This is a genomic window from Rhizobium sp. BK181, from assembly GCF_014193305.1.
GTDB lineage: Bacteria > Pseudomonadota > Alphaproteobacteria > Rhizobiales > Rhizobiaceae > Rhizobium.
Window position 1 is genome coordinate 450,359 of sequence record NZ_JACHZA010000001.1, and the last position, 111,277, is coordinate 561,635.

Genomic DNA, 111,277 nt, shown 5'->3' on the forward strand with positions numbered 1-111,277 from the left:
TCAATCCGGTGATGACCACGGAGGCGCGTGCCGACGGCAGCGTCACTGTGACCGAGAGATGGTCGCCGACGTGGCCGAACGGCGGAAGGGTTGCGATAAATTCCTTCTGCATGCCGAAATACCGCCGGCAGACTGAATGAAATATGACGCGTTCATAATAAAACTTTGTTTACATCATGGATAATCACAACTTTTATTCAATATATACATATTTCTCTCCAATTTTCTCCTGAAAAACCACTTGTACCCATCAAGGATACATACAATCATCTTTACATGGTCGGCAACAAACTCACCACCGCCCATCGTCGATTGGAACCCGACGCACTCAGGAAAGATGAAACCATGTACCAGCTGAAAGTAGCCACCGAAACCACCTACCTCTATATCCCCGTCACCGTCGCCGACAAGATCGCTGCCGCTGAGAACGAAGCCGGTATGGAACGCCAGGTCGTTCCCGCGACCCACTGGTCGCTCTGATCAAGACCAATCCCCTCGTCATGTGCGTCGAAGCCGTCGAATTCGCCGTCATCGATCTTCTGAAAGCATCGGCTGCCGTCGGCGCTGACGCCATCGAAGAAGTCCTCGACATCTTCCGCAGCTCTCTCAATGCCGGCTGGCAGATGACGAACAGCGGCGTCGCCAAGATCGGCAACGACCAGACGAGCATCGTTTCTGGTCAGACGCTCGGCGGCTTCCAGCATGCTGACGCCGAGGGCAGCAACTTCGGCCTTCCGGCAATCGAGGAGGCGGTCGGTCGACAGCTGAAGAGCCTCCCGGTCACCGTCACGACTACAGACGGAGAAGAAATGTTCTGGGCGACCGACTGGCTCACCGCAGAGGACGATGAGAGCATCGAAGTTCTACCGCTGGCTCATGTGATCGTCATCGATGCTTCATTCTGTCGTCACCGGCGTCGGTGGCGACACTGGAGAGCCTCTGGAACCTGGTCCCCACACCGCAGCGCCTTACGGGCATCTCAAAGGAAAGAAGACATGCTACAACTCAAGACAGAAACCATCGCGATCCGTTCTCCTCGCGTCTGCAAGGACTGGGCGTCGGCTCTTCGCAACGTCGGCGACGTCGCGTCGTCGACGGACTCGTACTATGACGTGCGGGCGGCCGTCGCGGACGCCAGAACGGCGTTCGTTACCGAGGCGAGGAAATACAAGAGGCCGATCGACGAATACGAGTTCGGCTCGAGCATCGCCAACGTGTTGTTCAATACGGGCTTCCACCGCGACAGGAACGGCCACGTCCGCCGACTGGCCGATCTGATATCGGTCCATTTCCCGCATTTCGGCAATGATCAGGGTCGTCCGTGCCTCCGGTTTTCAATCCGCGTCGTGCTCGAAAACGGCTCTCTGTTCACGAGCCGGGAGACGCTGGAATGGCTGCACCTTGACGGCCTGGTTGCCGAAGGCAGCTATGTCGATCGACATCCCGAGGCATTCGTAGAGACTGCACGCGCCCTCGACACATACATGACCGACGTCGAGAAAGTTGTCCGGGCTAAACTGGACCGCATTGTGAAGCTCTCTCGGCCGATCAAGTATGCAATCGTCGTCAGGCAAGATGACAGCGCAGCTGTTCCTTCAAGCCTTGTTACGTGCGTAGACGGAGTGCCGATGGCGTTCCCGAACGCCGCCGCCACAGAAAGCATCAAACGCGAACTGGTCCAGTTGGGGACTGGCCGTGAGGAGCAGCCACGTTACGAGATCAAGCACGTCAACCGTCTGTCCAAGGCGCTGCGCGACGAAATCGTGAAGTGGCACGGCAACGTCCTCGTGAACCCGGAGGCAGCATGACCCCGAATCGCAGCACCCTCTATCGCCGCCCCGAGGGCACGGATATGACGTCGCAGGAGCGCCTGGCATTCCTCCTCGACATCGGCGGCCTAAGCTACCACGCGGCCGCCGAGATCGCCAACGTCGCACCCCGAACGATCTGGGCGTACCGCAAGCCCTCTTCGACGAGGAATGTCCCTGAGACGATATTGTCGCCGATCGAGCGTCGTGTCTTCGCGAGGCTGACCGCCATCCTCACGGCGGCCGGATACGAACTTCGACCCGCTGCTTAACACCGATGCTGCGTTCTATCCGCCGGCCGAATTCCTGCCGGCGGATATTGAGCTGTATCCGCCCGCCATCACGAAGAAAGTTCGTTGACAGACAAAGGGGTTTGGGCAGCTTCACTCCTAACCAATTGTCAACACTGACTTTATTATCCGCCGGCTATTGTGTCCTCCATGGATACAGAGCAACATTTGATTGTGAGCGGCGGATGAGCCGCCAGCCATCGCCGACTGGAACCCGGCGACAACAGGAAAAGGAAAGCAACATGCACCAGCTGAACACCGAAACCGTAGCCATCGCGAACCGCCTCGGGATCGTAAACGCCAAGTTCGCCGAAGACGATGACATGCCGTTTCACGTCGCCTTCGAGGTCTCAGTGGACGGCGAGATCATCGGCGGCACTCTGGAATGGCTCGATGAAGACCACGATCTGGTTCGCAATGACTGCCATCTCGACATCAATCCCGACGTACTGAGGACTGCCGCTGATCGGCTCGATGAGGACTACAGTGACGTCTATTCCGCAGTCGTCCAACTGCTCCAAGCCGCCGTCGAGGAGCTGAAGGAACCGGAACAGGACCTCGCGGGGGAGATGTTCACCGAACTCGCCTGACCGACGTCTCCGTCAGGCAGCCAACGAAGCCCCCTTGACCGGGGGCTTTTTGCTATCCGCCGTTGGTGCCGCCCCTCAGGTCTTCCATTTTTCACCGGCAGCATGCAGTTTTCGAAACTGCCTCGTCAACCAAGATGCACCAATGCCGCCCGAACTTGATCTGCACATCGCCGGACTCGCAATGAAAACCAAGGCGCGGAAGTGCAAGGGCCTTTGGAATACCGTTATCATGACGGTCATTGCTGCCGGCTTAGCATACTGGCTTACAGGACAGTAGCCCATGCCGTCCTCTTCGGCTTCATGGCTTTTCTCGTGGTCGCGATGGGCAATCGTATCGCTGGCGATCGAAGAACGAGGCGAACAACTGATGGACAAGCTCGAGATGTAGCTTAGTGCGGAATCAGCTCGGCCAGCTTGTCGAAGCCAAGGAAAATCAGCATAGCCAGAGCCACGGCCACCGCCACCGGCTTGATCAAAGCCATCACCATGGTCTTCATAGTGAAGCCGACGGCGGTTCCGATCCAGCGATTGCCTTCGGCTGGAGCAAACTTGTCGTCGTCCCATTTCTGCGTGGGATGGAACCGCTGTAAAAACCAGACACGCAGCTTCTCCCTCAGCATGGGCTCCGTATCGAGACTGGAGACGTAAGCGTAGGACACCAAGTCCTGGATGTCGCCCTCTAATCTCTTCAGGAGCTGATGCGCCGTATACCGGCCGATGCGAAGGTAGATGTGTTTTTCCTGCATGCGGCCCAGCTCGGAATACGCGCCAGAGATTAGACAGGCGACATGACCGCCGTCGCCAAGGCTGTAAAGGAGTTTGGCTCCGTGCTCGATGGCTGGCGTGCCGGTCAAATCGTTCCGCCCCATCTTGCGTTTCATGAAACTCAACTGCAGCCGATCCGCGTCGCCTAAGCTAGTCGTGAATGAGTAGGCGTTTCGGAGGATTTCGAACCGTGGATACTCAGCTGTGCAGCGTTTGACTTCGTCCCCGGCCTTTTCGAGGAAAAGATCAAATTCGACTCTACCGATGAAGCGCTTGTGAGCTGGGAGCCAGAAGGGATTGCCTCGCATCTACCTGCCTTACGCTTTAGAGCCGAAGCCAAGGTCGGTCTTTGCAAATTGGTAGGTATGCACGTACCCGGGCGGTACCTGCTGTTGATTTATGTGGAACTCACAGTGAGCCATGGCTTCTCCTCGGGGGTTCACGACCCGATAACAGGTATAAGTTGTGCCCGCAATCTGCCAGTTAGCCGATTTGTACCGGCCCGCCGACCGGCCCACCATGATGTACGACACCAAAAACGCGGCTAGAGAATGCGCATGTAAGTGGCCCATATGTGTCTACCCAAGGCCTAGACGCTTCATGGACTGCGGCGTCGGGGAAAGGCGTTGACCTCAGGGGAGATACCCTCGCCGTCGACGAGCCTCATCTAACCGAGAGCGACAAAGCGCTGTTGGCGTCGCTCGCGGTGCTGAAGCTTTCGCCATTCGAGACGCTGCGCCCCTGGGAGAACAAAGAGTTCCTCAGCGTCTTCGCTAATTGCGCAGCTCGATTGAAGACCGACGGCGCGGTGGCCGCGCTGAGACGAGCGGCCGAGGCAGCGTAGCCTTTGCCGATCATAGCTATCGAAAACCACGAGACCAATCACCCACCCAGCGCAAAACTGGGACATCAAGTCTTCCGGGAATGCCCGATATTCGGCTTCGACAGAAAGGCATTAAAATGGAAGACCAAAAGCGCGTCCTCAACGTTGATATTCTCGGATGCGGACCGATCTCCCAGGCTGCACACTTTGAAAGTGCTACCAAGGCGAAAAATGCCGAGCTTTATGCCATCTGCGATGTTGCCGACGACTTGCGGGATCGGATGGCGGCAACACATGCATCGAAGAAGGCGTTCCGCGACTACGCGGAAATGCTCGCGGACCCGAACCTGGACGCTGTCGTCATCGCGACCTCGGATGCCTTCCACGTTCCTGCGGCCATGCAGGCACTCGAAGCCCGGCAAGCATGTCTTGAGCGAGAAGCCCATTGGCATCTCGGTCGAAGAGGTGGAAGACCTCAAGAAGGCAGTGAAAAGGAGCGGCAAGGTGCTGCAGGTCGGCCACATGAAGCGCTTCTTTGCCGAGCGCGAGGGCTTGGAGATCGGTCAGAAGATGGCAGAGGTAACGGCTACCATTCCCTACGGCCGGTTTGCTAATCCCCTCGAGGTCGCCGAAGTCGCGGTTTTTTTAGCGTCCACCCGCGCGGAGTACGTGTTTGGCCAGACTTTTAACGTCGACGGTGGAAACGTATTGAGCTAACCGGAAAATTGAAACCTGTTGGGGACCAACACCACTGTCTAGGCTGGCACCAGCCTAAACCTTGGAACAGTCCGGCCCGAGTCTCGCCATGACGTTTGTCTACTGCAAATCAGCGAGCAACAGATCGACGTTGCTTCGATCCGAGGTCCAGAACAAAGTATTCAAACGAAGATACGTCCTGCATAGCGCTATTATCTTCGAGCCGTCGCCCAGTCCTACCGTCTTCCGCTCGGCCTCCGTGATCCCTTCGTAAACGGTACTGGTAAAACCGGAAGATGACAAAAGGATTCCCTTTTTAGCCTGCTCGCGCGCTGTGACGTGAACCAACTTCGAAAGCTCGTTCTTACCTGGTTTGTTTTGGCTCCAGTGCTTCACCTCGACCACGTAGCAGTGTCGTTCGCCGCCTCGATCAATCTCAAGCAATAAATCAAGTCCGCCATCTTTGGTCGACCGCGTTAATGTTGTTGTGAAACCCATGCCATCGAAAACCTCTCGTAGGACCCGCTCCAAGTCGAGCCAATTGAGCTGCGTGATTTCCTCAGGAGCCTGTGCTAGCCGCTGAGCAACTGCCTGCATGACATTCCTGATCATAAGTTCGCAGGTCGAGGCTGTGGCGCTATCCTCAGAAGACCAAGGATCATTTTTCCATAGCCAACTACGAAGTTCCGGAATACCAAGCACATCGATCGCGCCAAGTCCCAATTCCGCCGTCAAAGGAATCGCTGACTCAGGAAGCTGACAAGCAAAGACAACCAATGCACGATCGAGCCCCGCCTCGCGCCGCCGAGCGTCCGTCGTCTCCAGAGCTTTTCGAACAATGGTATGCTGAGCGTTATTTCCCTTTATTTCGAGCGCGATGGTAGTTCTTCGGCCATCGAGCGACGCTTCAAACGCCCCGTCAAGCGCCGGTTTCCGCGGCTCCCTCAAATCCGTGATGTTGTATCCACATCGGTTGAACAGCTCGAAGAGAGCCCTCTCACGCGCTGCTCCAACGATTCGAGCGTCATTTGGCTCAGGGCTTTCAAAGCGTCGGATTAGATCATCGATACTATCGCGAATTTGCGACATTGCCGTCCTTTTGATTCTTAGCTGGAATGGATCGCGGTTTTCAAAGCTGTCCGAAGGGTTAGCATCGCAAACTTGCTAACACGGCTATGCGGTTCGAGGGGTTCGTATCGCTTGTTGAAATTAACACTGCGTAAGTTCCAAACAGACACATCTGCTTTTTTACGTCTGAGTTCCGATAACATTCATTATCGGCACCTAGAATTAAGCTTCCCGAGTACCACCACGTGGTTGCCAGCGGGGGTCTACCAGGTGAGCGGGTCGATTGTCGTGCGACATCGGTTGTCTTCGGCGTGGGCTGCTGCCATACCACCTGGCGCTTTCCTGAATAGGCGATGGGCGGCGCTTTCCTCTTCCAGGTGAGCTTGTCCATCATCTTGCGCAGCGCGTTCGCCTCCCGCTCCTTGAAGCCCGTGCCGACACTGCCAACGTAGACGAGATGGCCCGCCTTACGAGCGGCAAGCAAAAGCGATCCGAAGCCGCCGTAAGCTCCGATCGATGGCGTCGTGCTGCTCGACAAATGCATCGAGCCTGTTTGCTGAAGTCTTCCGCACACATGAGCGTCGTCGTTTTAAAGGCCTCGCCTTTGACAACGAGCTTCCCGATGTCATGCTCTCCACCCGCCGTCTGGCTGCATGGACCGTTATACGATCGCATACTAGGCCCCGCGCGAATGGAAGACTACAGTGCTATGTTCTCGCGCGGAGATGGCTATGGCAACAGATCACAGCCTGATTATGGATGCGCTCCCCGGGCTGGCCTGGCTGCAAAGTGCAGACGGTTCGGTTGAGTTCATGAATAGGCGATGGTGTGAATACACAGGCATCCAAAATGAGTATATAGACCCGCCGCCGCAGTCGCTCTGGCCGTGGGCAAAGGTGGTTCACCCTGATGATTTCCCGACGCTGGCGGATCATTGGAGCGCCGCCGTCGCGCAAGGAATGCCGATCGATACGGAAGCCCGCCTCAAGCGACACAGTGGCGAGTACAGGTGGTTCCTATTCCGGTCGAATCCTCTTTTCGACGAAAGAGGGACGATCATCAAATGGTACGGAACCAACATAGATGTCGAGGACCGCAAAAGAGCCGAGCAGGCCTTGCGCGAGAGCGCGCAAACTCTAGCCCAAATCATCAACACTATCCCGACCGCAGCCTGGTCCACCAAAGCCGACGGCTATTGCGATTTTCTCCATCAGCGCTGGCTCGAGTACACCGGTTTTACCGCGGCGCAGGCGGAGGGATGGGGATGGCGGGACGCGATGCATCCAGACGATGTCGACGGCCTCGTGGCACACTGGCAGCATTGCCTCGCCACCGGCACCTCAGTCGATACGGAGGCACGTATACGCCGCTACGACGGAGAGTACCGCTGGTTTCTATTTCGTGGGAATCCGCTGCGCGACGATGATGGGAACATCATCAGATGGTACGGGACCAACGTCGATATCGAGGACAGAAAGCGCGCCGAGACTGCTTTGGCGGAAAGCGAACGGCTGTCTAGGCAGATCATCAATACCATCCCCGCGCTTATCATCACCTTATCTTCAGCCGGGACGACCGATAGCGTCAACCAACAGTTCTTGGACTACACCGGGCAGACCATCGCTTCCGCTTCCAACTGGATAACCAACGGGACGCTTCACGACGACGACCTCGCAAACACTACGAACGCCTTCAATCGAGCACTCGAGGCGAACGAGCCGTTCGATTTCGAGCTTAGGCTTCGGCGGGTGGATGGCAGCTATCGCTGGTTCCAGCTGAGAGGAACCTCGGTTACAGACCGCGAAGGCAGCATCGTTCGCTGGTACGGCCTTTTGACTGACATCGATGACCGGAAGCGCGCTGAGGAGGCCGTCAAAGCGAGCGAAATTAACCTCCGGAAAATCATCAACACGCTGCCCACCACAGCCTGGTCCACACAACCCGACGGATACTGCGATTTCCTGAGTGATCGTTGGCTCGACTACGCGGGATTCACTCATGAAGAAGCCGTCGGGTGGGCTTGGGCTTCCGTTATTCACCCCGAGGACGCCGACCGTCTTGAAGACTATTGGCGAGGGTGCCTGGAAGCTGGGACGCCAGTCGATGTGGAGGCGCGCATGCGGCGTTTCGATGGCGAATATCGTTGGTTCCTGTTCCGAGCTAATCCACTGCGGGATCAGAACGGCACCATTACCAAATGGTACGGCACAAACATCGACATCGAAGATCGAAAGCGTGCTGACGAGGCGCTGCGCTCAAGCGAAATAAACCTTCGCAAAATCATAAACACCTTACCGACCACAGCCTGGACAACGCGCCCTGACGGTTACTGTGATTTCCTTAGTGACCGGTGGCTCGAGTACGCCGGATATACGCACGACGAAGCGGAAGGATGGGCTTGGGCGGCGGTAATACACCCCGATGATGCAAAGCCGCTGGAAGACTACTGGCTCGCGGCGCTGGCCAACGGGACTCCGGTCGATACAGAGGCGAGGATGCGGCGGTTCGACGGCGAGTATCGCTGGTTCTTGTTTCGCGCAAACCCATTACGTGATCAGAACGGCACCATTACCAAATGGTACGGGACAAACATCGATATTGAAGATCGGAAGCGTGCCGACGAAGCGCTGCGGTCGAGCGAGCTCAACCTGCGTAAGATCATCAACGCAATACCGACCACAGCCTGGTCCACCCGCCCTGACGGTTACTGTGATTTTCTAAATGATCGCTGGCTTGATTATGCTGGCTTCACGCATGACGACGCCGAAGGATGGGCTTGGGCGGCGGTAATTCATCCAGTAGACGCGGCCGGCCTCGAAACATACTGGAAGTCGGCCCTGACGAGCGGAACTCCCGTTGACACTGAGGCTCGGATGCGCCGCTACGACGGCGAGTACCGCTGGTTCTTGTTTCGCGCTAACCCCCTCCGGGATGAGAAAGGGGATATCGTCAAATGGTACGGCACCAATATTGACATCGAAGACCGGAAGCGTGCCGAGCAAGCTCTCAGGGAAAGCGAACGGCAGTCCCGGATGATCGTAAACACTATCCCCGGTTTGGTTGCTGTATTCAACGCAGACGGCTCCCCAGAAGACCTCAACGAGCAGTTCCTTGCCTATCTGGGCCAGACGATCGACGAGTTCACAAACTGGCCAAGTAATGGCACTGTTCACCCGGACGATCTAACCCGGCACATCGAAACGCTATCACGGTCCTTGAATTCGGGCCAACCGATCGACTTCGAAACCCGACTGCGACGCTTCGACGGGGAGTATCGCTGGTTCCAACTCCGTGGACGGCCATCACGAGATATCGACGGCCACATAGTGCGTTGGTATTGCCTGATGACCGACGTCGACGATCGGCGTCGCGCCGAGGATCAGTTGCGCCGCAGTGAGACTTTTATGGCTGACGCGCAGAAGCTCAGCCGAACTGGCAGCTTCTCATGGAAAATAAATGGCGATGAAATCGTTTGGTCCGACGAGACGTATCGTATCTATGGATTTGATCCGTCGACCCAAATGACGCTCGAGCTCCTTCAAACCCGGGTCCATCCCGACAGCCAGGTAAGCTTCTCACGCATCACAGCCGGAGTGAGGGAAGGAAGCGGCGACTTCGATTACGAGACGCAGCTGATGATGCCGGATAAAACCGTCAAAAAAATACGCGTGGTCGCGCACCGGGAGCGAAATAAGGACGGTGATCTGGAACTGCGAGGCGCGGTGCAGGATGTCACGGAAGCGCGTGCGGCAGAAGAGGCGCTCAACAAGGCGCGATCGGAACTCGCACATGTTAACCGGATGACCAGTCTAGGAGCCTTGACCGCCTCTATTGCCCACGAGGTTAACCAGCCCCTGGCAGGCATTATCATGAACGCGACGACGTGCCTGCGGGTGCTGGCGGCAGACCCGCCGGACATCGAAGCCGCAATGGACACGGCCAAGCTGACGCTTCGTGACGCGAACCGTGCCGCCGAAGTGATTGTTCGACTGAGGGCGCTGTTCGCGCGTAAACCAGTATTGATCGAGGCGGTTGATCTCAGCGAGGCCGTCCGGGAAGTAGTCGCCCTATCCACGGGTGATCTACAAAGAACCCGGATTCACCTTAGGACGGAACTGGATGAATCGATAGCACCTGTCGCGGGAGATCGTGTCCAACTTCAACAGGTAATCCTGAACCTCATGAGAAATGCCGCCGAGGCGATGGCGATGGTCAAGGATCATCAAAGGCGGCTGGTGATCAAGACAGGGGCCGACGATGAAGATCATGTTCGCCTGTCGGTACAGGACACAGGCGTGGGTTTTGATACCGATGACGTTCACAAGATTTTCGAGCCTTTTTACACCACGAAACAGGACGGCATGGGAATCGGCCTTTCCGTGTGCCGATCCATCATCGAGAAACACAAAGGTCGTCTATGGGCGGAAAGGAATGAGGGCCCCGGCGCGACCGTATCTTTCTCAATCCCGCGTTTTCCGGGACCGACGTCCGATGCTCTGAGTTTCCAAAGTAGCGATGTCTTTATAGGGCGGAGGAGGCTGTCATGAACGTTGTGCGTCCCCTCGTGTCAGTCGTAGACGATGACGAATCCGTTCGCGAAGCCCTGCCGCTGCTGCTCAGGACGTTCGGGCTACGCGTAGAGACTTTCTCCTCGGCCGAGGCTTTCCTTGCCTCGGAGAACGCCTCCCTAACGAAGTGTGTGTTTCTCGACATCGCAATGCCAAGCATGACCGGTCCCGAACTGCAGCAAGAACTGAACCGACGGGGCACTGGAGTACCGATCGTTTTTATTACGGCCGTGAAGGACGAAACCATCCGCCAGAATCTGATGAAGGAAGGCGCGGTGGAGTGCCTTTTCAAGCCTTTCGGCGAAGCAGACCTGGCCCGAGCGCTCAAGTCGGCACTCGGTTGAGTCGACGTGATTTGGCAAAGAAACCGTCCCGCTGTATGATTCAAAGCCGAGGGTTGCGTGGGGATGTCCATATGAGGGGGCGACTTTGATACCGCAGGACACGCCCGTCGTTTTCGTGGTGGACGACGATATCTCGGTGCGCGACGCGCTCGAAGCCCTCATTCGTTCCGCAGGGTGGCATCCAATTTCGTTTGAAAACGCAGAGCAATTCCTCACTCTCCCATCCTGGGCAGGCCCTAGTTGCCTCGTTCTCGACGTAAACCTTCCGAACCTGGATGGCCTGGAGCTGCAGGAGTATGTCAGCCGCCATCAGGTGACGCTGCCTATCATCTTCCTGACGGGATACGGCGACATTCCGACGACAGTTCGGGCGATGAAGGCCGGGGCTGTCGAGTTTCTCACCAAGCCCGTGGACGGCGAGGTCATGCTCGAGGCCATGAAGCAGGCGCTCCTGACGAGCCGTAAATCGATAGCCTCCGAGGAGGAGTTGCAGTTGCTTCGTGGCCGACACACGGCGCTTAGTCATCGCGAGCAGGAGGTAATGGCCCTGATCGTCGCGGGTCTGTTGAACAAGCAGGTGGCCTATGAACTCGGAATCAGCGAAGTGACAGTAAAGGTTCACCGAGCGCGGGTAATGAGCAAGATGGGAGCTAGAAGCCTGCCGGATTTGGTGCTCATGGCGGCAAGGCTCGGGGTCGAACGAACGGTCCGGCACAGCGAGCCGGCCTCCAAGGACCGACCCGCAGCCAATTAAAATCCTACATTTCCTTGCGGAGCGCACTAAAACCCGCCCTCAAGTCTTGGGTAAGCAGCACCGGCTGTTCCCACGCGGCGAAGTGTCCACCCTTCGCCGGCCTATTGTAGAACACGAGGTTCGGATATCCTTTTTCAGCCCAACTCTTTGGCATCTGATACAGTTCGTCCGGGAAAGCACTGACCGCCACGGGAATTTTTACTCCTTTGGGGGCGAAGAAGGGAAGCTTGTTTTCCCAATACAAGCGTGCCGCGGACACGCCCGTATTAGTCAGCCAGAACAGCGTGATGTTGTCTAGCACGTCGTCAGGCGAAAGGCCTTCCTTCTGGCCGTCGAAGGATCGGGCGATGAGTTCAAGGCTACGAGCATCGTGGTCGAGCATGAAGGTCGCCAAGGCGACGGGAGAGTCCGAAAGGCCTACAAGCGTTTGCGGCCGCGTTCCCATCTCAAAGGCATAGTAAACATTCTTGTAGAACCCCGCGAGCTGCTCGTATGCCCGGACTTCGTCAGCTGACAGCCCTGCCGGCGTCGGAGCACCCGAAAAGGCAAGCTTGTCGATGTCCGGAGGAACCGCGCCCGCCATGTTGGTGTGGATGCCGACGAGTTCCGGCGGAGCCTGAACGCCCATCATGTCAGTCACCACAGCGCCCCAATCGCCGCCTTGGGCCACATATCGTTTGTAGCCAAGCCGCTTCATCAACTCGATCCATGCGCTCGCGATCCTCTCCGGTCCCCATCCGGTCTCGGAGGGTTTGCCAGAGAATCCGTAACCCGGCATCGAAGGGATCACGACATCGAATGCGTCACCCTCGGAACCGCCGTGTGCAGTCGGGTCCGTCAGAGGCTCGATTATCTTCAGTTGCTCGACGATCGAACCCGGCCAGCCGTGGGTCACAATGATTGGCAACGCATTTTTGTGCTTGGAACGAACATGGATGAAGTGAATGTCCAGGCCGTCGATATTAGTAATGAACTGGGGATAGGCATTAAGCCTCTCCTCGACCTTCCGCCAATCGTACTGATCAGCCCAGTACTTCGTAACCTGTTTGATTGTTTTCAACGGCACCCCCTGTGAGAAGTCAGATACCGTTTCCTTTTCTGACAGCCGCGTGGCGAGGATGCGCTGCCTAAGATCGGCGAGGTCTTCGTCGGTTGCCTTGTAGCTGAACGGTTTTATTGCCTGCGCGTCAGTTGTAGACGCGACAGCGGTGCTCCCGGCCAACATTCCTGCCGCGCCGGCAGCAGCCGCGCTAAGGAGTACGGTTCGACGGGTCATGGCAGATGATAAGTAAGACATGATTTTCCTCCTGGTGCAGCGACAAGTTCATCGCTGGTACATTGTAGGAGGGCAGTTCGATCAGGCTATTACCAGATCGTATACGTGACACGATGGTGTAAGACTTAGTTTCTGTTCGTCGCATCGACATGACTGAAGAACGCCGCCAGCATCTGGTCAATTGCACTTTCGGGTAAAAGAGGAGCGCGACTCTGCTTGCCCTCTCCACACGTAACAGCCCTAATTCGAACTCGGCGCGTGTTGGACGCGAGCGCCCTTGGACGGAATTATGCGGACATGTCAGAAAAGCCTACAAAGCCTACGTTGATTTCTACGAGCAGCGCCCGTTGGAAGCTGCTCGTAGAAAACCGTTCACGCCTTTGCGACTAACCGTGCCTTACGATTGGTAAGGTATACCCCGACGGCGACAATCATCGTGCCAACGATCAGTAGAGGGGTAAGTGGCTCGCCAAACGCGACGAGAGCCTGAATCGCTACCGTGGGCGGGCAGAGATAGATTAGGGACGCGGCGCGCGAGACCTGACCTCGGCGGATCAAATAAAGAAGCAGAGCGATACCCCCCACCGAAATCCCGAATACCGACCAAGCCAGAGCCGCGTAGGTCTCGAGGGTGCCATCGAAGCGGAACGTCTCGAACACCAGTGCGAAAGGAGCTGTCAGGCCCAGTGCACCAAGATATTGCAACGTCGCGATTGCTGTCAGGTCACCATTTTGAAGGTGCTTTTTCTGATAGATCGTCCCAAAAGTTACAGCGAACATTGCGGCGAGATTCACCGCAAGCGGAATTCCAGCATGCAGGAGATCAGACGTGCCGGGTTGCATGAGTTTCGGTGAAATGGCCAAGGCAATGCCGACAAAACCGAGTGCGAGACCTGCCGTCTGCGACGAACGCAGGCGTTCGCCTATAATGGCGTTAGCTGCCAGTGCGGTAAGAAGAGGCTGCATGGCAGCAATGATGCCCGAGATGCCGGCCGGAACTCCGTGCGCCACCGCCCACCAGACACCCCCAAGATAGAAGCCGTGTAAGAAAATACCCGAATATATCGCCCGCCACGCCAAAGCACCCTTGGGCCACTTCGCCCTGATGGCGAGGGAGATCGCACAGAAGACAACTGCCGAAAGCGCGTAGCGGATCACAAGGAACGAGAAGGGTTCAGAGTGTAGCGAGGCGTACTTCGCGATGATCCAGCCGGTTGACCAGAGAAATACAAAAATAGCAGGAGCGAAACGGTCAAGTGTCATGAAAAAAATCTCTAGTGTCTGAGAAACGTAGTTGTAGCAAAGCTTCGATGTTGGGCGTCCCGAAGCTGGTTTGATGATCGCGTCAACGCGGTTTATGAGCATTCCTTCGAGCCTCGAGCAATGAAGCCGAGGCCGTATAGCCGCCCCCCATCCCGTCCACGAAGTGCAAATGAGACCCTCGCTTGCCGATCGGTACGAGACAGGTCATCAGCGCATGAGATTGGCGATGCATCCCGAAGTAAACTTCGCCCTTGTAGTAGGCAGACGTCAAAAGCGCTTCGGCGTCCGCGATCTGCTCCGGCGTGCAGTCTAGGGTCAGCCGCAACACGTCATCGAACCGCCTGTAGTCCGAGTTCAGAACAACGTCTGCCCATCCCTTGCCGCCGAGGTAATCCGCAACGGAGTTGGCGATCAGGACATCATCGGGAACGGGATGCGACGAGCCATCCTCTAAGCCAAGAACGGGAAGCAATCGCCTTGCCAGCTGGGTGAAAGGTCCCGGCCTCATGTGATCTTGTGGCTCCACAAGAAGGGAAAGGATTTCACCACGCCTACTTGCGATGGGTGCCCACTCGCAAGTCAGCCCTTCGAGATCGGGCTTTGCGTATTCCTCACACGGCGAGAGCGCGTAATTTCCGGCTTTGATCTGCCGGTCTGCCCAGTTCAACCCTCCGCCAGCAAACATGGCATATGTTGCGGTTTCCGATGCGGCATAGCGTGCGACTTTCACATCGCTTCCGGCCGTGCGAATGTCTTTCACGGCAACCAGACCGGTTCTGAGTTTAAGCTGCAAATGGTCGCGGGCGTGGCCTGCGACCCGCCGTAAGACCCCGGTCGCGACTTCCTCCGCATCGGGACCAAATGCGAACGCTGCGCCGTCGCCACGGAAAACGAATGGAAAGTCGTAATTGCCGAACGCGTTGCCAAGTGCTGCTATCGCGGAAGCGCCCGTGTAATTCACATCCCTGAATTGGCCCCGCGCGATGGCTGACGTTGAGCCGACGACATCGGTTATGCCAACCAGCCAGTCATCGGGTAACGGGGTGTAGCCTGTGGTGTCCAACAGTTCGGCGAAATCACTGCTGGCTTCGAGGTGTCGGAATGCCTTGTTCATTAAAGCCTCCTGCATCAGAGATTTGCCTGGCCTGCCGTTGTGGCAGGTCAGGCAAGACGGGCTTTCGTTAGATGAGGGTCGTTACAACGTCCACTCTGCCGTGGGTTGCCTTCGAGTAGGGGCATATACCATGGGCGTCATCCAGTAGCTCCGTCGCAACTGCACGGTCGACACCAGGTACGCTTACGTTGAGGCGAGCGCTGAGAAAGAACGAACCCTCCTCCAAATTCAGGTCAATTTCGGCATCAACCGCGATTCCTTCCGGAAGCTTGATGTGCTTCTGCGACGCGGCGTACTCGATGGCACCCATGTAGCAGGCGGACCAAGCGGCACCGAACAGATTTTCGGCTGCCGGATGTGGCTGCTTCATCTTGAGGTCCAGATGGCCATCGCTGCTGCGTGCGCCACCGTCTCGACCGTTGGTGTTGTGGGTCTTACCAGTGAAAAGAACTTTATGTGTCATGGCGAAACTCCTCTGTGTTTGTTGAGTGTCTGCACCGTTGTGCTGGTAAGAGAGGTACTGCCGGACGACCGGAATTGCACGTTAGGCGTTGTTAGACGTTGATTGCCAGTGCTCTTCAACAAACAAGGATTAACAACGTCTAACGTGAGCTTCGTAGCGCCCCAGCGTAGCTTTCATGACAGCACAACGGTGCAGACGTTCAACCTTAGTTCTCGGGAGAGAGATCATGAACACCACCGAAATTGAAGTCATCGATCAGGATCGCCGTCGTCTCTTTGCTGCCGCCGCCCTCGGTGTAGCAGCACTCGGCATTGAAAGCCTGCTTCCGACCCCTTCGCACGCCTCTGCTGATCCGGAATCGATCCGTCCCTTTCACGTCAACATTCCAGAAGTCGACCTTGTCGATCTGCGGCGGCGGCTAGCAGCAACCCGCTTGCCGGAAAAAGAGACCGTGGCTGACTTCTCGCAGGGTGTCCCGTTGAAGACAGTGAGGCAGGTCTTACGTCATTGGCAGACAAAGTACGACTGGCGCAAGGTCGAGGCCCGGATCAACAGCTACCCAAACTTCATAACGCAAATCGACGGCCTCGATATCCACTTTATCCACGTTCGTTCAAAGCATGAAAATGCTCTGCCGCTGATCGTGACGCATGGCTGGCCCGGCTCTATCGTAGAGCAGTTGAAGATTATTGGTCCTCTAACCGACCCCACCGCCCACGGCGGAGATGCCTCCGACGCGTTCGACGTGGTCATTCCTTCTATGCCCGGCTTCGGGTTCTCCGGCAAGCCGGAGACAACGGGCTGGGGACCAGAGCGTATCGCTAGTGCTTGGACAACCTTGATGCGGCGTCTCGGCTATAACAGATTTGCTGCGCAGGGAGGCGATTGGGGCGGTATCGTCACCAATCAGATCGCGGTGCAGGCACCTCCGGAACTGCTCGGCATCCACACGAACTTCCCCGAGACCGTCCCCCCGGAAGTCGACCAAGCAGCTTTCGCCGGCAAACCAGTTCCAGCGGGCCTATCTGATGAGGAAAAGGCGGCCTACGAGCAGCTCGCGTTCTTCTATAAGCACGTCTATTATGCCTTTGAAATGGGGACGAGGCCACAAACCCTTGTCGCGTTGGCCGATTCGCCCGTCGGACTAGCAACGTTCATGCTGGATCACGACGCGCGTAGCCTGGAGATGATCTCCCGCTCGTTCGATGGAAAACCAGAAGGGCTGACACCGGACGACGTGCTGGACAACGTCACGCTGTTCTGGCTTACGAACACAGGTGTTTCCGCGGCCCGTCTTTACTGGGAAAACAAGATCGCCTTCTTTTCGCCCAAGGGTGTCAAGGTGCCTGTCGCGTTGAGCGTCTTCCCGGACGAGCTGTACGCGACGCCGCGGGCTTGGGCCGAGGCCGCCTACCCTAACCTAATTCACTTCAACAAGGTTGCAAAGGGTGGCCATTTCGCGGCCTGGGAACAGCCCAAGCTCTTTGTCGATGAAGTCCGGACTGGTTTGCGAAGCCTGCGGAAGGCCAGCTGACCGCTTCAGGCGCGCGCCTTGCGCGCGCCTTCCTCTTTCCCCGGGGTCGATCATGCAACATGTACATACTGCCAGGACCGAGACGATTGGCAGCCGAGATGACGGCTTCGCCCGCAGCTCGGATGGTGCTCTGGACATTAGACTTTCAAACCCGTCGGGCAATCGCCTCGGTACGAACCCGGAGCAGCTTGTCGCCATCGCTTGGTCGGCGAGTTTCGCGAGCTCGCTAAAGCGGATTGCAGACCTTAGAACGATCAAGCTCCACGCAGATGTCAGGATATACGCCAATGTGGAGTTATCCTCGGACGACCAGGGATACGTCGTCGGCGTCCGCCTGGACATCTACCTGCCAGGGCTAGATCGCGAGAGCGCATCGCTTTTGATTGAGGCGGCTCGGCATGAGTGCCCATATTGCCGGGCAACACACGGCAACATCCATGCCTTCTACAATCTAGTGTGAGCCGAACTTCGGGTCACCATGGCTCCCTAGCAGGCGTTGGAGTATAACGGGCGCGGTGGAGTCGGTTAGAGGGAATGGAAATGACGCGGGCGACCGGCGATGTTGCAGGTGACCTGTCCTTCGGGCCTTTTTGTCTGAATGTCGGTCAGCGGCTGCTTGCAAAGGAAGGGGTTCCGGTAGAGCTTGGCGCGCGCGCGTTGGACCTCTTGATCGCTTTAGCATCAGCTCCGAACACCCTCTTGAGCAAATCCGATCTAATGTCCCGGATTTGGCCGGACGTTGTCGTTGAGGAGGGTAATCTGCGCTTCCACATGACGGGGTTGCGCAAAGCCCTCGGCGACGGGCAGGATGGCGCGCGCTACATCACCACAATCCCCGGGCGCGGCTACTGTTTCGTCGCGCCGATTAAAGGCTCGGCCCACGTGCTGGTGACTGATGATGGCGCGGCGAAATTCAGGCATGCCAATCTCCCCAACCGCTTGGAACGCATGGTCGGGCGCGAGGGTGATATCCTTGACCTCTCGAATAGGGTGTCGAGGTTTCCCGTCGTTTCCATCGTGGGCGCAGGAGGCGTCGGCAAGACCACCGTCGCGATTGCATTGGCCAATCATTTGGCGACGACGTTCGATGGAGCCGCGGTACTTGCTGATTTCGGAACGCTAAGTGATCCATCACTCGTTTCACCCGCGCTTGCGTCCATGCTCGGAATACCCGTCGGCTCCGATGACGTACGCCCCAACCTGCTCGCCTACCTCAGAGACAAGCGTATCCTTCTTGTGTTCGATACCTGCGAGCACGTGATCGATACCGTGGCAGACCTTGCATCAAGCATAATCGACGCCGCGCCGCAGGTCCGCATCCTGGTCACGAGCCGCGAAGCCCTCAGGATCGAAGGCGAAAGCATCTACAAGCTCGACACGCTGGCCTGCGCGCCGGTCGATCCGGAAATGACTGCCGAGGCCATCCTCTCCTATCCAGCCTCCCAATTGTTCGTCGAACGCATCGCCGCGAGCGGAGCGGCCTTTAACATGACTGACGATGACGCGCGTGTCGTCGCGGCGATCTGCCGTAAGCTGGACGGAATGGCCCTCGCGCTGGAACTGGCCGCGAGGCGGGTCGAGGCCTACGGTCTCACCCAGACCGCCGCCCTGCTTGATCAGCATTTCGCCCTGGCGTGGGCTGGTTCGCGCAACGCGCCCCTTCGTCAGAAGACCCTGCAAGCGACACTCGACTGGAGCTTCGGGCTGCTGTCAGAACTCGATCGCACCGTTCTCGAGAGGCTGGCTGTCTTCGTTGGCGATTTCACGCTTGATGCCGCCTGGGAGGTAATCGCAACGCCATCCCTTGACCGACCTGCACTGTTTGGTTCTATCGACAGTCTTGTTGCCAAGTCTCTGCTGAGCGCGAGCTCGTTTGGCGCGATGATGCGTTACAGATTGCTCGATACAACGCGCGCCTACGCGCTCCATAGGCAGAACGAAGACGACCGCTCCAAATTGGCTAGCAGCCATGCTTCTTATTACCGACGCTGGTTGGAGCAGTTTGGCCCGGATTGGCCATCGCTCTCCAGCGGCCCTGAACGACTGCCCTACTTCCTCGGTATCAACAACGTGCGCGCGGCTTTGGAATGGGCGTTTAGCGATAGCAGCAATGTGGATGTGGGTATCAGCTTAGCTGCCGCAGCTGTTCCTGTATTTCAGGCGATGTCGCTCTTTCCAGAATGCCAGCGCTGGTCCGAGCGCGCTCTTTCAGCAATGGGAGACCATCATCGAGGAAGCCGTGAGGAGATGCATCTTCAGGCTGGCCGCGGCATCTCCCGCATGTATCTTCACGGCGGCCGTGAAACGCTTCCCGCGCTCACCAGGAGCCTCGAGATAGCAGAGGGACGAGGAGACGCGGTCGATCAGCTAAAGGTTCTTGGCCCATTGAACATGTTTCATCTCCGGACGGGAGATTTCAAATCGGCGCTCCAGTGCGCCTCTCGGTGTTCCTCCGTAGCTGAGGCAACCGGAGAGGCGTCAGCGATTTCGCTTGGACACTTCTTCCTCGGCAATTCATTGCACTTCAGCGGCAAACTTAGCCGCGCCAGGGTCGAACTGGAAGCCGCGTTATCGAGCGATCCGCTTCCGAGCCGCGCGCCAGGAAGCTACGTCGGCTTCCAGGGTCGCGGGCTGGCAGGCGGAATACTCGCAAGAAACCTTTGGCTGCAAGGCCTTCCTGACCAGGCTGAATTCAGGGCACGGCAAACGATCAAGGAAGCGGCGGAAGCGGACCACTCGCTGACGCTCTGCATCGCCCTGCTTGGGGGCATTGCTGTCTTCCTGTGGCGGGGTGACCTTGAGAGCGCTGAAGAGCACATAAATTGGCTGATTTCTCGTGCGGGCCTGCACTCTCTGTCACCTTACGTGTCAGTAGCCAGAGGCTTTGAGGCAGAAATCGCGATTCGCCGCGGCGACGCTGTCGCAGGCATCGATAGCCTCCGTCGATGTGTCGAAAGACTACATGCATCGAACTATGAAGTTTTCACAACGATGCTTGAGCTCTCGCTGATAGAGGGGCTGATGAAGATAGGACACGTCAACGAAGGTTTTGGTAGGGTCGAGACCGCAATCAACCTGGTCGAGACCAAAGGAGATTTTTGTTACCTCCCGGAGCTAATGCGCACGAAGGCCCACCTTCTACTGGCCATGTCCACTGCGGGAGAAGCGGGCGCATGCCTCGCAGCCGCGATCGAGGCCGGCCGAAAGATGGGGGCAAAGGGATGGAGATTACGTTCTACTCGCGACCTCGCCGCTCTGCTGGTGGCATCCGACAAACTAGACGATGCGGCAGCGCTCCTTCGGCCGGTTGTCGAAGAGTTCGATGAAGGCCACGCGACGGATGATCTGGAGACCTCGAAGGAGGTGTTGTCGCGATGCGTAACCTGAACCCGAGGAAATAGGCTTTTTCAATCGATGCCGCCACCGCCCCCCGTCCAAGGTGATTGGGTGGTCACGGAGGCTAACGCGGTTCCCCGCCAGCCAATCTCCCCTCGTCTAGGCGGGCCGTCAGAGGCGATCCTTGTAATCGCTGCACCAAACGCTGCTCCAGTGGTTGGCGCTTGTCCAGCGCTCGAAGACCGAGGCGCTGTAGTCCGTGCAGATTGTGCGGAAATGCCGCTCATGGACGGCATCCAAGTCCTCGTTTTGGACGTGGCGATTGTAAACAAAGCCACCGATCCAACCCGTAACGAACGGATTACCGTCTTCGACGTGATCTCTCGTATCTTATGAGGTCGATGATCTAGCGTTTGTTTGTGACTGGCCTGAAATGCCGGCCCGAACATATGTTCGTTAAATGGCCGTCAAAATCGTATGCTGGCAATTAACCGCATGTTTTCAGGTTGAATTACCATGTCGTCAGATATGACATGTAGGTCGAAACGAACTGAGGAGTCACGTATGGCTGATCATCATTTCTCCGAGATTATAGGTGCGGCCCTGTAATCTCAGGTCCCGGTTTTCGCACCGATCCGGGCTGGAGGACTTGGCATGGCCAAGCCGACTACCTAACGTATCCCTGAACGTGACATCGCGGCGACCTATACCGCGATCGCCAAGTTCAAGGATGCACTCCTGACATGCATGACATCGCCTGCCGTGAACATCGTCGACCCTGTCGTCGTTTTCACGGCCGATGAAATCGTAGCTGGTCCGCGTGCGGAACTCGCGAGCTTTTTCGCGAAGAATCCCCACACGTATATGGAGATCGATCCCGACGACGGTCTCGACACTCACGATCTGCTCGAATCTTCTTCAACGATCCCTTCGCTGATGAAATGCAGAAGTCGATGGGTCTAACTATTGTAGTGCTGCGTGAAGCACAGGCGATGCTGCCCGGGTCTGAATCCGCTGCGTTCAAGCTGGTGCAGGAAGCAGAACGCAAGTTCCTGTTTCGATGTTGTTGACATGGCCTACACCGCCAACCGCTAGGATCGAGGTTTCGACGCGAGACCCCGGCGGGCTCCTTCCGGGGTCTTCACGTAGGGGAGGGCCACATGAGTGCCCCAAACCCTAATTTGCTCATGGCCGGTGAAATGCATCGTCGAATAGGTAAATGATCCGCTTACCGACGCGATGCGTTTTCGTCGCCTCCTCGATAGTGGTATTACGATTGCCTGCGTGTGCAAACTCATGCCGCCAATCGAGTATCTGCTCATATGATGTCTCGATGTTTTTCCCGGTTCGTTGGAGCAACGCGGCCTTCTTTTCTCTCAGGCGGTTCTTGAAGCGCACCTTGATAGCGGGATCGAAAATTTCGCAGTACTTGGTTAGGTCTTTGACCAGCACACGGCTGTTAATTTTTTCGTAGCTCCGGCGGGCGTAGCCACCGAACGCGATGTGATGCCTGTCGGCGTACTCGTAAAGGACTTCTTTTACACATGTCTCATAGGTCGCGGCCATCGCAACCACTAGAAGACCTGCCAAATCAGCTCGAAATTGTACCGCCCTGTAACCGGAGTCGGGAGGTACCAAGCCATCAATTTCTGAGATCAAGTCGTCTATTTTGGAAAAATGCGCGTCGATGTCAGCCCTGGGCATCGCCTAACAAGTCCTTTGCGCGCTTTATCCGCTCTCTCACAGTTAATGTGTTTGTAGTCGCGTCTCGCAGGTATTCGTCAAATTTGGCGTCCCCCGTAAGTACCGCGTAACGTGCCTTGAGCTCCTCGCCCGTAATTTTGAGGTCTTCAAGAAGTGCGATCATGACGCCTTCGAGCATCGCTGCATTCAGAGCATTCCTGGGTCTGAAGGGACGAGTCAGGTTGTCGGCGACAAGCTTCGCGACCTCAGGGAAGCGCTTCTTGAATCTCGCTGACCGATCACTGGCGAAGTCTCTGTTAGCCTGCATCTGCTTGTTGAGATGCAGAAGCATGGGCTTTTCGTACTCTCCCCAAATCTCGAACAACGAGAAGAGTCTGAGTATTATTTCGACATCCTTCTGGTTTTTGTCTGGGCGCGGAATGCCCAAAATTTTCCGCCAGTCGGCGTTGTCATTCAGAGTTCGGAGCTCCTCGACAATCCGACCGCGGTATACCGCATTCCTGATTTCCTGTGGTTTCAGCTGGGTTCCACCGGTATTCAAGCGCTCAAAAATGTGGAATACGCTGTCGTTTCTAGCGCTGGGTTTCAGCTGCTTGATGTGGATCGCCCTGAGTGAAGTGTTACGGAGGCGTCGCTGATCCCGGGGCGATAGCTCGCTGAAGGTCTTCCCGTTGTATTCCGAGCGTTCAGAGAGGCCTTTCAGCCTGAAAACTTGGCGTCGACCCTGAGAGTCGGTCTCCCCAAAGTATCCCTCGAAGTAGTACTTGACCGACATGATGCGTTGCTGCCCGTCGATTATCTCCAGTTGGTCGTCATCGTTCACGTACAGGAAGACCTGCGGAACCGGGAGGCCCATCAGGAAAGATTCTATGAGCCTCGACGCCTGCTCGATTTTCCAGACGTATTTCCGCTGGTAGAATGGGACAATGATGTCGTTGCTTTGAACCTTGTTCGCAAGCAGCTCCAGAGTGGGATCAGCGGGTGACACCGAAATATCGAATTCAACAAACGCCGTTTCCTCTATTTCCTCTTCAGTCTTGAGTTCTTCCTCGATTTCTTGCTCTGCCATGCCACTGCCCCTTGGTTGCATGGAAGAACATCGAGAGTTTCATGGGAGCAGTCAATCCGAGGATCGGTTGTATCCCCGTGCGAATTGTCACCGGAACGTCTCGTAAATGGCCGGCCGACCAGCTTATTTGTCGGTTGCTACCGATCGTCGAAGACTTGCCGTCAACACAGACAGGGAACGTAATATGTTGAAAGCAATTGCAGATGCCATAGCTAAGCTCTTTAAGGCCGGTGTCGCGGGCCTGCGCTGGGCTGAAGACTTGGTGTTTTCACCATTCCGCGCGATGTTCGGCAGCGGTGGCGCGCCAATGCCACGGCCCGAGTTCACGCCGACGATGTCGAGTACCGAGCTTCTCGACGAGTTCGAAGCCGCTCGTAGGCAGGCAGCCGTTCATGATCTTGATCGGGATGGCATTTCGACTGTCATGCGCTACGCCAAGGCGCTGCCTGCTGCCCGGCCGACAATGGATTTGTCGGCGCTAACACCCGATGTTCGGTTGACCCTTCTGTCCATGGACGACACGGAGCTGCGTGCGCTCCAACAGTCCGGCATCGGCGCGGTTCGAAAGTTCGTCGCCGGCGACGAGCACGGCGTTTTCGGTGTGCCTGTCATCGGATCGGTCAAGGAAAGCACCGGGAAGCGCGAACTGTCACACGAAGAAAAATGGAAAGTCCGCTCTCTCATGCTCAAGAGCGAGGGAGCATCCTCGGAATTCAAACTCGCCCGTTAATGCTCGAAGGCCCGCCAAATTGGCGGGCCTTTCATTTCAGGTCAAATCGTCGCCTGCGCTGGTGGCACATCTGTCGCTCTCTCGAGGATCGCTTTCGCTGTCGCAGAAATATCCTGTGATCTGGCAATGAGAAGCATTGCCTGATGCAATTCAGGATACTGATGAGCGACGTCGCCGTAGTAGTCGTAGACCAGTTGCCATTCCTCATCGGTCAGAGTGGATTTCATGCTCGGCGCGCCTTCAGGATGTCGATGACTTCTTGGCGCTGACGACAGGCAGCGCGCAGCCGGGCGTTATCGGCCTCAAGCTCAGCAACCATTTCCATCGACGTGCGTGCCAATGCTTCCATCGTCTCTGCATGAGATGTCGCCGCCGACAAGGCGTCGTCGTAGCGGCGTTCGTAACGGACGCGCGCTGCGGCCGCGAGTCCGTCGCCGATAGCGTTTGCCAGGCCGACACCAGCTCCGGCGAGAACCAACATGCCCGCGGCATTGCCCATGGCAGCCGTATGAGCGGGGGAACCATAATTCGCCATGTCCAAGCCTCCGTGCGCCGTCGTTCACGCATACATGCCGGGCTCGATTCCCTCCGGCAAGCCGGTCGCAAAAACATAGCGATCGACACGTTAACGGAGCCCGTGTACCACCCGGCGCGTTATCTCGGGGGAAGGGTCATTGATATGAAGCATCCGCAGTTCATCCACCACTGGCGTGATTTTTGGCATCCGCGGAATGCCTGGGCCGAAAGCCTAGCTCGGAGACAGCTTGGAGAAGAGCCAAGCAAGACACGCGAGAGGCTGGAGGCGATCGAGCGCGAACGTCAGGCCGAAATGCCCCCATTCTGGATGTCATACTGCCAAGTAGCCGCACATGTAGTTTTAATCGGCTCGGTCGTCGGTGCCATCGTCTATTTCGTGTTCTAGTCTCGCGGTAGGCGACCGAGGATGATCCTATTGCCTTCAGTGTTGCCGCATGCTCGGCACCGTAGTCGTTTGGCGACTTCGGCAAGCACTATGCTAGACCGACCCCGTTGAAGGTCCCATCGATCCAGCCACGCCTCGCGCTCGCACTTGACGCATCGACCACCGACGCACTCCCACTCCATCATCCTTCTCAAGTCAGTCGCAACGTCTTCGAGCTCTCCGACATAAACCGGAGAGCCACGGCCGCCGCGGGTCAATTCAGTACCTTTCCGATGCCTCATGTTCTTTATTTGTTCCGGATAGCAACGCGAGTCAAGCAATGGTAGCTTCAAGCTGAGGTAGAACCGGGGGATGCCGTGGCCAGACCAAAGGTGAAGAAGCGCACTGTGAAGAAGAAGCGCGTTGCAACCGAGCCTGTGCCGCCGCCGTCGCGTCCGCTTGATGAAGTCTATCGCACGTTTCGACAGGGGCTTCGGGCGAAGACGCAGGGGAAACGTATTCTCTCCGACATTACGGCCGACATCTCCAAATATGCTGACGACCGCGAGCCGCAGATGCCTGGCACGACAATTCGCAATTCATTTCGGGCCTACCCTTGGCGGCCGACGCCTTTCAACACGGTCAAGGGCTGACGCGTTCTTGAAGTTGTATTTTTACGAATGCCGGATAGGTTCATCGCCGAAACGGTTTGTGGAATTTAATGGCTACTGACATCCCCAAAACTGAAATCTGGAGGCCGGGAAGTTTCACCAAGAACTTCAGCTGGGGGCGACCATCGGCTGGGCTGTCGGAATTGCACTACATCATCCGCCTTGGCTTCAACGGCGAGATGAAAGACGTCCCTCGCGAAGAGTTCCGCAGTCGCGTGCGGTCTGCCGGTCGACCCGACTATATCCCGATCAACTTCTTCCTCTTCAACAAGTCGGTCCGCGGCGTAGATCACCTATGCGCCGACGAGCTGGTATTTCAGGCCATCAACTGGGAACACTCTCCTCGTTTCGACAAGCTCGCTCTTTTCGTCTTCCTGCTGAGCTTGGCTGGACGATGGACGGGTGCCAGAAGAGAGCAGAGGCGTCCAGCGCTGTGGGCGAATGCGTACGTGCGAGAGCGAATCGCTGGGAGACTGAACTGGGAAACGAAAGCGGTCAGCGCCGACGATATCGAACGGTTCGTTAAGACAGATTCTCGTTATCAGGCCGAGACGACACGAAAGCTTGCGACCAACCTGAACTACCTCTTCATCGGCGGCCGCCTCAAGGAAATGAACACGACACGCATCGAGCGCTGGTGGGTAGACTGCCTTTTCCTGGCGCTTGATCGCATCATCGAAGACCGCCTACTCGATCGTTCGCCCACGTCGCCCAACGAATACGCGGGCCTTCTCACGGAATATGGCTTCCTTGAACTGACCGGCCGTTCGACACTGGAAAAGAAGCTCGCAATTAAACACCTCGTCACTCTTTACGACGCTTGTGGCGGGCGAAACCGGTTCTCGGACGACGCCACAAAGGAACGCACGCTCACCCTGATCCCAGACGTCCAGTTTTTCGTGAAAAACGATCCCCGTCCACGTGGTGCGATCCACAGTACCAATCCCCGTGTCCTCAAGAGCATTCCGGCAGCTTGCGCAATGCTCGCGAAGTACGCTGGCTTTGATGACTTGTCGCCCGACGACCTCGAGGAATTCGACCTCGCCGAGTTCGTGAAGAGAAGCACGCAGGCCGCGCTCGACAGACTGAAGCAGGAAAACATCGAACCCAGCATGACAGCCGAGGAGCTTATGAAATTGATGAGGGGCGAATGACCACTTTCATGGACTCCAGCATCCTGATCTCCCTGATCAAAACCACCGAGCCTAATCATCAGTGGTCTCTCGACAAATTCAATGACAGGAAGCAAGTCGGACCTGTCGTCATCTCGGACGTCGTTTACTCGGAAGTAAGCGTTTCGATGAAGGACGTCGGCGAGATCAACCAGGTCCTCACAGCACTCGGCGTCGAGCGATATCCTGGCAGCGACGACGCGCTGTTTGGCGCTGGGCGTGCCTACCACACTTACAAGAAGGCCAACAAAGGCCCGAAGAACAGCCTGCTGCCTGACTTTTTCATCGGTGCAGACGCGCATCAAGAAGGCGCGCCGCTGATGACAGACAATGCCCGAGATTTTACGAAATACTTTCCGAACCTCGTGCTGATCGTTCCCCCGTGAGCCAGAGACGCAACGACTGGCTGTGGTAAGATCGGGGACCGAATCACAGCGATAGATCAATGTTCGACGCACTCATAGAACGCGGCTTCCAAGTCGACATCCACAGTCACGCCCGAGCAATCCTGAGCGTCGATTTCCCGCAGGCTGTAGCCGAACTTGAAGAGACGATTGGCTCCTTGTCGATCCCGATCGAGGAAATCGTGGGTTCCGGTGGCGGAGAGTCACAGGGGACGCAGCGGCTTCGTCGAGCGCTCGCTGATCGCGGCTGGGAGAAGATGAATTTCACCGTCGAAAAACGGATCAACGGCGTCGCTCGAGAGGCTATCTCGCACGAGATCGATCACGTGAAGGCGTTCAGTCCCGGCGTCATCGCGGCCGAGATAGAATGGAACAATAAAGACCCCTTCTACGACCGCGATCTTGAAAATTTCAAACGCCTTCATGCCGATGGCGCGATATCGGTCGGCGTCATCATCACCCGCGGCACATCGATGCAAGATGAGTTGAAAGCGATGGTGCAGCGTTTCGCGACGGAGCGCGGCCTGAACTCACATGAGGCCGTCACTGCCTTCGGGATGAGCCGAACCGCGCGTCAGAACAAGGAAGTCGAGCGTCGCATGCGGGCCGGACAATCTTACGAGGAGGCGTGGGCGAGCCAGTTCGTGTCGGACAAATACGGACAGGCCACGACGCATTGGTCTAAGCTTGAGGATAGGGTCCACCGTGGCGTCGGAAACCCCTGCCCTCTCGTACTCATCGGGCTGCCCTCCAGCATCGTTACGTTCGACGAAAACCTTCAGCTGGAGGACATCGAGCGCGAGGAAGAAAGCCTTATCGAAGAAGGCATCGCAGACGCAGCCGACTGATTATTCGGCTGCCACTCGGTCAGTGGCGGAATTGTAGCCGTAGGTCTTCCAATCTGGCTCGTATGCCTCGTCGGCTTGGTTACCCCAGGTCGCCCATCCCTTACGGACGCCGCGACCGAACATCTCGAGGTACGGCCCCGGCGAGCAAGCCTCGATCAGGGGATACTGCTCATCTGGCTTGCGTGAATGCTCACGCTTGCGAGAGGACAGGTAGTTGACCTGTGATCGGCCCGGATCGAGGGTGCGCGCGTTCTTGCCGCGAACACCGAACAGGATCAGTTCGGTGACGTTGCGGAAATAGAAACCGACGCCACGACCGTCAGAGCCGCCGTCCTTACGGATTTTGTGCCAGACGAGGTTAGACTTGTATTGGAAGCCCCACGCCTTCATGACTTCAAGGCCTTCAGGCAGAAGAGCGTTTGGAACCCAAAGATACAGGTGCGACGTCGCCGCGGCCGCCTTAGCAACAGGCAATTCCATGATCTCTGGCAACGCCATGGTACCGTAGCGCGACAGGCGTTTATGTTCGGGAGCGACCTTGCCGGTGCGGTTTACGAACTGCCATGGCGGGTCCGCCATAATTGTCGCGAACTTGCGACCCGCAGTGAAATCCAGGAAATCCTGAGATGGTGTTGGAGCGGCTGGGCGGTCTAACATCAAAATCTCCTTAGAATCCCGGGAGTTTGCCGAGGGTGCAGAATCGGCAAGATCGGGCATTTACATTTCCGCATCGTTAAGATCGCAATAGCATGCGGAGCTGGTGTCGTCCTTGTGGAAATCTCGAAAACCGAGATTTTGCCGGCTCTGTTGCCAAACGATCGCGTTCCTCTTCTGTTCTATTTTTCGAGTCGGGTCAACGCTTGCGCCAGAACATTGCTTCGCTGGGAAGGCTTACGGGCGGACCTGTGCCGCTCGACCCTTGAGACAACGCGTAGCACCTCGGAACTCACGCTGCGCGATAAAACCTACGACCACTCCAATAACCATTAGCAGGTACGGCCAGACGACGATGAGGGCAACGATCAGCCAGCCTTTCGGGTTGTGGACGCTATTCGCAAGCTCGTCGCTCTTGCCGGCAAATGGATTGACCCAGTCGATTGCCTGGTACGCTCCGATCACCGCGAGATACGCTGCCGTCGCCACGCAAACCGCGCTGGCGACCTGGATAACCCGATACATCCGTTTCTCGACGAGCTTCTCGAGGGCGAAGATGTAGACGACGAAAGTGTAGGCAAAACAGGCAAATAGCGCCCAGCCATTATAGATCGTCGAAACGAACGAATGAAATTGACCGACCATGAAATCCCCCAGTTTAAGAGCATCTTACAGCGAGTCGCTTCGGCGGCAATGCTTGCGGTTGCGCCCTCACTGACCGCTTCTAGCAACTTTGGTTTAAACTTTACCTGCTGTACTCACCATCAATGGTAAAGCGCCCTAGTAAACCACTGCTCCACGAACAGGAAACCTCTCTGCGAGGCAAGCCCCGCCGGAGACGCGATCCGGCGCAGCCCTCCCTCCCCCTCGACCCAATGCCTGACCGCATCGAGCCGTGCTTAGCGCTCTTGAGGCAGAAGCCGCCGGTCGGCCCACAGTGGGCATTCGAAGTTAAATGGGACGGATACCGCGTCGCGGTGCACCTCGACCATGGCAGGGTCCGCATCATCACCCGCGGCGGCCACGACTGGACGGATCGGTTTCCCGCGATCGCCGACGCCGCCCGCAAGCTCGGTGTCGGGATGGCGATCATCGACGGCGAGGCGGTCGTCCTCGACGAACAGGGACGATCAGATTTCAGCGCTCTCCAGCAGTCTCTCGGCGGACGCGGCGGAAAGAAGACCTCCGTCTCCTCGATCCTGATGGCGTTCGATCTGCTCTATTTCGATGGCCACAGCCTGCTGAACACCGAATTGTCAGCGCGGCGTCATCTTCTCGAAGGCATCATCCCTAGCGGCACCGATAGCGCGATCCGCTTGTCCGAGGAAGTCGAAGCCGACGGCGCTGCACTCCTTGCAGCAGCGTGCGAACATGGACTTGAGGGCATCATCGGCAAAGACCGCAACAGTCCGTATCGCTCGGGTCGAGGCGGCGATTGGGTAAAGGTCAAATGCGTTCAAAGCGACACCTTCGCCGTCGTTGGCTATGAGCATTCGTTGTCCGCCCGTGCCGGCATAGGCGCGCTGCTGCTTGCGGCGCGGAAGGACGGCAAGCTGGTCTACGTGGGGTCGGTTGGCACCGGATTCAAAGAGTCAGCGGCCTGGAAGCTCCGAGAGCAACTCGACAAGCTCGTGGCGAAGAAGCCGGCGGTCGATTACGGCGGACGCCGAAAGAACGTGGTCTGGGTGCGCCCTAGCCTGTTCGCGGAAATCGAGTACCGGGCTTGGACGCACGATGACAAGCTGAGGCATGCCTCGTACAAGGGGCTGCGCGATTCAGCCGATGCGGCGGACATCTACGAGATTGAGTGATCCGTCGGCCTGACAGAAACCCGAGTTTCTGTCAGCGTTTCTGTCAGAAGAGCAATACGTAGTGCCAATGAAATATGATTAGATAAAGCTAATAAACCTTTCGGGACAAGGTGTTGTAGGCTGGTCGGAGTGGCAAGATTCGAACTTGCGACCCCCACGTCCCGAACGTGGTGCGCTACCAGACTGCGCTACACTCCGTGACCAGCGGCGCCTCTATAGACCGGCCCATCCTGTTGCGCAAGCACCAAAATTCAAAAGCCGGCGCATTTTTTACAGACGCGGCCAGCCCCCATCTCGGCCGCGTAAGTGGAACAAAAAGACACACTTGCGGCAAATTTTGCGATTGCGAAGGCGGGCCGATTTTCTTTTGCCGGGTTCCGCGCTAAAGCGCTCGGCGGGACAAGCGGAAACCGCTGCAGACCAGCAGTTCCCGCCGTCGAATGCGCGACAACATTTCAGGGACGAAAGAATGAAACTCCGCACCTTTGCCGCGGCTGGGCTTGCCATTGCGCTTGCCGGCTGCACGACGATTCAGACCTCTGCCGATCCGATTTCCAGCCGCTGGGTTGGCCAGTCCGCCGGAAAGTTCTTCGCCGCCTTCGGCCCGCCGATCAACGACGTCGAAAACGGCTCCGGCGTCACCTACACCTGGAAGGGTGGCTACAAGACCGTGCGGGTTCCGGCAAAATATGCGGACGGTACGGACGGCAAGCGCGGCAAGCAGATCGCGGCGGCCCGCACGCAGTACCTGCGCTGCCAGGCCGAAATCGTCACCAGCTCCGACTACACGATCCGCAGCATCCGCGTCGTCGGCGACATCCCGGGCGTCAACGGCCCGTCCTATTGTGCCGAGTTCCTGGCACCGGCACAGCCCGCGTAGTAAGAAACGGCACAGCAAGTGGCTTTGGAAGGCGGCCCTACGACGGGTCGCCTTTTTTGTACCGAGTGGGTGCCACTCATCGCGTGTCGCCACGCGGCTTCGGTCGCAGCTGACATCTGCGCAAGCGAGTGTTTATCATTGCTGGAGTTCAGTGGCTGGGGCGCCAGGATTCGAACCTGGGAATGCCGGTACCAAAAACCGGTGCCTTACCGCTTGGCGACGCCCCACCAGAGCTTGAAAGCGGAGACCGCTTGCCAAATCGACGCCTGCTTAGCAAAGCTCGCCTGCCGTCACAATCATTAAGTTTCGGGCCGTGGCATATTTCTGTGCGCTTTCTGCGTCACCATGCTAGGTCTCGCGTCAGCCGTCCAGGACGATGGAGTGACGATGAGCCAATACCGTGCCCGACCGCCTGCCCTCGCAACGCTGCTGCTCGACGACGCCGTGGTTCGGATCACGCGCTGGGACTTCGAGCCGGGCGCCGATACGGGCGTCCATACGCATGGAATGGGCTACGTCGTCGTGCCGATGACCGATTGCCAGTTCCTGCTGGAGGAGAAGGACGGCAGCCGCAGGGTCGACATTGCCAAGGGCGCCGCCTACCGGCGCGATGCCGGCACCGAGCACAATGTCGTCAATGCCGGCGATCAACCGATGTCCTTCATCGAGATCGAATACAAATAAATGGCAAGTCCCAAATTCAATCTGGCTTTCGAGCCCGCCTATGGCCAAGCCGTGCCAGTTGCCTCGGGCGTACAGCGCATCACGGTCAACAACCCGAGCGCCTTCACCTTCTACGGTACCAACAGTTACATCATTGGGGATCAATCCACGGCCGTCATCGATCCCGGCCCCGAGGACGAGGCACATTTCCAGGCCTTGATGGCAGCGCTCGATGGACGCGAGGTCACCCACATCTTCGTCAGCCACACACATCGCGACCACTCGCCGCTGTCGCGGCGCCTGCAGGCGGCGACCGGCGCGCGGATCGTGGCCGAGGGACCGCACCGCGCCGCCCGCCCGCTGCACCAAGGCGAGATCAACCCTTTTGCCGAGAGCTCGGACCTGGATTTCAGACCCGACATCACAATTCGCGATGGTGAAACGATCGCGGGCGACGGTTGGAGCCTGACCGGCGTCCTGACGCCGGGACACACCGCCAACCATGCGGCCTTCGCGCTCGAGGGGACGGGGATCCTGTTTTCCGCCGATCATGTCATGGCGTGGGCAACTTCCATCGTCGCACCGCCAGACGGCTCCATGTCGGATTACCTGGCCTCCCTCGACAAGCTGATTGCGCGGCATGACCGCATTCTGCTTCCGGGACATGGGGGCCCCGTGCACAAGCCGATCTCGTTCATGCGGGCGCTGAAAACCCATCGACGAATGCGCGAACGGGCTGTGCTCGGCCGCATCCGAGCCGGCGATCGCAACATTCCCGAAATGGTAAAGGTCATCTATCGCGAAACGGATCCACGCCTGCACGGCGCCGCCGCCCTCTCGGTGCTTGCCCATATCGAGGATCTGCTGGAGCGCGGTGAGATCGAAACCGACGGGCCGCCTGCCCTGCTCGGGTCATTCCGGCCGGCAAAGCGGAGATAGTCCGTGCGCGAGGCCTACAGCTATCGCGCCGATGCCGGCGTGCCCGAATTCGCGGATGACAAGCCTCTCATCGTCTTCGATGGAGAATGCGTGTTCTGCTCGGCGTGGGTCCAGTTCGTGCTGAGGCGCGACAAGGCTGAGCGCTATCGCTTTCTTGCGGCGCAATCGCCACTCGGGGAAGCGCTCTATCGCCACTACGGGCTCGATGGACGCGACTACGAAACCAATATCCTGATCGAAGACGGACGCGCGCACTTCAAGTCGAGAGGGACGATCCGTATGATCGAAGCGCTTGGCTTTCCCTGGTCACTTATAGGCGTCCTTCGACTGCTCCCGCGGGGGCTTGCCGACAGGCTCTACGAATTCGTGGCGCGAAACCGTCTGCGCATTGCCGGCAGGCGAGCCACCTGCTTCGTGCCTAGCCCGGATCAGAGGCGCCGATTCCTAGGGTAATCAATCGAGGACGACTGGTCCCGACGGCCCAACTTAAACGCGACTAGCTGCCGGCGATGCCGAGCAATTCGGAATCCAGAGCCTTCAGGTAGTCCTCGGCAACATCTGCGCTGAGGCCAAGGTCGTGAGGGCCGTAGCGTGAGGCGACCCTGACGTCGACAAGGGTGGTTTCGGCTTCTTCGCGCAAACGGATGACGATGTCGAAACGCAAGCCGAGGACCAAGGTGCGGGTTTCGCCCTGGAGCGTGACGCCATTGGCCCGGCGAATCAGCTGCGCGACATCGTCATCATAAGGCCGCGGCGTCGGGATCGGCACGGCCTCCGGTGCCTCGGCAACCGCGCCATCATCCGGCTGCGGCTTGACCGGCCGATCGTCGATATCGCTTGGCTCGTCGTCGCCATCGGCGCGAGTGATCCGAATGCCGCTCTGCTTGGCGACCTTCTTCACGGCCTGGAGCACGCGGTCTATCGCACCGTCGTAGCGACGGCCGGTCAGCTCCGGATAGGCCTCCAGTTGCTTTTCACGGTCCTCCGGCGTCGCAGCTGGCGGGCGCTTCAGCCAGATCTGGTCGGCATTCGGTGTCTTCAGCCAATCCGGGGCGGAGACGAGATCGGTCGAGACGTCGTAGATTGCCGGCAGCATGAAATATCGTTCGGCAGCAATTGCGCCGAGCGCCAGCGGAAGAGCAACAAAAATCAAGGCTTTCAAGGCATCCAGCCCACCTTCGGCCCCTGTCAGCCAAAGGCTGCGGAGGCCGGCGAAGGCAAGCAGCGCCGCCAGCAGTGCGAAGCCCGCAGAGACAATCAGCACCAGCACCAGGTATGGCGTGGCAAGGCCGGCGAAGCGGTGACCGACCAGGGCGGCAAGGCAAAGAACCAGCGCAAATGCCCCGAAGCGCCGCGAGAAGCGGGCGGCACTTGAAACGGGGCGGTCGAAACGGATTGCCATCAAACTTACCGGTTACTCGCAAGCGGCGCGTCCCGCATGAACGCGCAAAATCGCCCTCGACTTGTTTAGTGCAAGATTCGCCTAAATTGAAACTGTTGTGTCGATCCGAGGCACGCAATCCACGGAGAAGACGACAATGGCGTGCGTGAGCATTTTCTGATATTCGTTGATTTGCAGTTGTGTGGTTCGCGCTGCAACCGACCAACAGGAGAAGGGCAATGATTGCACCGGAGCTCGCATCGGGAACCCAGGCGCCGACGCTGGGGGCGACAGCCGATCATGCAGATCCGCTTCTGCCGATAGAGCTTCTGGAACTGGAATTGTCGCTCGACGGATATGATGGCAAATCCGACTTCTGTGAGACGGTGCGCGTGGCTTCGGCCAAGGCCGGCGGCGAATTCCTTTTCGACCTTCCAGCCGAGGGGTTGATGGACGACTGCAAGCGGATCGCCGTGCTCCGCATCCCCTCCTCCAACGAGAAGATGCGTGTCGTTCTCGCTGTACTCGATCACAGCGGCACCGAAATCCGGATGGAAGCACCGGATCCCGCGACAGCCCACCTCGTCCGTTTCGCCGATGCCTTCATCAAGGTCCTCGAACGTTTCTGACCTCGAGCTCTTTCAGGGCTAGTCGCGCGCCGCGGCTGCCTCGGCCACACTGCGAAACGGGAATTTGCGGCCGCATTCGCATTTGATCATGCAGGTTTCCTGATGATTGGAGGGGCGCTGGATGAAGAAGCCGCGCGGCAGGTGGTCGACGCTGAAACCCGGATGCTTGCGCTTCGGATCATCGATTTCGGAAGCTTCGGCAAAACCGGTATTGCCGCATTGCGGGCAGGTCAGTTTCTTCGAGAATCGATCGCGCAGTGCCATGCTTGCCTTCCAATATCGTGCGAGCCGCCTTCTTACAGACGATCCCGGGCGGGCGAAAGCCATTCACGCGCCGGATCGGCCGGCAGGCCGTGATCGCAAAATCAGCTCGTAACCCTAACCCATTCTTTTAGTTGACTGTAACCGGTGATTAGCGTCATCTGATTGCGGGAAATTTTCGTTGCAAAGACACACCGATGCGTATCCTCGCTTTATCCCTCGCGCTCGCCGCGGCCGCCGTAAGCCTATCAGCGTGCCAAGCACTGCCGCCCGAGCAGCAGCGCGCCGCCGACGAAGACCAATGCCGACGCTATGGCTTCAAACCCAGGACCGACGGGTTTGCAGCGTGCCTGCAGCGCATCGATCTCTACCGCCGCGCGCAGTATCGCTATGACAGCGACAGGCTCATGATGGGGATGGCGTTCGAACTGGACCCGTCCTACTACGGGCGCCCGTACTGGCGGCACTATCGCTATTGATGACGGCCTGCGCCGCGGCAAGGCGGGCGATCGGCACGCGGAACGGTGAACACGACACGTAGTCCAATCCGATTTCCTCGCAGAAATGGATGGATGCGGGATCTCCGCCATGTTCGCCGCAGATTCCGAGCTTCATATCGTTGCGGGTGCGCCGACCGCGTTCGGCGGCGATGCGGATCAACTCGCCGACACCATCGAAATCCAGTGAAATGAAGGGATCGTGCTCGATGATCCCCTTGCGCTGATAGGTCGGTATGAAAGCGGACGCATCGTCGCGCGAGATGCCGAAGGTCGTCTGCGTCAGGTCGTTGGTGCCGAAGGAGAAGAACTCCGCCGCTTCCGCAATAATATGGGCCCTGAGGGCTGCGCGCGGCAGCTCGATCATCGTGCCGACGAGATAGTCGATCCGCATGCCGGCCTCCGCCATAACGTCGCCGGCAATGGCGTCGATGCGCTCCTTGACGTAATCCAGTTCCGCGCGCAACCCGACGAGCGGCACCATGATCTCAGGCACGACGGCAGCGCCGGTTTCATGAGCCGCCGCGACCGCCGCCTCGAAGATGGCGCGTGCCTGCATCTCGACGATCTCGGGATAGGAAATCGCCAGCCGGCAGCCACGATGCCCGAGCATCGGATTGAATTCGTGTAGGGCATCAACGCGCTGACGCAGCAACGCCGGATCCATGCCCATGGCGGCGGCAACGTCGGCGATCTCCTCGTCCGTCTTCGGCAGGAACTCGTGCAGCGGCGGGTCGAGCAGACGAATCGTCACCGGCAGCCCATGCATGACATTGAAGAGGCTGGTGAAATCGTGCCGTTGCACCGGCAACAAGCTGTCCAACGCGGTGCGCCGGCCGGTTTCATCCTCCGCCAGGATCATCTCGCGCATTAGCTGAATGCGATCGCCCTCGAAGAACATGTGCTCGGTGCGGCAAAGGCCGATGCCCTCGGCGCCGAAGGAACGAGCCGCGCGCGCATCCGCCGGCGTATCGGCGTTGGTGCGCACCGTCATCCGCCGTGCCCGGTCGGCCCATTGCATGATGCGCCCGAAATCGCCCGAAAGCTCCGGCTGGATCATTTGCACGTCGCCCTTCAGCACCTGTCCCGCCGAGCCGTCGATGGTGATGACATCACCCTTCTTCAGTGTGACGCCGACGCCGATCAGCCGCTCGTTGCGTACGTCGATGCGCATGCTGCCAGCACCAACGACGCAGGGGATGCCCATGCCGCGGGCGACAACGGCGGCATGGCTGGTCATGCCGCCACGCGTCGTCAGGATGCCCTCGGCCGCGTGCATGCCGTGAATGTCTTCCGGGCTCGTCTCGACGCGCAGCAGGATGACCTTGCGCCCCTCCTCCGAGGCAATGACCGCCTCTTCGGCCGTAAAGACGATTTCGCCGGTCGCTGCACCCGGCGATGCCGGCAGGCCAGTGCCGATGATCTCGCGCGACACGCGCGGGTCGATCGTCGGATGCAGAAGCTGGTCCAGCGACGAGGGTTCGATGCGAAGCACCGCTTCCTCTTCGGTAATTACTTTCTCATCGACCATGTCGACGGCGATTTTCATCGCCGCACGCGTCGAACGCTTGCCTGAGCGGGTCTGCAGCATCCACAGCTTTCCGCGCTCGATGGTGAATTCGATGTCCTGCATGTCGCGATAGTGCGCCTCGAGTTCGGCGCAGATGCGCGACAACTCTTTGAAGGCATCAGGCATCAATTTTTCCATCGACGGTCGTTCGGAACCGGAGCTGATACGACCCTCCTCGGTGATGCTCTGCGGCGTGCGGATACCGGCGACGACGTCCTCGCCCTGTGCATTGACGAGAAATTCGCCGTAGAGCGACTTGTCACCCGTGGACGGATTGCGCGTGAAGGCGACGCCGGTCGCAGACGAATTGCCGTGGTTGCCGAAGACCATCGCTTGGATATTGACGGCCGTACCCCAGACTTCAGGAATATTGTGAAGCTGGCGATAGGTGACGGCGCGGGCGCTCATCCAGCTCGAGAACACGGCGCCGACCGCGCCCCATAGCTGCACTTCCGGATCCTGGGGAAATTCCTCGCCCAGTTCCTCCTCGATCATGTTCTTGTAGAGCGAGACCACATGCTGCCATTCGCTGGCGGTCAGTTCCGTGTCGAATTCATAGCCGAGCCTAGCCTTCTCATCCTCGAGGATTTCCTCGAACACCTCGTGATCGAGACGCATGACGACGTCGGCATACATCTGGATGAAGCGGCGGTAGCTGTCCCAGGCGAAACGGGCGTCGCCGGCATCGTGGCCGAGCGCCTGCACGGTTTCATCGTTGAGGCCGAGATTGAGGACAGTGTCCATCATTCCCGGCATCGAAACACGCGCACCAGAGCGCACCGACAGCAGCAGCGGCCGATCACCCGCGCCAAACCGCCGGCCGGTCGCTTCCTCGATGCGTTCGATGCCGGTCCGGACCTGCGCTTTCAGATCCTCGGCAACCTGTCGCCCGTTCTTGTAGTAGGCGGAACAAGCGTCAGCGATGATCGTCAGACCCGGAGGAACGGGAAGGCCAAGATTGCACATCTCCGCGAGGTTTGCGCCTTTGCCGCCCAAACGCTCAACGTTGAGGGCACTGCCCTCTGCCTGACCGTTGCCAAATGTATAGACCCACTTGGTCATATTCCCCCCAACACCATATCCGGATCAACTTAATCCGTTGGTGTTGAAATGAAAATCGACAAATGCGGCCGAAATGTTGCGTCGCACAACACCTGCGGCAGACTGAATGCGATTGAAGGGAGAAAAAGCTTTGCGGGACTGCAACAAAGTCCCGCAAAGCCTTCTGTCCGTCCAGCCAGGAAAAACCGGACGGGGGGTCTCGTCCATGCGGACAGTCAGAGCGGCAAAGGCCTGCTCCGATCGCGTCGCACAGAAAACTCTGCAGCCGATACCGCTTCGCGGCAATTCGGCAGCGACATGAAGCAATCTCTAATACAAGATCAGCAGAAAAACATCACCCAACGGTGAAGATGTGCCAATTCGGCTCGACTTTTTTTGGGCTTTTTGTCAGCGGCTTGTTTAGGCGATCTCACGCAGTTGTTCAGCCGTCTGCAGATCGACCGACACGAGCTGCGATACGCCCTGCTCCGCCATCGTCACGCCGAACAGCCTGTTCATGCGTGCCATGGTGATCGGATTGTGGGTGATGATGACGAAACGCGTTTCGGTGGAGGCGGCCATTTCGTCCATCAGGTTGCAATAGCGCTCGACATTGTGATCGTCGAGCGGGGCGTCCACTTCGTCCAGCACGCAGATCGGCGCCGGATTGGTCAGGAAGACGGCAAAGATCAGTGCCATTGCCGTCAGCGCCTGCTCGCCGCCCGAAAGGAGCGTCATCGTCTGCGGCTTCTTGCCGGGCGGGCGGGCGAGAATTTCCAGGCCGGCCTCGAGCGGATCATCGGATTCGATCAGCTGCAGTTCTGCCGTGCCTCCACCGAAAAGATGGGTGAAGAGACGCTGGAACTGGCCGTTGACAACGTCGAAGGCGGCGAGCAGGCGCTCGCGACCCTCGCGATTGAGGCTCTGGATCGCGCCACGCAACTTGCGGATCGCATCGATCACGTCGTCGCGTTCCTTGATCAGCGCCTCGAGCTTGCCGCTCAATTCCTTCTGCTCTTCCTCGGCACGCAGGTTGACCGCGCCAAGGCGCTCGCGCTCCATCTTCAGGCGTTCGAGTTCACGCTCGACCTCGCGAAGATCAGCTGCTGCCTGCAGCGACTCCAGTCCGGCAAGCCGAAGAGCCTCATGTGGCGCGACGTTCAGTGCCTCGCGAATTCGCGCCTCGGTTTCTTGCCGCTTTTCCCGCGCCGAGACCAACCGCTCTTCGGCGCGGCCGCGGCGCTCGCGGCTTTCGGCGAGTTCGGATAGCGCCGTCGCGGCCTTGTGGTCGGCGTCACGCTGCACGAGCTCCGCTTCAGCAAGCGCGTCGGCCGCATGGCGACGCGCTTCCTCGGCCTTCTGGAGTTCGGTCAACAGCGCACGGCGCTTGTCGTCGAACTCATCGGGCGCCATTTCGAGCTCGGCCGCTTCCTCCCGCGCTTCCTCCTCGCGGTCGCGAAGGGTTGCGATATGGTCCTCGGCGCTGGCAGCACGCTGGCGCCAGGTCACGCGCTCCTGCCCAATGGCAATGATGCGGCGTTGGCGGGCTTCGTTTTCGCGGTTCAAGCTTTCATGGCGCGCCCGTGCTTCGGCGAGTGCGCCACGATCGGTCGCGACTTCCGCCTGCTGCGCTCGAAGCCGTTCGTCGATCGCCGTCAGATCAGGGGCATCTTCCAGCTCGATCCTGACGTTTTCTTCCTGAATCGAGAGATCTTCGAGCTGGATCTGAAGCTGGCTGACGGCTTCTGCAATGACATCACGGCGGCGGATGAGATCGCCAGAGGCCCGCTCGGCCGCTGCCAGCGCTTCGCGCGCCTCGGCGAGTTGCCGTGCCGAGATCCGGCTCTTCTCGCGAGCCTCCGCCAGGCGCTGCTCCCGAAGGCGGATGGCATCGGCGGCGCTCGCCAGCCGTTCCTCTGCTTCATCAAGCATGTCGCGGGCAAGTGCCGTTTCGCTTTCGAGTTCAGCGAGGCGGTTCTTCTGCGCCAGCCGGAGTGCCGCCGCACTCGGCGCATCCGCGCCGGTCACATGGCCGTCCCAGCGATAGACGGCACCCTCTTTGGTCACCAAACGCTGGCCAGGCTTTAGATCCTTCATCAGCGCCGCAGCATCCGAACCGGAGATCAGGCCGATCTGCTTCAGGCGGCGCATCAGTGCCGCCGGCGCACGAACATGGTTGGTCAGCGGCGTCGCCCCTGATGGCAATGCCGGATCCGCAGCGCCGTCACCATTGCCGGACCAATGAACCGGCGCCTTAGGGTCAAGCGGGGATTCGATGTCGTCGCCAAGCGCCGCACCGAGCGCCGTTTCGAAGCCGCGATCGACGCGAAGCTCATCGGCAACCGGCGCAAATTCGCCTGCGGCAGCGCCGGCCGCCAGCATACGCGAAATCGTCCGGGCTTCCGTTTCGATGGCATTCAGCTTCGCCCGCGCCTGATCGACCGGCGATCGGGAAAGAGCTTCGGTCTGGCGGGCAGCGGCCAACGCCTGCTCGACGCCCTGGATGGCTGCTTCCGCCTCGGCAAGCGCCTGCTCGCCAGCCTCGACCACGGCCCGCTTCTCGTCCGGATCAGGCAGGCCGGAAATCTTCTCGCCGATTGCCGACAGCTCGCGGATGGCCTCGTCCATCTGCCGTTCAAGACGCATCTTGCGATCGGCCAGATCGCGAATGGCACGCTCGAGCTGGTTGCGCCCGGCAGCGGCCTCGGCGCGCTCGGCGGTCAGGCTCGCGAAGATGCCCTCGCTGTCTGCGAGCTTGGCCGCAGCCTCTTCGAAGGCCTCGCGGGTTTCCTCGGCAAAACGGCCGGAATCGGCAAGGATCTCGGTGATCTCGCCCTCTTCGGTGTCCAGCCGCGCCAGGATCTCGGCGTTGTCGGCAACCAGCCGCTCCTCGCGGCGGATGTCCTCGCCGAGCTGTGCAAGGCGGCGGGTCAGTTCATCACGGCGGCGCAGGATGCGATTGGCGTCCTCCTCCAACTGCGTCTTGGCGATCTGCAGGCGCTGCAATGCGGCGGCGGCGCGCGCTTCGCCATCGCGCAACTCAGGCAGCTTGAGGCTTGCAATGCCCTGAACCTTGGCGGCCTCCATCTGCATCTGCGCCTTTTCGGCGACGACGACGGTGGCCTGATTGAGCGCGCTGTCGGCCTCGGCTTCCGCCTCCTTGGCCTGCACCCAGCGGATATGCAGGAGCAGCGCCTCGCGGGCGCGGATATCCGCCGACAGTGACTTGAAGCGGCTTGCCTGACGGGCCTGACGCTTCAGGCTCTCGATCTGGCTCTCGAGTTGAGAGGTTACGTCGTCAAGGCGTTCGAGATTGCTTTCGGCAGCACGCAGGCGAAGCTCGGCTTCGTGGCGGCGCGAATGCAGGCCTGATATGCCGGCTGCCTCTTCGAGCAACTGGCGGCGGGCCTGCGGCTTGGCCGAAATCAACTCGCCGATCCGCCCCTGCCCGACCATGGACGGCGAACGGGCACCGGTGGAGGCGTCAGCAAAGAGAAGCTGCACGTCCTTGGCACGGCTTTCCTTGCCGTTGATGCGATAGATCGACCCCTGCTCACGCTCGATGCGGCGGGTAACCTGGATCTCGTCGCTGTCGTTGAAGGCGGCAGGCGCGGTGCGCGCGGCATTGTCGAGATAAAGCGCGACTTCCGCAGTGTTGCGAGCGGGACGGTTGCCGGAGCCGGAGAAGATGACGTCGTCCATGCCCGACGCACGCATGTTCTTGTACGAGTTTTCACCCATCACCCAGCGAAGTGCTTCGACGAGGTTCGACTTGCCGCAGCCGTTCGGACCGACGATACCGGTCAAGCCGCGCTCGATGATGAATTCGGTGGGTTCGACGAAGGACTTGAAGCCGACGACACGAAGCTTGTTGAACTTCATGCCGTATCCCCGCGCCTGATCAAGCAAAAGACGGGCGCACGGCTTCGGCCGTCGCCCGTCGATCGGATACGGTTCAGATTAGAGCAGGCTGTCGATAAGGGCCGACATGGTGTCAACCGTCATGTCTCCAGAATAGCGCTTGCCGTTGATGAGGAACGTCGGCGTGGCATTGACGCCAAACTCCTTGGAACCCCTTTCCCGCGTTGCGTTCACTTGATCCAGCAGCTTCTGGTTCGTCAAGCACTTCGTGAAGCTATCCTCAGTAAATCCAGCAAGTTTGGACATCTGAAGCAGTGCACCGCGGCCATCATCTGCAGCCGCCCAGGTCTGCTGCTGCTTGAACAGCATGGCAACCATCGGGAAATACTGTTCGGCCGTGCTCAATTCTTCCGGCTTGGAAGGATTGCAGCGCGCCAGCATGAAGGCGGCAGCCGCACGCGGATCGAACGGGAATTCGCGGATGATGAAACGCACCTTGCCGGCATCGACGTACTTCTTCTTGATTTCATCGAAGGTGGTGGTGTGGAAGTGGGCGCAGTGCGGGCAGGTCATCGACATGTATTCGACAATCGTGACCGGGGCGTCTTCCTTGCCGAGCGCCATTTCCGGCAGTTCGCCTGGCTTCAGCACGGCAGCCATGTCGACGTCGCCATCGGGCTTAGGCATTTCGACAGCGGCCTGCGCGGTGCTGAAAACCGCAAGCGTCGCAGTCGCGGCAGCCACGCCGCCCAGAAGCTGGCGTTTCGTCAGTTGCATTTCGGAAATCGGCATGAAGTTCCCCATAAATGAGAGTAGTGGCTGTGAGTGCGATATAACGGCTCGAAGCCCTGAACAAGGCACGCTTCGCCAACTTTCTTCAAAGAATTGTGACCTTGGTTGGACCGCCAGATTAAATTGCGGACAGAATTGCAGGAGCAATACTTGGAAGCGCTAGCGCCCGCGCTTTCCCAACACGGCCGTTCCAAGACGCTTTACCGCTTCGCGCAGCTTGTCGCCTTCGATCCCTTCCATCATCTCGTCCAGTTTTGCGGCGGCCGCACCCTTTAGCGGCGGAGGCGTACGGGAGCGCTTGATCGCTTGATAGACAGGTTTCTGGACGATGCGGATCTGGTGAACGGCGGCGAAACCGAAGAAGCTGTTGACGCGCTGAATCAGTTCGCCCTGCGCATGCGTCAGAAAAAGGGCTCGTGCGCCCTCACAGGCGATGGTAAGCACGCCGGGGCGGAAACCGCCGTCATCGTTACCCCTCGCCCAGGCGATCTTTTCCGGCCGCGTGCAATCGGCAAACTCCTCGCCGGCGATCTCGTCCCACGAGCCGAGCAGCGCGGTGTTGATGCCGGCGCGCTTTGCAAGCACCGGATCGATCAACCCATTGGTCAATTCGGAGATCTGCTTTTCACCTTTGCGTGGATAACTCATTGAAACCTTCAGATCGCGCTGCGTTCAGGCACCACTGCCTTGATCGCGCGGCATTGCTTCGCCAAGTATAGGGCACTTCCCCTCACGACGGCAAATGATGACATCGACGACACTGGACGCGCCCGCCGCCAAGCCCCTTCTCGACTGGTATGACCGGCACCATCGAGACCTGCCATGGCGCATCTCGCCGCCGATGGCGGCGCGCGGCATCAAGGCCGATCCCTACCATGTCTGGCTCTCCGAGGTGATGCTGCAGCAAACCACGGTGCCGGCGGTGAAGCCCTACTTCGCCAATTTCCTGGCGCGCTGGCCGACCGTCCGCGACCTTGCCGATGCTCCCAGCGAAGACGTCATGGCTGCCTGGGCCGGGCTTGGATACTACGCGCGCGCCCGCAACCTGAAGAAATGCGCCGAGGCGGTGACGCGCGACCACGACGGCATCTTTCCCGATAGCGAGGACGGGCTGAAGTCGCTTCCCGGCATCGGCGACTATACAGCCGCCGCGGTGGCCGCGATCGCCTTCAACCGGCAGGCAGCCGTGATGGACGGCAACGTCGAGCGGGTGATCTCGCGGCTCTACGCCATCGCCACGCCCCTGCCCGGAGCCAAGCCTGACATGAAGCAGAAGGTGGCTCTTCTCACCCCAAAGGATCGGCCGGGCGACTTCGCGCAGGCGATGATGGATCTCGGCGCGACGATCTGCACGCCGAAGCGACCGGCCTGTTCGCTCTGTCCCTTCAGGGGATCCTGCGAGGCGCTGCGCCTGCACGATCCCGAACAGTTTCCAGTCAAGGCAGCCAAGAAGGAAAAGCCGATCCGCCAGGGCGCGGCCTTTATCGCGGTCACGGCGGATGGCGAGATTCTGCTGCGGCGTCGCATCGAGAGCGGCCTTCTCGGCGGCATGAGCGAGGTGCCGACGACCCACTGGACGGCGCGGCAGGACGGCGAGACATCGGCTGACGCGGCACCGTTTCCGGCGGCGTGGGAGCCCTGCGGGACCGTGACCCACGTCTTCACCCATTTCGAGCTCAGGCTTTCCATCTACCGCGTCGCGATCCCTTCGCGAATTCAAACGGATAACGGTTGGTGGGAGCCGGTTACAAATCTTGACTCGCAGGCGCTACCGACCGTCATGAAAAAAGCAATCACCGCGGCTATTCCGCTCGCGTTCAAACATGCCAAGGATTAATCGATGGCCATCGAGCATATTGTTTTCGACATTGGAAAAGTACTCATCCATTACGATCCGAGTATCCCGTTCAGCCACCTCATCCCCGACGAGACTGAACGCAAGTGGTTTTTCGACAATGTCTGCACCCACGACTGGAACGTCGAGCAGGACCGTGGCCGCACCTGGACCGATGCCGAAGCCTTGCTGATCGAGGTTCATCCCGACCGCGAGGAGCACATCCGCGCCTTCCGCAAGCACTGGCACGAAATGGTCTCGCACGCCTACGATGACAGCGTGGCCATCATGGAAGGCCTGATTGACGATGGCCAGGACGTGACGATGCTGACGAACTTCGCGTCCGACACCTTCCGCGAGGCGCAAGTCCGCTTCCCGTTCCTGACCAAGCCGCGCGGGGTAACGGTCTCCGGCGACGTCGGTCTCATCAAGCCCGATATTGCGATCTACGAAACACACGCCAAGAGCTTCGGCCTCAATCCGGCGGCGACGATCTTCATTGACGACTCAGCCCCCAACGTCGAAGGCGCAAAAGCGGCCGGCTGGGACGCGGTTCTCTTCACCGGCGCCGACAAGCTGCGCGCCGATCTTACAGCGCGCGGCGTGAGGCTCTGACCATGGCATTCGATCCGGTTGAGGAAATCAAACGCTTCCATGGCGCGATCAATGCGCTCGATTTCGATATGATCGAGGACTATTTCGCGGATGACGCGACCTATGTCTCAAATGGCGTGGGCAGCTTGTCCGGGCGAGCCGAGATCATGGTCGCCTTCCGCAAGTATTTTGAAGACTACCCAGACCAGACAGCAATCAACACGCTGGTCGAGAAGGTCAGCCCCTATGCCGGCCGTGCCGTTTGGTCGGTTCGCGCGACGCACAGCAAGACGGGCAAGCCCTTAGTGCGGGAAGGCGAAGAGACGATCACCTTCAACGAAGACGGTCGCGTCACCCACGTCGAAGTGACGGATTACCGAGCATTCTGAAAGAACGTCGCCGAGAGATAAAAGGCGAGCACGAAAAAGAGCCACAGGTCGGAAACCATCGCGATGGTTCTCGACCTGTTTCTTGCTCGCTCCAGCAGATGCTTGAGACCCGCAAGACCGAAGAACAGGCAACCGATGATCGCGGCAGGGACGATCCACAGCGGCGCGAAAAGGCTGAGCACGCCAAGCATACCGATTGACAGGTTGCCGAAGCCGATCTCCTGCACCAACGACTGGGCCTTGTGATCGGTCACACCAAAGATCGTTTCCGCCGTGAACGCCGGATTGATGATCTGTTTCAGACTGGCCATAAGCAATCGCAAGCCGACGCCCCAGAAGACGAACCATTTTCCGATAAGGAAGACGAGATTGACGTCCGCATTCCAATGCACTTCGGCGACAACCGAGCCCAACGGCAAAACAAGCATCAGCAACAATATGACCGCAAGATACATGGCGTTCCTTGCCTGTTTCGGATCATCAGCAGCCGATACATGACACGGAATTGCACGGCCGCGCGAGCCAAAATGAAGAGCGCCCGGGGTGTTGATCCCCGGGCGCCAGGCCTTCTTCCGTAACTGGAGGTACAAAACACCGGAAGAAGGAAGTCTCGATCAGGTCGAGGCGCGCGTCATTCCGCCTTTGCCAGATCACTGCGGATCACGGACCGCAATTCGTCGATCGGGCGCAGGGACTGCCCGTCGTCGAAATGCCAGAATGTCCATCCGTTGCATGCATCAAGGCCCTGGACCTTTGCCCCAAGGCGATGAATGGAACCGGCCTCGCCACCGGAAGCCACCGTGCCGTCGGCGCGAACGATCGCGCTGTAGCGGCGGCGGGCATCGGTAAGCACCTGGCCGGGCTTGATCAGACTGCTTTCGACCAGCACGTTGAAAGCCACGCGGACTTCCTGCTTCTTGCCGGTCATGACGGTGAGTTCAGCCTTGCCGAGCGGCTCGACCGCTTCGATGCGAGCGGAGGCCGCATCGATGTAGTCCTGCTCGCGCTCGATGCCGACGAAGTGGCGGCCGAGGCGCTTGGCGACGGCACCCGTCGTGCCGGAGCCGAAGAATGGATCGAGGATGATGTCGCCTGGCTTCGAGGACGCCATGATGACACGGGCAAGCAACGCTTCCGGCTTCTGCGTCGGATGCACCTTCTTGCCGTCGTCGCCCTTCAGGCGTTCGCCGCCGCTGCAGATCGGGAACAGCCAGTCGGAGCGCATCTGCACGTCGTCGTTTGCCGCCTTCATGGCATCGTAGTTGAAGGTATAGCCCTTGGCCTTGGCGTTCGGGCTCGCCCAGATCATTGTCTCATGCGCGTTCTGGAAGCGGCGGCCCTTGAAGTTCGGCATCGGGTTGGTCTTGCGCCAGACGATGTCGTTGAGGATCCAGAAATTGAGATCCTGCAGCGTCGCACCAACGCGGAAAATGTTGTGGTACGAGCCGATGACCCAGATTGTCCCCGTTGGTTTCAGAACGCGGCGGCACGCGAGCAGCCAGGCGCGAGTGAAGGCATCGTAGGCTTCGAACGAAGCGAACTGATCCCACTCGTCATCGACGGCGTCGACAAGCGACTGGTCGGGACGATGCAAGTTGCCGCCGAGCTGCAGGTTATACGGCGGATCGGCAAAGATAACGTCTACGGAGTGGTTCGGCAGGGCTTCAAGGGCAGCAACGCAATCGCCCTTGATGATCGTGTCGATCCAGGAGCCCGGCTTTGCGGAGGCCTTGAGATCGGCAAGCGGAAATACTGACGCCATCTGGAAACTCGCTCATACACAATTACGCTTTTTACTGTCTGTTATGGTTACTCAGTTTGGTTACCAAAGCCTGAAGGGATGAGCGATTTCGGGAAAATAAGTCGCGACAGGCGTCGGCGCCGAAGGAGCGGGGCAGCGGCCGCACGCCCTTCCGGCTGTGTTATTACGCCGCCGCGTCATGCACCTTGCGGCTATCGGCCGGAGCTTCGGCGCGCTCGTTCATGCCGTAGTCGCGAACGATGTGGCCTATGCGCAGCCGATAGTCCGCGAAGACGCCGTTGCGGCCGGCGTGCTGGGCTGCTCGGTGTGCCTCCACGTTTCGCCAAGCCTTGACCGCCTCCTCGTCGCGCCAGAAGGACAGCGACAGCAGCTTGCCGCGATTGGTGAGGCTTTCAAAGCGTTCGATTGAAATGAAGCCGTCGATCTTTTCGAGTTCACCGCGAAGTTCGCCGGCGAGATCGAGATAGGTGTGGCGTTCGCCCATGAAGGGCAGGACTTCGAAGATAACAGCGATCATGGCATCACCAGCTTTGAATGAGGAAGGGAAGCGTTCTTGAGGAAGATACGATCTTCTTTGAGGATGAAACGTTCGCGTTTGGCGAATTCGTAGTTTTGCCTGCCGAGCGGATCGGCGGCAAGGCGGGCGCGATAAGCTTCGTAGGCGGCGAGGTTTTCAATGTTGTAGACGCCGTAAGCCGTCGTCGCCGAGCCCTCATGCGGCGCGAAATAGCCGATCAGGTCCGCACCGTTGCGCGGAATTGCCTGCCCCCAGTTGCGAGCGTATTCGGCGAAGGCGTCCCTCTTGAACGGATCGATTTCATAGCGGATGAAGCAGGTAATCATCGTCGTCTCCTTGTTGTCTGGAGACCGTTTTCGCACATTGCCTGACGACAATGCTTCGGTTAGGATCGAAGTATGAAGGAAGGACCCGACATAGCCCAGATCGGCGCGCTGATCGGCGACCCTGCGCGTGCCAACATGCTGACAGCGTTGATGGGCGGCAAGGCGCTAACGGCGACGGAGCTTGCCGCTGCCGGCGGCATTACCGTGCAGACAGCGAGCACGCACCTTGCCAAGCTGGAAGCCGGCAATCTGCTCGCGCAGCGCAAGCAGGGCCGCCATCGCTACTTCACGCTGGCGGACGACAGCGTTGGCAAATTCCTGGAAAGCATCATGGGATTTGCGGCAGGGCGCGGCCATTTGCGCCACAAGCCGGGACCGAAGGAACCAGCACTGCGCAAGGCCCGCATCTGCTACGATCACCTCGCCGGCGACTACGGCGTGCGCATGCTCGACAACCTGATTGCCGAGGGCGCGATCGATGCACTCGGTGACGGTCTTGCCTTGACGGAGAGCGGCGAAACCGCGCTCAAGAATATCGGCATCGACGTCCACGCCCTGAAATCGTCGCGTCGTCCACTCTGCCGCTCCTGCCTGGATTGGAGCGAGCGACGGGCCCACCTCGCCGGCAGTCTCGGAAAGGCGCTACTTTCGAATTTCCTCGACAAAGGCTGGGCGCGTCGCACTGCCGAAAGCCGCTCCGTCATCTTCTCACCAGAAGGCGAACGGCAATTTCTTGCCTTGTTTCCTGCCGCCAAATAGCCGCGAAAGCGATCGTAAAATCGAAGCCGCCCGTGGCACGCAATCCAGCCATGCCCTGCTGTCGGTTGAGCTTCGCCGAGGCATCGTGTAAAGGGGCATCATCCCAAATAAGGCGCAAGTATATGGACGGCTTCGACCTCATCATCTTCGACTGCGACGGCGTTCTGGTCGATTCGGAAATTATTGCTGCGGATGTCGAATCCAAGCTTCTGACCGAAGCGGGCTACCCGATCAGCATCGAGGAAATGGGCGAGCGCTTCGCCGGCATGACCTGGCAGAATATCCTGCTGCAGGTCGAGCGCGAGGCCAGCATTCCGATTTCCGCATCGCTGCTCGACAAGTCCGAAAAGCTGCTCGATCTGCGTCTGTCCCAGGATGTGCAGGCAATTGCCGGCGTCGAAGCCGCTCTCTCGCGACTGAAGCTGAAGCGCTGCATCTGCTCGAACTCCAGCAGTGCGCGGCTCGACATGATGCTCGGCAAAGTGGGCCTGAAGCCGCTCTTTGCGCCGCATATCTTCTCAGCCAAGGATCTCGGTGCCGATCGCGTGAAGCCGAAGCCGGATATCTTCCTGCATGGCGCAAAGCAGATGGGCGTTTCCACAGACCGCGTCGTGGTCGTCGAGGACTCCGTCCATGGCGTTCACGCAGCGCGGGCTGCCGGCATGCGCGTCATCGGGTTTACCGGCGCCTCCCATACCTATCCGGCACATGCCGACAGGCTGACCGATGCCGGTGCTGAAACCGTCATTTCCCGGATGAGCGATTTGCCCGGCATCGTTGCCGCGCTCGCCGAATGGGAAGGCGCCCTGTAGAACGCTCGTTCTTGGCGCGACAGAGCGAACCTATTCGGATATCGGAGTGGTAATCGCCGTCTGATGGGGCTGTCTCGTATGAACGTTTCCGTGGAATTGTGCTCTCCGCCCGAACTCGACGACCGGATCACCATTGTCAGGGCCGGAGACGAAGTTGATGGCATCTTCGTCCGCACCAAGCGATTCAACGTCCTGGTCGACACTCTCGGAACGCCCGAGTTATGCCGGACGGCGCTGGACCTGCTTGGCGAGGACGTGCATGCACGTCCGCTGCTGGTCGTGAACTCGCACATGGACTGGGATCACTTTTGGGGAAACGCCGCGATTGCAGGAAAGGCGCCGATCATTGCCCATGCCGCAACGCTTGAGCGCTTGCGTGATCCGTCCTCACTTCAAGTCCTGAAAGATAAGGTGCGCGAAGATCAGCGATTTCGAAACGTTGAACTCGTAGCGCCAGACATCACCTTCTCAGGCTCTATGACGCTTCACGGTGGCGATCTCACGCTCGAATTGTTTCACACGCCAGGTCATACGCCCGACCATGTCTCGGTGTGGATTCCTGAAATCCGCGTCTGTCTGGCCGTCGACGCGGTCGAGTATCCGATCCCCGAGGTGTGGAGCAGGAGCGCGCATGATCTCCGGCTGCTCTCCTCATCCCTCGAACGAATACGCGACCTGAACGCAAGGTTTGTGATTCCTGCGCACGGCAGAACGCTCTCTCCCGCGACGGTGGACGACAATTTGCTATATTTCAAAGAGTTGGCAAGCCGTGTCGAGAATTTGAGCGAGAGCGACCTGTTGGGTCCCGGGCTCAACAAGGCGGTTGGGTTCCGACTTCAGGATTTCGTCGCCATTCCGGCCGACATGGCGACGGAGGTGGTGGCCTTCTACGAAGGGTTCCACGACACCAATCTCGGCGCGACAATTCAGGCGCGCTTGGACGGCTGAACGACGACACGGCGTTCGTTGTGCGACTCCGCTGGTTCCCTTCGCTATGAATACTCGTCTGAAATTACTAGATTTTCAGGTTGATCGCGCCAGCCAGCATCTCGAACCGGGCCGGGAGCTGGCCAGGTCCCTCGCCGTCACTGTCGATCGGCACCGCCTCCTTGCCTATCGGCCATGCCTCGACGACCGTGGCGCGATGGATGCTGACGAGCGGACTCCTGAGGTGGCCGCCGTTATAGATGCTGTTCATTAACGACAGCACTTTCAACCGGCCAGCACCTCGAATGATGACCACGTCGAACAGGCCATCGCTGATATCCGCATCGGGGGCCACCTTCATACCGCCGCCGAACCAAGCGCCGTTTGCGACGGCAACCGCCGTGATCGGGCCCTCGTAGATGTCCTCTCCATCGAGTCTGAGGCGAATTGTGCGCGGCTCGTAGCGCAGGATCTGAAGCAGGCTATGGAAGAAGAAAACCATCGGCCCCGGCAGGCGCCTGCCCTTGCGTGCCTCGTTGACGGCGCGCACGATATGGCCGGAGACGCCAAAGCTTGCGATGTTGGCGAAGTGGCGGGTGACGGTGTCACCGTCCTCGTCGTCGCAAGTGAGCAGGCCGGCATCGATCTGCCGCACGGACGGAGAGTTCAGGCCGTTGGCGATCGCGGTGGGATCGCGCGACATCGGAAAGTTGCGGGCAAAATCACAGCCGGTGCCGGTTGGGATGAAAGAAAACGCAGTACCCGGCCGATGCGATTTGAGGATGCCGCCAGCCACCTCGCCGATCGTTCCGTCGCCGCCGACGGCGATCACCAGATCGGCCCCATCATTCGCCAGTTCGCGCCCGAACCGCTCGGCATCGCCGAAGCCCTTGGTTTCGCGCAGGCTGAGATCCGCAAATCTCGCCTCGATGGCGCGCCGCAGCGCCGACCAGAACAATTTCTTTCCGCGCCGGCCCGACGCCGGATTCAATACGATGCCGATTTTCAAGCGATATCTTCTCCCCGCCTCACCAGCCTGGCGAAGCGGAAACAGGGCGTTCTTCAGGCCTTCTTCTTTTTCGTCGACACGGGTCCTTGATCGAAACCGATATTGACGCGAACCAGTGCGCCGGAGCCGACCGGCAGCTTGATGCCGTCCTTGCGGAACAGGGCCTGTGTAGCGTTCTGTCCGACATCAACCGGGAAATTCGTCACTTCCGAATAGAGCGCTTCCTGGCCGTCATAGACTGTGATGCGAACCGGGAGCGTGACCTTGCCGGACGACCCGTTCGGCCCGGCAATGACGCGAAGCTGCGCTACGACGGTCATCGTCAGGTTCGTATCGCTGAGAGTGCACTGGCGCGTGTAGTTGCCGATCGACGCCTGGTAGGCCAGCTTCTCCGCATCGCCGGTCTTCGCTCCGCCGGCATAAGTCCGGAAGATCGCGTCGCTGTCCTTCATGAACATCTGCGGGCAGGCGCCTTGAACGACGGGCGCCGTTGCGCCAGCGGCCGTCTTGGCGGAGCCGATCGATGCGTCGCTGGAGGACGGGTTGGATGGCGCCAACGGCATGATCTGGCCATTGCCGTTCGGCTGGGTCGGTGCCGTTGCGCTGTCTGAGCCACCACCGACGCCGAGCGAATTACAACCGGCAAGCATTGCCGCAAGGGAAGCCGAAACGATAAGACGCGAGACCTTGCCAAGCACGATTATTCCACCCTCTCCACAAAGTTTTTTGGCAGGCCCAATCACTTGATGGCAGGCCTTTCGTGACAGTTTGCGATGGTCTATATCAGCGGCGCAAACAAAAATCGATTGGGTAAGAACCGTTTTGATGCACATTTCGGGATCGCAGGCGAGCATGGCCGACAGCGTAAGCGAGATGCAGCGCGGGGTTTGCTTTCCCTCAGCCTTTCTCCGACCGGCACATCAAGGATGACGACAGTGGATTATATTTCGACCCGCGGCGAAGCCCCTTCCCTCGGTTTCTGCGATGCATTGTTGACGGGTTTGGCGCGCGATGGTGGCCTCTATGTGCCGCGCAAGTGGCCGCATTTCTCGAAAAAGGAAATCCGCGCGTTTCGAGGAAAAAGCTATCAGGATATTGCCTTCACCATCCTGTCGCCCTTCACCAACGGCGAGATTCCCGACGACACCTTCCGGTCAATGATCGATGAGGCGTACGGCACTTTCCGCCACCCTGCGATCGCCCCGCTCGTGCAGACAGGGCCGAACAGCTTCGTCATGGAGCTCTTCCATGGTACGACGCTGGCGTTCAAGGATGTCGCGATGCAACTGCTCGCCCGGTTGATGGACTATGCGCTCGAAAAGCGCGGCGAGCGCGCGACCATCGTCGGCGCTACCTCCGGCGACACCGGCGGCGCGGCGATCGACGCCTTTGCCGGGCGCGAACGCACCGACATCTTCATTCTTTTCCCGCATGGCAAGGTGTCGCCGGTGCAGCAGCGCCAGATGACGACCTCCACTGCCTCCAACGTTCACGCGCTTGCCGTCGAAGGCAATTTCGATGACTGCCAGAACCTCGTCAAGGCGATGTTCAACGACGGACCGTTCCGCGATCGCGTCAGGCTCTCCGGCGTCAACTCGATCAACTGGGCCCGCATCATGGCCCAGATCGTCTACTATTTCACGACGGCAATCGCGCTTGGCGGACCGGACCGTAAGATCTCGTTTACCGTGCCGACGGGCAATTTCGGGGATATTTTTGCCGGTTACTGCGCAAAGCGGATGGGCCTGCCGATCGGCAAACTGGTGGTCGCCACCAACGAGAACGATATCCTCGACCGCACGCTGAAGAGCGGGCGTTACGAGATGAAAGCGGTAAAGGCAACGACCTCACCTTCGATGGACATCCAGATCTCCTCGAACTTCGAGCGACTGCTGTTCGAAGCCTATGATCGCGACGCATCCAAGGTTCGCGCGGCAATGAACAGTCTCAAGCAATCCAATGGCTTCGAGATTGCGAAGGAGGCCCTGGCCTTCATCAAAAAGGACTTCCGCACTGGCCGCGCCAGCGAGAAACAGGTCGCCCAGACGATCAAGAAAACCCACGCCGAAACCGGCTATCTTCTCGATCCGCACTCGGCGATCGGCGTCTTCGTTGCGGGCAAACACGAAAAGCCGAACACGCCGATGGTGACGCTTGCCACCGCACACCCGGCGAAATTCCCCGCCGCCGTAAAATCCGCCTCCGGTATTGACCCCGCGCTTCCGACGTGGCTTGCTGATCTGATGCACAAGGAGGAGCGCTTTCAGATTGTGAAGCCTGAGCTCAAAGCCATCGAGACCTTCATCGGCGAGCACGCTCGGGCCCAAGTAACGCAGGCGCAGAAAGATAGCCAATGACAGTTGAGTGCACCCGGCTCAAATCCGGGCTGACAGTAGTCACACAGACCATGCCGCATCTGGAAAGCGTTGCGCTGGGAGTTTGGATCAAATCAGGATCGCGCAACGAGACGACAGACGAGCACGGCATCGCCCACCTGCTTGAACATATGGCCTTCAAAGGCACGGCGCGCCGCAGCGCGCGCGAAATCGCCGAGGAGATCGAGGATGTCGGCGGCGAGGTCAACGCTGCGACATCCACGGAAACGACCTCCTACTATGCCCGCGTCCTCAAGGATCACGTTCCGCTCGCCGTCGATATTCTTGCCGATATCCTGACAGAGTCCGCGTTCGAGGAAGAAGAACTCGAGCGCGAGAAGCAGGTCATCCTGCAGGAAATCAACGCTGCGAACGATACGCCGGACGACGTCGTTTTCGACAAGTTTTCCGAAACCGCCTACCGCGATCAGACACTCGGCCGGGCAATCCTCGGCACGCCGCAAACTGTGGTGTCCTTCACGCCGCCGCAGATCCGCGGCTATCTCAGCCGCAATTACACAACCGACCGGATGTTTATCGTTGCAACCGGCGCCGTGCAGCACGACGAGTTCGTTCGCATGGTCGAGGAGCGCTTCGCGAGCCTTCCGACTTCTCCATCGGCGACGCCTGTCATGGAAGCTGCGAAGTACATCGGCGGCAATATCCGTGAAACGCGCGACCTGATGGACGCGCAGATCCTGCTTGGTTTCGAGGGCAAGGCCTATCACGCCCGCGACTTCTACTGTTCGCAGATCCTCGCCAATATTCTCGGCGGCGGCATGTCCTCCCGTCTGTTCCAGGAAGTGCGTGAAATCCGTGGTCTCTGCTATTCGATCTATGCCTTTCACTGGGGCTTTTCCGACACCGGCATCTTCGGTATCCACGCCGCCACCGGTGGCGAGAACCTGCCGGAGCTGGTGCCGGTCATTATCGACGAACTGCACAAGTCTGCAGCGACGATCGAGCAAAAGGAAATCGAACGCGCCCGCGCCCAGATCCGCGCCCAGCTGCTGATGGGCCAGGAAAGCCCGGCGGCCCGCGCCGGCCAGATCGCAAGGCAGATGATGCTCTACGGCCGCCCGATCTCCAATCAGGAGATGATGGAACGGCTCGAGGGGATCACCGTCGAGCGCCTGACGGATCTTGCAGGGCGCCTGTTCTTTGACACCGTTCCGACGCTATCGGCGATCGGTCCTCTGGAACACTTGGCTCCTATGGAAGATATCGCCGCCTCTCTCTCCTCGCCCGCCGCACCGCACAGCCAACAAGCGCTCGTTTGATTTCACATCCATCCTGCCGGGAGTGATCGATGCCAAAATCGGTTTTTCGGTTCCTGTCGCGACAGCCGGATTCAGTGGAACTCGAAAACGAGAACTATGTGCTGCGCCTGCCGCGCTACCAGGATTTCAACCAGTGGCACAAGCTGCGGGCGGCCAGCCGGCAGTTCCTGGAACCCTGGGAGCCGACATGGCGGCGGGATGAATTGACCGAGGGCGCCTATCGCGCCCGCGTCATCCGCGGCAAACAGGAATATGCGTCCGGCCAGGCGATCCCGCTCTTCCTGTTCCACAAGGATAGGATGACGCTGCTCGGCGGCATTACGATCGGCTATATCAGGCGCGGGGCGGCACAAAGCTGCATGATCGGATATTGGATGGGTGAGGCTTACGCCGGCCAAGGCCATATGTTCGCCGCACTTCAATTGGTTATACCCTACATCTTCACGGTGCTTGAGTTGCACCGTATCGAAGCAGCCTGTATTCCAGACAATGCTCGGAGCATCCGCCTGCTTGAAAAAGCCGGGTTTCAGCGGGAAGGCTATCTGCGCGGATACTTGAAAATCAACGGTCAGTGGCACGACCATGTGATGTTCTCATTGCTCGCCACCGACACGGATAAAGGCAGGATAACCGACAGCCGATGACCAACAACCGCATGCTGCTCCCATCACCGGCCGGACGATTGATCGCGGTGATCGCAGCTCTCTTGCTGTCGGCCTTCATGCTAGCGGCAGGCAATGTCCAGGCAGCCGAGCCGGTGAAGATCTCCCGCGATGATACCGCGCTCGACCTGACCGCCACGACGGAAATCTACGCCAACCAGGGCGAAGCCTTCCAGGTCTCCACTGCTGCCGGTGCCGATGGCATCCGTCGCCGTATTGAGGTACGTGCCAGCTCGGAAAACCACCAGGGCGACTGGGCCGTCTTTGCACTTGCCAACGTCTCCGACGAGCAGCTCGAGCGCGTGATCGTGGCCCCGCACTTCCGCCTGGTAAACTCCAAGCTGTTCTGGCCTGACCTCGGCTCGCAGCGCATCATTGCGATCACGCCGAGCGAAGGTTTCGCGCTCGACCGGCAACCGAGCGACGAGGCCGATGTCTTCCGCATCACGCTCAACCCCGGCGCCGTCATCACCTTCGTTGCAGAGCTGACGACGCCGGAGCTGCCGCAGATCTATCTCTGGGAACCCGACGCCTACAAGGACACGATCAACGCGTTCACGCTCTATCGCGGCATCGTGCTCGGCATTGCCGGCCTGCTGGCCGTGTTCCTGACCATCCTGTTCGTAGTCAAGGGCACCTCGATGCTGCCCGCGACCGCAGCACTCGCCTGGGCCGTGCTCGGCTATATCTGCGTCGACTTCGGCTTTCTCGGCAAGCTGATCAGCATCGCCTCGACCGACCAGCGAATATGGCGCGCCTGCGCGGAAGTCGCCCTCGCCTCCAGCTTCGTCATCTTCCTGTTCACTTACCTCAACCTCAACCGTTGGCACACGCATCTCGGCTACCTGACCCTCGCCTGGGTGCTGGGCTTGGCGCTGCTCTTCGGCGTCGCGATTTACGATCCGGCAATCGCCGCTGGCATCGCGCGTCTGTCGTTTGCGCTGACCGCGACGATGGGCCTCTTCCTCATCATCTATCTCGGCCTCAACCGCTACGATCGCGCCATCCTGCTGGTGCCCGCCTGGGCGCTGATCCTCGTGTGGATCTTCGGGGCATGGCTGACGATCACCGGTCAGCTCGACAACGACATCATCCAGCCGGCGCTCGGCGGCGGCCTCGTTCTCATCGTCCTGCTGATCGGCTTTACCGTCATGCAGCACGCCTTTGCCGGCGGTGCATTTCAGCAGGGCCTGTTCTCCGATCTGGAGCGGCAATCGCTGGCTCTAACCGGCTCTGGCGACATGGTGTGGGATTGGGACGTGGCGCGCGATCGTGTCGTCACCATTCCTGACGTGTCGGCCAAGCTCGGCCTCCCGCTGGGCACCATGCATGGCGCGGCCCGCAACTGGCTGCCGCGGCTTCACCCCGACGATCGCGATCGCTTCCGGGCGACGCTCGACGTGCTGCTCGAGCATCGCCGCGGGCGGCTCAATCATGAATTCCGCATCCGCGCGGAAGACGGCCATTTCCATTGGCTTCTCATCCGCGCCCGCCCGGTCCTCGGTTCGAACGGCGAAATCATCCGCTGCGTCGGCACGATCGTCGACGTCACCGAACAAAAGAATTCCGTCGAGCGGCTGCTGCACGATGCGCTGCACGACAACCTGACCGGCTTGCCGAACCGGCAGCTTTTCCTCGATCGCCTGCAGGCGGTGCTTGCACTGGCGCCCGGTGGCGAGACGCTGCGCCCGACGGTCATGGTGATCGATATCGACCGCTACAAGCTGGTGAACGATACGCTCGGGATCGCCGCCGGCGACAATATCCTGATCGCGCTGACGCGACGCCTGCGCCGTCTGCTCAAGCCGCAGGACACGCTCGCACGCCTTTCCGGCGACCAGTTCGGTTTGATTCTGACGTCCGAGCGCGACCCGACGAAGGTGGCCGATTTTGCCGATGCGATCAGTAAGGCGATCATGGTGCCGATCAACTTCGCCAATCGCGAAATCATCCTGACGGCGTCGATCGGGCTTGCCTCCTTCGTCGACCAGCAGGAAAGCGCCGCCGGCATGCTCAGCGATGCGGAGCTTGCGATGTACCGAGCCAAACGCGCCGGCGGCAATCGCGTCGAGCCGTTCCAGCCCGCCTTCCGCGATTTCGGCGCCGACAGGCTGCAGCTCGAATCCGACCTGCGCCGTGCCATCGAGCGCAAGGAACTGTCGATGGTCTACCAGCCGATCGCCGGGCTGGAGGACGTGGAGATTGCCGGCTTCGAGGCGCTGATGCGGTGGGAGCATCCGAAGCGCGGCACCATCCCTCCTTCGGAATTCATTCCGATCGCCGAGACATCCGACCTTATCGAGATGCTTGGTCTCTTTGCCCTTGAGCAGGCGACCAACGACCTGATGGGTTGGGAGAACCAGACCGGCGAGCTGCCGATCTTCGTCTCGATCAACCTCTCCAGCGCACAGCTGCTGAACAACGAGCTTTATGACGATGTCCGTTCGGTGCTGGCGAAAACCCATTGCGACCCGTCGCGCCTGAAGCTGGAGCTCACGGAATCCATGGTCATGGAGAATCCGGAGCAAGCGCGCCTCGTGCTTGAGAAGCTGCGGGAGATGGGGCTTGGCCTCGCGCTGGATGATTTCGGAACCGGCTATTCGTCCCTCGCCTATCTGACGCGCTTCCCGTTCGACACGATCAAGCTTGACAAGGTGATGGTGCGCGATGGCAGTGACAAGAAGGCAACCGTGCTTCGCTCGGTGATCGCCATGGCGCGTGAACTTGATATGAAGGTGGTCGCCGAAGGGATCGAGTCAAACGAAGACGCGATCGAGCTCGCAAAGATGGGCTGCACTTTCGGTCAAAGCTACCTGTTCGGGCCGCCGATGGCAGCGGAGTCCGTCCTGCGGCTGCTGAAGGAACGGTTCCCGTTGACGAAGCGCGCTTAACCGACCGGCTCCCTGTTACTGCGTAGCGGCGCCCGCTATCAGCTGATGCATGTATTCAAGCTTGGCGACCACCGGCGCTGACAGCACGAATGGGTAGGAATCGCGCTGCCCCATGCTGCGCTGTATCGAGTTGATCGCAACGCTGAGCGGCACCCATTCGTCGACAAGCTGATCGGCACTGGCTGCCCTGTAGGGGTCGAAATCCACCTCCGCCGCCATCTCTTCGTGACCGCGGGGATCAACTGCGATGCCGAAGGCGCGCGCGGTCTCCAAGGTGTCAACGATGTGGAGATAGTGAGCAAAGCATTCGGCGAAGTCTTCCCAGGGATGGGCGCTGGCATAGGCGCTGACGAACCTGTCTGGCCAGCCGGGCGGAGCGCCATTTGCGTAGTGTTGTGCAAGGGCCTCGCTGTAGTCCTCGCGCTCATCGCCGAACACCGCCCGGAATCCATCGAAGTTGTTCCTGTCTCGCACGAGGCGATTCCACATGAAATGACCCGTCTCATGGCGAAAGTGACCGAGCAGCGTCCGGTAAGGCTCATCCATCGAGGTACGCGCCTGTTCACGGGTCAGGTCGTCAGCCTCTGCCGCCCGAATTGCAATCAAGCCCTCCTCGTGTCCCGTCATCGCCGGAACGACACTGCCGTCATCCTGGACCGTGTCTTCCAGGAAGTCGAAAACAAGGCCGCCTGCGGGATCCTGCGCGCGGTCCGGGTGCGGCAGGCGCCAGCGCAAGAGCGAGTAGAAGAGATGTCGTTGTGCCTGGCTGATCCGACGCCACCGGTCCACGCCATCCTGCGTCGCTGAATTGGGCACCAGCCGGTTATGCCGGCACGCAACACAGTAATCACCCGCGTCGCCATCCTCTACAAGCCAGTTGCAGATGTCGAGGCCGGCATTGGCACAGAAACGCACCAGGTCCGGCTGAGCCACGTATTGCCAGAGATCGCTGTCCTGCTGCTGAACAGCGTGCATGCGCAGGCCATTCGGCTGGAAGCCAAGGCGGTGACCGCACCGAACGCACTGGCGATTGTCGAAATGAACAACCTGGTCGCAGTTGTCACATACAAACAGCCTCAACGCGTGCCTCCCTCGAGATCAGGGGTCGAAAAACCGAAGTGCAAAGTGGACGGCGGATAATTTCCGGCCGTGGTTTCCATCAAACTTCCCCTGACTGGGCCTTATGGCCCGCGCCAGCAGAGAACGCGCTTCTTTACGGATCGTTCCGCCAATTAGGCGTGCCCGGCCTCGGCCGAAAGCATGGCGGCATTAATGCCCATCGAAGCCAGCGCCCGCTCGTACTTGTCGTCGAGGCTGCGGTCGAAGATCAACTCCTCGTTGGCCGCGCATGTGAGCCAACCATTGTTGCCGACTTCGGCTTCCAGTTGACCCGCTCCCCAACCGGCGTAACCGAGCAGCATGGTCGCCCGCTTCGGTCCCTTGCCCTTGGAAATCGCGCGGATGATGTCGAGCGTCGCCGTCATGCAGATATCGTCGCTGACGGGAATGCTGGAATCGCAGAGATAGTCGTCGGAGTGCAGGACGAAGCCGCGTCCGCTTTCCACCGGCCCGCCCGTCTGGATCGGGCAATCGCGGGCGTGTGCGGGGAGAACGATGGCATCCTCATCCTTGATCATTTCCAGGTGCAGGAGAACATCGGTAAAGGTCAGGTTCTGCGGACGGTTGATGACGAACCCCATCGCGCCGGCATCGGAATGCGCGCAGATATAGATTACCGTGCGGGCGAAGTTGCGATCCTCCATGCCCGGCATGGCAATGAGAAACTGGCCATCGAAGAAGCCACGTTCTCTTTTGTTTTTGAGGGTCGCCAACGACATCGTTCCTCCTCTGCCAGACCGCACGAGGCCCGACATCACGAGCATGAGCCAATGTCACAGATCAATCAACTGAAAATGAAAACTTAAATGATGGCGAGTTCTAGCCGAGCATGGCGAATTTCAATAGATCATTGATGCATGCAAACTATTTCACGCGCCACTTGCCAATTCTGTTCCGCTTTCGGTCTGCTCGTCGTGATGCTGCAACTTTCTCAGCCCGCCCGGGCGGAGATGAGCGCCTGGGCCGACAATGAGGGTGGGCGGATGCGGCTGATCGCGCTTCCCCCCGATGCAAACGGAAGCATTCGCGCCGGACTGCAGATCGAACCGAAGCCCGGCTGGATCACGTATTGGCGAGAACCCGGCAATAGCGGCATCCCGCCTCAAGTCGGTTTTTCTTCTGAAGGCATTTCGCTCGACAAGATGAGCTTTCCGACTCCCAAGCATATCGTCGACGACAAGGTCGATGAGGTCGCCTACGACACCTCGGTCACCTTCCCGTTGCAGCTGACGGCGAAAGACCCGGCACTCCATGAACTCAAGGCAACCGCCTTCATCGGCATCTGCAAGGAAATATGCATCCCGTTTCAGGCGGAGCTGTCGCTAACCTTCGAACCATCGGCCCGTTCACGCCCCGAAGAGGAAAAAATCCTTCGGGATGCCGAGGCCGCCTTGCCGGAAGCCGCCTCCTCCGAATTCAACGTGAGCGACCATAGGCTGTCGCCCGACATGAAGGAGCTTTCCCTCACCGTGACACTGCCGGAGAGCGGCGAGACCTCCCCTGAGGTGATCGTCGCAGGCCCGAGCGGGCACGTCTTTACCAAGCAGACGGCAACTCACCGCGACGGCCAAAGCTTCACGACGACGCTTTCCGTCGGCAAGCTTCCCAAGGCATACGACATTCACGGAAAGACATGGAGCGCGCTTGTCATCGACGGTTCGCGTGCCATCGAGACGCCGCTTGCCTTTGAGTAGTCGAGTTCTATAGTCGCGCGCAAATCGCGGTATTTGCGCCGCCATACATGACAAGGAGAGACGGCCATGACCATCGCAATCGGCGATCAGCTTCCAGCAGCCACCTTCAAGGAAAAGACGTCTGACGGTCCGGTCGAAATTTCGACAGAGCAGCTCTTCAAGGGCAAGCGCGTCGTTCTCTTTGCAGTCCCCGGCGCCTTCACCCCTACCTGCTCGCTGAACCACCTGCCGGGCTATCTGGAGAACCGCGACTCGATCCTTTCCAAGGGCGTCGACGACATCGCCGTCATCGCCGTCAACGATTGGCACGTGATGGGCGCCTGGGCACAATCCTCCGGCGGCATAGGCAAGATTCACTTCCTTGCGGACTGGGATGCCGGCTTCACCAAAGCGCTCGGCCTCGACGCCGACCTTTCGGCCGGCGGTCTCGGCGTCCGCTCGAAGCGTTATTCGATGCTCGTCGAAGACGGCGTCGTGAGATCGCTGAACGTCGAAGAGAATCCGGGGCAGGCCACCGTTTCCGGCGCTGCGACCATGCTGGAGCAACTGTAAGGCTCCCCCACACCGACCTTCTAAGAGCGGCCCATGTGGCCGCTTTTTTGTTTCCTTATAAAACCTCGCGACGCGCCACTTTTTTGCCTCATTTGTTATACCATAACACGTAATGTTATTACATTTGGTGCGGTATGCATTTCTCGAAGTTTCAAGATTCTCTGGGCCTGATGGCGCTGTCCGCCGGCCGTCGCGTCTTTTATGTCGCCTTAGTTGGAATCCCACTCTGGGCAGCGATCCGCTGGGCGACGCTGCTGCCATGAGCGACGTTGCGATCGAGCTTGACGATCTGACGGTCGCCTACGAGCGGCATCCCGCGGTCCATCATCTTTCAGGAACCATTGCGGCCGGCAGCCTGACGGCGATCACCGGTCCAAACGGCGCCGGCAAATCCAGCCTGTTGAAAGCGATCATCGGTGAATTGCCTCCCTCCTCCGGCTCGATAAGGCACCGGCTGAAGCCAACGGATTTCGGTTACCTGCCACAGGCAGCCGATATCAACCGCCGCTTTCCGATCTCCGTGCTCGACACGGTTCTTCTCGGATCCTGGCGGCAGGCTGGAGCCTTCGCACAGATCGCATCGCCTGAGCGGCAGAGAGCGCGCGACGCACTTGCCGTGGTCGGACTTGAAGGCTTCGATCGACGGAGCATCGGCTCGCTCTCAGCGGGGCAGTTTCAACGCGTGCTCTTTGCCCGGTTGCTCCTGCAGGATGCGAGCGTCATCCTGCTCGACGAGCCGTTCACCGCCATCGATGCCCGCACCACACGGGATCTTTTACATATCGTCGCCGGCTGGCATAGCGAAGGGCGAACGGTGCTTGCTGTCCTCCATGATTTCGAGCAGGTCCGCGCCCACTTTCCGCAAACACTTCTGCTTGCGCGCGAAGTCATTGGCTGGGGGGCAACCGCTGATATCATGACCACGGCAAACCTGACGACGGCGCGGGTGATGGCCGAACGCTGGGACGAGAGCGCCGGCGTTTGCGAGCCTGCCAGATGACCGCCTACGATCTTCTTCTTGCGCCGTTTGCCGACTACGGCTTCATGCGCCGCGCCCTTGTCGCCTGTCTGTGCCTCGGTCTTGGTTCCGGGCCGATCGGCGTCTTCCTGATGCTGCGGCGGATGAGCCTCGTCGGCGATGCGATGAGCCACGCCGTCCTGCCCGGCGCCGCCATCGGATACCTGATCGCCGGTTCGCTGTCGTTGACGGCGATGGGCCTCGGGGGGCTGATTGCCGGGCTGTCGGTGGCGCTCCTCTCCGGCATCGTCAGCCGCGTGACCTCGCTGCAGGAGGATGCGAGCTTCGCCAGCTTCTATCTCTCCTCGTTGGCGCTCGGCGTGCTCATCGTTTCGTTGCGCGGTTCAAATATCGACCTGTTGCATGTTCTCTTCGGCACCATCCTCGCGATCGATGCTCGGGCCCTCTATGAGATCGGCGCGATCAGCACAGCGACGCTCGCGACGCTCGCAATCATTTACCGACCGCTCGTGGCGGAATGTTTCGATCCCGGTTTCCTTAGAGCCATCGGCGGGCGCGGGCCGATCTATCACTTCCTCTTTCTGCTGCTGGTTGTGCTCAATCTGGTCGCCAGTTTCCAGGCCTTGGGCACGTTGATGGCGGTCGGTCTGATGATGCTGCCGGCGGCGATCGCGCAGCTCTGGTCGCGTAGCCTCCCGTCGATGATGGCAATCGCAGCCGCCAGCGCCACTGCCTCCGGCTATCTCGGACTCATCGCCTCCTACCATCTTGAGCTCGCCTCCGGACCGACGATCATCATGACGGCGGCGCTGCTCTATGGCTTCTCGATCTTTCTCGCCCCGTCGGGTCTCGCCCGGCGGTATTTCCCTCGCCCGCATCTTAAGGGCTGACAACCGGAGCCTTCCGATGATTTCCCGCAGACTGCTTTTCTCAGTGATGATCCCGGCGCTGGTGGCGCTTTCGACGAGCTCGGCATCTGCCGCGACCCTTAAGGTGGTGGCCTCCTTCACCGTGCTTGCCGACGTCGTCCGCCAGGTCGGCGGTGATCGCGTGACGGTCACGAGCCTCGTCGGCCCGAACGGCGATCCCCATGAGTTCGAACCGTCGCCAAGCGACGCAAGGAACCTTAATGCGGCGCAGGTCGCCTTCGTCAGCGGTGAAGGGCTCGAGGGTTGGATGGGCCGCCTCATTAGCGCCTCAGGCTATAAGGGCAAGCCGGTCGTCGTCTCGGAAGGGATAAAGTTCCGGACCATGGACGAGGACGGGCAGACGGTCACCGATCCGCATGTCTGGAACAGCCCCGTCAACGTCAAGATCTGGGTCGCCAACATCGAAGAGGCGCTTGCGAAGGCCGCGCCGGCCGATGCTGCGGCGTTCAAGACCAATGCCGAGAGGTACATCAAGACGCTTGACGGGCTCGATGCTTACGCGCACTCGGAGCTTGCCAAAATCCCCGAGGACCATCGCAAGGTGCTGACGAGCCACGACGCATTCGGCTACTTCGGTCGTGAGTATGGCGTGAAGTTCCTAGCCCCGATCGGCGTCTCGACAGAGAGCGAAGCTTCCGCCGCGGATGTCGCCAAGCTGATCGAACAGATCAAGGCCGAGCACGTGAAGACCTATTTCTTCGAGAACTCCAACGATCCTCGCCTCGTCAGGCAGATCGCAGAGGCGACGGGGGCTGAACCCGGCGGCGAGCTCTATGTCGAGTCTCTTTCCGACACCAAGGGGCCGGCCGCGACCTACCAGAAGATGTTCCGTTACAACGTCGATCAGCTCGTGGCGGCGATAGCGAAAGCCAGCTGACGACAACGGCTGGGTCGCGCAACGGCGCGGCTCGGCCTCAATAATTGAGATCGAAGACGATCAGGCCACCCAAGCCACCATCTGTCGAGGAGACAATACGCTCTCCGACGCCAACGTGCTCGGGATGCACAAGGTATCCATCGCGCGCTTCCGCGCTTTCGAAGGTGACAGCAAAGCCATCGACGTAGCCCGCATGTAGCCCCTCCGGCGAGACATTCGGGCCGTACTTGATGTCGATGATGCCGGGAATCACCTGCTTCAGTGCGACGATCGCGTCAAACAAGGACTGCTTTTCTTCCCCTGTCATGGCTGCCTTCAGCCGCATCAGCACGCAGTGCAGGATCATGTGTTGACCTCCCGGATTCCATTTTCAGGCGAGCATAAGGAGAAACGTCGCAGGGGCAAGTGACAAGGACGTGCCGTTCTGCAGACATCCCCATCTGAATGGCTTCGGTAAGGGCCGGTGTGCGAGACGCGACCAATTCGACGCCGTAAACCGTCGTAAACGGAACGGCGCGTCCTACATTCTCGTCTAATCTGTCAGTATCCTGCGCGTGGGGAGAGGAGCCCCGCGCGAGGCAGCATTTTCAACGGAGGAGATGGAAATGAGCAAGAACCGAGGCGTCGTCTACATGCGGCCCGGCAAGGTCGAAATCCACGACATCGACGATCCGAAGCTTGAAGCACCCGATGGCCGCAAGATCGAGCACGGCGTCATTCTCAAAGTGATCTCCACCAATATCTGCGGATCGGACCAGCATATGGTTCGCGGCCGCACCACCGCCATGCCCGGCCTCGTTCTGGGCCACGAAATCACCGGCGAGGTGATCGAGAAGGGCGTTGACGTCGAGATGCTGCAGATTGGCGACCTCGTCTCCGTGCCGTTCAACGTCGCCTGCGGCCGCTGCCGCTGCTGCAAGTCGCAGGACACCGGCGTCTGCCTGACGGTCAACCCGTCGCGCGCCGGCGGCGCCTACGGCTATGTCGACATGGGCGGCTGGATCGGCGGGCAGGCCCGCTACGTGACCATTCCCTATGCCGATTTCAACCTCCTGAAATTCCCGGACCGCGATCGCGCCATGGAAAAGATCCGCGATCTGACCATGCTTTCCGACATCCTGCCGACGGGCTTCCACGGTGCGGTGCGCGCCGGCGTCGGTGTCGGATCGACGGTCTATGTCGCCGGTGCCGGTCCGGTCGGGCTTGCCGCGGCTGCATCCGCCCGCATCCTCGGCGCCGCCGTCGTGATGGTCGGCGACTTCAACAAGGATCGCCTTGCCCATGCCGCCAAGGTCGGCTTCGAGCCGATCGACCTGTCGAAGAGCGACCGGCTCGGCGATATGATCGCCCAGGTGACCGGCAGCAACGAAGTGGACAGCGCCATCGACGCCGTCGGCTTCGAGGCCCGCGGCCATTCGGGCGGCGAGCAGCCGGCGATCGTTCTGAACCAGATGATGGAAATCACCCGCGCGGCGGGCTCGATCGGCATTCCCGGCCTCTACGTGACCGAGGATCCCGGCGCCGTCGACAATGCCGCCAAGCACGGCAACCTGGCGCTGCGCTTCGGCCTGGGCTGGGCGAAGGCGCAGTCGTTCCATACGGGTCAGACACCGGTTCTGAAGTACAACCGCCAGCTCATGCAGGCGATCCTCCATGACCGCCTGCCGATCGCCGATATCGTCAACGCCAAGGTCATTCCGCTCGAAGAGGCGGTACAAGGCTACGAGAGCTTCGACCATGGCGCGGCGACGAAGTTTGTCCTCGACCCGCATGGCGAAGTCGCCAAGGCGGCTTAGGTAAAGGCCTCCCGAGGCTCGGCGCAGCGGGTGCATCCGCATCCGTTGCGCCATCCCTGGTTCCTACGCAATATCTAGCAAGAGAGCCCGATGGTCGGACACCTCGGGCTGTTCAACGACGTCGAACGCGATCACATTGACGTTCGCTGTGACCAGCATGTAGTCGGCGTAGCGGCCTTCCTTGGTGTAGTGCGAGGTTCGTGTATCCGTGTGGCCGCGCGAGGTCACGAGGTCGGTCAAGCCCAACTCGGCGAGCGCTTCGAACATGACGCTACCTGGGAGTACATTGAAGTCGCCGCAGACGACCAGCGGCTCGCCCTCACGCCATATGCGGCGGATGAGCGCGACCAAAGCATCCGCCTGCCCGCGACGTGCCGGCGTGTCGCCCTTGCCGGCAAGGTCGCGCAAGCCATGCAGTTGGGCGATGGTGATCGGTCGATTGGCACTGTAGTCGAACAGCCTGACGCATTGGGCGTTGCGCGGGCGCGGATGCTCGCCATAGCCGTCGCCGGAAAAATCGCCGTGCACGAAATCCATCGCATGACCGACGACCGAATAGCTGTTGCGCACGAAAGTGGCGAGGCCGAATTCGGACAAGAGCTGTCGATCGCCATCGAAGAGCGTACCGCGCGCCGTCGGCGCGAAGAACGCGTCGTGATGGGGAAGGATCGCCTTGATCTCGTCGAAGAGGTTGGCGCGCTGCGGCAGGATGTGGCTGCCGTCGCGATACTCCAGCCAATCCGAGGCGACGGTGACCGAGCGGGTCACTTCCTGCAGGCAGAGAACGTCAGGCTCGACATCGCGAAGATACCGGATCAGCGGCGCATGGAGCTTGCCGCCCCAGGCGTTCAGCGAGATAACACGCACCGCAACTCTCCTCATGCTGTGATTCAAGCGCTTGCTGCATTGATTCAGGCAAGCGTTTCATGTGGCTGTTTTTACACGGCTTGGGTGAGCCGCTACCGCTTCTTGAACGGCTCCATGCCCTTGCGCGCAAGCTCGTCGGCTCGCTCGTTTTCCGGATGGCCGGCGTGGCCCTTGACCCAGTGCCACTTGACCTTGTGGCGCTGGTTCGCGGCATCGAGCGCCTGCCAGAGCTCGCCGTTCTTCACCGGCTTCTTGTCAGCGGTCTTCCAGCCGTTTTTCTTCCAACCGAAGATCCATTTCGAGATGCCGTCCATGACGTATTTGCTGTCGGTATGGAGATCGACTTCGCACGGGCCTTTCAGTGCCGTCAGCGCCGAAATCGCCGCCAGCAGTTCCATGCGATTGTTGGTGGTGTCCGCCTCGCCGCCAGACAGTTCCTTTTCCACCTCGCCGTAGCGCAGCACCGCGCCCCAGCCGCCGGGGCCGGGATTGCCGGAACAGGCGCCGTCCGTGAAGATATCGACGTGCTTCATGCCACGAGCCCATATTCGGCGGTTGAGCCGATCTGCCGGTGGAAGCGCAGCTTGCGCAGATATTCGAGCGGATCCTTCTTGGTGACCAGCGCGCCCTCGGGCGTCGTCAGCCAGTCGTAGAGGCGCGTCAGGAAGAAGCGCAGCGCCGAACCCCGCGAGAGGATCGGAAGTGCTGCCAGTTCGGCATCGCTCAGCGGCCGCACACTCTGGTAGCCCTCCAGCATCGCCATACCCTTGGTAATGTTGTAGGCGCCGTCCTTCTCGAAGCACCAGGCATTGAGGATGATCGAGACGTCATAGGCAAGCAGGTCGTTGCAGGCGAAATAGAAGTCGATCAGGCCCGACAGGTCGTCGCCAAGGAAGAAGACGTTATCGGGGAAGAGGTCGGCGTGGATGACACCGTCCGGCAGGTCCTTCGGCCAATGGGCGGAGAGGAAGCCGAGCTCGGTGCGGATCTCGTTCTGAAGTCCCTTCTCCACCTCGTCCGCGCGCGCCTCGGACTTCTCCCAGAGCACTTTCCAGCCATCGACGGACAGCGCATTGGGACGCTTCAGCTCGAAGCCTTCGCCGGCGACATGCATCTTGGCAAGGGCCTTGCCGACCTCGCGGCAATGCTTGGCCTCCGGCTTACGCAGCCACATGCCTTCTAGGAACGAGATCAGCGCTGCCGGGCGATCGGACAGCGTGCCGAGCAAGGCCCCGTCCTTTCGCGGCAGGGGAAGCGGGCAGGAGAGACCGCGGGCCGCCAGATGCTGCATCAGCCCCAGGAAGAACGGCAGGTCGTTCTTTTCGACGCGTTTCTCGTATAGCGTGAGGATCAATGGATCCTTGGTGGTGTGCAGCAGGAAGTTCGAGTTCTCGACACCTTCAGCGATGCCCTTGTAGGACAGCAGCGTACTGGCATCGTACTCCGTCAGGAACCACTTCAAATCGTCTTCGGAAATATCGGTATAAACTGCCAATTTACGTCCCGCGAAAATGTTTGATCAGTTAGACCACCGCCCGGACCGGGCGGTGACTGGCGCTGTAATCGTCCCCTCGACGATTACTCCCGCATCACGGGAGGCGCCTTACCCATTCACCCACGCCATATCCTCATGCGTCAACTCGATATTGCGCAGTTCGCGGTTGACGAGGAAATGCTCGTTTTCCTGAACCGTCTCGGCAAGCTCGACCTTGGCGTCGAAGCGCGCACGGAAGGCCTCGATGATCTCGTTGACGATGACTTCAGGCGCCGACGCGCCGGCTGACAGGCCAAGCGTCGAGATCGGGCCGATCTCATCCCAATCGAGCTCCGAGGCGCGTTGCACCAGAAGCGACTTCTTCGCCCCTGCCCGCAGCGCGACCTCGACCAGCCGCTTGGAGTTCGACGAGTTCGGAGCGCCGACGATGATGAAGAGATCACAGCCGGGGGCTGCCTGCTTCACCACTTCCTGGCGGTTGGTCGTGGCGTAGCAGATCGAGTCGGCGGCAGGTGCCGTCAGATTGGGAAAGCGCTCGTGCAGGCGCGTGATCACGCCCGCCGTGTCGTCTACCGAGAGCGTCGTCTGCGTCACGTAGCCGAGATTGTCAGGATCGGCCGGCTGATAGACGTCGGCGTCCTCGACCGTCTCGATCAGGGATACCGACCCTTCCGGCAGCTGGCCCATCGTGCCGATCACTTCGGGGTGGCCCGCGTGGCCGATCAGGACGACATGGCGACCGAGCTTGTTGTGGCGCATCGCCTGCTTGTGCACCTTGGAGACCAGCGGGCATGTTGCATCGAGATAGAAGAGATTGCGGGCGCTCGCATCCTCAGGCACGGACTTCGGCACGCCGTGCGCCGAGAAGACAACCGGCTGGGCGCGATGCTCTTCCGGGATCTCGTTGAGTTCCTCGACGAAGACGGCGCCCTTGGCTTCCAGGCCTTCGACCACATACCTGTTGTGAACGATTTCATGGCGGACATAGACGGGCGCACCATAAGATTTCAGCGCTAGCACGACGATCTGGATGGCGCGGTCGACGCCGGCGCAAAAGCCGCGCGGTCCGCAGAGCCTGATCGTCAAGGGAGGTTTCGCCGCAATATTCATGTCAGTTCCGGTTCGTAGGGATAGCGCTGTCTAGCCCAATATAGGCAAGAATTGAAGCGATACTATTGCGCCGGACCCCGCTTACGGAAACGGGCGATCACGGCGATGATGACGAGCGTTGCCGCAAGCCCGTACCAGGTGAAGGCATATTGCAGGTGATTGTTCGGCAGATCGACATCGGTCACACCGCCGATCGGCAGCCCCTTCGGATTGGGGGTATCGTCAGCATCCAGGAAGAACGGAACCACCTCGGCCTTGTCGAGCCCGACGCTCGACGCCATCACGTCGAGGTCTTTCCAGTAGAAGATATTCTTGGCGACATCATTATCAGGCACCACCCAGGAGGGCTTGCCCGGAAGTTTTGCACGAGCAAGGCCGGTCACCGTTTGCTGATCGGTGAGCTGGCCCTGCATGCGCATTTCCGGCTCCTTGTTGTCATAAGGAACGAAGCCTCTGTTGACGAAGAGATAGCGGCCATCGACAAGCTGCAGCGGGGTGTAGACGTAGAAGCCCGTCTGGCCATGCCAGGTGGCAAAGAAGTGCCGCTCCTTGCTGTTGACGTACTCGCCGCTGGCCGTCATGTGGCGATAATCGATATCCTCGCCCTTTGCAGCGATGCCTTCGATATCGGCAAGCGATGCCGGCGGCGCCTGCCGGCGCTCGGTGATATCGGCGAGTAACTTTTCCTTCCAGTGCAGCCGTTCGACCTGCCAGGTGCCGAGCGACAGGAGGATGGCAAGCGCGACAAGCAGAGCGATGCCGGTGAGTACCGACCGCTTTCGGCTTGGCGCCGAAACATAAAATTCAGTCACGGGAAATGCGCCCTTCACTGGCGTTATGGCGATACTGCATCGCGATCAAGATTCCCTTGCACCAGCGCAGAGCCAGCAGGGAGAGAACAATGGTGAGAGGACCGAACAGCAGAATGTGCAGCCAGATCGGTGGCGCGTAATTGACCTCAAGCCACAGCACCGAGCCGATGATAATGAAGCCGACGATCAAAATGACGAATACCGCAGGGCCGTCGCCGGCATCGGCAAAGGCGTAGTCGAGGCCACAGGCCGAGCAGCGCGGTTGCAGCGCCAGCAGGCCATTAAAGAGCTTTCCCTGGCCGCAGCGTGGGCAGCATCCCCTGATGCCTGTCTTCACAGGATCGACCGGGGGAAAATGTGCGCTGTCTTCGTTCATGCATCCTTCCAATGGCCTATGGCCAACCGCTCGCTCCGCCATAACTCACCCATAAAGTAATCACAGAGGGAAGGGAAATACCTGCGCTCTTTCGCCTCAGCGATTCGCGCCAAACAGAAGAAGAAAACTGATGACATACGACAGCTCGGCCGGACAGATCGTCATTCTGAACGGCGCCCCGCGCAGTGGAAAATCGTCGATCGCCAACGCGATCCAGGAGCATTTCGACGGCCCCTGGATGAACTTTGGCGTCGACACCTACAACTCGATGACCGCGGAACGCTACCTGCCGGGAATCGGACTGCGCCCGGGCGGAGAACGCCCCGACCTCGAGGAGATGATTCCGTTTTTCTATGCGGCACTCTACGAGTCGATCGCCATCCATGCTGGGCTCGGCCTCAATGTCGTGGCCGACCTCGGCCATCACGACAGCTACTCTCAGCCGCTCGGCATTCTCGCCGATTGCGCGCGCCGGCTTGAGGGATTGCCAGTGCTTTTCGTCGGTGTGAGATGTCCGATCAAGGTCATCATGAAAAGGCGGAACATCCCAGTCCCAGGTCGTCACTCTCTGTACGTCACCGCAACCGACGATGAGGCCGTCCCCCATCCGGTCCAGCTCTGGCAGGAACAGGTTCATATCCCCGGCATCTACGATCTTGAGGTGGACACGTCGGTGCTGACGCCGTTGGAATGTGCCGAAGCGATCCGGCACCGCCTGGATCTCGGCATTCCCGAACCCTCAGCATTCGAGCGCATCGCCGCCATGCGGTGATCAGTAAAACAAAAAGGGCGGGTGCCGTGGCACCCGCCCTTTTTCAATTCATGGCCTCGGCTCAGCCAGCAGCCAGCGGAGCGCCCCAGCCGCCCCAGACGTAGATGCAGAAGAACAGGAAGAGCCAGACGACGTCGACGAAGTGCCAGTACCAGGCGGCTGCTTCGAAGCCGAAATGCTGCTTCGGCGTGAAATCGCCGCGGATCGCACGCAACAGGCAGACCAACAGGAAGATCGTGCCAACCAGAACGTGGAAGCCGTGGAAGCCGGTCGCCATGAAGAAGGTCGCGCCGTAGATCGAGTTCTTGAAGGCAAACGGTGCATGTACGTATTCAAACGCCTGCACCGAGGAGAACAAGATACCGAGCAGAACGGTGAGCGTCAGGCCCTGGATCAGGCCTCTGCGGTCGTTGTGCAGCAGCGCGTGATGCGCCCAAGTAACGGCCGTGCCGGACAATAGCAGGATCACCGTGTTATAGATCGGCAGGTGCCAGGGGTCGAGGACTTCGATGCCCTTCGGCGGCCACTGGCCACCGGTGAAGGCAACGCGCGACGCCTGGATTGCTTCATTCGGGAAGAGGCTTGCGTCGAAGTAAGCCCAAAACCAAGCGACGAAGAACATCACTTCGGAAGCGATGAACATGATCATGCCGTAGCGAAGGTGCAGCGAGACGACGCGGGTATGGGCGCCCTCGTGTGCTTCCTTCACGGTGTCAGACCACCAACCGAACATGACGTAGAGAATGATCGCAAGGCCGATGAAGAACAGCCACGGATGAGCCCATTCGATGCCGAGGAGATGCAGCGACCCGCCGTTGAGGTAGCGCATGAAGCCGACGCCGCCGAACGTGATGATGAACGCGCCGATCGAAGCCAGGATCGGCCACGGGCTCGGGTCAATGATGTGGTAGTCGTGATGTTTCTGATGAGCATCAGCCATGTAAGCTATCCCCGGATCTCTTCCTCTCCGCTCCGGCATAGCCGGAAACGGACCTCAATCAAAGTTTCTTTTCAAGCTTTACCGTTCCACCCTCATTCGAAGCCACCGGCTTCGGACCCTCTTTCGGATAGAACGTATAGGACAAGGTAACGGTGTGGATATCCTTCGATTCCACAGCCTTGGTAATATCAGGATCGATATAGAAAACGACAGGCATCTCGAGCTTTTCGCCCGGTTTCAGAACGGTCTCGTTGAAGCAGAAGCACTGCACCTTGTTGAAATAGACGCCCGCCTCGCCAGGTGTCACGTTGAACACAGCCTGACCGCGCTGCGGCTCGTTCGACTTGTTCACCGCGGTGAAATTCACCTGAATGGTTTCGCCGATGCGCGGGTTGACCTCGCGCTCGACCGGCTTGAACTCCCAGTCAAGACCCGGCGCCACATTGGCGTCGAAGGTGACACGCATCTTGCGGTCGAGGATCACGCTGGAAGCCTGCTCGACGCGTTGCGTCGTGCCGTTATAGCCGGTCAGCTGGCAGAACATCCGGTAGAGCGGAACCGCCGCATAGCTCGCAGCGCCCATGCCGAAGACGAAGGCAAGGCACATGAAAACGACAGCGCCGTTGTTGCGTGGCTTTCGCGGCGTGCTCGGCATCCCGCTCATCTCACGCGTGCCCCGTAAACTTGACGATCGTAATCGCGTAAAAAAGCACGACGAGGCCGGCCAAAACCAGACCGAGCGCAACGTTGCGGTTGCGGCGCGACTTGCGCTGCGCCTCTGTAAGCTTGACGACGTCCATTTAGAGAATGCCTCCCATGTGAGAAACGAGCACGGCGGCGAGCCGGTCGAACATCAGGGCGGAGAAAATCGCGAAGAGATACAGGATCGAGAAGCCGAAGAGCTTCTTCGCCGGGATCATCTTCTCATCGCCGTCCGGCATCCGCCAGACGGCGATGGAACAGTAGATAAAGATTGCGCCGAGGGCTGCGGCGACCACGCCGTAGCCGAGGCTCGCAAAGCCGAGCGCCGTCGGCAACACGCCGCACACTGCCGTCAGCACCGCATAGGCAACAATCTGATGCTTGGTCGTGCGCTCGCCCGAGACATTGGGCAGCATCGGGACGCCGACCGCCTCATAGTCCTTCATCTTGAACAGCGCCAACGCCCAGAAGTGGGCCGGCGTCCAGAGGAAGATGATCATGAACAGAACAAAGCTTTCGATCGTGACGGTACCGGTCACGCAGGCCCAGCCGATCATCGGAGGAAAAGCGCCAGCCGCACCGCCGATGACAATGTTCTGCGGCGTCGAGCGCTTCAGCCACATCGTATAGATCACGGCGTAGAAGAAAATCGTGAAGGCGAGGATCGAGGCTGCGAGCCAATTGACGGCGAGCCCGAGGATAATCACCGAAAAACAGGAGAGCACCAGACCGAATGCCAACGCTTCCCGTGGCGCGATCCGGCCGGCCGGGATCGGACGCTTGGCGGTGCGGGTCATGATCGCATCGATATCGGCGTCGTACCACATATTCAGCGCGCCGGAAGCGCCGGCGCCGATGGCTATGCAAAGGATGGCTATGAGGCCGAGGACCGGATTGATGTGCCCCGGAGCCAGAACGAGACCGGCAAATGCCGTGAAGACCACGAGCGACATGACGCGCGGTTTCAAAAGCTCGAAATAATCGCGCGCACTCGCTTCCGACAGGCGGAACTCGCCGTCGTGCGCCAGAGCCTTGCGATTGCCGATTACTGTCATTCTCTTGTCCTGCAAACTTGTAAGCCGACCGCCGCACTGTAACACGCGGCGGTCGCAATTTCTCGCATCTTACTTGATGCGCGGGAGCTGTTCCCACTGGTGATACGGCGGCGGCGAAGACAACTGCCATTCGAGCGTCGTTGCACCCTCACCCCACGGATTGTCACCGGCAACGCGCTTCTTTGCGAAGGCTTCGAAGACGCCGACCAGGAAGATCAACACGCCGACGGCGGAGATGTATGAGCCGACCGAGGAAACATAGTTCCAGCCGGCGAATGCATCCGGGTAGTCGATGTAGCGGCGCGGCATGCCCGCGAGGCCAAGGAAGTGCTGCGGGAAGAACACCAGGTTGACGCCGATGAACATGACCCAGAAGTGCAGCGTGCCGAGGAACTCGTTGTACATGTAGCCGGTCATCTTCGGGAACCAGTAGTACCAGGCAGCGAAGATGGCGAACACGGCGCCGAGCGACAGAACGTAGTGGAAGTGAGCCACGACGTAGTAGGTGTCATGCAGCGAGCGGTCGAGGCCGGCGTTGGCGAGCTGGACGCCCGTGACGCCACCGACGGTGAACAGGAAGATGAAGCCGATCGCCCAGACCATCGGCGTGCGGAAGCTGATCGAGCCACCCCACATCGTCGCGATCCAGGAGAAGATCTTCACGCCCGTCGGAACGGCGATGACCATCGTGGCGAACACGAAGTAGCGCTGCGCGTCGAGCGACAGGCCGACCGTGTACATGTGGTGCGCCCAGACGACGAAGCCGACCGCACCGATCGCAACCATGGCGTAGGCCATGCCGAGGTAGCCGAAAACAGGCTTCCGCGAGAAGGTCGAGATGATGTGGCTGACGATGCCGAAGCCGGGCAGGATCAGGATGTAGACTTCCGGGTGACCGAAGAACCAGAACAGATGCTGGTAAAGGATCGGGTCGCCGCCGCCCTCAGGCACGAAGAAGGAGGTGCCGAAGTTGCGGTCGGTCAGCATCATGGTGATGGCGCCGGCGAGAACCGGGAGCGACAGCAGAAGCAGGAAGGCGGTGATCAGAACCGACCAGGCAAAGAGCGGCATCTTGTGCAGCGTCATGCCCGGAGCGCGCATGTTCAGGATCGTGGTGATGAAGTTGATCGCACCGAGGATCGAGGACGCACCGGCGATGTGGAGCGCAAAGATCGCAAGGTCGACGGCAGGACCCGGCGTACCCGAGCTCGAGAGCGGCGGGTACATCGTCCAGCCGCCGCCTGCGCCATAAGCACCGGCGGGACCTTCAACGAACATCGACAGGATGAGCAGAAGGAAGGCCGGAACGATCAGCCAGAAGGAGATGTTGTTCAGACGCGGGAACGCCATGTCAGGCGCACCGATCATGATCGGCACCATCCAGTTGGCAAAACCGCCGATCATCGCCGGCATGACCATGAAGAAGATCATGATCAGCGCGTGAGCGGTGGTGAACATGTTGAACATCTGCTTGGCGCCGTCGATGGCGGCGTCGCCTTCATAGCCGTAGACCATCGATGCCAGACCGTGGAAGATCTGGATGCCAGGCTCCTGCAACTCCATGCGCATGGCAACGGAGAGCGCGCCGCCGATGATGCCGGCAATGATCGCGAAGATCAGGTAAAGCGTGCCGATGTCCTTGTGGTTCGTCGAAAAGAACCAGCGATTGACGAAGCTCGGCTTGTGCGAGTGATCGTGGTGGTCGTCATGGGCGTGCGCGCCATGAGAGTGATCATGCGAGTGATGATCGTCGTGTGCGGAAGGTCCAGCCATGTCCCGTTCCCTCTTCCTTACTTAGCCACGTTTTCGGCAACGTTGACGGTGCTTGCGGCACCATCGGTTGCGGCCATGAGTGTCTTGTACGCGCCCGGCAAGTCGGTCGCGGCACCGGCGAGCCACTGCTTGTACTTGTCCTCGGAAACAACGCGGATGGCGATCGGCATGAACGCATGATCCTTGCCGCAGAGTTCGGAGCACTGACCGTAGAACAGGCCTTCACGCTCGGCGCGGAACCAGGTTTCGTTCAGGCGACCCGGAACGGCGTCGATCTTGACGCCGAAGGACGGCATGGCGAATGCGTGAATAACGTCGGTCGGGGCAGCGGTCACGAGAACGCGGACGGTCTTGTTGACGGGCAGAACAAGCTCGTTGTCGACAGTCAGCAGGCGCGGATAGATCGCCTTGTCTTCCTTGCCGGCGGCTGCGCGGTCGGCATCCTTAAGCAGGAAGGAATCGAAAGCGAGCGGGTTTTCGCCCGAGCCTTCATATTCGTAGTTCCACTGCCACTGCGTCGCGGTCGCCTTGATGGTGACGTCAGGATTTTCCGGCAGGGTCAGCTGGGCGGTCAAGAGGTTGAACGAAGGCACAGCGAGGAAGAGAAGCACGAGGACCGGTCCCACGGTCCAGGCAACTTCAATCATCGTATTGTGGCTCGTCTTGGACGGCACCGGATTTGCGCCGGCGCGGTACTTGAGACAGACGACGATAAGAAGGACCAGAACGAAGAGCGTGATCGGAACGATAAACCACAGGGTATATTGTTCGAACCAATGAATGTCCCGCATGATCGGCGTGGCTGCCGGCTGCAATGTCGCCTGCCACGGCATCGGTTGGTCGGCATAACTGCCGGAAGCAAAAAGCAGACAGACCAGCGCGGTCAGAGCTGCATAAGCCTTCTTAATCACCTTAAAATCTCCCTCGAGCGCTGATCTGCGCAAAATCACGCACAGAATCCTTGCCATCTCAGCGCTTCAAACCACAGTTTGCCATTGATCGCAACAGCCCAAAGCGTTTGTTCGTGCGGCATTTTCGCTTTCAAACAGATTGCCCCAAGCATAACGAAACATTCCATCTTTTTCGTTGCAATCAGTGAAATATCGGTTGTTGCCCGTGCCGTCGCACAAACATTCTCGGATAAACGTCCCATTTCCGCCGTAGTCCCCGGCTTTTCAGCGGGTGGGGCTTTTCATTTTTGGTGGCGCGCCCCAACTTAGCGGCACTGATTCGAATTGCAGAGGTTTTCATGGGTTTCCGTTCCCTCGCACGGCCCTTCGTGCTGACAGCGTGCATTGCGGCCGCAGCGACTGCTCCCGCCTTCGCCCAGCAGCAACCCGCGCCGGGGCAGCCAGCGCCAACGCCGCCGACGTCGCAGGCACAGCCTGGGCAGACACAGCCGCAGGCGCCCGGCACCGTGAAGTCGAACCACGGCGCATGGTCTGTCGTGTGCGACAAGCCCGCCGGCGCCTCGGCTGAGCAGTGCGCGCTGATGCAGAACGTGATCGCCGAAGACCGGCCGGAAGTCGGTCTTTCCGTTGTTGTGCTGAAGACCGCTGACCGCAAGTCGAAGATACTGCGCGTTCTGGCGCCTCTCGGCGTCCTGCTGCCGAACGGCCTTGGCCTCAATGTCGACGGCAAGGATATCGGCCGCGCCTATTTCGTCCGCTGCTTTGCAGATGGCTGCTATGCAGAGGTTGTTCTTGAAGACGAACTGCTGAAGACTTTCCGCAGCGGCGCGAGCGCCACGTTCATCGTCTTCCAGACGCCCGAGGAAGGGATCGGCATCCCCGTTGATCTCAAGGGCTTTGCCGAAGGCTACGACGCCCTCCCCTGATCGTCTTGATTTTCGGGCTTGCTCGAACCGTCCCCCGGACCTACATCGGCTGAAAGCATTCCTGCTTCAGTGGAGCAAAAGACATGAATACGGATCTCCTAACGCTTTTCGATGCCGACGAAGCGAAGATGCGTTCGCTCGTTGCCGAAGCGCTTTCTGGCGCGGACGACGGGGAGCTCTACATCGAACATGCTCAGGCAGAGTCGCTGATGTTCGATAACGGGCGCTTGAAAGGCGGCAGCTTCAACACCGAGCAGGGTTTTGGCCTGCGCGCGGTTGCCGGCGAAGCCGTCGGGTACGCGCATGCGGGCGACCTTTCGGTGGCAGCCCTGAAGCGCGCGGCCGATGCGGTTGGCGCCGTCACCCGCGGTCATTCCGGCAGCTATGCGGCGGCTCCGCAGCGGACCAACAAGAAACTCTACTCCGACGAGAACCCAATCGGCACGCCGAGCTTCGAGGAGAAGGTCAAGGTGCTGCAGGACATCGACGCCTATCTGCGCGGCAAGGACCCCAAGGTGCGTCAGGTCACCGCATCGATCGCTGCCAGCTGGCAGGTCGTCGACATCCTGCGGGCCGACGGTCACCGCGTTCGCGACATAAGGCCGATGACGCGCATCAACATCTCGGTCATTGCGGGCGAAGGCGATCGTCAGGAAAGCGGTTCCTACGGCACCGGTGGTCGCATCGGTTTTGGCGACTTCATTGCCGAAGACAACTGGCAATACGGCGCCGACGAGGCCTTGCGGCAAGCGCTGGTGAATTTGGAGGCGATCGAGGCGCCGGCGGGCACCATGGACGTCGTGCTCGGCTCCGGCTGGCCGGGCGTCATGCTACACGAAGCGGTCGGTCATGGGCTCGAAGGCGATTTCAACCGGAAGAAGACGTCAGCCTTTGCCGGCCTTCTCGGCCAGATGGTTGCTGCACCCGGCGTGACTGTCGTCGACGACGGCACGATTGACAACCGGCGCGGCTCGATCACGATCGACGACGAGGGCACGCCATCCGCCTACAACGTACTGATCGAAAACGGCAAGCTCGTCGGCTACATGCAGGACCGGCAGAATGCCCGCCTGATGGGCATGGCACCGACGGGCAACGGCCGCCGACAGGGCTACGCGCACGTCCCGATGCCTCGGATGACCAACACCTACATGCTCGGCGGCGACAAGACGCCGGAGGAAATCATCTCGTCGGTCAGAAAGGGCATCTATGCGGTCTCGTTCGGCGGCGGCCAGGTCGACATAACCTCAGGCAAGTTCGTGTTCGGCTGCACGGAGGCCTATCTGATCGACAACGGCAAGATCGGCGCACCGATCAAGGGCGCGATGCTGATCGGCAACGGACCCGACGCGATGAAGCGCGTTTCGATGGTCGGCAACGACATGAAGCTCGACACCGGCATCGGCAATTGCGGCAAGGGCGGCCAGTGGGTTCCGGTCGGCGTCGGCCAACCGCATCTCAGGATGGATCAGATCACCGTCGGCGGCACGAAGGCCTAGCCGAGAACGGGAACCGCAATGAGCGAGATCGAGATCAGACCCTTCGCTGCTGGCGACATCGATGGCGTTTTCTCGGTAATCCTGCCGATTCAGCGCGAGGAATTCGGCTTCTCCATCACGGCTGACGACCAACCGGATCTCGCTGTGATTCCCGATTTCTATCAGTCGGGACAGGGACAGTTCTGGGTCGCATCTCGCAGCGGCAAGATTGTCGGCACGATTGGGCTGAAGGACATCGGCAACAGTCAGACGGCGCTGCGCAAGATGTTCGTTTCGGCTGACGTCCGCGGCCGTGAGCATGGCGTCGCGGCCCGGCTCCTTGCGGAACTGGTAGCACATGCCGACGCTCAGCAGTTCAAGGACATCTTCCTTGGCACGACGGACAAGTTCCTCGCCGCGCACCGCTTTTATGAAAAGAACGGTTTCATCGAGATTTCGAAAGGCGAGCTTCCGCGATCGTTTCCGCTGAGGGGCCTGGACACGAAATTCTATCGGCGCAGGATCGGCGCGGCTTGAGGTTTATTCAGGCTGGAAAAGCCATTTGCGCTTGATCGCGGCGGAGAGATCCAAACTGTTCCTGTGCGCGAAAAGAAGAATGTGGCCGAGCACATCCGCCGCTTCGTCGGCAAGATCGCGGGCCAATTCCTCGTCTGACCTCCCCTTCCGGCGTCCTCTGCCGCTGACGCGGTTCCACGCCTGGGTGAGTTCACCCATTTCCTCCTGCAGCTTCAGCAGAAACCAGTCGGCATCCCGCTCGATGTGGTTTGCGTCGGCGTAGGCCCGAGAGGAACGCTCGAATTTTTCGGCGAGATCATTCAGCATGATGTTCTCCTTTTGTTTACAAAGGAGAACCGTGATTCCGTTGAAAAGTCCAGAAGCCTCAGCCGTGATCGGGCAGCAGCATGCAGTCGTAGGAGCGCTGCTTCAGGGCATCGCAGGCTGAAGTAGCCGCCTCGCGGCTATGGAAGCCGACGAAGCGAGCGCGATAGATCTTGTTCGCGCCATTGCCGACAGCCTCGGTATAGGGCGAGGCCATTTTCAAGGCGGCGCCGCCCTCGGCCTTGGCCTGGGCAAGCAGGGCGCGCGCCGCATCGTCACTCGATGCAGCCGAGATCTGGATCTGCCAGTCGCCGGCTGCCGTCGGCGCAGCGGCAGACTTCGCGGCAGGCTTGCCAGCTTTGCTGGGATCGGCGGCGTCAAACGGACGCTCCATTGGAACCGTCGCATCGCTAAGAAAGCCGAGCGCCTTCGGCGAGAGTTCACTCTTGCGCGGTGCGGTGCCTGGGGTCGGCATATCGCCGTCATCTGCCGCGGAGGCAACTTCCACTGGCTGGCGCGAGTTGGTGGTTGCGACCATATTCGCGCCGCCCGGCGACCGACCGAGATACTTGTCGAGTAGGCCGGCCATCTTGGCGTCGCGGCTGCGGGCTGTGCGGCCGCCGAGCACGACGCCGACGACGCGGCGGTCTCCGTCCCTGACAGCGCTGACCAGATTGAAACCAGACGCGTTGGTGTAACCCGTCTTGATGCCGTCCATGCCCTGATAGCGGTACATCAGGTTGTTGTGCCCGCGGATCGTGCGTCCGCGGAAGGTAAAGCTGGCCGTCGAGAACAGACGATACTCGCCGGGGAAATTCCGCATGAGGGCCACGGCAAGCGTGGACATGTCTCGCGCCGTCGTAACCTGGCGGCCATCCGGAAGGCCAGACGCATTGTAGAAAGCCGTGCGGGTCATGCCGAGCTGCCGTGCCTTCTGCGTCATCATGGCGGCAAAGTTGCTTTCGGAACCGCCAAGCTTCTCGGCCATGGCCGCGGCAGCATCGTTGGCAGACTTGGTGATCATGCCAAGGATTGCTTCTTGGACGGTAATGGAATCGCCGGGCCGAACACCGAGCTTTGTCGGCGGCCGCGAGGCGGCGTATTTCGACATGACAAGCGGCGTGTTCCAGCTGATCTTGCCGCGTTTGATCGCCTCGAAGGCCATATAGATGGTCATCATCTTCGTCAGCGACGCGGGATGGTTCAGTACGTCGGCATTCTCGGCGCTGAGCACCTTGCCGGTTCGGGCATCCAGGATGAGGGAGGCGCTGCCTGCCATCGCCGTCAACGGCGCCGCAACGACGAGCGTCGCGGCTATAATCGCGGCCAACAGCTTATTCATGCATTTCCCCTTGATGAACGAATAGCCGGCGCCATTCGGATTTGTCCCGTTCCGCTACAGAAGCAGCCAATCTGGAGCGACTTTGCGACAACTGGTACCATTTTTGTCAAGTTTTATCCTTCATAGTGAAAATCCCGTAAAGAGGACACTCAAAAATCTTCATTCAGCAAGACTTAACCCCGGGCTTGCTAGTTTCGCCGTTCCAGAAACGGGTCAGCAGCCAGTGAGATGACGGGCAGCGCGAAAAAGCTTGCAAGGCGAATTGCCATCACCGGTGCGCTTGAGGCTGCCAACCTCCTGCGTGCGGCCGGTGTGATGCGAAGCGCCCGCGGGCGCGGCGCGATCTTCACGCTCCACCATGTCCGCCCCCAGGAAGCCACCGCGTTCGCTCCCAATGCGCATCTGGAGATCACACCCGAATTCCTCGATCTGGTCCTCGATCGCCTCAAGCGCGACGGCTATCGGTTCGTGGCGCTTGACGAAGTTCCCGCGTTGCTGTCGCAGTCCGCGTCAAGCCAACCTTTCGCGGCCTTCACGCTCGATGACGGTTACCGCAACAATCTTGTCTATGCCTTGCCTATCTTCGAGAGACACAACGCGCCCTTCACCATCTTCGTCGCCAAAGGGCTTTCCGAACGCACCCATACGATCTGGTGGGAGACACTTGCGGCGCTTTTGCGCAAGGAGGAAAGGCTCGGCTTCGATTTCGGCAACGGCCACGAGATATTTGATATCGCGACGGTTGCCTCGAAGGAGCATGCGTTTGCGCGTTTCGCGAGCCATCTTCATCGCCATGACGAAAGCGCCGTGGTGGCAGCCATCGATGCCATGGCGCGGATGCACGACATCGATCCGCACGAGATCGTTGACGATCTCGTTATGACCCCGGCGGAGCTCAATTTGCTGGAAGCCAGTCCCCTCGCCTCCCTTGGCGCGCATACGATCAGCCACAGGGCGATGTCCCGCCTTTCCGACCGGGAGGTTCGCGACGAGATGGAAACCTCGCGCGACTATGTCGCTGCGATCGCAGGCGCCCGACCGGGCTGCTTCGCCTATCCCTATGGCACCCGCCAGGCGGTCACACAGAGGCAGGCGGCGATCGCACGCGAGGTGGGCTTCGATATTGCCGTGACGACACAGCCCGGCGTCGTCACCCCGCGCTCGATCGGCCACATCACCCATCTGCCGAGGCTATCGGTCAACGGCCTCTATCAGAACGTGCGCCATGTTTCCGGCCTTGCTTCCGGCATCCCTTTGCGGTTTGCATCAAGCAAGGTGTGAACATCCTGTTGATCAGGGATACATCCGAACCTTCGTCCAGTTGTCTTCCGGCGAGGCCCGGCGAAACTCGATGCGATCGTGGAGGCGGAACTTCTGGTCCTTCCAGAACTCGATCGACACCGGCCGGATCCGGAAGCCGGACCAATGCGCCGGACGCGGAATCTCGCCGATCGCGTAGCGGGCGGTATATTCCGCCACGGCTTTCTCGAGCGCGAATCGGCTTTCCAGCGGCCGTGACTGCTTCGATGCCCAGGCACCGATCCGGCTGCCGCGAGCCCGCGTCTTGAAGTAAGCATCCGCTTCTTCATCACTCACGATTTCCACGGGCCCCCGCAAGCGAACCTGCCGGCGCAGCGTTTTCCAGTGGAAGCACATGGCCGCTTTTTTCTGCCCGAGGATTTCCTGGCCTTTCTGGCTCTCGAAATTCGTGTAGAAGACAAAGCCCTCGTGATCGAATCCCTTAAGGAGAACCATGCGGACATTGGGAAGGCCGTCCTCATCGACCGTCGCAAGTGCTACCGCATTCGGGTCATTGATCTCGGAAGCCTCCGCTTCCTTCAGCCACTCTGCAAAAAGATCGAACGGTTCGTTTCGCTCGGTGAAGTCACCGCTTATTAACTCATTTGCCGACATATTAGCTCAAATGCCCCGGGTTTATTCGAAGTTTGCCCAGCTTTTAGCTACCGGACAGGACGCAGGGTGGAAGTCATAGCAAAGTCAGATCGTCATACAAAGGGTCTGCTGCGTCGCAGTGCGGCCTTCTGCGTTGTCGGCACGGCGGTGCTCTCCCTTTCCGGTTGCGTGTCCAGCGGCCTTGATCTTTTCAGCAGCTCGAAGGTCGATCGTTCGGTTGCGACGGGCACAGTGCCGCAGCCCGCGCCGACGAGTGACTCGATTTCCGACGAGATGACGGTCGGCAACGCCGTGACATCGGCCGACATCCAGAGACTAGAGGGACGTCCCCTTCCCTGGGCGAACGCTTCGACCGGCAGCGCCGGCGTGATCGACACAATCGTCGAGAATACCGATTCCGGCCACGTTTGCCGCCAGTTCCGTACGACGCGCCACTCCTATGTCGGAATTGCAAAATTCTATGGCAAGACCTGCTTGGTCGGCGGCGGCAACTGGCAGCTCCTGAGTTTCCAGCCGGAAAGCTAAGTGCCATGTGACGCATGCTTAGCGCGTGCTCTCACCTCTTTTGATGTTTAGCAAAAGGCTAACCATTCGGCGCAAAAGCGAGATACCCGCCACGTCGGATAAGAACTGATTAGCATCTTTTCCTGACAATCGTTCCTCATGTGCGCCAGGTTTATCCTCAGGATGAGCTCGGGCGCCGAACGAGAGGCTTCGGGGTGCCAGGGCAAGGGCAGGCACACCGCATCGGAACACCGGCGGTTTGGGACATGCGCGATCCATATAAGATTTTGGGCGTCAAGCGCGACGCGGGGCAGGACGAAATCAAAGCAGCCTGGCGCAATATGGCCAAGGCGGTTCACCCTGATCACAATCAGGGCGACCCGACGGCGAGCGCTCGCTTCGCGGAAATCGGCCGCGCCTATGAGACATTGAAGGATCCAAAGAAACGGAGCCTCTTTGACAATGCCGCCCGCATGGCCGAGGCCAAAGCCAAGGAAGGCACGATCATGCAGCAACGGCAGGCGGCTCGCGAAGCCGCCGTTCGTGCCAAGGCGGCCCAGGCCAATGCCGAGCGCGTGATGGAAGAACTTGCGCGCGCCGCGGCGCAGAAGGCTGCCGCGGACGCTTCCAAGCAGCAAAAGACAGGCACGGCGGAGCCGCCGGAAGAAGTGATCGAGCGCATCTTCGGCACTCAGGCACGCGCTTCGGCTGGTGGCGGCCGAGCCCAAGGTTTTTCCACCGGTGCTCCAAGGCGGCCTGAACCGGAGGCTGCAACCGCAGACAAACAGACGGATGCCGGCAGGACCGAGGCTGAACAGCAAGCTTCCGATGAGGCCGCCGCTCAGGCCTCTGTCGCCATGCAGCCGCTGAGCTTGCTGACGTCGCTCGTTCGCCGCTTTACCGGCGGCGGCACAGCTGCGCCCGAAAAAGCGCCGGACCAGTTCGTAACGAAGACCGTCACGGTCGATGAGGTTATCAAAGGGAGCTGGGTGACCGTCGACCTCGGTGAAGGCCGCGATGGCGGATTTGCGCTGACCGCCGGGACGACGGAAGGCCATCAGGTGCGGCTCAAGGGTCAGGGCCACAAGCTCGCCGGGATGCAGCGCGGCGATGCTGTCATCAACATCCACATTGCCCCCGACGACAACTTCACGGTCAATGGCTTCGACCTGCACACAGTACTGCCGGTGACGATCGAAAATGCCGTGCTCGGAACCGAGGCGCGGATCGAGGGACCCAATGGCCCCATCAACGTCACGGTTCCCGCGTGGTCGGGCTCTGACAGGACGATCCGAATCCCTGGTCAAGGCCTCCCGAACGCCGACGGCGGCAGGGCTGATCTCGTGGTAGAGCTGCGCATTATGTTGTGGGAAAAACCCGACGACAAAGTCACCGATTTGATGCGCAGCATGAAGAACGGGCTGTTTTTGTGAAATTTTGGTGACACGCGCACCCTTTGTTACGATCCCTAACAGTTGATGATTGCTGCCAATCTTGAACCGATTAGCAGCCTATGCCATAGGCAGGACCGATCAGAATTCCTTAGGGGGCGAAATATGGCTCAGGCAACAGGCCTCATGTCAGGCAAGCGCGGCGTCATCATGGGCGTTGCCAACAATCGTTCGATTGCGTGGGGTATTGCCAAGGCTATTCATGCACAGGGCGGCGAAATTGCCTTTACTTACCAGGGCGACGCACTGAAGAAGCGCGTGGAACCATTGGTTGCCGAAGTAAATGGCGTTCTTGCCGGACATTGCGATGTCAGCGACGAGTCGACCATCGATGCTGTCTTCGACCACGTGGAAAAGCTGTGGGGCAAGATCGACTTCATCGTTCACGCGATCGGCTTTTCGGACAAGGACGAGCTGACCGGCCGTTATGTCGACACCTCGGCTGACAACTTCAACAAGACAATGCAGATCTCCGTCTATTCCTTCACCTCGGTCGCGCGTCGCGCCGAGAAGCTGATGACGGACGGCGGCTCGATGCTGACGCTGACCTACTATGGCGCCGAAAAGGTCATGCCGAACTACAACGTCATGGGCGTTGCCAAGGCGGCATTGGAAGCGAGCGTGAAGTACCTGGCGGTTGATCTCGGACCGAAGAACATTCGCGTCAACGCCGTTTCTGCCGGACCGATCAAGACGCTTGCCGCCTCTGGCATTGGTGACTTCCGCTACATCCTGAAGTGGAACGAATACAATGCACCGCTGCGTCGTACCGTAACGATCGAAGAAGTTGGTGATGTCGGCCTGTACCTGCTCTCCGACCTCTCGCGTTCAGTTACCGGCGAAGTCCATCACGCCGACAGCGGATACCACGTCATCGGCATGAAGGCGGTGGACGCGCCCGACATTTCCGTCATAAAGGACTGATCGCACTCCTTTGCTGCGTCGTGCTCGCGACCCCTTTTTCGCGACAGCGGTTGAGGGGTTGCGCGCCTAACGGAGCCGATCTTTGCTTATCTACGTCGTCAGACACGGCCAGACAGACTGGAACGCCGAGCGTCGCCTGCAAGGGCAGAAGGATATTCCGCTCAATGCGATCGGCAGGGCGCAGGCTTGGCAGAACGGCATTGACCTCGCAGAAATCCTCAAGGTTGAGGCAATCCCCTTCGATTTCGTCGCAAGCCCACTCGCACGCACCCGCGCCACGATGGAGATCATGCGTGAGGCAATGGGTCTTCCATCGAAATCCTATCGGACCGACGAGCGACTGGTCGAGGTTTCCTTTGGCGATTGGGAAGGCTTCACGATCAAGGAATTGAAAGCGACGGTCCGGGACCGCGTCACCGAGCGCAATCTCAACAAATGGGATTTCATTCCGCCGGGAGATGATGCGGAAAGCTACGAAATCATGTCGTGGCGCGTTGCATCCTGGTTGAGTTCCGTCGACAAACCAACGGTTTGCGTGACACACGGCGGCGTCATACGCAGTCTTTTCAGGACGATTGCCGGCTTGCCAAAGGACGAGGCTGCCGAAGGTGAGATCCCACAAGACCGCATCCTGAAGATCGATCGCGACAAGGGATTGATTGGCTGGATCTAGGTCGAACTACTGAACGACGTCGAGATCGTTGATGACGCGCTTGCCGTCTACCTCGGTGTAGAAGACGATAACCTTCACACCCGCCTTCAGCCCCTCGAAATTGAACTCTTCCGGTGCCTGATAGGTTTTTCCGTCATCGAGGGTCAGGCTAAGGTTGGTCATATCGACCTTCTTGATCGTCGCCTCGACGTCCGCGCTCTCGGCAAATCCGCTGATCGGCGACAAGAAACTGGCTGTGGCCAAAAGCGTAGCTACTACGAAGCGCATGGCTGCATTCCCTCGAAAACGCGACTCGATAATCCAACTGCGCACAGATAACCTCCCGAATATGGCGAAATTTGCCCTGAAGAATGACGTGCTGCGCCAAATTGGTGAAGAGTATTTTAACAATAACGCCATCGTTTCGTTAATTGCATTTCCAGTAGGTTTCTGCGTTCAGCAAAGAGGATTTGCGGGAAATCGTAAATTAACGGCTTCTATTTAAAGTCGCCCTGAACATGGGAGACTGGGTTTTGCTATTTGGCCTTAAAGACAGCAACACGCTGCTGCGCGTCTTCAGGCATACCCGTATCGCCCTCCTAGTTTCCGGCCTCGTCGCTATTGTTGTCGTCATCGTCGGCTTCGGGCTCGACCGCGCCAATACTGCCACTCATCTGCGCGAAGTAACTATCCGAACCGATAATGAGATCAGTTTGATTCGGGCGCGGATGACTGCGCAGATCAACATGGACATCACGGTCGTACGCGACCTGGCGAACATGGTCGCGGTCAACTCGAGCGTAAACGCCGAGGAGATGGAGCGTCAGATCAACTGGCTGCTCATCCAGAACCCGCACTTCCTGAATGTCGCCATAGCGCCGAATTTCATCGTCGGCGCCGTCTATCCGCCGCAGGCCGCGGACGAACGGGTGGGTAGTGACGTCCGCGATGGTCTCTCCGCCCATCAATCGGTGACGCGCACGACAGGCGCCCAGCAAGCGCGCTTCTATGGCCCGATCACCACGACCGACGGCAAGGCGGCCTTCGCAGTCTTCTTTCCAGTCTTTGTGAAGGAGAATGGGCAACGCCGCATCTGGGGCGCCGTCGAGGTGATGGTCGACGCCGACTTGTTCTACCAGAACACCGGATTGAAGCCCGCGCGAAACAGCGAAAACCAGGAGAAATATCCGCATCTCGATCACCTCTCGATCGCAGTGCGCGACCTTGGTCTGGCGGACGGCGCGACGACGCCCTTCTTCGGCTCGCCGGATCTGCGCGACAAGCAGCCGGTGACACGCAAGATCGCCTTTGCCGGCGGACGCTGGGAGATCGCTGCCGTTCCGAAGACAGGCTGGAACGCGATCCCGGAAAACCAGTCAGAGCTTCGGCTGATCATCGCGGCAGCAGCCTGCATCACGATCATCCCGGTCTTCTTCGCGACCCTGCTGCTCGGCGAGCGCAACCGCAATATCGAGCAGCTCAAGGTGCGTGGGGCGACCTTGCTGAAGTTATCGCAACGCCTCAACCTTGCGCTGGAATCGTCGAATATCGGCATATGGGAACTGCATGATCACGGGCATACCCTGTTCTGGGACGCCCGCGCCGCTGCGCTGCACGGCAAGCCAGCTCAAGACGGCAGCCATTCGCTGGAAGACTGGCTTGCCGCGATCCTCCCCGAGGATCGACACATCGCGGAAGTACACTTCTTCCACTACAACGTCGCCGGCTCCGCATATGAGACGCAATACCGTGTTGTCGCTGAGAACGGAGTGATCCGACATCTGCGCTCGATTGGCTCCTTCTACACCGACGCGGCAGGCGACGACAAAACCATCGGCATCGTCTGGGACGTCACTGCCGACGCCGAGACAGCGGAAACCCTGCGTAAAGCGAAGGATGTCAGCGACATCAAGAATGCCGAGCTCGAAATGGCGCTGGACGAACTGTCACGGCGCGAGGCAGAGCTTTCGGAACTCTCGGGCAAGCTGGACCTGGCGCTCGACTCCTATCAGTGCGGCATCTGGGAAGCCACGCTCGGGGACGAAGGCTCGATCTGGGACGAGCGGATGCACGAGCTCTATGGGTTGAAGCCAAGAGCCGGATTCATGACCGAACCGGTTTGGCTCTCCTGCATTCTGCCGGAAGACAGGGACCTGGCCGTCGAGAGCGCGCGCCATTTCAAGCAGCTCGGCGACACGCATACCTTGATCTGCCGTGTCCCTGTCGAGGACGGCTCGATGCGCTATGTGCGTTCAACCGGCAAGGTCCATCAAACGCCGAGCGGCAAATTGAAGATTATCGGCGTTGCCTTCGACATGACCGAGGATGCGCTGATGACGGCGCAGCTCAAGGCCGCCAAGGACGAGGCGATCGCCAAGAACATCGAGCTCGAGATTGCCAAGAATCGTATCGAACACAACGCATTGCACGATCCGCTGACCGCGCTCGCCAACCGCCGCAAGCTGGATATCGCACTCGAAACATTGACGATGGATGGACGCAAGGACCGGCAGAAGTTCGCCATCCTTCATATCGACCTCGACAGGTTCAAGGAAATCAACGACACGCTCGGGCATGCCGCCGGCGACGCGATGCTGATCCACGCATCAAGGGTGCTCTCGAGCAATCTGCGCAGCGACGACCTCGTGGCGCGTATCGGTGGTGACGAATTCGTCATCCTCGCACTGAACGCCAATGACGCCGATATGTCGGCGCTCGCCGGCCGCATCATCGAACAAATGCGCCAGCCGATCGACTTCGAAGGGTTTGCCTGCCGTTGCGGCGTTTCCATCGGCATCGCGCTCGCCAATGGCGTGCACGTCGATGCCCGCAAAGTGCTGATCAACGCCGACATCGCCCTCTATCGCGCCAAGAGCCAGGGACGGAACCGCCACGAGTTCTTCACCCACAATCTGCAGGCCGACATCATCAATAACAAGCGCTTGGCAGACGAGATTCTCGCCGGCATCGAGAACGGCGAGTTCACGGCCTGGTACCAGCCGCAGTTTTCCGCGCGTACCATGCAGCTCACCGGCGTCGAGGCTCTGGTTCGCTGGCAGCATCCGTCTCGCGGGCTGTTGACGCCGGACAAGTTCCTGAAGATCGCCGACGAGATCAACGTCGTCCAGACGCTCGACCGGATCGTTCTCGACACTGCTCTGAGGGACAAGATGCGCTGGGCAGCACGGGGCGTCACCATTCCGAAGATTTCGGTCAACGTTTCGGCACGACGGCTGCATGACGAAATGCTTGCGCAATCGCTGAGCGGCCTGCAGATGCGCCCCGGCGAACTCTCCTTCGAACTGGTCGAGTCGATCTTCCTCGATGAAAGCGAGGACGTGGCCGCCCATAACCTCGAGCGGATCAAGGCGCTTGGGATCGACATCGAGATCGATGATTTCGGAACGGGTCACACGTCGATTGTCAGCCTCCTCAGGCTGAAGCCGAAGCGGCTGAAGATCGACCGGCAGCTGGTTCAGCCGATCATGAATTCGCCGCAGGAGCGCGCGCTGGTCAGCTCGATCATCGACATCGCCCGCTCGCTCGGCGTCGAAACGGTGGCCGAGGGCGTCGAAACGGCAGCGCATGCCACCCTCCTTGACGAACTCGGCTGTGACCTCCTGCAGGGCTATGCCTTCTCCCGCCCGCTGTCCTTCGAGGATTTCACGCAGATGGCGATCGAAAGCTCCTGGCGCATCGCCTCCTGAGGCCATCGTTTACAATCCGCGGAAACACCATTTCCTTTCGTTGGCGGTTTGGAGCAAAGAAAGGCTTTTGCCGCCGCGTTTTTTTGGCCTATGAGTGTCGCGCATTTTCAGATGAAGGACGCCGCCGGTGACGACCGGTTGGCGTGATCCGGTCGGGACATATGTCGCACAATACATTCGGTCATCTCTTCCGCGTAACCACCTGGGGCGAAAGCCACGGGCCAGCGCTCGGCTGCGTCGTCGACGGCTGCCCCCCCGGTCTTCGCTTCAAGCTCGAGGATATTCAGGTCTGGCTCGACAAGCGAAAGCCCGGCCAATCGCGCTTTGTGACGCAGCGCCGCGAGGCCGATCTGGTCAAGGTGCTGTCCGGAACGATGATGGACGCCGACGGCGAGACGATGATTTCGACCGGCACACCGATCTCGATGATGATCGAGAACACCGACCAGCGCTCCAAGGATTACGGCGAGATCGCGCGGCAGTATCGGCCAGGCCATGCCGACTACACCTACGATGTCAAATACGGGATCCGCGACTACCGCGGCGGTGGCCGTTCGTCGGCCCGCGAAACAGCGGCACGCGTCGCGGCTGGCGGCATCGCCCGTCTTGTTGTGCCTGAGGTCAAGGTGCGCGGGGCCTTGGTGCAGATCGGCAAGCACAAGATCAACCGCCAGAACTGGGATTGGGATCAAGTCGACCAGAATCCGTTCTTTGCACCTGATGCCGCGATCGTTCCGGTCTGGGAGGATTACCTCGACGGCATCCGCAAGAATGGCTCCTCGATCGGCGCGGTTGTTGAGGTCGTCGCCGAAGGCCTGCCGGCAGGTCTCGGCGCCCCGATCTATGGCAAGCTCGACCAGGACATCGCCTCGCTGCTGATGTCGATCAATGCGGTCAAAGGCGTCGAGATCGGCAACGGCTTCGAAGCAGCCGAGATCACCGGCGAGGAAAACGCCGACGAAATGCGCATGGGCAATGACGGCAAGCCATTGTTCCTGTCGAACAAGGCCGGCGGCATCTTAGGTGGCATCTCGACCGGCCAGCCGGTTATCGCCCGCTTCGCCATCAAGCCGACCTCATCGATCCTGACCGAGCGCCAGTCGATCGATGCCGACGGCAACAATGTCGATATCCGCACCAAGGGACGGCATGATCCGTGCGTCGGCATTCGCGCCGTGCCGATCGGCGAGGCGATGGTCGCCTGCGCCATCGCCGACCACTATCTCCGTGACCGCGGCCAGACCGGCCGGCTGAAATAGGAATACACACATGGCTTACGATCAGAAGCGCGTCGTCGATGCTATCAGGGCCTTCGAGGCCGGCGAAATCGTCGTGGTGATGGATGACAACGACCGTGAGAACGAAGGCGACCTCATCGTTGCGGCTGTTCACTGTACCTCGGAAAAGATGGCATTCATCGTGCGTCACACCTCCGGTATCGTCTGCGCGCCAATGCCGAAAGAGGAGGCCCGGCGGCTCAACCTCAATGCGATGGTTGCCGAAAACGACTCGGCCCACACGACCGCCTTCACTGTTTCCGTCGATTTCAAGCACGGTACGACAACGGGCATTTCTGCCGATGATCGGACACTGACCGTTCGCAACCTCGCCAACCCGAATGTCGGGGCGACCGACTTCGTGCGGCCGGGTCACATCTTCCCGCTGGTTTCACGCGAGGGCGGCGTGCTCATGCGTTCTGGCCACACGGAAGCTGCGGTCGACCTATGCAAGCTCGCGGGCCTTCCGCTGATTGGCGTGATCAGCGAGTTGGTAAACGATGACGGTACCGTCACCCGTGGACAGCAGGTGGTCGAATTCGCGGAAACGCATGGCCTCAAGCTGGTGTCGGTGGCCGACCTGATCGCCTACCGCCAACGCAAGGAGACGCTAATCGAACTCGGTCAGAGCTTCGACATCGAAACGCCCTTCGGCAAGGCCAAGGCACACACCTATTCGCTCCCTTGGGATACGATGCAGCACCTCGCCGTCGTTTTCGGCGACATCCGCGACGGTATCGACATTCCGGTTCGCCTGCATCCGGAGAATGTCGCCGACGACCTGTTCGGCAAACGCCGGCCGGTCGACCAATACATGAAGAAGATTACCGAGGAAGGCCGAGGCATCATCGTCTACCTGCGCGAAGGCTCCGTCGGAGTCGGTCACCATGACAGCGGTCGCAAGGCGCGCAGCCAGGGCCGAGAGGCACATGCGGAGGCCCAGGTCCGCGACAATGAATGGCTGGAAATCGGTCTCGGCGCGCAAATCCTCAAGGATCTCGGCGTTTCATCGATCCGGCTACTCACCAGCCGCGAGCGCCACTACGTCGGCCTCGAGGGCTTCGGCATCAAGATTTCGAAGACCGAGATCTACTAAGCCCGCCACCGTCCAGATAGGCGACGTTCTCGACGCCTGAGAGCTACGCCAGGCGTGCAGCTCGGCGTCGAGCCGGTCGCCGCCGCCTGCTTCACGCTCAAGCAGCGATGCGCTTGAAGCGGCCCCTGACGTTTTCGATATAATATTTTCCCGGCGATTGGGAGGTGACCATGGCGATCACCTCTGATTCCGCCACACCCTCGAACTGCCGCTCTTCGCCATTGCTCAGGCAGACGCGAAGCCGGCCATCCTCCTGGCTGAAGTAGACCGCATCGATCAGCGTCGAATTCACCGCCAACGGCTCCATCTTCGCCAGTCGTCCGGCCCGTGTGACGATGGTGGCGGCGCGCGCATCGCGCCGTTTGCGCAGCAGGGCCCTCACTTCACGGCGAAGGCTGTTCAGTGCCGCCAATGCGGCGAATTTGATGGCTCGTGTTTTCATGCAGCCAACCTACGCAGGCGGCTCTTAAGGAGTTCAAGACAAGCATGGTAAAGCGCGCATCAACATTAATTCTTTGTAATTGCGACGAAATTTCATAAAATATCCAGTATCGGCGAGCGCCGTTCAGCCTTGCCAACCACCCATTAGAACGACCTGTCCAACGCCGGTGAATTTGGCCAGTCGGTCAAGTTCGGCGAGCAGCTTTTCGATACGCCCGGCGGACGCGCGTACCCCCGGCTCCAGCCACAGACGCTTGACGTCGAGACGGCCGTTCTTGCGGTCCGCCTTCATGTCAATGCGGCCGATCAACTTGTCGCCTTCGAGCAGCGGGAAGACATAATAGCCGTATTCTCGCTTCGGCTCGGGCACGAAGACCTCGATACGGTAGAAGAAGCCAAACAGCCGTTCGGTGCGGTTGCGGTCGCGGATCATCGGATCGAAGGGACTGAGCACGCGCACACGCGGCGGCGCGTCGGGATAGTCTTGAAGGCTGGTGAGCAGATCCGGGAAGGCCCAGGAAGGCCGCGGCTTGCCGCCAAGCGCCGGCTCGATCAGGGCCTCGGTCAACTCGTCGCGATGCTCGTTGACCCAGGCCTTGGCTTCGTCCGGCGACAACAGATCCCAGAAGGCGGCGATCTCGCCATGCGTGGCAAAGCCTAATCGCGTCAGCGCGCTGCGGCAGGCCCAGTCGACGAACTCCTCATAGCTTACCTCCGGCTCGTGAAACTCGGCAGGAATGACGCGTTCGACGAGATCGTAGATCTTCTGGAAGTTGGATCGTCCGGCGATGGCGAACTTGCCGGTGCGCCAGAAATATTCCAGCGCCGTCTTGTTGGGGTGCCAGTTCCACCAGCCGCCGGAAACGTGCCCGTCCGCCTTGATCTCGCGTGCCATGATGGCGCCATCGCGCGTGACGCGTTCAAATGTCTCGTCGAAGGCATGTTCAAACCCCTCCCCTTGCCATTTGCGCCAGCGCTCGCCGATCACTTCTTCCTCATGGCGAAACTTGTGCTTCCAATATCGGAAGAAGGCACTGGGCAGGATCGAGGCGTCATGCGTCCAATGCTCGAAGAGCGAGCCTTCCTTCTCCAGAAGCGCCTTCAAGTGCTCGCGCTTGTAGGTCTGGTTGCGGGAAAACAGGATCTGGTGATGAGCCCGCTCCACCGTCTGGATGCTGTCCACCTGCACGAAGCCGAGTTCGTTGATGAGCTCCAGCAGGCCAGCCTTCGTCAGCGCCTTGTTCGGCGGCGCGCTCAGGCCCTGCTTGGCGAGGAATATGCGGCGGGCATCGGAATTCGAAATGAGATTCGTCATGTGGACATCATAGAACGGAAAATGTTCCTAGCTACCGGTAAGTCGGCACGATCATCAGGTAGGAGCGGCCGGCATTCATTGCGAGATTTTGAGCTTTCAAAGCGCGAAATTCGTTATAGAACGGCCTCTCAATTCACGAGGGACCAGGTGGATATCCGTTTCGAAGGCGCAGGGGTCAGCTATGGTGCGCGCGTCGCGCTGGCGCCCGTGACGCTGCAGCTCACAGAAAAGCGCATTGGCATTATCGGCCTCAACGGCTCGGGCAAGACGACCTTTGCGCGCCTCATCAACGGGCTGACAAAGCCGAGCGTCGGGCGGGTGATCGTCAACGGCCGCGAGACAACCGACGCCAATGCCGTCCTGACCGATGTCGGCTTCATCTTCCAGTCCCCGCAAAACCAGATCATCCTGCCCGTCGTACGCGACGATATCGCCTTCGGTCTGAAGAGCCGCGGCTACAAGCCGGCGGAGATCGCGGCGAAGGTGGAGGCGGTCCTGCAGCGCTTCAGCGCGGGCCATCTCGCCGAGCGCCGGGCGCACGAGCTTTCGGGCGGGGAGCTCCAACTCGCAGCTCTGTGCTCTGTGCTCGCGACAGGTCCAGACATTCTCATTCTGGACGAGCCGACCAACCAGTTGGACCTAAAGAATCGCCGTCTCGTACAGGGGTTGGTGGATGGCCTTCCCGAGAGCGCAATCGTCATCAGCCACGACCTGGAATTGGTCGCCGACTACGAGCGCGTTTTGGTTTTCCATGAAGGCAACCTTATTGCCGACGCACCTGCCGGAGAGGCGATCCGCCGTTACAGGGAGATCGCTAGCCGATGAAGTCGCTTTTCGTCGAAGGCAACAGCGTGATGCATCGGGTTTCGGCCCGCGCCAAGCTGCTGGTGCTTGCGGCCCTCGGCGTCGTGCTCTTCCTTACGACGAACCTGATGTTGCTTGGCTTGGGCGTGCTTGCGACGGCGGCGGTCTACTTCAGCATCGGCCTGCCGGCCCGATCCGCGCTTGCGCGGCTGAAGCCCATTTTCTTGACGATCCTCATCGTTGCCTTGTTCAGCCTTGCCTTCAATCCCTGGCATGTCGCGATCGTTGCCCTGCTGCGCCTGACGGCGTTGATGCTGTTTGCCGCTGCCGTGACGGCAACGACGACGATTGCGCAATTCATCGACGAAATTACGCTGCTTGCCCGGCCGCTCGAGCGCCTCGGACTTCTCCGGGCCGGCGATGTCGGCCTTGCTGTCGGGCTCGTTGTGCGCTTTGTTCCCGAGATTCTCGATCGTTATCGTGCCATCCGCGAGGCGCACGCGGCGCGTGGCATCAAGGTGCGACCGACAACTGTGCTCGTGCCACTGGTCATTCTGACGCTGAGGGATGCGGATAACATTGCTGCGGCAATTGACGCGCGCGGCGTTCGGCGGCATGTCAATTGAGAACTCGCTAACAGGAGCCCTGCATGAGCACTCGCGACCTCGTTCTCTCCGCCCTCTTCGCGGCTATCATCGTCGCGCTCGGCATTCTGCCGCCGATCACGCTCGGCTTCATTCCGGTGCCGATTACGGCGCAGTCGCTCGGCGTCATGATGGCCGGTGTCGTGCTCGGCGCGCGCCGCGGCACGATCGCCGTTCTCATCGTTCTCGTGCTTGTCGCCATCGGTCTGCCGGTGCTTTCCGGCGGTCGTGGCGGGCTTGCGGCCTTTGCAGCCCCAACCACCGGCTTCCTGATCGGCTGGGTGCTGGCAGCTTTCGTTACCGGTTATCTCAGCGAGCGACTGGTAAAGTCGGAGCAATCGGCGCTCGTGCAGACGGTCGGTTTCTTCCTCGCCGCCATGATCGGCGGCATAGTCGTTCTCTACGCCTGCGGCATCGTCTACCTGGCGTTCGCCGCCCAGCTTGGTCTCTCCAAGGCCTTCCTCGGCTCGATGGCGTTCATCCCCGGTGACGTGGTCAAGGCGTTTGTTGCGGCGCTTGTCGGCCGTGCCGTCATGGTCGGCTATCCCTTGCTACCAGTACGCAGCTAATCGACGAAGCCATAAAGCCAGTCGCGCGTCACTTCGGGAAGCGGGACTGGCGAACGATCTTCGCGTGAGCGCGCCTGCCAGATGATTTCGACCTCGGCGGCGCGCTCGCCGAGCGCGTCGGCTGCGATAATGAAGCCGACCGAACGAACACCGATCTTGTCGACCGAGGCGGTGAACACGACCCTCTCGTCATAGTGCAGCGGCCGGTGCAGGATGCAGGTCACCTTGCTGGCAATGTAGAGTGGTTCGTCTTGCAGCGACGGCCGCAGCGACCAGAAGGTCGCCAGCACCGATTCCGCGTGAGAAATATAGGAACCCAGAAACATCTGGCCGTTCATGTCCACATCACGAAACGGCACATTCATTTGCACAGAGCGTACAACGTCGTTCATTGATCTTTCTGCCAAATTTCCCCTCATCGAACACTAGCCCCGGGACCGGTTGAAGTAAACGGAGGTGCGCGTGACGATCGTCTCCTGCGCTTGTTGAAATCGCCGGCTCGAGCCCCATCTGCTGTGGATCATGACGGGACGGATAGATAGAGTGATCCCATGACCACCCGCCTTTACGAGCACCCGATCTTCCTGGAACACGTGACGCCCGCCGGCCACCCCGAGCGGTCCGACCGTTTGCGGGCGATCAACGTGGCTCTGGAACATCCGAACTTCGCGGGGCTTGACCGCAAGCGCGCACCACAGGCGGCAGAAGAAGCCGTGCTGCTCGCTCATCCCGAAGAACACCTGCTATCGGTGCTGCGCCAGGTGCCGGAGGAGGATGGCGAGATCAATCAGCTTGAAGCCGATACCTACGCCAGCAGAAAGAGCTTTGAGGCGGCGCTTACGGGGATCGGCGGCGCCATGGCTGCGGTCGATGACGTCTTCACCGGCAAGGCCGACAACGTCTTCGTTGCAGCGCGCCCGCCCGGCCACCATGCCGAAAAGTCAACGGCGATGGGTTTCTGTTTCTTCAACAATGCCGCGATCGCTGCCCGCCATGCGCAGAAAACACATGGCGCCGAGCGTGTGGCGATCGTCGACTGGGACGTTCATCACGGCAACGGTACGCAGGACATCTTTTGGGACGACCCTTCGGTGCTCTTCTGCTCGACGCATCAGATGCCGCTCTACCCCGGCACCGGCGCGAAGGACGAGAGCGGCAAGCACGGCACCATCGTCAACGCCCCGCTTTCCCCGAATGTCGGCAGCGACCACTTCCGCGAAGCGTTCAAGTCACGTGTGCTGCCTGCACTCGTAGATTTTCGCCCAGACCTGATCATCATCTCTGCCGGCTTCGATGCGCATCACCGCGATCCCCTGGCGCAGATCAATCTCGTCGGCGAGGATTTCGACTGGGCGACCGGGCGATTGCTCGAGGTCGCCGACAAAAGTGCAGGAAACCGGGTCGTCAGCCTGCTGGAAGGTGGCTATGATCTCGAAGGCCTCGCCGAATCGGCCGGCCTGCATATTCTCAGAATGATGAAGGGTTGAGTATGACTGACAGCGCCAAGCCGGAGGTTTCCGGTCTTTCCTTCGAGAAGGCCGTGGCAGAACTCGAAAGCATCGTGGCCCGCCTGGAACGCGGCGACGTGGCGCTGGACGAATCTATCGAGATCTACGAGCGTGGCGAAGCGCTGAAGAAGCATTGCGAAACGCTGCTTTCCGCTGCCGAAAACCGCATCGAAAAGATCCGTCTCGACCGATCGGGCAAGCCGCAGGGCGTGGAGCCGCTGGACGGCGCATAAACAAACCCCACTGAAATCGTCACATCCTGAACGGAGCGTCGCCTTTCGAGCGACAAGTTTTCCTAGTCCGTCATCATCAATCGGGCTAGCGTAGAACCAACGCTCATCGGAGACCTGCGATGTCCTTCTTCCCCGGTAAAGACCCCCTGCCCGGCGATGCCTTCGCCTGCGACGCGATCGAGAACCTCATCATCCCGCGCACCAGTGATCTCGGTGGGTTCCAGGTACGCCGAGCGCTCCCGACCCGAGAGCGGCGGCTCGTCGGGCCGTTCATCTTCTTCGACCGCATGGGGCCGGCAATCCTGAAGCCGAACGAAGCTCTGGATGTTCGGCCACATCCACATATCGGGCTGTCCACGGTCACCTACCTGTTCGACGGCGAAATCCGCCACCTCGACAGCCTTGGCACCGAGAAGGTCATCCGGCCCGGCGACATCAACCTGATGACGGCTGGACGCGGCATCGTCCATTCCGAGCGCACGCCTGACAATCTGCGCGGCCATCCACTGCTGATGTCGGGCCTGCAGACCTGGCTGGCGCTGCCCGATGATAAGGAGGAGATCGATCCCTCCTTTGCGCACACCGAAAAGACCGACATGCCTGTCATCGACGAGCGTGGCATGCGCGGGCGCGTCGTGATCGGGTCGTTCGAGGGGATGAAATCTCCGGTCAAGGTGTTCTCGGACACGCTTTATGTCGACATCAGTCTCGAACGCGGCGTCAAGTTCCCTTTTGCCGCTGATCACGAGGAGCGCGCAGCTTACGTGCTCTCAGGCGAAGTGGTGATATCGGGCGATACGTTTGCCGCCGACCAGCTGCTCGTCTTCCGTCCCGGCGACCAGATCGCGCTCGAGGCGGGCACCCAGGGCTGTCATCTCATGCTGTTCGGCGGAGCGGCGCTGAACTCGAAACGCTACATCTGGTGGAACTTCGTTTCCTCCTCGAAGGAGCGCATCGAAAAGGCGAAGGAAGAGTGGCGGACTGGCAAGTTCGACATCGTTCCGGGGGATGAAGAAGAATTCATACCTTTGCCGGAGGGCTGATCTCCTTTAGAAAGGAGGTACAGCCGTTCTTGAAATCGACTTTTTTCACCGCAATTTATGGCTTAAAGGCATCCCGCCCAAGAAAGACAAGAAAGAGCGCCCACCCGTGACACAACCGCCGAAGACGCCGCTGCTGGACAAGGTTACCTATCCGGCCGACCTCCGAAAGCTGGAGGATCGCGACCTGCCGCAGCTTGCGCGCGAGGTTCGCGACGAGATGATCGATGCGGTGTCGAAGACCGGTGGGCATCTGGGCGCCGGCCTCGGCGTTGTCGAACTGACGATCGCCATCCACAACGTGTTCAACACGCCTGATGATCGGCTGATCTTCGACGTCGGGCATCAGTGCTATCCACACAAGATCCTTACCGGTCGTCGTGACCGGATCCGTACGCTGCGCCAGGAGAATGGCCTTTCCGGCTTCACGCGTCGCGCCGAAAGCGAATACGACCCCTTTGGCGCCGCGCACTCTTCCACATCTATTTCAGCCGGTCTCGGCATGGCGGTTGCCTCCGACCTCGACAAGACCGACCGCCGTGTCATCGCCGTCATCGGCGACGGCGCGATGTCGGCAGGCATGGCCTATGAAGCCCTGAACAATGCCGGCGCACTCGACGCCCGGCTGATCGTCATCCTCAACGACAACGACATGTCGATCGCGCCGCCAACCGGCGCGATGAGCGCCTATCTCGCGCGTCTTGCATCCGGGCGCACCTACATGGGCTTCCGCGATTTCGGCAAGAAGCTGACGGCCTATCTCGGCAAGAATGTCGACCGCGCCATCACCCGCGCCGTCGAGCATGCACGGGGCTATGTGACCGGCGGGACCATGTTCGAGGAGATGGGTTTCTACCACATCGGCCCGATCGACGGTCACTCCTTCGAGCACCTGTTGCCGGTGCTGCGCAATGTGCGCGACCACGCCAACGGCCCGGTGCTGATTCATGTCGTGACGCAGAAGGGCAAGGGCTATGCGCCCGCCGAAGCTGCGGCTGACAAGTATCACGGCGTCAACAAGTTCGATGTCATCACCGGCGCGCAGGCGAAGGTGAAGCCAAATGCGCCAAGCTACACGAGCGTCTTCGCCGAAGCGCTGGTGCAGGAAGCGGAACTCGACGACAAGATCGTCGGCATCACCGCCGCCATGCCGAATGGTACTGGCCTCGACAAGCTCGCCAGCATCTTCCCGTCGCGTTGCTTCGATGTCGGCATTGCCGAGCAGCATGCGGTGACCTTCGCGGCCGGCCTTGCCGCCGAGGGCTTCAAGCCGTTTGCCGCGCTTTACTCGACTTTCCTGCAGCGTGCTTACGACCAGGTTGTCCACGATGTCGCGATCCAGGGCCTGCCGGTTCGCTTCCCGATCGATCGCGCCGGTTTCGTCGGCGCCGATGGTCCGACGCATGCAGGCTCGTTCGATACGGCATTCCTGGCCACCCTGCCCGGCTTCGTCGTCATGGCAGCGTCAGATGAGGCCGAACTGAAGCATATGGTGCGGACCGCCGCAGCTTATGATGCCGGTCCGATCTCGTTCCGCTATCCGCGCGGCGAAGGCGTCGGCATCGAAATGCCCGTTCGCGGCGAGATCCTGCAGATCGGCAAGGGCCGCGTCGTCAAGGAAGGTGCCAAGGTGGCGCTGCTGTCCTTCGGCACCCGCCTGGCTGACTGTCTGCTTGCGGCCGAGGATCTCGATGCAGCCGGTCTTTCGACCACGGTTGCCGATGCGCGCTTTGCCAAGCCGCTGGATCACGACCTGATCCGGCAGCTTGCCCGTCACCACGAAATCCTGATCACCGTCGAGGAAGGCTCCGTCGGCGGCTTCGGCAGCCAGGTCATGCAGTTCCTGGCGGCGGATGGCCTGCTCGACAACGGCCTGAAGATCCGGTCACTTGTGATGCCTGACCTCTGGATGGAACAGGCCAAGCCTGAGGTGATGAACGCCCATGCCGGTCTCGACCGCGCCGGGATCGTTTCAACCGTCTTCCGGGTGCTCGGACGCCCCGCAGCTTTTGACGTCGGCGCCGCCGGCTAATCCGGCGTCGTCATCAAGCGGAGAAGCGAGAAGCTCGCACTGCACTTCGACTTTTCTTGCGACTAGTCCGGAGAATTGAAGACAGCTTCGATATGGTGGCCATCCGGGTCCACCACGAAGGCCGCGAAGTAATACGGTCCATAGTGGGCACGAAGACCAGGCGGCCCGTTATCAATGCCACCATGTGCGATGGCCGCCTCATGAAAGTCGGCGACGGCTCGCCGGCTCGTGGAAGCGAAGGCTAGATGAAAGCCGCGGCCAGGGGAGTTCTGTCCCTCCGGGCTCAATTTGATCGCAAATTTATCGCCGCCGCCCGCAATTCCATAGCCGACGGCCTGATCAGCTTCTCCGGGCCTCAGATCCTCCCAAACGCGAATGTAGCCGAGAGGCGCAAGAGCGGCGTCATAGAAGGCGGCTGAACGTTCGATGTTTGAGACGCCGAAAGAGATGTGATGAAGCATGTATTCGCAATCTCCTATGGCGGGGGATGCCTCGTCGCACCGTAGAACAAGCCTCCGTTTAAACCTACGAAATATCTTCGGAAACGAAAAACGCTCGCAGTGGCTTGCTGCGAGCGGTTCACTTTTCTCCCCGGTACCGATTTCCGCATTCCAGTAAGTGGCTATCCGGAAACGGAGCTCTTCCTTTTCTTCAGGCTCAGAATTCCGTCCAGTCTTCCTGAACAGCAGCAGCCGTTACAGCCCTGCCGCCACCGAAGGCCTTGGCGACCGTGCGGGTCAGCGCGCGGGCGGGCGATGCGACCGGGCGTGACGCTGGGCTGGCAACCGCTGCCCTTGGTGCCTCGGCGCGGGCATGGCCGAGATTGAACTGGCCGAGCAGATCGTCGAGAGCAGCTGCCTCCTGCGCCAGCGAGTGGCTGGCTGCGGTCTGCTCCTCAACCATGGCGGCATTCTGCTGCGTACCCTGATCCATGTTGTTGACGGCCGTGTTGATCTCCTGCAGGCCGACCGACTGCTCGCGCGTTGCGGTGACGATGGCGCTAACGTGCTTGTTGATCTCCTGCACGGCGCCGACGATCTCTGAGAGAGCCTTGCCGGTTTCATCGACGAGCGAGACGCCTGAATTGACCTGCGTGCCCGAGGTGTTGATCAGCGACTTGATCTCCTTGGCAGCATTCGCGGAGCGCTGGGCGAGCTCGCGCACTTCCTGCGCGACGACTGCAAAGCCCTTGCCTGCTTCGCCCGCACGCGCGGCCTCGACGCCGGCGTTCAAGGCGAGAAGGTTGGTCTGGAACGCGATATCATCGATCACGCCGATGATATTGCTGATCGCGTCAGACGACTTCTCGATTTCCTGCATGGCGGCGACAGCCTTGCGGACGACATCGCCGGACTTTTCGGCACCGAGGCGCGTACGCTCGACCAGCTGGCCGACATCCTCGGCGCGCTTGGCGGAGTCGCGAACGGTGGTGGTGACTTCCTCGAGCGCTGCTGCGGTTTCCTCGACGGCCGCGGCCTGCTGCTCGGTGCGGCGGGCGAGATCATCGGCAGCGGAGCGGATTTCGCCTGCACCGGCATTGATAGCCGACGCGTTGCGGCCAACCGACTGAAGGGCAGCCTGAAGCTTTTCGACGGCGTTGTTGAAGTCGTTGCGGAGACGGTCGAACTGCGACGCGAAGGGCGTCGTGATGCGGACGGCGACATTGCCGTTGGCGAGGTCGGACAGACCGCCGGCGAGGCCTTCGATGGCGAAGCGGAGTTCCGCTTCCTCGCGCGCCTTCTGCTCGTCGCTCATCTGGCGCTGGCGCTCGGCATCGCTGCGCATGCGATCGGTTTCGCCCGAAAGGCGCAACTTCTCGATCGCGGCATCCTTGAAGACGAGAACCGACTGGGCCATCCGGCCGACTTCGTCCTGACGGTCGAGCGCCGGAACGTCGATGTCGTGCTGGCCACCGGCCAGACGGCCCATGGCAGACGTCATGCCGACGATCGGTCGAACGATGCTGCGCGACAGCATCCACGCAAGCAGGACGGCAGCAGCGGCAGCGGCGATGCCGCCGGTGAACAGGCTGATGTTCAGCGCGCGGCTGGCCTGAGCCTTGCTTTCGGCAAGCACATTCGACTCGTCGCGGGCTGCGGCCTTGATCTTGGCGGAGGCCTGGCGGAAGCCGTCGAGCTGGCCCTTGGTCTCGTTGACGCCGATCTTGACGATCTGGTCGATCGGCATGTCGGTTTCCTTGCGAGCCTTCGACTGCGGCTCGGCAAGCTGATGGAAATAGAGATCGGCGGCCTTCTGCATGGCGTCGATCTGCGCGACGAAATCACTGTTGCCGGCAGCGGTCGTCCTCGCCGCATCGATCGCCTTCAGCATGCGCTCACGGTTCGCGAAAATATCGCCATAGGTGCTGTCGCTGCGAAACAGCAGGAAGCCGCGCAGATTGACGGCCTGCTCAAGCATAGCCTGAAGAGCATCGTCGATCTGGTTGACGAGCAGCTCGGACTTCTTCTGGTGTACGGCAGCTTCGGCAACGACATCCGCCTTGAAGTAAACAAAGCTGGAAACGGACAGAAAGATAAGGATCAGCGCGGCGAAAGTCGCGGCGAGCTTACCGTTCAGGGACATATTCTTGGCCAACATCAGTCAATCTCTCTTGAAGCGCACAGGCATGGCAAAGCCACGGCATACGAAGGCATGCCTTTGGGAAATTCGGCGAACATGATCGGCAGATCGGATTGAGGGCCATCATGGCAAAAGCGGCCACGAGCCGCTGCAATCAGCCGAACCATAGGCGGCAAGGCTTTCGATTTATTTAAAAATTTGTGCGGCGCAGCACGTCACGGAGCGACGCCGGTTCGTCCTGCGGTTTCGGCGATCTCAACAAAAGGCTTGCAACGAATGGCTTTGCCGGTCATGGACAGCGCCATGCCCGATCAAGATACACAACGCCTGGACCAGTTGCTGGTCAGCCTCGGCCTTTTCGCCAGCCGCTCCCGTGCACGGGATGCGGTGCAACGCGGCACCGTGAAAATCGACGGCAAGGTGGTGACGAAAGCCGGTGCGCTATTCGCCGATGATGCCGTCATCGAGATCGATGACCCGGCGCAGGACTATGTCTCGCGCGCGGCCCTGAAGCTCGCCGCTGCACTCGAGCACTTCAAGCTCTATCCTTCGGGGCACCGTTGCCTCGATGTCGGCGCGTCGACGGGTGGTTTTACCGAGGTCCTGCTGCAACGCGGCGCAACTGATGTCACGGCGATCGATGTCGGCCACGGGCAGATGCATCCGCGTATCTCCGGCGATCCTCGCGTGACCAATATCGAGGGCCTGAATGCACGCAATTTGACGGAAGATGACATCGGACACGCGATCACCTTCATTGTGTCAGACGTCTCCTTCATCTCGCTGAAGCTGGCGCTCGCGCCGGCGCTTGATCTTGCCGGGACGGGAGCGGTTGCCGTTCTCCTCGTCAAGCCACAGTTCGAAGCCGGCCGCGACGCGATCGGAAAGGGCGGACTGCTCAAGGATCCGTCGTCGGCGCCTGATGTCGCGGCTGAACTGGAGCGCTGGTTCGTCGAGGATATGGGCTGGACGAGCCTCGGCCTCATCCCCTCCCCGATCGCCGGCGGCGACGGAAACCAGGAATATCTACTCGCAGGAACGAAACCTTGAGCACGCAAACTGTTACGATCGAAAAGCTCGGCGCCCAAGGCGACGGCATCGTGCACGCGGATGGCGGCCCGGTCTATGTGCCGTTCACCCTTCCGGGCGAGACGGTCGCCATCGCGCGGGTCAAGAGCCAGGGCACGCTGATCTCGATCACCACGCCATCCCCGGAGCGCCAGGATCCTCTCTGCCGGCATTTCGGGCCCGATGGCGTCAACGGCACCTGCGGCGGCTGCAGCCTGCAGCACATGAACGATGCGGCCTACCGCAGCTTCAAGCGCCAACTGGTCGTTGATGCGTTGAAATCGAAGGGGCTGGCGCCTGAGGTCGGTGACCTCATTGCCGCTCATCCAGGCGAACGGCGGCGCGTTGTGTTTGCCGCACGGCGGACAGAGAAGGACATGCTCATCGGCTTCAATCAGGCCGAGAGCCACCACATCGTCGCCATCGAGGAATGTCCCATCTCGTCGGCGGGCATCACGGCCAGGCTGCCGGCGATCAAGGCGATTGGGGCGGCACTGGCCAACAGCGCCGAGGCATTCCGCATCACCGTATTGGAGACCCTGTCGGGCCTCGATCTTGCCGCCGACGGTATCAAGAAACTATCCGACCAGCAGCGTCGCAAGGCGATCGAGACCGTGCTTTCCATGCGCGGCATCGCCCGCGTTTCGCTGAATGGCGAAATCCTCGTCGAGCCAACGAAGCCGGTTGTCGATTTCGGCGGCGTCAACGTCGTGCCGCCGCCCGGCAGCTTCACGCAGGCGACCAAGCCCGCGGAAGAAGCGATGGCCGAACTGGTTGTCGCGCATGTCGGCAAGGCGAAACGGATCGCCGATCTCTTCGCCGGCGCCGGCACGTTTTCGCTCCGCCTTGCCCGTGTCGGCCGCGTGCATGCAGTCGAGAGCGAGGACAAGCCACTGGCGGCACTCGATCATGCCGCCCGCAACACGCAGGGCCTGAAGCCCGTCAGTGTCGAAAGGCGAGACCTTTTCCGTCGACCGCTGATGACAGCCGAACTGAAGGCTTACGACGCGGTGGTGTTCGACCCGCCGCGCGCCGGCGCCGAGTTCCAGTGCAAGGAATTGGCGCGTTCGGCGGTCAAGAAAGTGGTCGCCGTCAGCTGCAATCCGCTGACGCTTGCCCGCGACCTCGCGTTGCTCGTCGAGGGCGGCTATCGCATCACCAGCGTGACGCCGATCGACCAGTTCCTGTGGACGCCGCATGTCGAGGTCGTGGCGACGCTGGAGAAGTAACCGCAACAAAAAACGCCCGCGACCAGCGGGCGTTCTCGACTGTACCGTATCCGCGTCGATCAGGCGGCGTAGCGGCCCGATGATCCCGTGCCGTAGGATGCGGCCTGCAGGTTGAACTGGCTGAGAAGCTGCATCAGCTTTGCCGCCTCCTGAGCCAGTCCGTGACTTGCCGCCGTCTGCTCCTCGACCATCGCTGCATTCTGCTGCGTGCCCTGGTCCATCGTATTGACGGCCGTGTTGATCTCGGCCAGCCCGGTCGACTGCTCGCGGGTTGCGGTCACGATCGCATCGACGTGGCGGCTGATCTCCTGCACCTGACCTACAATGGCTTCCAACGCCTTGCCGGTGTCGCCGACGAGGGTGACGCCGGAGCGGACCTGGCTGTTCGAGGCGGTGATCAGGCTTTCGATTTCCTTCGCGGCCTGGGCCGAGCGTTGCGCCAGCTCACGGACTTCCTGAGCGACGACGGCAAAGCCCTTGCCGGCTTCACCGGCGCGGGCGGCCTCGACGCCGGCGTTCAAAGCCAGCAGGTTGGTCTGGAAGGCGATATCGTCGATCACGCCGATGATGTTTGCGATCTTCTGCGAAGACTGCTCGATCTCGGTCATTGCCGAAACCGCCTTGCGAACGATGTTGCCGGATTCTTCAGCGCCATTACGGGTGCGGCTCACCAGCGTACCGGCTTCCTCGGCGCGACGCGCGGTATCCTTGACCGTGGTGGTGATCTCTTCCAGCGCGGCTGCGGTTTCCTCGATCGAGGCGGCCTGCTGCTCGGTGCGGCGGGCAAGACCGTCGGCCGCGGTGCGGATTTCTCCGGCACCCGCGTCGATCGCGTGCGCGTTGTCGCCAACTTCCTGCAAGACGGCGCGCAGCTTGGCGACGGAAGCGTTGAAATCGCTGCGCAGCCGATCGAGGTGATCGGCAAACGGTGTCTCGATCGTGCGCGTCAGGTCGCCTTCCGAGAGAGCGCCCAATGCATCCGCAAGAGCTGCGACGGCCTGCTGGATCTCGGCGGCTTCGCGGGCCTTCGAGGCTTCGTTGCGCGAGCGCTCCTGCTGCGCCTGTTCGCGGTTGTGCTCGGCATTGCGCTCGAGATCGAGACGCGCGAAGGAGTTGTCGCGGAAGACGGCGACGGCTGCGGCCATGTCGCCGATCTCATCCTTGCGACCGGCGTACGGGACGGCAGCGTCGAGCTCGCCATCGGCGAGACGGGCCATGCGAACGGCAATCGTCGAGATCGGCTGCGAGATACGCTTCCATGCGAGGAAGGCGGCAGCGACGGCGACGGCCAGGGCGACGGCCAGCCCGCCGACGATCGACAGGATGCCTGCACTGTAGTTGCCTGATGCGGCCGAGAGCGCCGCATCGGTCGACTGCCGGTCCTTGGCCAGCATTCCATCGACGAGGGTCTGGATATTGTTGGCGGACATCGAAAGTTCGCCGCGATAGATGCTGTTCGCCAGGCTGCGCTTGTTGTCGAGCGCGAGCGCAATGATCTTGTCGGCAAGTGCTGCGTCGTTGGCGAGCGCCTTCTGCAGGCGGCCAAAGTTCTGGCTCATGTAGTCGCTCTTCGGCTGCTTGTCGAAGGCTTCGATCGCGGTGTTGAGACGCTGGCGACGGGTCTTGAGTGTCGTCTCGGCGTTGCGGAAGTCCGTCTTGCCTGTCGCGAGCAGATAGTCGGCATAGCTGCGGCGCACGTCGTTCAAGGTGGTGACGATCGCATAGAGCCGCTCGGTGTTCGGAATGTTCTGCGCGCCGATCTGCCGGGTGTTGGCTTCCAGATTGGTCAGCGAGAAGGCCGCGATCGCACCTTGCACCAGCGCAATGACAACGAGAGACAGGAAGAGAAGCGGAAGGAGCGTTTTGATCTTCAGTTTGGACATGCGGCTATCTCATGCGACGGAGGACATGGCACGGCCGATCGCATGGATCGCCGGTGCACTTTCGTCCCGATGGTTGTTGCGGAGGGTATCCGGACGATGTCCGGCCTGCGTCATGCATTGCATGTCACTAAAGACGAACATCCGTAAAATTTGATTAAAAGTACTATTTTTCAAGCAACCGGAGATCGGTGCGTCACAAACGAAAACGCCCGCGACGAGCGCGGGCGTTTCCGTGATGCTGTTCGATGCCGATCAGGCGGCGTGACGGCTGTACGCCATGCCTTGAGACGCAGTCTGCAGATTGAACTGGGCAAGTAGCTGCATCAGCTTTGCCGCCTCCTGCGCCAGTCCGTGACTTGCCGCCGTCTGCTCCTCGACCATGGCGGCGTTCTGCTGCGTGCCCTGGTCCATGGTATTGACGGCCGTGTTGATCTCGGCCAGCCCGGTCGACTGCTCGCGGGTTGCTGTCACGATCGCATCGACGTGGCGGCTGATCTCCTGCACCTGCCCGACAATCGCTTCCAACGCCTTGCCCGTGTCGCCGACGAGGGTGACGCCGGAGCGGACCTGGCTGTTCGAGGCAGTGATCAGGCTTTCGATTTCCTTCGCGGCCTGGGCCGAGCGTTGCGCCAGCTCGCGCACTTCCTGAGCAACAACGGCAAAGCCCTTGCCGGCTTCACCGGCGCGGGCGGCCTCGACGCCGGCGTTCAGCGCCAGCAGGTTGGTCTGGAAGGCGATATCGTCGATGACGCCGATGATGTTGGCGATCTTCTGCGACGACTGTTCGATTTCGGTCATTGCCGACACGGCCTTGCGGACGATGTTGCCGGACTCTTCGGCTCCGTTGCGGGTGCGCGAGACGAGATCGCCGGCTTCCTCGGCGCGACGCGCCGTGTCCTTGACGGTCGTGGTGATCTCCTCGAGCGCCGCGGCCGTTTCCTCGACCGAGGCTGCCTGCTGCTCGGTACGGCGGGCAAGACCATCCGCTGCGGTGCGGATCTCGCTTGCGCCGGCGTCGATCGCATGAGCGTTGTTGCCGACCGCATGCAGCGCGCCGTGGAGCTTGCTGACCGCGCTGTTGAAGTCAGTGCGAAGACGGTCCAGATGCGACGCGAACGGCGTGTCGATGCGATGGCCGAGATTGCCTTCCGACAATGCCCCCAGAGCGCTCGCAAGCGCATCGACGGCGTGACGGATTTCGGTGGCCTCGCGGCTCTTCTGCTGCTCGCGGTCCAGACGCTCACGCTCGGTGAGGGCGCGGCCGGTTTCCGCCTCCCCTTCGAGACGTTCGCGGTCGATCGCGTTGTTCTTGAAGACGGCAACAGCTTCGGCCATCGAGCCGATCTGGTCGCGGCGCTGCTCGCCCGGAATCGTAACCGATAGGTCGCCTGCGGCAAGCTTCTGCATCGCGGCGGTCATGTCGGTGACTGGACGGATCACCAGGCCGTGCAGCAACCAGGCCATCGCTGCGATCATCAGACCGACGGCAAGGATAGTGGCAACGGTTGCGGCAATGCGGAACTCGTTCAGCGAGGCGAAGGCAGCGTCGCTGTCGACAACGAAGCCGAGATACCATTCGACTGACGGAAGACCGGCAACAGGCATGAAGCTGACAAGCACGTCCTTGCCGGCGAACCGGGTCGGGACAAGAGCCGACTTGATCGCCGGGGTCTCAGCCGGAAACGCGTCGGCGAGCGTTTTCGTCACCAGCTTCGCATCCGGATGGATCAGGATCTGGCCGCTCTTGTTGACGA

112 protein-coding genes, 2 tRNA genes and 3 pseudogenes (2 of these 117 cut by a window edge) are annotated in these 111,277 nt (G+C 60.0%); 62 read left to right on the forward strand and 55 right to left on the reverse strand.

The window, feature by feature from the left end:
- The 5 genes from FHT77_RS02245 to FHT77_RS02260 form a co-directional block, all read left to right on the forward strand.
- Window positions 1-140, forward strand: the 3' end of a protein-coding gene (locus FHT77_RS02245) for a hypothetical protein (protein WP_183752138.1). It extends 277 nt beyond the left edge of the window; only the last 140 of its 417 coding nucleotides appear in the window; its start codon lies off the left edge, out of view; it ends in the stop codon at window positions 138-140.
- Between the two features lie 205 nt (window positions 141-345).
- Window positions 346-480, forward strand: a complete 135-nt coding sequence (locus FHT77_RS31900; protein ID WP_281412524.1) for a hypothetical protein — start codon at window positions 346-348, stop codon at window positions 478-480.
- A gap of 20 nt (window positions 481-500) precedes the next feature.
- Window positions 501-1,808 carry a hypothetical protein gene (locus FHT77_RS02250; protein ID WP_183752140.1) on the forward strand — a complete coding sequence of 436 codons (1,308 nt, stop codon included), beginning with the start codon at window positions 501-503 and terminating at the stop codon, window positions 1,806-1,808.
- On the forward strand, window positions 1,805-2,080 hold the full coding sequence (locus tag FHT77_RS02255; RefSeq protein ID WP_183752142.1) for a hypothetical protein: 276 nt from the start codon (window positions 1,805-1,807) through the stop codon (window positions 2,078-2,080). Before FHT77_RS02250 ends, FHT77_RS02255 begins: the two co-directional genes overlap by 4 nt.
- A gap of 260 nt (window positions 2,081-2,340) precedes the next feature.
- Entirely contained in the window at window positions 2,341-2,688 is a 348-nt protein-coding gene (locus tag FHT77_RS02260) for a hypothetical protein (RefSeq protein WP_183752143.1), read from the forward strand.
- A 389-nt stretch (window positions 2,689-3,077) separates the two neighbouring features.
- Here FHT77_RS02260 and FHT77_RS02265 read toward each other — a convergent pair whose 3' ends face one another.
- Window positions 3,078-3,569, reverse strand: coding sequence for a hypothetical protein (locus tag FHT77_RS02265; RefSeq protein ID WP_183892409.1), 492 nt, complete (start codon window positions 3,567-3,569; stop codon window positions 3,078-3,080).
- Between the two features lie 551 nt (window positions 3,570-4,120).
- The gene (locus FHT77_RS02270) at window positions 4,121-4,363 is read right to left on the reverse strand and encodes a hypothetical protein (RefSeq protein ID WP_183752145.1); all 243 of its coding nucleotides are present in this window, start codon (window positions 4,361-4,363) and stop codon (window positions 4,121-4,123) included.
- A gap of 50 nt (window positions 4,364-4,413) precedes the next feature.
- Between FHT77_RS02270 and FHT77_RS02275 the strand changes: the two are divergent.
- Window positions 4,414-4,864 (forward strand): annotated as a pseudogene (locus FHT77_RS02275) (Gfo/Idh/MocA family protein); the annotation flags it as partial.
- A 36-nt stretch (window positions 4,865-4,900) separates the two neighbouring features.
- A pseudogene (locus FHT77_RS32170) lies at window positions 4,901-4,993 on the forward strand (L-iditol 2-dehydrogenase); the annotation flags it as partial.
- A 99-nt stretch (window positions 4,994-5,092) separates the two neighbouring features.
- Here FHT77_RS32170 and FHT77_RS02280 read toward each other — a convergent pair.
- Both FHT77_RS02280 and FHT77_RS02285 read right to left on the reverse strand, forming a co-directional pair.
- Window positions 5,093-6,061 carry a restriction endonuclease gene (locus tag FHT77_RS02280; protein WP_183752146.1) on the reverse strand — a complete coding sequence of 323 codons (969 nt, stop codon included), beginning with the start codon at window positions 6,059-6,061 and terminating at the stop codon, window positions 5,093-5,095.
- Window positions 6,062-6,119: 58 nt separating this feature from the next.
- Window positions 6,120-6,584, reverse strand: a complete 465-nt coding sequence (locus FHT77_RS02285) for a hypothetical protein (RefSeq protein ID WP_183752147.1) — start codon at window positions 6,582-6,584, stop codon at window positions 6,120-6,122.
- Window positions 6,585-6,771: 187 nt separating this feature from the next.
- Here FHT77_RS02285 and FHT77_RS02290 point away from each other — a divergent pair, with 187 nt between their 5' ends.
- From FHT77_RS02290 to FHT77_RS02300, 3 genes are all read left to right on the forward strand, one after another.
- The gene (locus tag FHT77_RS02290; RefSeq protein ID WP_183752148.1) at window positions 6,772-10,587 is read left to right on the forward strand and encodes a PAS domain-containing protein; all 3,816 of its coding nucleotides are present in this window, start codon (window positions 6,772-6,774) and stop codon (window positions 10,585-10,587) included.
- Window positions 10,584-10,952: a response regulator gene (locus FHT77_RS02295; RefSeq protein ID WP_183752149.1), complete on the forward strand. Its 369-nt coding sequence runs from the start codon at window positions 10,584-10,586 to the stop codon at window positions 10,950-10,952. Before FHT77_RS02290 ends, FHT77_RS02295 begins: the two co-directional genes overlap by 4 nt.
- A gap of 85 nt (window positions 10,953-11,037) precedes the next feature.
- Window positions 11,038-11,706, forward strand: a complete 669-nt coding sequence (locus tag FHT77_RS02300; RefSeq protein WP_210280758.1) for a response regulator transcription factor — start codon at window positions 11,038-11,040, stop codon at window positions 11,704-11,706.
- Window positions 11,707-11,710: 4 nt separating this feature from the next.
- Here FHT77_RS02300 and FHT77_RS02305 read toward each other — a convergent pair whose 3' ends face one another.
- The 4 genes from FHT77_RS02305 to FHT77_RS02320 all read right to left on the reverse strand — a co-directional run bounded on the left by FHT77_RS02305 (window position 11,711) and on the right by FHT77_RS02320 (window position 15,822).
- A complete protein-coding gene (locus tag FHT77_RS02305) occupies window positions 11,711-13,003 on the reverse strand; it encodes an epoxide hydrolase family protein (protein ID WP_183752151.1) in 1,293 nt (430 codons plus the stop codon).
- A gap of 351 nt (window positions 13,004-13,354) precedes the next feature.
- The gene (locus tag FHT77_RS02310) at window positions 13,355-14,245 is read right to left on the reverse strand and encodes a DMT family transporter (RefSeq protein ID WP_183753847.1); all 891 of its coding nucleotides are present in this window, start codon (window positions 14,243-14,245) and stop codon (window positions 13,355-13,357) included.
- An 82-nt stretch (window positions 14,246-14,327) separates the two neighbouring features.
- Window positions 14,328-15,359, reverse strand: a complete 1,032-nt coding sequence (locus tag FHT77_RS02315) for a DUF3095 family protein (protein WP_183752153.1) — start codon at window positions 15,357-15,359, stop codon at window positions 14,328-14,330.
- A 67-nt stretch (window positions 15,360-15,426) separates the two neighbouring features.
- The gene (locus FHT77_RS02320) at window positions 15,427-15,822 is read right to left on the reverse strand and encodes an Ohr family peroxiredoxin (protein WP_183752155.1); all 396 of its coding nucleotides are present in this window, start codon (window positions 15,820-15,822) and stop codon (window positions 15,427-15,429) included.
- A gap of 226 nt (window positions 15,823-16,048) precedes the next feature.
- Between FHT77_RS02320 and FHT77_RS02325 the strand changes: the two genes are divergently transcribed.
- The 3 genes from FHT77_RS02325 (at window position 16,049) to FHT77_RS02335 (ending at window position 20,743) form a co-directional block, all read left to right on the forward strand.
- A complete protein-coding gene (locus tag FHT77_RS02325; RefSeq protein WP_183752157.1) occupies window positions 16,049-17,356 on the forward strand; it encodes an epoxide hydrolase family protein in 1,308 nt (435 codons plus the stop codon).
- Between the two features lie 52 nt (window positions 17,357-17,408).
- Complete coding sequence (locus FHT77_RS02330) at window positions 17,409-17,816, forward strand: Ohr family peroxiredoxin (RefSeq protein WP_183752159.1); 408 nt, start codon at window positions 17,409-17,411, stop codon at window positions 17,814-17,816.
- A gap of 80 nt (window positions 17,817-17,896) precedes the next feature.
- A complete protein-coding gene (locus FHT77_RS02335) occupies window positions 17,897-20,743 on the forward strand; it encodes an ATP-binding protein (protein WP_183752161.1) in 2,847 nt (948 codons plus the stop codon).
- Window positions 20,744-21,250: 507 nt separating this feature from the next.
- Here the strand turns inward: FHT77_RS02335 and FHT77_RS02340 are convergent.
- The 3 genes from FHT77_RS02340 to FHT77_RS02350 all read right to left on the reverse strand — a co-directional run bounded on the left by FHT77_RS02340 (window position 21,251) and on the right by FHT77_RS02350 (window position 23,465).
- Window positions 21,251-21,592: a hypothetical protein gene (locus FHT77_RS02340; protein ID WP_183752163.1), complete on the reverse strand. Its 342-nt coding sequence runs from the start codon at window positions 21,590-21,592 to the stop codon at window positions 21,251-21,253.
- A 285-nt stretch (window positions 21,593-21,877) separates the two neighbouring features.
- Complete coding sequence (locus FHT77_RS02345; RefSeq protein ID WP_183752165.1) at window positions 21,878-22,396, reverse strand: HEPN domain-containing protein; 519 nt, start codon at window positions 22,394-22,396, stop codon at window positions 21,878-21,880.
- Window positions 22,383-23,465: a DUF262 domain-containing protein gene (locus FHT77_RS02350; RefSeq protein WP_183752167.1), complete on the reverse strand. Its 1,083-nt coding sequence runs from the start codon at window positions 23,463-23,465 to the stop codon at window positions 22,383-22,385. The genes FHT77_RS02345 and FHT77_RS02350 overlap by 14 nt, the downstream gene beginning before the upstream one ends.
- 184 nt (window positions 23,466-23,649) lie before the next feature.
- Between FHT77_RS02350 and FHT77_RS02355 the strand changes: the two genes are divergently transcribed.
- Window positions 23,650-24,195: a hypothetical protein gene (locus tag FHT77_RS02355; protein WP_183752169.1), complete on the forward strand. Its 546-nt coding sequence runs from the start codon at window positions 23,650-23,652 to the stop codon at window positions 24,193-24,195.
- A gap of 41 nt (window positions 24,196-24,236) precedes the next feature.
- On the opposite strand, the gene FHT77_RS02360 is transcribed toward FHT77_RS02355, so the two are convergent.
- Window positions 24,237-24,422 carry a hypothetical protein gene (locus tag FHT77_RS02360; protein WP_183752171.1) on the reverse strand — a complete coding sequence of 62 codons (186 nt, stop codon included), beginning with the start codon at window positions 24,420-24,422 and terminating at the stop codon, window positions 24,237-24,239.
- The gene (locus FHT77_RS02365) at window positions 24,419-24,730 is read right to left on the reverse strand and encodes a hypothetical protein (protein ID WP_183752173.1); all 312 of its coding nucleotides are present in this window, start codon (window positions 24,728-24,730) and stop codon (window positions 24,419-24,421) included. Before FHT77_RS02365 ends, FHT77_RS02360 begins: the two co-directional genes overlap by 4 nt.
- Window positions 24,731-25,473: 743 nt before the next feature.
- Between FHT77_RS02365 and FHT77_RS02370 the strand changes: the two genes are divergently transcribed.
- The 4 genes from FHT77_RS02370 to FHT77_RS02385 all read left to right on the forward strand — a co-directional run bounded on the left by FHT77_RS02370 (window position 25,474) and on the right by FHT77_RS02385 (window position 28,191).
- Window positions 25,474-25,749, forward strand: a complete 276-nt coding sequence (locus FHT77_RS02370; RefSeq protein ID WP_183752175.1) for a hypothetical protein — start codon at window positions 25,474-25,476, stop codon at window positions 25,747-25,749.
- A 68-nt stretch (window positions 25,750-25,817) separates the two neighbouring features.
- Window positions 25,818-26,921: a hypothetical protein gene (locus FHT77_RS02375; RefSeq protein ID WP_183752177.1), complete on the forward strand. Its 1,104-nt coding sequence runs from the start codon at window positions 25,818-25,820 to the stop codon at window positions 26,919-26,921.
- A complete protein-coding gene (locus FHT77_RS02380) occupies window positions 26,918-27,325 on the forward strand; it encodes a type II toxin-antitoxin system VapC family toxin (protein ID WP_183752178.1) in 408 nt (135 codons plus the stop codon). Before FHT77_RS02375 ends, FHT77_RS02380 begins: the two co-directional genes overlap by 4 nt.
- A gap of 59 nt (window positions 27,326-27,384) precedes the next feature.
- Window positions 27,385-28,191 (forward strand): BglII/BstYI family type II restriction endonuclease, encoded by an 807-nt coding sequence (locus tag FHT77_RS02385; protein WP_183752180.1) that lies wholly within the window; start codon window positions 27,385-27,387, stop codon window positions 28,189-28,191.
- Here the strand turns inward: FHT77_RS02385 and FHT77_RS02390 are convergent, their stop codons facing one another.
- Complete coding sequence (locus tag FHT77_RS02390; RefSeq protein ID WP_183752182.1) at window positions 28,192-28,848, reverse strand: MT-A70 family methyltransferase; 657 nt, start codon at window positions 28,846-28,848, stop codon at window positions 28,192-28,194.
- Window positions 28,849-29,082: 234 nt separating this feature from the next.
- Window positions 29,083-29,490, reverse strand: a complete 408-nt coding sequence (locus tag FHT77_RS02395; RefSeq protein ID WP_246719630.1) for a hypothetical protein — start codon at window positions 29,488-29,490, stop codon at window positions 29,083-29,085.
- Window positions 29,491-29,612: 122 nt separating this feature from the next.
- Here FHT77_RS02395 and ligD point away from each other — a divergent pair, with 122 nt between their 5' ends.
- Window positions 29,613-30,656 carry a non-homologous end-joining DNA ligase gene (gene ligD / locus FHT77_RS02400; RefSeq protein ID WP_183752184.1) on the forward strand — a complete coding sequence of 348 codons (1,044 nt, stop codon included), beginning with the start codon at window positions 29,613-29,615 and terminating at the stop codon, window positions 30,654-30,656.
- Window positions 30,657-30,777: 121 nt separating this feature from the next.
- Here the strand turns inward: ligD and FHT77_RS02405 are convergent.
- Window positions 30,778-30,854 (reverse strand) — tRNA-Pro (locus FHT77_RS02405).
- Between the two features lie 271 nt (window positions 30,855-31,125).
- Between FHT77_RS02405 and FHT77_RS02410 the strand changes: the two genes are divergently transcribed.
- Window positions 31,126-31,536 (forward strand): hypothetical protein, encoded by a 411-nt coding sequence (locus FHT77_RS02410; protein ID WP_183752186.1) that lies wholly within the window; start codon window positions 31,126-31,128, stop codon window positions 31,534-31,536.
- Between the two features lie 152 nt (window positions 31,537-31,688).
- Here the strand turns inward: FHT77_RS02410 and FHT77_RS02415 are convergent.
- A tRNA-Gln gene (locus FHT77_RS02415) sits at window positions 31,689-31,763 on the reverse strand.
- Window positions 31,764-31,923: 160 nt separating this feature from the next.
- Here FHT77_RS02415 and FHT77_RS02420 point away from each other — a divergent pair.
- From FHT77_RS02420 to FHT77_RS02430, 3 genes are read left to right on the forward strand one after another with little or no spacing between them, the layout of a single operon-like run.
- Complete coding sequence (locus FHT77_RS02420) at window positions 31,924-32,220, forward strand: cupin domain-containing protein (protein ID WP_112661495.1); 297 nt, start codon at window positions 31,924-31,926, stop codon at window positions 32,218-32,220.
- The gene (locus tag FHT77_RS02425) at window positions 32,221-33,138 is read left to right on the forward strand and encodes an MBL fold metallo-hydrolase (RefSeq protein ID WP_183752188.1); all 918 of its coding nucleotides are present in this window, start codon (window positions 32,221-32,223) and stop codon (window positions 33,136-33,138) included.
- A 3-nt stretch (window positions 33,139-33,141) separates the two neighbouring features.
- Complete coding sequence (locus FHT77_RS02430) at window positions 33,142-33,591, forward strand: thiol-disulfide oxidoreductase DCC family protein (protein ID WP_183752190.1); 450 nt, start codon at window positions 33,142-33,144, stop codon at window positions 33,589-33,591.
- 43 nt (window positions 33,592-33,634) lie between these two features.
- Here the strand turns inward: FHT77_RS02430 and FHT77_RS02435 are convergent, their stop codons facing one another.
- Complete coding sequence (locus FHT77_RS02435) at window positions 33,635-34,540, reverse strand: DUF1499 domain-containing protein (protein WP_183752192.1); 906 nt, start codon at window positions 34,538-34,540, stop codon at window positions 33,635-33,637.
- A 218-nt stretch (window positions 34,541-34,758) separates the two neighbouring features.
- Here FHT77_RS02435 and FHT77_RS02440 point away from each other — a divergent pair, with 218 nt between their 5' ends.
- Window positions 34,759-35,148 carry a hypothetical protein gene (locus tag FHT77_RS02440; protein WP_183752194.1) on the forward strand — a complete coding sequence of 130 codons (390 nt, stop codon included), beginning with the start codon at window positions 34,759-34,761 and terminating at the stop codon, window positions 35,146-35,148.
- Window positions 35,149-35,166: 18 nt separating this feature from the next.
- On the opposite strand, the gene FHT77_RS02445 is transcribed toward FHT77_RS02440, so the two are convergent.
- Window positions 35,167-35,412 (reverse strand): hypothetical protein, encoded by a 246-nt coding sequence (locus FHT77_RS02445; protein WP_016553047.1) that lies wholly within the window; start codon window positions 35,410-35,412, stop codon window positions 35,167-35,169.
- 194 nt (window positions 35,413-35,606) lie between these two features.
- On the opposite strand from FHT77_RS02445, the gene FHT77_RS02450 reads away from it, so the two are divergent.
- Window positions 35,607-35,888 (forward strand): hypothetical protein, encoded by a 282-nt coding sequence (locus FHT77_RS02450; protein WP_114711859.1) that lies wholly within the window; start codon window positions 35,607-35,609, stop codon window positions 35,886-35,888.
- On the opposite strand, the gene ppdK is transcribed toward FHT77_RS02450, so the two are convergent.
- The 4 genes from ppdK to FHT77_RS02470 all read right to left on the reverse strand — a co-directional run bounded on the left by ppdK (window position 35,815) and on the right by FHT77_RS02470 (window position 43,818).
- A complete protein-coding gene (ppdK, locus tag FHT77_RS02455) occupies window positions 35,815-38,538 on the reverse strand; it encodes a pyruvate, phosphate dikinase (protein WP_183752197.1) in 2,724 nt (907 codons plus the stop codon). The two genes, FHT77_RS02450 and ppdK, sit on opposite strands and share 74 nt — an antisense overlap.
- A gap of 399 nt (window positions 38,539-38,937) precedes the next feature.
- Complete coding sequence (locus FHT77_RS02460) at window positions 38,938-42,399, reverse strand: chromosome segregation SMC family protein (protein ID WP_183752199.1); 3,462 nt, start codon at window positions 42,397-42,399, stop codon at window positions 38,938-38,940.
- Between the two features lie 78 nt (window positions 42,400-42,477).
- Window positions 42,478-43,170, reverse strand: coding sequence for a DsbA family protein (locus FHT77_RS02465; protein WP_016553044.1), 693 nt, complete (start codon window positions 43,168-43,170; stop codon window positions 42,478-42,480).
- A 159-nt stretch (window positions 43,171-43,329) separates the two neighbouring features.
- A complete protein-coding gene (locus FHT77_RS02470) occupies window positions 43,330-43,818 on the reverse strand; it encodes a DUF721 domain-containing protein (RefSeq protein WP_016553043.1) in 489 nt (162 codons plus the stop codon).
- Window positions 43,819-43,915: 97 nt separating this feature from the next.
- On the opposite strand from FHT77_RS02470, the gene mutY reads away from it, so the two are divergent.
- Genes mutY through FHT77_RS02485 form a run of 3 tightly spaced genes read left to right on the forward strand, consistent with a single transcriptional unit; the run spans window position 43,916 to window position 45,987 of the window.
- On the forward strand, window positions 43,916-45,007 hold the full coding sequence (gene mutY / locus FHT77_RS02475; protein ID WP_183752201.1) for an A/G-specific adenine glycosylase: 1,092 nt from the start codon (window positions 43,916-43,918) through the stop codon (window positions 45,005-45,007).
- A 3-nt stretch (window positions 45,008-45,010) separates the two neighbouring features.
- Window positions 45,011-45,619, forward strand: a complete 609-nt coding sequence (locus tag FHT77_RS02480; protein ID WP_183752203.1) for an HAD family hydrolase — start codon at window positions 45,011-45,013, stop codon at window positions 45,617-45,619.
- Window positions 45,620-45,621: 2 nt separating this feature from the next.
- Complete coding sequence (locus FHT77_RS02485) at window positions 45,622-45,987, forward strand: nuclear transport factor 2 family protein (protein WP_183752205.1); 366 nt, start codon at window positions 45,622-45,624, stop codon at window positions 45,985-45,987.
- On the opposite strand, the gene FHT77_RS02490 is transcribed toward FHT77_RS02485, so the two are convergent.
- The 4 genes from FHT77_RS02490 to FHT77_RS02505 form a co-directional block, all read right to left on the reverse strand.
- The gene (locus FHT77_RS02490) at window positions 45,972-46,442 is read right to left on the reverse strand and encodes a DUF6790 family protein (RefSeq protein ID WP_183752207.1); all 471 of its coding nucleotides are present in this window, start codon (window positions 46,440-46,442) and stop codon (window positions 45,972-45,974) included. The two genes, FHT77_RS02485 and FHT77_RS02490, sit on opposite strands and share 16 nt — an antisense overlap.
- 176 nt (window positions 46,443-46,618) lie before the next feature.
- On the reverse strand, window positions 46,619-47,749 hold the full coding sequence (locus FHT77_RS02495; protein WP_183752209.1) for a site-specific DNA-methyltransferase: 1,131 nt from the start codon (window positions 47,747-47,749) through the stop codon (window positions 46,619-46,621).
- Between the two features lie 163 nt (window positions 47,750-47,912).
- On the reverse strand, window positions 47,913-48,266 hold the full coding sequence (locus FHT77_RS02500) for an antibiotic biosynthesis monooxygenase family protein (RefSeq protein WP_112656607.1): 354 nt from the start codon (window positions 48,264-48,266) through the stop codon (window positions 47,913-47,915).
- Complete coding sequence (locus tag FHT77_RS02505) at window positions 48,263-48,592, reverse strand: NIPSNAP family protein (RefSeq protein WP_183752211.1); 330 nt, start codon at window positions 48,590-48,592, stop codon at window positions 48,263-48,265. The genes FHT77_RS02500 and FHT77_RS02505 overlap by 4 nt, the downstream gene beginning before the upstream one ends.
- A 72-nt stretch (window positions 48,593-48,664) precedes the next feature.
- On the opposite strand from FHT77_RS02505, the gene FHT77_RS02510 reads away from it, so the two are divergent.
- From FHT77_RS02510 to FHT77_RS02520, 3 genes are all read left to right on the forward strand, one after another.
- Complete coding sequence (locus FHT77_RS02510) at window positions 48,665-49,351, forward strand: helix-turn-helix transcriptional regulator (RefSeq protein WP_183752213.1); 687 nt, start codon at window positions 48,665-48,667, stop codon at window positions 49,349-49,351.
- A gap of 122 nt (window positions 49,352-49,473) precedes the next feature.
- Window positions 49,474-50,163: an HAD family hydrolase gene (locus FHT77_RS02515; RefSeq protein WP_183752215.1), complete on the forward strand. Its 690-nt coding sequence runs from the start codon at window positions 49,474-49,476 to the stop codon at window positions 50,161-50,163.
- Between the two features lie 78 nt (window positions 50,164-50,241).
- A complete protein-coding gene (locus tag FHT77_RS02520; RefSeq protein ID WP_183752216.1) occupies window positions 50,242-51,111 on the forward strand; it encodes an MBL fold metallo-hydrolase in 870 nt (289 codons plus the stop codon).
- A 67-nt stretch (window positions 51,112-51,178) separates the two neighbouring features.
- Here the strand turns inward: FHT77_RS02520 and FHT77_RS02525 are convergent, their stop codons facing one another.
- Window positions 51,179-52,099 carry a diacylglycerol/lipid kinase family protein gene (locus tag FHT77_RS02525; protein WP_183752218.1) on the reverse strand — a complete coding sequence of 307 codons (921 nt, stop codon included), beginning with the start codon at window positions 52,097-52,099 and terminating at the stop codon, window positions 51,179-51,181.
- A 53-nt stretch (window positions 52,100-52,152) separates the two neighbouring features.
- A complete protein-coding gene (locus FHT77_RS02530; protein WP_183753851.1) occupies window positions 52,153-52,800 on the reverse strand; it encodes a hypothetical protein in 648 nt (215 codons plus the stop codon).
- A 225-nt stretch (window positions 52,801-53,025) separates the two neighbouring features.
- Here FHT77_RS02530 and thrC point away from each other — a divergent pair.
- From thrC to FHT77_RS02550, 4 genes and pseudogenes are all read left to right on the forward strand, one after another.
- Window positions 53,026-54,449 (forward strand): annotated as a pseudogene (gene thrC / locus FHT77_RS02535) (threonine synthase).
- 3 nt (window positions 54,450-54,452) lie between these two features.
- Window positions 54,453-55,754 (forward strand): M16 family metallopeptidase, encoded by a 1,302-nt coding sequence (locus tag FHT77_RS02540; RefSeq protein ID WP_183752222.1) that lies wholly within the window; start codon window positions 54,453-54,455, stop codon window positions 55,752-55,754.
- A 29-nt stretch (window positions 55,755-55,783) separates the two neighbouring features.
- On the forward strand, window positions 55,784-56,398 hold the full coding sequence (locus tag FHT77_RS02545) for a GNAT family N-acetyltransferase (RefSeq protein WP_114711839.1): 615 nt from the start codon (window positions 55,784-55,786) through the stop codon (window positions 56,396-56,398).
- Complete coding sequence (locus tag FHT77_RS02550; protein WP_183752224.1) at window positions 56,395-59,307, forward strand: sensor domain-containing phosphodiesterase; 2,913 nt, start codon at window positions 56,395-56,397, stop codon at window positions 59,305-59,307. The genes FHT77_RS02545 and FHT77_RS02550 overlap by 4 nt, the downstream gene beginning before the upstream one ends.
- 15 nt (window positions 59,308-59,322) lie before the next feature.
- Here the strand turns inward: FHT77_RS02550 and FHT77_RS02555 are convergent, their stop codons facing one another.
- The gene (locus FHT77_RS02555; protein ID WP_183752226.1) at window positions 59,323-60,387 is read right to left on the reverse strand and encodes a putative zinc-binding metallopeptidase; all 1,065 of its coding nucleotides are present in this window, start codon (window positions 60,385-60,387) and stop codon (window positions 59,323-59,325) included.
- 152 nt (window positions 60,388-60,539) lie between these two features.
- The gene (locus FHT77_RS02560; RefSeq protein ID WP_183752228.1) at window positions 60,540-61,145 is read right to left on the reverse strand and encodes a YqgE/AlgH family protein; all 606 of its coding nucleotides are present in this window, start codon (window positions 61,143-61,145) and stop codon (window positions 60,540-60,542) included.
- A 138-nt stretch (window positions 61,146-61,283) separates the two neighbouring features.
- On the opposite strand from FHT77_RS02560, the gene FHT77_RS02565 reads away from it, so the two are divergent.
- From FHT77_RS02565 to FHT77_RS02585, 5 genes are all read left to right on the forward strand, one after another.
- A complete protein-coding gene (locus FHT77_RS02565; RefSeq protein ID WP_246719631.1) occupies window positions 61,284-62,120 on the forward strand; it encodes a protein-disulfide reductase DsbD domain-containing protein in 837 nt (278 codons plus the stop codon).
- A gap of 66 nt (window positions 62,121-62,186) precedes the next feature.
- A complete protein-coding gene (locus FHT77_RS02570) occupies window positions 62,187-62,672 on the forward strand; it encodes a peroxiredoxin (RefSeq protein WP_183752230.1) in 486 nt (161 codons plus the stop codon).
- A gap of 259 nt (window positions 62,673-62,931) precedes the next feature.
- Window positions 62,932-63,672 (forward strand): metal ABC transporter ATP-binding protein, encoded by a 741-nt coding sequence (locus tag FHT77_RS02575; protein WP_183752232.1) that lies wholly within the window; start codon window positions 62,932-62,934, stop codon window positions 63,670-63,672.
- Window positions 63,669-64,541, forward strand: coding sequence for a metal ABC transporter permease (locus FHT77_RS02580; RefSeq protein ID WP_183752234.1), 873 nt, complete (start codon window positions 63,669-63,671; stop codon window positions 64,539-64,541). Before FHT77_RS02575 ends, FHT77_RS02580 begins: the two co-directional genes overlap by 4 nt.
- Window positions 64,542-64,557: 16 nt before the next feature.
- Entirely contained in the window at window positions 64,558-65,457 is a 900-nt protein-coding gene (locus FHT77_RS02585) for a metal ABC transporter solute-binding protein, Zn/Mn family (RefSeq protein ID WP_183752236.1), read from the forward strand.
- 37 nt (window positions 65,458-65,494) lie between these two features.
- On the opposite strand, the gene FHT77_RS02590 is transcribed toward FHT77_RS02585, so the two are convergent.
- Window positions 65,495-65,803, reverse strand: coding sequence for a Dabb family protein (locus tag FHT77_RS02590; protein WP_183752238.1), 309 nt, complete (start codon window positions 65,801-65,803; stop codon window positions 65,495-65,497).
- A gap of 259 nt (window positions 65,804-66,062) precedes the next feature.
- Between FHT77_RS02590 and fdhA the strand changes: the two genes are divergently transcribed.
- The gene (fdhA, locus tag FHT77_RS02595) at window positions 66,063-67,253 is read left to right on the forward strand and encodes a formaldehyde dehydrogenase, glutathione-independent (protein ID WP_183752240.1); all 1,191 of its coding nucleotides are present in this window, start codon (window positions 66,063-66,065) and stop codon (window positions 67,251-67,253) included.
- A 63-nt stretch (window positions 67,254-67,316) separates the two neighbouring features.
- Here fdhA and FHT77_RS02600 read toward each other — a convergent pair whose 3' ends face one another.
- From FHT77_RS02600 to FHT77_RS02625, 6 genes are all read right to left on the reverse strand, one after another.
- Entirely contained in the window at window positions 67,317-68,120 is an 804-nt protein-coding gene (locus FHT77_RS02600) for an endonuclease/exonuclease/phosphatase family protein (RefSeq protein WP_183752242.1), read from the reverse strand.
- A 92-nt stretch (window positions 68,121-68,212) separates the two neighbouring features.
- On the reverse strand, window positions 68,213-68,653 hold the full coding sequence (rnhA, locus tag FHT77_RS02605) for a ribonuclease HI (protein ID WP_183752244.1): 441 nt from the start codon (window positions 68,651-68,653) through the stop codon (window positions 68,213-68,215).
- Complete coding sequence (locus FHT77_RS02610; protein ID WP_183752246.1) at window positions 68,650-69,615, reverse strand: homoserine kinase; 966 nt, start codon at window positions 69,613-69,615, stop codon at window positions 68,650-68,652. Before FHT77_RS02610 ends, rnhA begins: the two co-directional genes overlap by 4 nt.
- A gap of 108 nt (window positions 69,616-69,723) precedes the next feature.
- Entirely contained in the window at window positions 69,724-70,725 is a 1,002-nt protein-coding gene (ispH, locus tag FHT77_RS02615; protein ID WP_183752248.1) for a 4-hydroxy-3-methylbut-2-enyl diphosphate reductase, read from the reverse strand.
- Between the two features lie 62 nt (window positions 70,726-70,787).
- Entirely contained in the window at window positions 70,788-71,537 is a 750-nt protein-coding gene (locus tag FHT77_RS02620; RefSeq protein WP_183752250.1) for an SURF1 family protein, read from the reverse strand.
- Window positions 71,530-71,913, reverse strand: coding sequence for a DUF983 domain-containing protein (locus FHT77_RS02625; RefSeq protein WP_183752252.1), 384 nt, complete (start codon window positions 71,911-71,913; stop codon window positions 71,530-71,532). Before FHT77_RS02625 ends, FHT77_RS02620 begins: the two co-directional genes overlap by 8 nt.
- Window positions 71,914-72,043: 130 nt before the next feature.
- On the opposite strand from FHT77_RS02625, the gene FHT77_RS02630 reads away from it, so the two are divergent.
- A complete protein-coding gene (locus FHT77_RS02630; RefSeq protein WP_183752254.1) occupies window positions 72,044-72,685 on the forward strand; it encodes a chloramphenicol phosphotransferase CPT family protein in 642 nt (213 codons plus the stop codon).
- Window positions 72,686-72,746: 61 nt separating this feature from the next.
- Here the strand turns inward: FHT77_RS02630 and FHT77_RS02635 are convergent, their stop codons facing one another.
- The 6 genes from FHT77_RS02635 to coxB form a co-directional block, all read right to left on the reverse strand.
- Window positions 72,747-73,625 (reverse strand): cytochrome c oxidase subunit 3, encoded by an 879-nt coding sequence (locus FHT77_RS02635; RefSeq protein ID WP_114711812.1) that lies wholly within the window; start codon window positions 73,623-73,625, stop codon window positions 72,747-72,749.
- Between the two features lie 58 nt (window positions 73,626-73,683).
- Window positions 73,684-74,289 (reverse strand): cytochrome c oxidase assembly protein, encoded by a 606-nt coding sequence (locus tag FHT77_RS02640; RefSeq protein ID WP_040673970.1) that lies wholly within the window; start codon window positions 74,287-74,289, stop codon window positions 73,684-73,686.
- A 1-nt stretch (window position 74,290) separates the two neighbouring features.
- On the reverse strand, window positions 74,291-74,425 hold the full coding sequence (locus FHT77_RS31905; RefSeq protein WP_259126687.1) for a hypothetical protein: 135 nt from the start codon (window positions 74,423-74,425) through the stop codon (window positions 74,291-74,293).
- Complete coding sequence (locus FHT77_RS02645) at window positions 74,426-75,382, reverse strand: heme o synthase (RefSeq protein WP_183752256.1); 957 nt, start codon at window positions 75,380-75,382, stop codon at window positions 74,426-74,428.
- A 69-nt stretch (window positions 75,383-75,451) separates the two neighbouring features.
- Entirely contained in the window at window positions 75,452-77,155 is a 1,704-nt protein-coding gene (gene ctaD, locus FHT77_RS02650; RefSeq protein WP_016553005.1) for a cytochrome c oxidase subunit I, read from the reverse strand.
- Between the two features lie 17 nt (window positions 77,156-77,172).
- Entirely contained in the window at window positions 77,173-78,066 is an 894-nt protein-coding gene (coxB, locus tag FHT77_RS02655; protein WP_183752258.1) for a cytochrome c oxidase subunit II, read from the reverse strand.
- A 338-nt stretch (window positions 78,067-78,404) separates the two neighbouring features.
- Here coxB and FHT77_RS02660 point away from each other — a divergent pair, with 338 nt between their 5' ends.
- The 3 genes from FHT77_RS02660 (at window position 78,405) to FHT77_RS02670 (ending at window position 81,007) form a co-directional block, all read left to right on the forward strand.
- On the forward strand, window positions 78,405-78,992 hold the full coding sequence (locus FHT77_RS02660; RefSeq protein ID WP_016553003.1) for an invasion associated locus B family protein: 588 nt from the start codon (window positions 78,405-78,407) through the stop codon (window positions 78,990-78,992).
- An 83-nt stretch (window positions 78,993-79,075) separates the two neighbouring features.
- Window positions 79,076-80,491 carry a metalloprotease TldD gene (tldD, locus tag FHT77_RS02665; RefSeq protein WP_183752260.1) on the forward strand — a complete coding sequence of 472 codons (1,416 nt, stop codon included), beginning with the start codon at window positions 79,076-79,078 and terminating at the stop codon, window positions 80,489-80,491.
- Window positions 80,492-80,509: 18 nt separating this feature from the next.
- Window positions 80,510-81,007, forward strand: a complete 498-nt coding sequence (locus tag FHT77_RS02670; protein ID WP_183752262.1) for a GNAT family N-acetyltransferase — start codon at window positions 80,510-80,512, stop codon at window positions 81,005-81,007.
- 3 nt (window positions 81,008-81,010) lie between these two features.
- Here the strand turns inward: FHT77_RS02670 and FHT77_RS02675 are convergent, their stop codons facing one another.
- On the reverse strand, window positions 81,011-81,313 hold the full coding sequence (locus FHT77_RS02675) for a pyrophosphatase (protein ID WP_183752264.1): 303 nt from the start codon (window positions 81,311-81,313) through the stop codon (window positions 81,011-81,013).
- Window positions 81,314-81,371: 58 nt separating this feature from the next.
- Window positions 81,372-82,652, reverse strand: a complete 1,281-nt coding sequence (locus FHT77_RS02680; RefSeq protein ID WP_183752266.1) for a D-alanyl-D-alanine carboxypeptidase family protein — start codon at window positions 82,650-82,652, stop codon at window positions 81,372-81,374.
- Window positions 82,653-82,880: 228 nt separating this feature from the next.
- On the opposite strand from FHT77_RS02680, the gene FHT77_RS02685 reads away from it, so the two are divergent.
- Window positions 82,881-83,933, forward strand: coding sequence for a polysaccharide deacetylase family protein (locus FHT77_RS02685; protein ID WP_183752268.1), 1,053 nt, complete (start codon window positions 82,881-82,883; stop codon window positions 83,931-83,933).
- A 12-nt stretch (window positions 83,934-83,945) separates the two neighbouring features.
- On the opposite strand, the gene pdxH is transcribed toward FHT77_RS02685, so the two are convergent.
- A complete protein-coding gene (gene pdxH / locus FHT77_RS02690) occupies window positions 83,946-84,566 on the reverse strand; it encodes a pyridoxamine 5'-phosphate oxidase (RefSeq protein ID WP_016552997.1) in 621 nt (206 codons plus the stop codon).
- 66 nt (window positions 84,567-84,632) lie between these two features.
- Here pdxH and FHT77_RS02695 point away from each other — a divergent pair, with 66 nt between their 5' ends.
- The 4 genes from FHT77_RS02695 (at window position 84,633) to FHT77_RS02710 (ending at window position 88,118) form a co-directional block, all read left to right on the forward strand.
- Complete coding sequence (locus FHT77_RS02695; protein WP_016552996.1) at window positions 84,633-85,091, forward strand: RT0821/Lpp0805 family surface protein; 459 nt, start codon at window positions 84,633-84,635, stop codon at window positions 85,089-85,091.
- A gap of 245 nt (window positions 85,092-85,336) precedes the next feature.
- Complete coding sequence (locus tag FHT77_RS02700; RefSeq protein ID WP_183752270.1) at window positions 85,337-86,503, forward strand: DnaJ C-terminal domain-containing protein; 1,167 nt, start codon at window positions 85,337-85,339, stop codon at window positions 86,501-86,503.
- Between the two features lie 123 nt (window positions 86,504-86,626).
- Window positions 86,627-87,445: an enoyl-ACP reductase FabI gene (gene fabI / locus FHT77_RS02705; RefSeq protein ID WP_016552994.1), complete on the forward strand. Its 819-nt coding sequence runs from the start codon at window positions 86,627-86,629 to the stop codon at window positions 87,443-87,445.
- An 82-nt stretch (window positions 87,446-87,527) separates the two neighbouring features.
- A complete protein-coding gene (locus tag FHT77_RS02710) occupies window positions 87,528-88,118 on the forward strand; it encodes a histidine phosphatase family protein (protein WP_183752272.1) in 591 nt (196 codons plus the stop codon).
- A gap of 6 nt (window positions 88,119-88,124) precedes the next feature.
- Here FHT77_RS02710 and FHT77_RS02715 read toward each other — a convergent pair whose 3' ends face one another.
- Window positions 88,125-88,385 carry a DUF1344 domain-containing protein gene (locus FHT77_RS02715; RefSeq protein ID WP_016552992.1) on the reverse strand — a complete coding sequence of 87 codons (261 nt, stop codon included), beginning with the start codon at window positions 88,383-88,385 and terminating at the stop codon, window positions 88,125-88,127.
- Between the two features lie 245 nt (window positions 88,386-88,630).
- Here FHT77_RS02715 and FHT77_RS02720 point away from each other — a divergent pair, with 245 nt between their 5' ends.
- The 3 genes from FHT77_RS02720 (at window position 88,631) to ribB (ending at window position 94,177) form a co-directional block, all read left to right on the forward strand.
- Window positions 88,631-91,804 carry an EAL domain-containing protein gene (locus FHT77_RS02720; protein ID WP_183752274.1) on the forward strand — a complete coding sequence of 1,058 codons (3,174 nt, stop codon included), beginning with the start codon at window positions 88,631-88,633 and terminating at the stop codon, window positions 91,802-91,804.
- Between the two features lie 161 nt (window positions 91,805-91,965).
- Complete coding sequence (aroC, locus tag FHT77_RS02725) at window positions 91,966-93,063, forward strand: chorismate synthase (protein ID WP_183752276.1); 1,098 nt, start codon at window positions 91,966-91,968, stop codon at window positions 93,061-93,063.
- Window positions 93,064-93,073: 10 nt separating this feature from the next.
- Entirely contained in the window at window positions 93,074-94,177 is a 1,104-nt protein-coding gene (gene ribB / locus FHT77_RS02730) for a 3,4-dihydroxy-2-butanone-4-phosphate synthase (protein ID WP_183752277.1), read from the forward strand.
- Between the two features lie 97 nt (window positions 94,178-94,274).
- On the opposite strand, the gene FHT77_RS32175 is transcribed toward ribB, so the two are convergent.
- Together FHT77_RS32175 and FHT77_RS02740 are read right to left on the reverse strand one after the other, a co-directional pair.
- A complete protein-coding gene (locus FHT77_RS32175; RefSeq protein WP_246712549.1) occupies window positions 94,275-94,619 on the reverse strand; it encodes a KTSC domain-containing protein in 345 nt (114 codons plus the stop codon).
- A 123-nt stretch (window positions 94,620-94,742) separates the two neighbouring features.
- Entirely contained in the window at window positions 94,743-95,933 is a 1,191-nt protein-coding gene (locus FHT77_RS02740) for a winged helix-turn-helix domain-containing protein (RefSeq protein ID WP_183752279.1), read from the reverse strand.
- A gap of 147 nt (window positions 95,934-96,080) precedes the next feature.
- Here FHT77_RS02740 and FHT77_RS02745 point away from each other — a divergent pair, with 147 nt between their 5' ends.
- The 3 genes from FHT77_RS02745 to FHT77_RS02755 are packed head-to-tail and all read left to right on the forward strand — an operon-like array spanning window position 96,081 to window position 97,950.
- Window positions 96,081-96,758, forward strand: a complete 678-nt coding sequence (locus FHT77_RS02745; RefSeq protein WP_183752281.1) for an energy-coupling factor ABC transporter ATP-binding protein — start codon at window positions 96,081-96,083, stop codon at window positions 96,756-96,758.
- Complete coding sequence (locus tag FHT77_RS02750; RefSeq protein ID WP_183752283.1) at window positions 96,755-97,363, forward strand: energy-coupling factor transporter transmembrane component T family protein; 609 nt, start codon at window positions 96,755-96,757, stop codon at window positions 97,361-97,363. Before FHT77_RS02745 ends, FHT77_RS02750 begins: the two co-directional genes overlap by 4 nt.
- A gap of 23 nt (window positions 97,364-97,386) precedes the next feature.
- The gene (locus tag FHT77_RS02755; protein ID WP_016552984.1) at window positions 97,387-97,950 is read left to right on the forward strand and encodes a biotin transporter BioY; all 564 of its coding nucleotides are present in this window, start codon (window positions 97,387-97,389) and stop codon (window positions 97,948-97,950) included.
- Here the strand turns inward: FHT77_RS02755 and FHT77_RS02760 are convergent.
- Window positions 97,947-98,342 carry a thioesterase family protein gene (locus FHT77_RS02760; RefSeq protein WP_183752285.1) on the reverse strand — a complete coding sequence of 132 codons (396 nt, stop codon included), beginning with the start codon at window positions 98,340-98,342 and terminating at the stop codon, window positions 97,947-97,949. The genes FHT77_RS02755 and FHT77_RS02760 overlap by 4 nt on opposite strands.
- Window positions 98,343-98,501: 159 nt before the next feature.
- Here FHT77_RS02760 and FHT77_RS02765 point away from each other — a divergent pair, with 159 nt between their 5' ends.
- From FHT77_RS02765 to dxs, 4 genes are all read left to right on the forward strand, one after another.
- Window positions 98,502-99,437, forward strand: a complete 936-nt coding sequence (locus FHT77_RS02765; RefSeq protein ID WP_183752287.1) for a histone deacetylase family protein — start codon at window positions 98,502-98,504, stop codon at window positions 99,435-99,437.
- Between the two features lie 2 nt (window positions 99,438-99,439).
- Window positions 99,440-99,691, forward strand: a complete 252-nt coding sequence (locus FHT77_RS02770) for an exodeoxyribonuclease VII small subunit (RefSeq protein WP_025582353.1) — start codon at window positions 99,440-99,442, stop codon at window positions 99,689-99,691.
- A gap of 119 nt (window positions 99,692-99,810) precedes the next feature.
- Window positions 99,811-100,734: a pirin family protein gene (locus FHT77_RS02775; protein ID WP_183752289.1), complete on the forward strand. Its 924-nt coding sequence runs from the start codon at window positions 99,811-99,813 to the stop codon at window positions 100,732-100,734.
- A 106-nt stretch (window positions 100,735-100,840) separates the two neighbouring features.
- Window positions 100,841-102,763, forward strand: coding sequence for a 1-deoxy-D-xylulose-5-phosphate synthase (gene dxs, locus FHT77_RS02780; RefSeq protein ID WP_183752291.1), 1,923 nt, complete (start codon window positions 100,841-100,843; stop codon window positions 102,761-102,763).
- 62 nt (window positions 102,764-102,825) lie between these two features.
- On the opposite strand, the gene FHT77_RS02785 is transcribed toward dxs, so the two are convergent.
- Together FHT77_RS02785 and FHT77_RS02790 are read right to left on the reverse strand one after the other, a co-directional pair.
- Window positions 102,826-103,224, reverse strand: a complete 399-nt coding sequence (locus FHT77_RS02785; RefSeq protein ID WP_183752293.1) for a VOC family protein — start codon at window positions 103,222-103,224, stop codon at window positions 102,826-102,828.
- A 196-nt stretch (window positions 103,225-103,420) separates the two neighbouring features.
- Window positions 103,421-105,361 (reverse strand): methyl-accepting chemotaxis protein, encoded by a 1,941-nt coding sequence (locus tag FHT77_RS02790; protein WP_183752295.1) that lies wholly within the window; start codon window positions 105,359-105,361, stop codon window positions 103,421-103,423.
- Window positions 105,362-105,646: 285 nt separating this feature from the next.
- On the opposite strand from FHT77_RS02790, the gene FHT77_RS02795 reads away from it, so the two are divergent.
- Both FHT77_RS02795 and FHT77_RS02800 read left to right on the forward strand, forming a co-directional pair.
- The gene (locus tag FHT77_RS02795) at window positions 105,647-106,393 is read left to right on the forward strand and encodes a TlyA family RNA methyltransferase (RefSeq protein ID WP_183752297.1); all 747 of its coding nucleotides are present in this window, start codon (window positions 105,647-105,649) and stop codon (window positions 106,391-106,393) included.
- Window positions 106,390-107,640 carry a class I SAM-dependent RNA methyltransferase gene (locus tag FHT77_RS02800; protein WP_183752299.1) on the forward strand — a complete coding sequence of 417 codons (1,251 nt, stop codon included), beginning with the start codon at window positions 106,390-106,392 and terminating at the stop codon, window positions 107,638-107,640. Before FHT77_RS02795 ends, FHT77_RS02800 begins: the two co-directional genes overlap by 4 nt.
- A 59-nt stretch (window positions 107,641-107,699) precedes the next feature.
- Here FHT77_RS02800 and FHT77_RS02805 read toward each other — a convergent pair whose 3' ends face one another.
- Window positions 107,700-109,523: a methyl-accepting chemotaxis protein gene (locus tag FHT77_RS02805; protein ID WP_183752301.1), complete on the reverse strand. Its 1,824-nt coding sequence runs from the start codon at window positions 109,521-109,523 to the stop codon at window positions 107,700-107,702.
- A gap of 252 nt (window positions 109,524-109,775) precedes the next feature.
- Window positions 109,776-111,277 carry the 3' portion of a methyl-accepting chemotaxis protein gene (locus FHT77_RS02810; protein WP_183752303.1) on the reverse strand. Its footprint extends 586 nt past the window's final position, so 1,502 of the gene's 2,088 nt are visible here — the last part of the coding sequence; its start codon lies beyond the right edge, outside the window — the gene reads right to left on this strand; its stop codon occupies window positions 109,776-109,778.

Excerpts from the sequence above, each read along its gene's own strand:
- FHT77_RS31900 (WP_281412524.1), top strand. The coding sequence starts at position 346 with ATGTACCAGCTGAAAGTAGCCACCGAAACCACCTACCTCTATATCCCC.
- FHT77_RS02250 (WP_183752140.1), top strand. The coding sequence starts at position 501 with ATGTGCGTCGAAGCCGTCGAATTCGCCGTCATCGATCTTCTGAAAGCA.
- FHT77_RS02255 (WP_183752142.1), top strand. The coding sequence starts at position 1,805 with ATGACCCCGAATCGCAGCACCCTCTATCGCCGCCCCGAGGGCACGGAT.
- FHT77_RS02260 (WP_183752143.1), top strand. The coding sequence starts at position 2,341 with ATGCACCAGCTGAACACCGAAACCGTAGCCATCGCGAACCGCCTCGGG.
- FHT77_RS02265 (WP_183892409.1), bottom strand. The coding sequence starts at position 3,569 with ATGAAACGCAAGATGGGGCGGAACGATTTGACCGGCACGCCAGCCATC.
- FHT77_RS02270 (WP_183752145.1), bottom strand. The coding sequence starts at position 4,363 with ATGTCCCAGTTTTGCGCTGGGTGGGTGATTGGTCTCGTGGTTTTCGAT.
- FHT77_RS02280 (WP_183752146.1), bottom strand. The coding sequence starts at position 6,061 with ATGTCGCAAATTCGCGATAGTATCGATGATCTAATCCGACGCTTTGAA.
- FHT77_RS02285 (WP_183752147.1), bottom strand. The coding sequence starts at position 6,584 with ATGCATTTGTCGAGCAGCACGACGCCATCGATCGGAGCTTACGGCGGC.
- FHT77_RS02290 (WP_183752148.1), top strand. The coding sequence starts at position 6,772 with ATGGCAACAGATCACAGCCTGATTATGGATGCGCTCCCCGGGCTGGCC.
- FHT77_RS02295 (WP_183752149.1), top strand. The coding sequence starts at position 10,584 with ATGAACGTTGTGCGTCCCCTCGTGTCAGTCGTAGACGATGACGAATCC.
- FHT77_RS02305 (WP_183752151.1), bottom strand. The coding sequence starts at position 13,003 with ATGTCTTACTTATCATCTGCCATGACCCGTCGAACCGTACTCCTTAGC.
- FHT77_RS02310 (WP_183753847.1), bottom strand. The coding sequence starts at position 14,245 with ATGACACTTGACCGTTTCGCTCCTGCTATTTTTGTATTTCTCTGGTCA.
- FHT77_RS02315 (WP_183752153.1), bottom strand. The coding sequence starts at position 15,359 with ATGAACAAGGCATTCCGACACCTCGAAGCCAGCAGTGATTTCGCCGAA.
- FHT77_RS02320 (WP_183752155.1), bottom strand. The coding sequence starts at position 15,822 with ATGACACATAAAGTTCTTTTCACTGGTAAGACCCACAACACCAACGGT.
- FHT77_RS02325 (WP_183752157.1), top strand. The coding sequence starts at position 16,049 with ATGAACACCACCGAAATTGAAGTCATCGATCAGGATCGCCGTCGTCTC.
- FHT77_RS02330 (WP_183752159.1), top strand. The coding sequence starts at position 17,409 with ATGCAACATGTACATACTGCCAGGACCGAGACGATTGGCAGCCGAGAT.
- FHT77_RS02335 (WP_183752161.1), top strand. The coding sequence starts at position 17,897 with ATGACGCGGGCGACCGGCGATGTTGCAGGTGACCTGTCCTTCGGGCCT.
- FHT77_RS02345 (WP_183752165.1), bottom strand. The coding sequence starts at position 22,396 with ATGCCCAGGGCTGACATCGACGCGCATTTTTCCAAAATAGACGACTTG.
- FHT77_RS02350 (WP_183752167.1), bottom strand. The coding sequence starts at position 23,465 with ATGGCAGAGCAAGAAATCGAGGAAGAACTCAAGACTGAAGAGGAAATA.
- FHT77_RS02355 (WP_183752169.1), top strand. The coding sequence starts at position 23,650 with ATGTTGAAAGCAATTGCAGATGCCATAGCTAAGCTCTTTAAGGCCGGT.
- FHT77_RS02360 (WP_183752171.1), bottom strand. The coding sequence starts at position 24,422 with ATGAAATCCACTCTGACCGATGAGGAATGGCAACTGGTCTACGACTAC.
- FHT77_RS02365 (WP_183752173.1), bottom strand. The coding sequence starts at position 24,730 with ATGGCGAATTATGGTTCCCCCGCTCATACGGCTGCCATGGGCAATGCC.
- FHT77_RS02375 (WP_183752177.1), top strand. The coding sequence starts at position 25,818 with ATGGCTACTGACATCCCCAAAACTGAAATCTGGAGGCCGGGAAGTTTC.
- FHT77_RS02380 (WP_183752178.1), top strand. The coding sequence starts at position 26,918 with ATGACCACTTTCATGGACTCCAGCATCCTGATCTCCCTGATCAAAACC.
- FHT77_RS02385 (WP_183752180.1), top strand. The coding sequence starts at position 27,385 with ATGTTCGACGCACTCATAGAACGCGGCTTCCAAGTCGACATCCACAGT.
- FHT77_RS02390 (WP_183752182.1), bottom strand. The coding sequence starts at position 28,848 with ATGTTAGACCGCCCAGCCGCTCCAACACCATCTCAGGATTTCCTGGAT.
- FHT77_RS02395 (WP_246719630.1), bottom strand. The coding sequence starts at position 29,490 with ATGGTCGGTCAATTTCATTCGTTCGTTTCGACGATCTATAATGGCTGG.
- ligD (WP_183752184.1), top strand. The coding sequence starts at position 29,613 with ATGGTAAAGCGCCCTAGTAAACCACTGCTCCACGAACAGGAAACCTCT.
- FHT77_RS02410 (WP_183752186.1), top strand. The coding sequence starts at position 31,126 with ATGAAACTCCGCACCTTTGCCGCGGCTGGGCTTGCCATTGCGCTTGCC.
- FHT77_RS02420 (WP_112661495.1), top strand. The coding sequence starts at position 31,924 with ATGAGCCAATACCGTGCCCGACCGCCTGCCCTCGCAACGCTGCTGCTC.
- FHT77_RS02425 (WP_183752188.1), top strand. The coding sequence starts at position 32,221 with ATGGCAAGTCCCAAATTCAATCTGGCTTTCGAGCCCGCCTATGGCCAA.
- FHT77_RS02435 (WP_183752192.1), bottom strand. The coding sequence starts at position 34,540 with ATGGCAATCCGTTTCGACCGCCCCGTTTCAAGTGCCGCCCGCTTCTCG.
- FHT77_RS02440 (WP_183752194.1), top strand. The coding sequence starts at position 34,759 with ATGATTGCACCGGAGCTCGCATCGGGAACCCAGGCGCCGACGCTGGGG.
- FHT77_RS02445 (WP_016553047.1), bottom strand. The coding sequence starts at position 35,412 with ATGGCACTGCGCGATCGATTCTCGAAGAAACTGACCTGCCCGCAATGC.
- FHT77_RS02450 (WP_114711859.1), top strand. The coding sequence starts at position 35,607 with ATGCGTATCCTCGCTTTATCCCTCGCGCTCGCCGCGGCCGCCGTAAGC.
- ppdK (WP_183752197.1), bottom strand. The coding sequence starts at position 38,538 with ATGACCAAGTGGGTCTATACATTTGGCAACGGTCAGGCAGAGGGCAGT.
- FHT77_RS02460 (WP_183752199.1), bottom strand. The coding sequence starts at position 42,399 with ATGAAGTTCAACAAGCTTCGTGTCGTCGGCTTCAAGTCCTTCGTCGAA.
- FHT77_RS02465 (WP_016553044.1), bottom strand. The coding sequence starts at position 43,170 with ATGCCGATTTCCGAAATGCAACTGACGAAACGCCAGCTTCTGGGCGGC.
- FHT77_RS02470 (WP_016553043.1), bottom strand. The coding sequence starts at position 43,818 with ATGAGTTATCCACGCAAAGGTGAAAAGCAGATCTCCGAATTGACCAAT.
- mutY (WP_183752201.1), top strand. The coding sequence starts at position 43,916 with ATGACATCGACGACACTGGACGCGCCCGCCGCCAAGCCCCTTCTCGAC.
- FHT77_RS02480 (WP_183752203.1), top strand. The coding sequence starts at position 45,011 with ATGGCCATCGAGCATATTGTTTTCGACATTGGAAAAGTACTCATCCAT.
- FHT77_RS02485 (WP_183752205.1), top strand. The coding sequence starts at position 45,622 with ATGGCATTCGATCCGGTTGAGGAAATCAAACGCTTCCATGGCGCGATC.
- FHT77_RS02490 (WP_183752207.1), bottom strand. The coding sequence starts at position 46,442 with ATGTATCTTGCGGTCATATTGTTGCTGATGCTTGTTTTGCCGTTGGGC.
- FHT77_RS02495 (WP_183752209.1), bottom strand. The coding sequence starts at position 47,749 with ATGGCGTCAGTATTTCCGCTTGCCGATCTCAAGGCCTCCGCAAAGCCG.
- FHT77_RS02500 (WP_112656607.1), bottom strand. The coding sequence starts at position 48,266 with ATGATCGCTGTTATCTTCGAAGTCCTGCCCTTCATGGGCGAACGCCAC.
- FHT77_RS02505 (WP_183752211.1), bottom strand. The coding sequence starts at position 48,592 with ATGATTACCTGCTTCATCCGCTATGAAATCGATCCGTTCAAGAGGGAC.
- FHT77_RS02510 (WP_183752213.1), top strand. The coding sequence starts at position 48,665 with ATGAAGGAAGGACCCGACATAGCCCAGATCGGCGCGCTGATCGGCGAC.
- FHT77_RS02515 (WP_183752215.1), top strand. The coding sequence starts at position 49,474 with ATGGACGGCTTCGACCTCATCATCTTCGACTGCGACGGCGTTCTGGTC.
- FHT77_RS02520 (WP_183752216.1), top strand. The coding sequence starts at position 50,242 with ATGAACGTTTCCGTGGAATTGTGCTCTCCGCCCGAACTCGACGACCGG.
- FHT77_RS02540 (WP_183752222.1), top strand. The coding sequence starts at position 54,453 with ATGACAGTTGAGTGCACCCGGCTCAAATCCGGGCTGACAGTAGTCACA.
- FHT77_RS02545 (WP_114711839.1), top strand. The coding sequence starts at position 55,784 with ATGCCAAAATCGGTTTTTCGGTTCCTGTCGCGACAGCCGGATTCAGTG.
- FHT77_RS02550 (WP_183752224.1), top strand. The coding sequence starts at position 56,395 with ATGACCAACAACCGCATGCTGCTCCCATCACCGGCCGGACGATTGATC.
- FHT77_RS02560 (WP_183752228.1), bottom strand. The coding sequence starts at position 61,145 with ATGTCGTTGGCGACCCTCAAAAACAAAAGAGAACGTGGCTTCTTCGAT.
- FHT77_RS02565 (WP_246719631.1), top strand. The coding sequence starts at position 61,284 with ATGCAAACTATTTCACGCGCCACTTGCCAATTCTGTTCCGCTTTCGGT.
- FHT77_RS02570 (WP_183752230.1), top strand. The coding sequence starts at position 62,187 with ATGACCATCGCAATCGGCGATCAGCTTCCAGCAGCCACCTTCAAGGAA.
- FHT77_RS02575 (WP_183752232.1), top strand. The coding sequence starts at position 62,932 with ATGAGCGACGTTGCGATCGAGCTTGACGATCTGACGGTCGCCTACGAG.
- FHT77_RS02580 (WP_183752234.1), top strand. The coding sequence starts at position 63,669 with ATGACCGCCTACGATCTTCTTCTTGCGCCGTTTGCCGACTACGGCTTC.
- FHT77_RS02585 (WP_183752236.1), top strand. The coding sequence starts at position 64,558 with ATGATTTCCCGCAGACTGCTTTTCTCAGTGATGATCCCGGCGCTGGTG.
- FHT77_RS02590 (WP_183752238.1), bottom strand. The coding sequence starts at position 65,803 with ATGATCCTGCACTGCGTGCTGATGCGGCTGAAGGCAGCCATGACAGGG.
- fdhA (WP_183752240.1), top strand. The coding sequence starts at position 66,063 with ATGAGCAAGAACCGAGGCGTCGTCTACATGCGGCCCGGCAAGGTCGAA.
- rnhA (WP_183752244.1), bottom strand. The coding sequence starts at position 68,653 with ATGAAGCACGTCGATATCTTCACGGACGGCGCCTGTTCCGGCAATCCC.
- ispH (WP_183752248.1), bottom strand. The coding sequence starts at position 70,725 with ATGAATATTGCGGCGAAACCTCCCTTGACGATCAGGCTCTGCGGACCG.
- FHT77_RS02625 (WP_183752252.1), bottom strand. The coding sequence starts at position 71,913 with ATGAACGAAGACAGCGCACATTTTCCCCCGGTCGATCCTGTGAAGACA.
- FHT77_RS02630 (WP_183752254.1), top strand. The coding sequence starts at position 72,044 with ATGACATACGACAGCTCGGCCGGACAGATCGTCATTCTGAACGGCGCC.
- FHT77_RS02635 (WP_114711812.1), bottom strand. The coding sequence starts at position 73,625 with ATGGCTGATGCTCATCAGAAACATCACGACTACCACATCATTGACCCG.
- FHT77_RS02640 (WP_040673970.1), bottom strand. The coding sequence starts at position 74,289 with ATGAGCGGGATGCCGAGCACGCCGCGAAAGCCACGCAACAACGGCGCT.
- FHT77_RS31905 (WP_259126687.1), bottom strand. The coding sequence starts at position 74,425 with ATGGACGTCGTCAAGCTTACAGAGGCGCAGCGCAAGTCGCGCCGCAAC.
- FHT77_RS02645 (WP_183752256.1), bottom strand. The coding sequence starts at position 75,382 with ATGACAGTAATCGGCAATCGCAAGGCTCTGGCGCACGACGGCGAGTTC.
- ctaD (WP_016553005.1), bottom strand. The coding sequence starts at position 77,155 with ATGGCTGGACCTTCCGCACACGACGATCATCACTCGCATGATCACTCT.
- FHT77_RS02660 (WP_016553003.1), top strand. The coding sequence starts at position 78,405 with ATGGGTTTCCGTTCCCTCGCACGGCCCTTCGTGCTGACAGCGTGCATT.
- tldD (WP_183752260.1), top strand. The coding sequence starts at position 79,076 with ATGAATACGGATCTCCTAACGCTTTTCGATGCCGACGAAGCGAAGATG.
- FHT77_RS02670 (WP_183752262.1), top strand. The coding sequence starts at position 80,510 with ATGAGCGAGATCGAGATCAGACCCTTCGCTGCTGGCGACATCGATGGC.
- FHT77_RS02675 (WP_183752264.1), bottom strand. The coding sequence starts at position 81,313 with ATGCTGAATGATCTCGCCGAAAAATTCGAGCGTTCCTCTCGGGCCTAC.
- FHT77_RS02680 (WP_183752266.1), bottom strand. The coding sequence starts at position 82,652 with ATGAATAAGCTGTTGGCCGCGATTATAGCCGCGACGCTCGTCGTTGCG.
- FHT77_RS02685 (WP_183752268.1), top strand. The coding sequence starts at position 82,881 with ATGACGGGCAGCGCGAAAAAGCTTGCAAGGCGAATTGCCATCACCGGT.
- pdxH (WP_016552997.1), bottom strand. The coding sequence starts at position 84,566 with ATGTCGGCAAATGAGTTAATAAGCGGTGACTTCACCGAGCGAAACGAA.
- FHT77_RS02700 (WP_183752270.1), top strand. The coding sequence starts at position 85,337 with ATGCGCGATCCATATAAGATTTTGGGCGTCAAGCGCGACGCGGGGCAG.
- fabI (WP_016552994.1), top strand. The coding sequence starts at position 86,627 with ATGGCTCAGGCAACAGGCCTCATGTCAGGCAAGCGCGGCGTCATCATG.
- FHT77_RS02715 (WP_016552992.1), bottom strand. The coding sequence starts at position 88,385 with ATGCGCTTCGTAGTAGCTACGCTTTTGGCCACAGCCAGTTTCTTGTCG.
- aroC (WP_183752276.1), top strand. The coding sequence starts at position 91,966 with ATGTCGCACAATACATTCGGTCATCTCTTCCGCGTAACCACCTGGGGC.
- ribB (WP_183752277.1), top strand. The coding sequence starts at position 93,074 with ATGGCTTACGATCAGAAGCGCGTCGTCGATGCTATCAGGGCCTTCGAG.
- FHT77_RS32175 (WP_246712549.1), bottom strand. The coding sequence starts at position 94,619 with ATGAAAACACGAGCCATCAAATTCGCCGCATTGGCGGCACTGAACAGC.
- FHT77_RS02740 (WP_183752279.1), bottom strand. The coding sequence starts at position 95,933 with ATGACGAATCTCATTTCGAATTCCGATGCCCGCCGCATATTCCTCGCC.
- FHT77_RS02750 (WP_183752283.1), top strand. The coding sequence starts at position 96,755 with ATGAAGTCGCTTTTCGTCGAAGGCAACAGCGTGATGCATCGGGTTTCG.
- FHT77_RS02755 (WP_016552984.1), top strand. The coding sequence starts at position 97,387 with ATGAGCACTCGCGACCTCGTTCTCTCCGCCCTCTTCGCGGCTATCATC.
- FHT77_RS02760 (WP_183752285.1), bottom strand. The coding sequence starts at position 98,342 with ATGAACGACGTTGTACGCTCTGTGCAAATGAATGTGCCGTTTCGTGAT.
- FHT77_RS02765 (WP_183752287.1), top strand. The coding sequence starts at position 98,502 with ATGACCACCCGCCTTTACGAGCACCCGATCTTCCTGGAACACGTGACG.
- FHT77_RS02770 (WP_025582353.1), top strand. The coding sequence starts at position 99,440 with ATGACTGACAGCGCCAAGCCGGAGGTTTCCGGTCTTTCCTTCGAGAAG.
- FHT77_RS02775 (WP_183752289.1), top strand. The coding sequence starts at position 99,811 with ATGTCCTTCTTCCCCGGTAAAGACCCCCTGCCCGGCGATGCCTTCGCC.
- FHT77_RS02785 (WP_183752293.1), bottom strand. The coding sequence starts at position 103,224 with ATGCTTCATCACATCTCTTTCGGCGTCTCAAACATCGAACGTTCAGCC.
- FHT77_RS02790 (WP_183752295.1), bottom strand. The coding sequence starts at position 105,361 with ATGTTGGCCAAGAATATGTCCCTGAACGGTAAGCTCGCCGCGACTTTC.
- FHT77_RS02795 (WP_183752297.1), top strand. The coding sequence starts at position 105,647 with ATGCCCGATCAAGATACACAACGCCTGGACCAGTTGCTGGTCAGCCTC.
- FHT77_RS02805 (WP_183752301.1), bottom strand. The coding sequence starts at position 109,523 with ATGTCCAAACTGAAGATCAAAACGCTCCTTCCGCTTCTCTTCCTGTCT.